Source organism: Pseudonocardia sp. Cha107L01, assembly GCF_052566575.1.
Map to the genome: position 1 here is coordinate 342,049 of NZ_CP199579.1, position 113,043 is coordinate 455,091.

General features: G+C 71.7%; 100 protein-coding genes and 1 pseudogene (2 of these 101 cut by a window edge). 40 read left to right on the forward strand and 61 right to left on the reverse strand.

The window, feature by feature from the left end:
* A protein-coding gene (locus ACTXG6_RS01660; protein ID WP_445185975.1) for an FAD-dependent oxidoreductase crosses the window boundary here: on the forward strand, nt 1-920 show its 3' portion. The gene continues 709 nt to the left of window position 1, outside the view; only the last 920 of its 1,629 coding nucleotides appear in the window; its start codon lies beyond the left edge, outside the window; the stop codon is at nt 918-920.
* Nucleotides 917-1,972 carry a carbon-nitrogen hydrolase family protein gene (locus ACTXG6_RS01665; protein WP_445185976.1) on the forward strand — a complete coding sequence of 352 codons (1,056 nt, stop codon included), beginning with the start codon at nt 917-919 and terminating at the stop codon, nt 1,970-1,972. The genes ACTXG6_RS01660 and ACTXG6_RS01665 overlap by 4 nt, the downstream gene beginning before the upstream one ends.
* 90 nt (nt 1,973-2,062) lie before the next feature.
* On the opposite strand, the gene ACTXG6_RS01670 is transcribed toward ACTXG6_RS01665, so the two are convergent.
* A complete protein-coding gene (locus ACTXG6_RS01670) occupies nt 2,063-3,241 on the reverse strand; it encodes a 4-hydroxybenzoate 3-monooxygenase (RefSeq protein WP_445185977.1) in 1,179 nt (392 codons plus the stop codon).
* A gap of 78 nt (nt 3,242-3,319) precedes the next feature.
* Nucleotides 3,320-4,078, reverse strand: coding sequence for a MerR family transcriptional regulator (locus ACTXG6_RS01675; protein WP_445185978.1), 759 nt, complete (start codon nt 4,076-4,078; stop codon nt 3,320-3,322).
* Nucleotides 4,079-4,261: 183 nt separating this feature from the next.
* On the opposite strand from ACTXG6_RS01675, the gene ACTXG6_RS01680 reads away from it, so the two are divergent.
* The 4 genes from ACTXG6_RS01680 to ACTXG6_RS01695 are packed head-to-tail and all read left to right on the forward strand — an operon-like array spanning nt 4,262 to nt 8,674.
* Complete coding sequence (locus ACTXG6_RS01680; RefSeq protein ID WP_445185979.1) at nt 4,262-5,323, forward strand: SDR family NAD(P)-dependent oxidoreductase; 1,062 nt, start codon at nt 4,262-4,264, stop codon at nt 5,321-5,323.
* On the forward strand, nt 5,320-6,294 hold the full coding sequence (locus ACTXG6_RS01685) for an AurF N-oxygenase family protein (protein ID WP_445185980.1): 975 nt from the start codon (nt 5,320-5,322) through the stop codon (nt 6,292-6,294). The genes ACTXG6_RS01680 and ACTXG6_RS01685 overlap by 4 nt, the downstream gene beginning before the upstream one ends.
* The gene (locus ACTXG6_RS01690) at nt 6,294-7,811 is read left to right on the forward strand and encodes a flavin-containing monooxygenase (RefSeq protein WP_445185981.1); all 1,518 of its coding nucleotides are present in this window, start codon (nt 6,294-6,296) and stop codon (nt 7,809-7,811) included. The genes ACTXG6_RS01685 and ACTXG6_RS01690 overlap by 1 nt, the downstream gene beginning before the upstream one ends.
* Nucleotides 7,808-8,674: an alpha/beta fold hydrolase gene (locus ACTXG6_RS01695; protein WP_445185982.1), complete on the forward strand. Its 867-nt coding sequence runs from the start codon at nt 7,808-7,810 to the stop codon at nt 8,672-8,674. Before ACTXG6_RS01690 ends, ACTXG6_RS01695 begins: the two co-directional genes overlap by 4 nt.
* Before the next feature lie 5 nt (nt 8,675-8,679).
* Here ACTXG6_RS01695 and ACTXG6_RS01700 read toward each other — a convergent pair whose 3' ends face one another.
* Nucleotides 8,680-9,018: a GNAT family N-acetyltransferase gene (locus ACTXG6_RS01700; protein ID WP_445185983.1), complete on the reverse strand. Its 339-nt coding sequence runs from the start codon at nt 9,016-9,018 to the stop codon at nt 8,680-8,682.
* Between the two features lie 135 nt (nt 9,019-9,153).
* Nucleotides 9,154-10,188: a pirin family protein gene (locus ACTXG6_RS01705; protein ID WP_445185984.1), complete on the reverse strand. Its 1,035-nt coding sequence runs from the start codon at nt 10,186-10,188 to the stop codon at nt 9,154-9,156.
* Between the two features lie 216 nt (nt 10,189-10,404).
* Here ACTXG6_RS01705 and ACTXG6_RS01710 point away from each other — a divergent pair, with 216 nt between their 5' ends.
* The 3 genes from ACTXG6_RS01710 to ACTXG6_RS01720 all read left to right on the forward strand — a co-directional run bounded on the left by ACTXG6_RS01710 (nt 10,405) and on the right by ACTXG6_RS01720 (nt 11,759).
* Nucleotides 10,405-10,731, forward strand: coding sequence for a DMT family transporter (locus tag ACTXG6_RS01710; RefSeq protein ID WP_445185985.1), 327 nt, complete (start codon nt 10,405-10,407; stop codon nt 10,729-10,731).
* A 27-nt stretch (nt 10,732-10,758) separates the two neighbouring features.
* On the forward strand, nt 10,759-11,358 hold the full coding sequence (locus ACTXG6_RS01715; protein WP_445185986.1) for a TetR/AcrR family transcriptional regulator: 600 nt from the start codon (nt 10,759-10,761) through the stop codon (nt 11,356-11,358).
* Between the two features lie 152 nt (nt 11,359-11,510).
* Nucleotides 11,511-11,759 (forward strand): hypothetical protein, encoded by a 249-nt coding sequence (locus tag ACTXG6_RS01720; RefSeq protein WP_445185987.1) that lies wholly within the window; start codon nt 11,511-11,513, stop codon nt 11,757-11,759.
* Nucleotides 11,760-11,789: 30 nt separating this feature from the next.
* On the opposite strand, the gene ACTXG6_RS01725 is transcribed toward ACTXG6_RS01720, so the two are convergent.
* Complete coding sequence (locus tag ACTXG6_RS01725; RefSeq protein ID WP_445185988.1) at nt 11,790-13,025, reverse strand: DUF222 domain-containing protein; 1,236 nt, start codon at nt 13,023-13,025, stop codon at nt 11,790-11,792.
* A gap of 426 nt (nt 13,026-13,451) precedes the next feature.
* On the opposite strand from ACTXG6_RS01725, the gene ACTXG6_RS01730 reads away from it, so the two are divergent.
* Entirely contained in the window at nt 13,452-14,078 is a 627-nt protein-coding gene (locus tag ACTXG6_RS01730) for a hypothetical protein (protein WP_445185989.1), read from the forward strand.
* 83 nt (nt 14,079-14,161) lie between these two features.
* Here the strand turns inward: ACTXG6_RS01730 and ACTXG6_RS01735 are convergent, their stop codons facing one another.
* Nucleotides 14,162-14,929, reverse strand: a complete 768-nt coding sequence (locus ACTXG6_RS01735; RefSeq protein ID WP_445185990.1) for an IclR family transcriptional regulator — start codon at nt 14,927-14,929, stop codon at nt 14,162-14,164.
* Nucleotides 14,930-15,100: 171 nt separating this feature from the next.
* Here ACTXG6_RS01735 and dhaK point away from each other — a divergent pair, with 171 nt between their 5' ends.
* Genes dhaK through ptsP form a run of 3 tightly spaced genes read left to right on the forward strand, consistent with a single transcriptional unit; the run spans nt 15,101 to nt 19,430 of the window.
* Nucleotides 15,101-16,102 carry a dihydroxyacetone kinase subunit DhaK gene (gene dhaK, locus ACTXG6_RS01740; RefSeq protein ID WP_445185991.1) on the forward strand — a complete coding sequence of 334 codons (1,002 nt, stop codon included), beginning with the start codon at nt 15,101-15,103 and terminating at the stop codon, nt 16,100-16,102.
* A gap of 5 nt (nt 16,103-16,107) precedes the next feature.
* Complete coding sequence (gene dhaL, locus ACTXG6_RS01745) at nt 16,108-16,770, forward strand: dihydroxyacetone kinase subunit DhaL (protein WP_445185992.1); 663 nt, start codon at nt 16,108-16,110, stop codon at nt 16,768-16,770.
* A gap of 8 nt (nt 16,771-16,778) precedes the next feature.
* Nucleotides 16,779-19,430, forward strand: coding sequence for a phosphoenolpyruvate--protein phosphotransferase (gene ptsP / locus ACTXG6_RS01750; protein ID WP_445185993.1), 2,652 nt, complete (start codon nt 16,779-16,781; stop codon nt 19,428-19,430).
* Nucleotides 19,431-19,541: 111 nt separating this feature from the next.
* Here the strand turns inward: ptsP and ACTXG6_RS01755 are convergent, their stop codons facing one another.
* The 3 genes from ACTXG6_RS01755 to ACTXG6_RS01765 all read right to left on the reverse strand — a co-directional run bounded on the left by ACTXG6_RS01755 (nt 19,542) and on the right by ACTXG6_RS01765 (nt 23,965).
* Nucleotides 19,542-21,290: a (2,3-dihydroxybenzoyl)adenylate synthase gene (locus ACTXG6_RS01755; RefSeq protein ID WP_445185994.1), complete on the reverse strand. Its 1,749-nt coding sequence runs from the start codon at nt 21,288-21,290 to the stop codon at nt 19,542-19,544.
* Nucleotides 21,271-22,908, reverse strand: a complete 1,638-nt coding sequence (locus tag ACTXG6_RS01760; RefSeq protein WP_445185995.1) for an FAD-dependent monooxygenase — start codon at nt 22,906-22,908, stop codon at nt 21,271-21,273. Before ACTXG6_RS01760 ends, ACTXG6_RS01755 begins: the two co-directional genes overlap by 20 nt.
* A 223-nt stretch (nt 22,909-23,131) precedes the next feature.
* Nucleotides 23,132-23,965 carry a PaaX family transcriptional regulator gene (locus ACTXG6_RS01765; RefSeq protein WP_445185996.1) on the reverse strand — a complete coding sequence of 278 codons (834 nt, stop codon included), beginning with the start codon at nt 23,963-23,965 and terminating at the stop codon, nt 23,132-23,134.
* 152 nt (nt 23,966-24,117) lie between these two features.
* Here ACTXG6_RS01765 and ACTXG6_RS01770 point away from each other — a divergent pair, with 152 nt between their 5' ends.
* Nucleotides 24,118-24,720: a TetR/AcrR family transcriptional regulator gene (locus ACTXG6_RS01770; protein WP_445185997.1), complete on the forward strand. Its 603-nt coding sequence runs from the start codon at nt 24,118-24,120 to the stop codon at nt 24,718-24,720.
* Nucleotides 24,721-24,799: 79 nt separating this feature from the next.
* Nucleotides 24,800-27,172 (forward strand): acetyl-CoA acetyltransferase, encoded by a 2,373-nt coding sequence (locus tag ACTXG6_RS01775; RefSeq protein WP_445185998.1) that lies wholly within the window; start codon nt 24,800-24,802, stop codon nt 27,170-27,172.
* 95 nt (nt 27,173-27,267) lie between these two features.
* On the opposite strand, the gene ACTXG6_RS01780 is transcribed toward ACTXG6_RS01775, so the two are convergent.
* From ACTXG6_RS01780 to ACTXG6_RS01800, 5 genes are all read right to left on the reverse strand, one after another.
* Entirely contained in the window at nt 27,268-28,014 is a 747-nt protein-coding gene (locus ACTXG6_RS01780; protein WP_445185999.1) for an HNH endonuclease family protein, read from the reverse strand.
* A 254-nt stretch (nt 28,015-28,268) separates the two neighbouring features.
* Nucleotides 28,269-29,189 carry an ABC transporter permease gene (locus ACTXG6_RS01785; protein WP_445186000.1) on the reverse strand — a complete coding sequence of 307 codons (921 nt, stop codon included), beginning with the start codon at nt 29,187-29,189 and terminating at the stop codon, nt 28,269-28,271.
* Nucleotides 29,186-29,968, reverse strand: coding sequence for an ABC transporter ATP-binding protein (locus ACTXG6_RS01790; protein WP_445186001.1), 783 nt, complete (start codon nt 29,966-29,968; stop codon nt 29,186-29,188). The genes ACTXG6_RS01785 and ACTXG6_RS01790 overlap by 4 nt, the downstream gene beginning before the upstream one ends.
* 13 nt (nt 29,969-29,981) lie before the next feature.
* Nucleotides 29,982-30,992, reverse strand: a complete 1,011-nt coding sequence (locus ACTXG6_RS01795; protein ID WP_445186002.1) for an ABC transporter substrate-binding protein — start codon at nt 30,990-30,992, stop codon at nt 29,982-29,984.
* Between the two features lie 106 nt (nt 30,993-31,098).
* On the reverse strand, nt 31,099-31,800 hold the full coding sequence (locus tag ACTXG6_RS01800; protein ID WP_445186003.1) for a FadR/GntR family transcriptional regulator: 702 nt from the start codon (nt 31,798-31,800) through the stop codon (nt 31,099-31,101).
* 344 nt (nt 31,801-32,144) lie between these two features.
* Here ACTXG6_RS01800 and ACTXG6_RS01805 point away from each other — a divergent pair, with 344 nt between their 5' ends.
* Complete coding sequence (locus tag ACTXG6_RS01805; RefSeq protein ID WP_445190321.1) at nt 32,145-33,317, forward strand: cytochrome P450; 1,173 nt, start codon at nt 32,145-32,147, stop codon at nt 33,315-33,317.
* A gap of 10 nt (nt 33,318-33,327) precedes the next feature.
* Nucleotides 33,328-33,516, forward strand: coding sequence for a ferredoxin (locus ACTXG6_RS01810; RefSeq protein WP_445186004.1), 189 nt, complete (start codon nt 33,328-33,330; stop codon nt 33,514-33,516).
* A 21-nt stretch (nt 33,517-33,537) separates the two neighbouring features.
* Here ACTXG6_RS01810 and ACTXG6_RS01815 read toward each other — a convergent pair whose 3' ends face one another.
* Nucleotides 33,538-34,149, reverse strand: a complete 612-nt coding sequence (locus ACTXG6_RS01815; protein WP_445186005.1) for a TetR/AcrR family transcriptional regulator — start codon at nt 34,147-34,149, stop codon at nt 33,538-33,540.
* A 126-nt stretch (nt 34,150-34,275) separates the two neighbouring features.
* Between ACTXG6_RS01815 and ACTXG6_RS01820 the strand changes: the two are divergent.
* Nucleotides 34,276-35,417: pseudogene (locus ACTXG6_RS01820) on the forward strand (acyl-CoA dehydrogenase family protein).
* A gap of 25 nt (nt 35,418-35,442) precedes the next feature.
* Here ACTXG6_RS01820 and ACTXG6_RS01825 read toward each other — a convergent pair.
* A complete protein-coding gene (locus ACTXG6_RS01825; protein WP_445186006.1) occupies nt 35,443-35,922 on the reverse strand; it encodes a MarR family winged helix-turn-helix transcriptional regulator in 480 nt (159 codons plus the stop codon).
* A 121-nt stretch (nt 35,923-36,043) separates the two neighbouring features.
* Between ACTXG6_RS01825 and ACTXG6_RS01830 the strand changes: the two genes are divergently transcribed.
* Both ACTXG6_RS01830 and ACTXG6_RS01835 read left to right on the forward strand, forming a co-directional pair.
* Nucleotides 36,044-36,541 (forward strand): nuclear transport factor 2 family protein, encoded by a 498-nt coding sequence (locus ACTXG6_RS01830; RefSeq protein ID WP_445186007.1) that lies wholly within the window; start codon nt 36,044-36,046, stop codon nt 36,539-36,541.
* A gap of 228 nt (nt 36,542-36,769) precedes the next feature.
* Complete coding sequence (locus ACTXG6_RS01835) at nt 36,770-37,276, forward strand: hypothetical protein (RefSeq protein ID WP_445186008.1); 507 nt, start codon at nt 36,770-36,772, stop codon at nt 37,274-37,276.
* A 5-nt stretch (nt 37,277-37,281) separates the two neighbouring features.
* Here the strand turns inward: ACTXG6_RS01835 and ACTXG6_RS01840 are convergent, their stop codons facing one another.
* From ACTXG6_RS01840 to ACTXG6_RS01850, 3 genes are all read right to left on the reverse strand, one after another.
* On the reverse strand, nt 37,282-38,427 hold the full coding sequence (locus ACTXG6_RS01840; RefSeq protein ID WP_445186009.1) for a hypothetical protein: 1,146 nt from the start codon (nt 38,425-38,427) through the stop codon (nt 37,282-37,284).
* 45 nt (nt 38,428-38,472) lie between these two features.
* Nucleotides 38,473-39,258 (reverse strand): enoyl-CoA hydratase/isomerase family protein, encoded by a 786-nt coding sequence (locus ACTXG6_RS01845; protein ID WP_445186010.1) that lies wholly within the window; start codon nt 39,256-39,258, stop codon nt 38,473-38,475.
* 64 nt (nt 39,259-39,322) lie between these two features.
* Nucleotides 39,323-45,034 carry an ATP-binding protein gene (locus ACTXG6_RS01850; RefSeq protein WP_445186011.1) on the reverse strand — a complete coding sequence of 1,904 codons (5,712 nt, stop codon included), beginning with the start codon at nt 45,032-45,034 and terminating at the stop codon, nt 39,323-39,325.
* 312 nt (nt 45,035-45,346) lie between these two features.
* Here ACTXG6_RS01850 and ACTXG6_RS01855 point away from each other — a divergent pair, with 312 nt between their 5' ends.
* Both ACTXG6_RS01855 and ACTXG6_RS01860 read left to right on the forward strand, forming a co-directional pair.
* Nucleotides 45,347-46,411 (forward strand): cation diffusion facilitator family transporter, encoded by a 1,065-nt coding sequence (locus tag ACTXG6_RS01855; protein WP_445186012.1) that lies wholly within the window; start codon nt 45,347-45,349, stop codon nt 46,409-46,411.
* Nucleotides 46,412-46,562: 151 nt separating this feature from the next.
* On the forward strand, nt 46,563-48,326 hold the full coding sequence (locus ACTXG6_RS01860; protein ID WP_445190322.1) for an ABC transporter ATP-binding protein/permease: 1,764 nt from the start codon (nt 46,563-46,565) through the stop codon (nt 48,324-48,326).
* Nucleotides 48,327-48,334: 8 nt separating this feature from the next.
* On the opposite strand, the gene ACTXG6_RS01865 is transcribed toward ACTXG6_RS01860, so the two are convergent.
* Nucleotides 48,335-48,958: a cupin domain-containing protein gene (locus ACTXG6_RS01865; RefSeq protein WP_445186013.1), complete on the reverse strand. Its 624-nt coding sequence runs from the start codon at nt 48,956-48,958 to the stop codon at nt 48,335-48,337.
* A gap of 104 nt (nt 48,959-49,062) precedes the next feature.
* On the opposite strand from ACTXG6_RS01865, the gene ACTXG6_RS01870 reads away from it, so the two are divergent.
* The gene (locus ACTXG6_RS01870) at nt 49,063-50,367 is read left to right on the forward strand and encodes an aspartate aminotransferase family protein (RefSeq protein ID WP_445186014.1); all 1,305 of its coding nucleotides are present in this window, start codon (nt 49,063-49,065) and stop codon (nt 50,365-50,367) included.
* Between the two features lie 40 nt (nt 50,368-50,407).
* Here the strand turns inward: ACTXG6_RS01870 and catC are convergent, their stop codons facing one another.
* From catC to ACTXG6_RS01895, 5 genes are all read right to left on the reverse strand, one after another.
* Nucleotides 50,408-50,695 (reverse strand): muconolactone Delta-isomerase, encoded by a 288-nt coding sequence (gene catC / locus ACTXG6_RS01875; protein ID WP_445186015.1) that lies wholly within the window; start codon nt 50,693-50,695, stop codon nt 50,408-50,410.
* An 18-nt stretch (nt 50,696-50,713) separates the two neighbouring features.
* Nucleotides 50,714-51,835 (reverse strand): muconate/chloromuconate family cycloisomerase, encoded by a 1,122-nt coding sequence (locus ACTXG6_RS01880; RefSeq protein WP_445186016.1) that lies wholly within the window; start codon nt 51,833-51,835, stop codon nt 50,714-50,716.
* Nucleotides 51,836-51,900: 65 nt separating this feature from the next.
* On the reverse strand, nt 51,901-52,758 hold the full coding sequence (gene catA, locus ACTXG6_RS01885) for a catechol 1,2-dioxygenase (protein WP_445186017.1): 858 nt from the start codon (nt 52,756-52,758) through the stop codon (nt 51,901-51,903).
* Between the two features lie 35 nt (nt 52,759-52,793).
* The gene (locus ACTXG6_RS01890) at nt 52,794-54,356 is read right to left on the reverse strand and encodes a 4-hydroxyphenylacetate 3-hydroxylase family protein (RefSeq protein ID WP_445186018.1); all 1,563 of its coding nucleotides are present in this window, start codon (nt 54,354-54,356) and stop codon (nt 52,794-52,796) included.
* Between the two features lie 28 nt (nt 54,357-54,384).
* A complete protein-coding gene (locus ACTXG6_RS01895; protein ID WP_445186019.1) occupies nt 54,385-54,924 on the reverse strand; it encodes a flavin reductase family protein in 540 nt (179 codons plus the stop codon).
* A gap of 222 nt (nt 54,925-55,146) precedes the next feature.
* Between ACTXG6_RS01895 and ACTXG6_RS01900 the strand changes: the two genes are divergently transcribed.
* Nucleotides 55,147-55,932, forward strand: coding sequence for an IclR family transcriptional regulator domain-containing protein (locus ACTXG6_RS01900; protein WP_445186020.1), 786 nt, complete (start codon nt 55,147-55,149; stop codon nt 55,930-55,932).
* A 21-nt stretch (nt 55,933-55,953) separates the two neighbouring features.
* On the opposite strand, the gene ACTXG6_RS01905 is transcribed toward ACTXG6_RS01900, so the two are convergent.
* Nucleotides 55,954-56,871: an LLM class flavin-dependent oxidoreductase gene (locus ACTXG6_RS01905; RefSeq protein ID WP_445186021.1), complete on the reverse strand. Its 918-nt coding sequence runs from the start codon at nt 56,869-56,871 to the stop codon at nt 55,954-55,956.
* A gap of 2 nt (nt 56,872-56,873) precedes the next feature.
* Nucleotides 56,874-58,241 (reverse strand): aldehyde dehydrogenase family protein, encoded by a 1,368-nt coding sequence (locus ACTXG6_RS01910; RefSeq protein WP_445186022.1) that lies wholly within the window; start codon nt 58,239-58,241, stop codon nt 56,874-56,876.
* A 188-nt stretch (nt 58,242-58,429) separates the two neighbouring features.
* Between ACTXG6_RS01910 and ACTXG6_RS01915 the strand changes: the two genes are divergently transcribed.
* Nucleotides 58,430-58,867 (forward strand): DoxX family protein, encoded by a 438-nt coding sequence (locus ACTXG6_RS01915; RefSeq protein WP_445186023.1) that lies wholly within the window; start codon nt 58,430-58,432, stop codon nt 58,865-58,867.
* A gap of 189 nt (nt 58,868-59,056) precedes the next feature.
* Here the strand turns inward: ACTXG6_RS01915 and ACTXG6_RS01920 are convergent, their stop codons facing one another.
* Nucleotides 59,057-60,868 (reverse strand): hypothetical protein, encoded by a 1,812-nt coding sequence (locus tag ACTXG6_RS01920; RefSeq protein WP_445186024.1) that lies wholly within the window; start codon nt 60,866-60,868, stop codon nt 59,057-59,059.
* 495 nt (nt 60,869-61,363) lie between these two features.
* Here ACTXG6_RS01920 and ACTXG6_RS01925 point away from each other — a divergent pair, with 495 nt between their 5' ends.
* A complete protein-coding gene (locus ACTXG6_RS01925) occupies nt 61,364-62,038 on the forward strand; it encodes an HAD family hydrolase (protein ID WP_445186025.1) in 675 nt (224 codons plus the stop codon).
* A 47-nt stretch (nt 62,039-62,085) separates the two neighbouring features.
* A complete protein-coding gene (locus tag ACTXG6_RS01930; RefSeq protein WP_445186026.1) occupies nt 62,086-62,721 on the forward strand; it encodes a GntR family transcriptional regulator in 636 nt (211 codons plus the stop codon).
* A 19-nt stretch (nt 62,722-62,740) separates the two neighbouring features.
* On the opposite strand, the gene ACTXG6_RS01935 is transcribed toward ACTXG6_RS01930, so the two are convergent.
* Together ACTXG6_RS01935 and ACTXG6_RS01940 are read right to left on the reverse strand one after the other, a co-directional pair.
* A complete protein-coding gene (locus ACTXG6_RS01935; protein WP_445186027.1) occupies nt 62,741-63,655 on the reverse strand; it encodes a cation diffusion facilitator family transporter in 915 nt (304 codons plus the stop codon).
* Nucleotides 63,656-63,736: 81 nt separating this feature from the next.
* A complete protein-coding gene (locus tag ACTXG6_RS01940; RefSeq protein ID WP_445186028.1) occupies nt 63,737-64,930 on the reverse strand; it encodes a MalY/PatB family protein in 1,194 nt (397 codons plus the stop codon).
* A 156-nt stretch (nt 64,931-65,086) separates the two neighbouring features.
* Between ACTXG6_RS01940 and ACTXG6_RS01945 the strand changes: the two genes are divergently transcribed.
* Nucleotides 65,087-66,031: a Dyp-type peroxidase gene (locus tag ACTXG6_RS01945; RefSeq protein WP_445186029.1), complete on the forward strand. Its 945-nt coding sequence runs from the start codon at nt 65,087-65,089 to the stop codon at nt 66,029-66,031.
* Here ACTXG6_RS01945 and ACTXG6_RS01950 read toward each other — a convergent pair.
* From ACTXG6_RS01950 to ACTXG6_RS02005, 12 genes are all read right to left on the reverse strand, one after another.
* Nucleotides 66,028-66,858: a GNAT family N-acetyltransferase gene (locus ACTXG6_RS01950; protein ID WP_445186030.1), complete on the reverse strand. Its 831-nt coding sequence runs from the start codon at nt 66,856-66,858 to the stop codon at nt 66,028-66,030. The two genes, ACTXG6_RS01945 and ACTXG6_RS01950, sit on opposite strands and share 4 nt — an antisense overlap.
* 59 nt (nt 66,859-66,917) lie before the next feature.
* The gene (locus tag ACTXG6_RS01955; protein ID WP_445186031.1) at nt 66,918-68,132 is read right to left on the reverse strand and encodes a permease; all 1,215 of its coding nucleotides are present in this window, start codon (nt 68,130-68,132) and stop codon (nt 66,918-66,920) included.
* 165 nt (nt 68,133-68,297) lie between these two features.
* Nucleotides 68,298-70,085, reverse strand: a complete 1,788-nt coding sequence (gene gcl / locus ACTXG6_RS01960) for a glyoxylate carboligase (protein WP_445186032.1) — start codon at nt 70,083-70,085, stop codon at nt 68,298-68,300.
* Between the two features lie 3 nt (nt 70,086-70,088).
* A complete protein-coding gene (locus ACTXG6_RS01965; RefSeq protein WP_445186033.1) occupies nt 70,089-71,111 on the reverse strand; it encodes a 2-hydroxy-3-oxopropionate reductase in 1,023 nt (340 codons plus the stop codon).
* Entirely contained in the window at nt 71,108-71,920 is an 813-nt protein-coding gene (locus tag ACTXG6_RS01970) for a hydroxypyruvate isomerase family protein (protein ID WP_445186034.1), read from the reverse strand. The genes ACTXG6_RS01965 and ACTXG6_RS01970 overlap by 4 nt, the downstream gene beginning before the upstream one ends.
* Nucleotides 71,921-72,030: 110 nt before the next feature.
* Nucleotides 72,031-73,044, reverse strand: a complete 1,014-nt coding sequence (gene alc, locus ACTXG6_RS01975) for an allantoicase (RefSeq protein WP_445186035.1) — start codon at nt 73,042-73,044, stop codon at nt 72,031-72,033.
* Nucleotides 73,044-74,378, reverse strand: a complete 1,335-nt coding sequence (gene allB / locus ACTXG6_RS01980; protein WP_445186036.1) for an allantoinase AllB — start codon at nt 74,376-74,378, stop codon at nt 73,044-73,046. Before allB ends, alc begins: the two co-directional genes overlap by 1 nt.
* A 97-nt stretch (nt 74,379-74,475) precedes the next feature.
* A complete protein-coding gene (locus ACTXG6_RS01985) occupies nt 74,476-74,844 on the reverse strand; it encodes an allophanate hydrolase-related protein (RefSeq protein ID WP_445186037.1) in 369 nt (122 codons plus the stop codon).
* Nucleotides 74,845-74,854: 10 nt separating this feature from the next.
* A complete protein-coding gene (pucD, locus tag ACTXG6_RS01990; protein ID WP_445186038.1) occupies nt 74,855-77,194 on the reverse strand; it encodes a xanthine dehydrogenase subunit D in 2,340 nt (779 codons plus the stop codon).
* Nucleotides 77,191-78,549, reverse strand: a complete 1,359-nt coding sequence (locus ACTXG6_RS01995) for an 8-oxoguanine deaminase (protein ID WP_445186039.1) — start codon at nt 78,547-78,549, stop codon at nt 77,191-77,193. The genes pucD and ACTXG6_RS01995 overlap by 4 nt, the downstream gene beginning before the upstream one ends.
* Nucleotides 78,546-79,082: a (2Fe-2S)-binding protein gene (locus tag ACTXG6_RS02000; protein WP_445186040.1), complete on the reverse strand. Its 537-nt coding sequence runs from the start codon at nt 79,080-79,082 to the stop codon at nt 78,546-78,548. The genes ACTXG6_RS01995 and ACTXG6_RS02000 overlap by 4 nt, the downstream gene beginning before the upstream one ends.
* 3 nt (nt 79,083-79,085) lie before the next feature.
* On the reverse strand, nt 79,086-79,958 hold the full coding sequence (locus ACTXG6_RS02005; protein ID WP_445190323.1) for an FAD binding domain-containing protein: 873 nt from the start codon (nt 79,956-79,958) through the stop codon (nt 79,086-79,088).
* Between the two features lie 175 nt (nt 79,959-80,133).
* Between ACTXG6_RS02005 and ACTXG6_RS02010 the strand changes: the two genes are divergently transcribed.
* Both ACTXG6_RS02010 and ACTXG6_RS02015 read left to right on the forward strand, forming a co-directional pair.
* On the forward strand, nt 80,134-81,723 hold the full coding sequence (locus ACTXG6_RS02010) for a PucR family transcriptional regulator (protein ID WP_445186041.1): 1,590 nt from the start codon (nt 80,134-80,136) through the stop codon (nt 81,721-81,723).
* Nucleotides 81,724-82,131: 408 nt separating this feature from the next.
* Nucleotides 82,132-83,373 (forward strand): DUF222 domain-containing protein, encoded by a 1,242-nt coding sequence (locus ACTXG6_RS02015; RefSeq protein ID WP_445186042.1) that lies wholly within the window; start codon nt 82,132-82,134, stop codon nt 83,371-83,373.
* Here ACTXG6_RS02015 and ACTXG6_RS02020 read toward each other — a convergent pair.
* The 6 genes from ACTXG6_RS02020 to ACTXG6_RS02045 all read right to left on the reverse strand — a co-directional run bounded on the left by ACTXG6_RS02020 (nt 83,370) and on the right by ACTXG6_RS02045 (nt 90,620).
* Nucleotides 83,370-84,098, reverse strand: coding sequence for a FadR/GntR family transcriptional regulator (locus ACTXG6_RS02020; RefSeq protein ID WP_445186043.1), 729 nt, complete (start codon nt 84,096-84,098; stop codon nt 83,370-83,372). The two genes, ACTXG6_RS02015 and ACTXG6_RS02020, sit on opposite strands and share 4 nt — an antisense overlap.
* Before the next feature lie 117 nt (nt 84,099-84,215).
* Nucleotides 84,216-86,018: an L-lactate permease gene (locus ACTXG6_RS02025; RefSeq protein WP_445186044.1), complete on the reverse strand. Its 1,803-nt coding sequence runs from the start codon at nt 86,016-86,018 to the stop codon at nt 84,216-84,218.
* A gap of 54 nt (nt 86,019-86,072) precedes the next feature.
* Nucleotides 86,073-87,770: a methylmalonyl-CoA mutase family protein gene (locus ACTXG6_RS02030; RefSeq protein ID WP_445186045.1), complete on the reverse strand. Its 1,698-nt coding sequence runs from the start codon at nt 87,768-87,770 to the stop codon at nt 86,073-86,075.
* On the reverse strand, nt 87,767-88,738 hold the full coding sequence (gene meaB, locus ACTXG6_RS02035) for a methylmalonyl Co-A mutase-associated GTPase MeaB (RefSeq protein ID WP_445186046.1): 972 nt from the start codon (nt 88,736-88,738) through the stop codon (nt 87,767-87,769). Before meaB ends, ACTXG6_RS02030 begins: the two co-directional genes overlap by 4 nt.
* The gene (locus tag ACTXG6_RS02040) at nt 88,735-90,198 is read right to left on the reverse strand and encodes a phenylacetate--CoA ligase family protein (protein ID WP_445186047.1); all 1,464 of its coding nucleotides are present in this window, start codon (nt 90,196-90,198) and stop codon (nt 88,735-88,737) included. Before ACTXG6_RS02040 ends, meaB begins: the two co-directional genes overlap by 4 nt.
* Nucleotides 90,198-90,620, reverse strand: a complete 423-nt coding sequence (locus ACTXG6_RS02045; RefSeq protein ID WP_445186048.1) for a cobalamin B12-binding domain-containing protein — start codon at nt 90,618-90,620, stop codon at nt 90,198-90,200. The genes ACTXG6_RS02040 and ACTXG6_RS02045 overlap by 1 nt, the downstream gene beginning before the upstream one ends.
* Nucleotides 90,621-90,747: 127 nt before the next feature.
* Between ACTXG6_RS02045 and ACTXG6_RS02050 the strand changes: the two genes are divergently transcribed.
* On the forward strand, nt 90,748-91,794 hold the full coding sequence (locus ACTXG6_RS02050; protein ID WP_445186049.1) for a 3-hydroxyisobutyryl-CoA hydrolase: 1,047 nt from the start codon (nt 90,748-90,750) through the stop codon (nt 91,792-91,794).
* 47 nt (nt 91,795-91,841) lie between these two features.
* Here the strand turns inward: ACTXG6_RS02050 and ACTXG6_RS02055 are convergent, their stop codons facing one another.
* From ACTXG6_RS02055 to ACTXG6_RS02080, 6 genes are all read right to left on the reverse strand, one after another.
* Nucleotides 91,842-92,291 (reverse strand): nucleoside deaminase, encoded by a 450-nt coding sequence (locus ACTXG6_RS02055; RefSeq protein ID WP_445190324.1) that lies wholly within the window; start codon nt 92,289-92,291, stop codon nt 91,842-91,844.
* Between the two features lie 74 nt (nt 92,292-92,365).
* Complete coding sequence (gene pucL, locus ACTXG6_RS02060; RefSeq protein WP_445186050.1) at nt 92,366-93,283, reverse strand: factor-independent urate hydroxylase; 918 nt, start codon at nt 93,281-93,283, stop codon at nt 92,366-92,368.
* Between the two features lies 1 nt (nt 93,284).
* Nucleotides 93,285-93,602, reverse strand: coding sequence for a hydroxyisourate hydrolase (uraH, locus tag ACTXG6_RS02065; protein WP_445186051.1), 318 nt, complete (start codon nt 93,600-93,602; stop codon nt 93,285-93,287).
* A complete protein-coding gene (gene uraD, locus ACTXG6_RS02070) occupies nt 93,599-94,096 on the reverse strand; it encodes a 2-oxo-4-hydroxy-4-carboxy-5-ureidoimidazoline decarboxylase (RefSeq protein WP_445186052.1) in 498 nt (165 codons plus the stop codon). The genes uraH and uraD (ACTXG6_RS02070) overlap by 4 nt, the downstream gene beginning before the upstream one ends.
* The gene (uraD, locus tag ACTXG6_RS02075) at nt 94,093-96,030 is read right to left on the reverse strand and encodes a 2-oxo-4-hydroxy-4-carboxy-5-ureidoimidazoline decarboxylase (RefSeq protein ID WP_445186053.1); all 1,938 of its coding nucleotides are present in this window, start codon (nt 96,028-96,030) and stop codon (nt 94,093-94,095) included. Before uraD (ACTXG6_RS02075) ends, uraD (ACTXG6_RS02070) begins: the two co-directional genes overlap by 4 nt.
* A 215-nt stretch (nt 96,031-96,245) precedes the next feature.
* On the reverse strand, nt 96,246-97,013 hold the full coding sequence (locus ACTXG6_RS02080; RefSeq protein WP_445186054.1) for an IclR family transcriptional regulator: 768 nt from the start codon (nt 97,011-97,013) through the stop codon (nt 96,246-96,248).
* Between the two features lie 82 nt (nt 97,014-97,095).
* On the opposite strand from ACTXG6_RS02080, the gene ACTXG6_RS02085 reads away from it, so the two are divergent.
* Nucleotides 97,096-98,001: an acetaldehyde dehydrogenase (acetylating) gene (locus ACTXG6_RS02085; RefSeq protein ID WP_445186055.1), complete on the forward strand. Its 906-nt coding sequence runs from the start codon at nt 97,096-97,098 to the stop codon at nt 97,999-98,001.
* Nucleotides 97,998-99,107 carry a 4-hydroxy-2-oxovalerate aldolase gene (gene dmpG / locus ACTXG6_RS02090; protein WP_445186056.1) on the forward strand — a complete coding sequence of 370 codons (1,110 nt, stop codon included), beginning with the start codon at nt 97,998-98,000 and terminating at the stop codon, nt 99,105-99,107. Before ACTXG6_RS02085 ends, dmpG begins: the two co-directional genes overlap by 4 nt.
* Nucleotides 99,108-99,214: 107 nt before the next feature.
* Here dmpG and ACTXG6_RS02095 read toward each other — a convergent pair whose 3' ends face one another.
* A complete protein-coding gene (locus ACTXG6_RS02095) occupies nt 99,215-99,454 on the reverse strand; it encodes a hypothetical protein (RefSeq protein ID WP_445186057.1) in 240 nt (79 codons plus the stop codon).
* Between the two features lie 534 nt (nt 99,455-99,988).
* Between ACTXG6_RS02095 and ACTXG6_RS02100 the strand changes: the two genes are divergently transcribed.
* From ACTXG6_RS02100 to ACTXG6_RS02115, 4 genes are all read left to right on the forward strand, one after another.
* Nucleotides 99,989-100,174 (forward strand): hypothetical protein, encoded by a 186-nt coding sequence (locus tag ACTXG6_RS02100; protein WP_445186058.1) that lies wholly within the window; start codon nt 99,989-99,991, stop codon nt 100,172-100,174.
* Nucleotides 100,167-101,126, forward strand: a complete 960-nt coding sequence (locus ACTXG6_RS02105; protein WP_445186059.1) for a ribokinase — start codon at nt 100,167-100,169, stop codon at nt 101,124-101,126. The genes ACTXG6_RS02100 and ACTXG6_RS02105 overlap by 8 nt, the downstream gene beginning before the upstream one ends.
* Before the next feature lie 18 nt (nt 101,127-101,144).
* Nucleotides 101,145-101,540 (forward strand): D-ribose pyranase, encoded by a 396-nt coding sequence (gene rbsD, locus ACTXG6_RS02110; protein WP_445186060.1) that lies wholly within the window; start codon nt 101,145-101,147, stop codon nt 101,538-101,540.
* 334 nt (nt 101,541-101,874) lie between these two features.
* Nucleotides 101,875-102,387: a hypothetical protein gene (locus ACTXG6_RS02115; RefSeq protein WP_445186061.1), complete on the forward strand. Its 513-nt coding sequence runs from the start codon at nt 101,875-101,877 to the stop codon at nt 102,385-102,387.
* Between the two features lie 58 nt (nt 102,388-102,445).
* On the opposite strand, the gene ACTXG6_RS02120 is transcribed toward ACTXG6_RS02115, so the two are convergent.
* Nucleotides 102,446-103,213, reverse strand: coding sequence for a GntR family transcriptional regulator (locus ACTXG6_RS02120; RefSeq protein ID WP_445186062.1), 768 nt, complete (start codon nt 103,211-103,213; stop codon nt 102,446-102,448).
* A 224-nt stretch (nt 103,214-103,437) separates the two neighbouring features.
* On the opposite strand from ACTXG6_RS02120, the gene ACTXG6_RS02125 reads away from it, so the two are divergent.
* The 3 genes from ACTXG6_RS02125 to ACTXG6_RS02135 all read left to right on the forward strand — a co-directional run bounded on the left by ACTXG6_RS02125 (nt 103,438) and on the right by ACTXG6_RS02135 (nt 107,414).
* Nucleotides 103,438-104,661 carry an aminotransferase family protein gene (locus ACTXG6_RS02125; RefSeq protein WP_445190325.1) on the forward strand — a complete coding sequence of 408 codons (1,224 nt, stop codon included), beginning with the start codon at nt 103,438-103,440 and terminating at the stop codon, nt 104,659-104,661.
* 128 nt (nt 104,662-104,789) lie between these two features.
* The gene (locus ACTXG6_RS02130) at nt 104,790-105,956 is read left to right on the forward strand and encodes an acyl-CoA dehydrogenase family protein (protein WP_445186063.1); all 1,167 of its coding nucleotides are present in this window, start codon (nt 104,790-104,792) and stop codon (nt 105,954-105,956) included.
* A gap of 213 nt (nt 105,957-106,169) precedes the next feature.
* Nucleotides 106,170-107,414 carry an Ig-like domain-containing protein gene (locus ACTXG6_RS02135; RefSeq protein WP_445186064.1) on the forward strand — a complete coding sequence of 415 codons (1,245 nt, stop codon included), beginning with the start codon at nt 106,170-106,172 and terminating at the stop codon, nt 107,412-107,414.
* Between the two features lie 225 nt (nt 107,415-107,639).
* Here the strand turns inward: ACTXG6_RS02135 and ACTXG6_RS02140 are convergent, their stop codons facing one another.
* The 5 genes from ACTXG6_RS02140 to ACTXG6_RS02160 form a co-directional block, all read right to left on the reverse strand.
* Nucleotides 107,640-108,383 carry an alpha/beta hydrolase gene (locus tag ACTXG6_RS02140; protein WP_445186065.1) on the reverse strand — a complete coding sequence of 248 codons (744 nt, stop codon included), beginning with the start codon at nt 108,381-108,383 and terminating at the stop codon, nt 107,640-107,642.
* Nucleotides 108,384-108,551: 168 nt separating this feature from the next.
* On the reverse strand, nt 108,552-109,526 hold the full coding sequence (locus tag ACTXG6_RS02145; RefSeq protein ID WP_445186066.1) for a sugar kinase: 975 nt from the start codon (nt 109,524-109,526) through the stop codon (nt 108,552-108,554).
* The gene (locus ACTXG6_RS02150) at nt 109,523-110,188 is read right to left on the reverse strand and encodes a bifunctional 4-hydroxy-2-oxoglutarate aldolase/2-dehydro-3-deoxy-phosphogluconate aldolase (RefSeq protein ID WP_445186067.1); all 666 of its coding nucleotides are present in this window, start codon (nt 110,186-110,188) and stop codon (nt 109,523-109,525) included. Before ACTXG6_RS02150 ends, ACTXG6_RS02145 begins: the two co-directional genes overlap by 4 nt.
* A gap of 219 nt (nt 110,189-110,407) precedes the next feature.
* Nucleotides 110,408-112,231: an AMP-binding protein gene (locus ACTXG6_RS02155; protein ID WP_445186068.1), complete on the reverse strand. Its 1,824-nt coding sequence runs from the start codon at nt 112,229-112,231 to the stop codon at nt 110,408-110,410.
* Nucleotides 112,228-113,043: the 3' portion of an NAD(P)H-dependent flavin oxidoreductase gene (locus ACTXG6_RS02160; protein WP_445186069.1), read on the reverse strand. Its footprint extends 162 nt past the window's final position; 816 of the gene's 978 nt are visible here — the last part of the coding sequence; its start codon lies off the right edge, out of view — the gene reads right to left on this strand; its stop codon occupies nt 112,228-112,230. Before ACTXG6_RS02160 ends, ACTXG6_RS02155 begins: the two co-directional genes overlap by 4 nt.

Below are 113,043 nucleotides of genomic sequence, written 5' to 3' on the forward strand. Positions count from 1 at the left end.
CGTCCGAGGCGATGGACGACCAGGAGGCGTACTGGCAGCGCAAGCTCGTCCAGCACCCCGGCATGGCGGAGCGGATCGCCGGCTGTACCGATCTCACCAAGCTGCGCGCCACCGGCGACACGTCGGCCTACTTCCGCGCCTCCAGCGGGCCCGGTTGGGCGCTGGCCGGGGACGCCGGCCACTTCAAGGACCCGGTGATCGGCCAGGGGCAGCGGGACGCCCTGTGGTCCGGCCGCCGCCTCGCCGAGATGGCCACCCCGGTGCTGGACGACCCCGCCGAGCTGGACATGGCGCTGCGCCGCTGGGAACGCGAGCGCGACCAGGAGTGCGTGCACGCGTACCACTTCGGCAACATCGAGACCGAGGTCAAGCCGGTCTCCCCGATTCTCACCGAGATCGTCCGCCGGTCCGGCCGTTCCCGGGGGCAGGGACCGGACATCGGCGACGTCTTCGGCCGCGGCCGCACCCTGCCCCAGGTGTTGACGCTGGCCCGGTTGGGCACCGGCCTGGTCGATGCACTGCGCGGCGGCACCAGCGGCAAGCCGGCGGCGGCGACGGTGCGGGAGGCGGTCGCCGACCTGAAGGTGCACGTCGGCGTTCGCCAGGAGCTGCTCGGCCGGCGGTTCCGCTCCAGTCGGGTGGTACCCGGCTCGGAGCACCCCGACCCGAAGCCGCCGGCGCCCACCCGCCCGGTCGCCAGGACCGCGGCGGTCACAACCGAGACCCCAGTTGCCGAGGCCCCAGTTCCCGAGGCCCCAGTTCCCGAGGCCCCAGTTCCCGAGGCCCCAGTTCCCGAGGACAACGGCCATGCCGCGACGACCGGCACGAACAAGAGCAGTAACACCCCGATCAGTAACACCCCGACCAATACACCTCCGCTCGCCGCGGAGCCGACGGACACGGTGGTAGCAACCCTATGAGCGACTCAACGCAGACGCAGACGGTGAAGATCGCGGCGATCCAGCCGGCGCTGCGCCTCGGCGCGGTCGAGGAGAACCTGATCCGGCTCGAGGGCCTGATCAGGGACGCGGTGCGGGAGCACTCGCCGGCGATCGTCACGGTGCCCGAGGCGGGCTCGTCGCCGAACGTCTACGCCAAGGCGCTGCACGGCGTGGCCCGGCCGATCGACGGGGCCCCGATGCAGCTCTACCGGCGGCTGGCCCGCGAGCTGGGTGTGGTGGTCGGCGGCGGCTTCCTGGCCCGACGCGGCTCGGACGTCTACGGCACCTACGTGCTGGCCGAGCCGGACGGGCGGACACACCTGCACGACAAGGACATCCCCACCATGTGGGAGCAGAACTACTACACCGGCGGCGACGACCCGGGGCGCACCACGCTGGCCGCGCTGGACGGCGCGCCGGTCGGCATCGCGAACGGCTGGGAGTGGGCCAGGATGGGCACCGCCGCCCGGCTGCGCGGCCAGGTCCGGCTGCTGCTCGGCGGAATGTGCTGGCCGTCGTACCCGACCAACTGGCGGGGCCCCTTCGGGTTGTGGGCGGCGCGCGAGCACGCACTGCAGCGCCAGCACGCCCGCGAGCTGCCCCGGCAGATGGCCCGGCTGATCGGCGCGCCGGTGGTGATGCCGTCGCACGTCGGCCCGATCGACTTCGACACCCCACTGGCGCCCGGGGTGCCGTGGCGCACCGTGATGGTCGGCGAGACGCAGATCGTGGAGCGCGACGGCACCGTGCTGGCCAGGCTGACCGCCGAGGACGGCGAGGCACACGTGGCCGCGACGGTGACGTTGGCCGCGCCGGAGCCGGTCGACCCGCTCGGCCCGATGTACTGGATCCCGCCGCTGAGCGTGTCCACCCGGGCGGCGTGGACCGCGATGAACACCCACGGGTCGGTCAAGTACAGGGCCATGCGCGCGCTGCGCAAGCACTCCTGGCAGACCTGGCCCGGCGGCGACCTGCCGGACGAGGTAGGCCCCACCGACAAGGCGGAGGAACCCCAGGCCACGACGGCGTAGTGGTTCGCGCCGCACAGACCGGCTGTGGCTCGCACAGACCTTGCACGGTCTGTGCGGCCCGCAGCCGGTCTGTGCGAGCCGGACGGACGGTCAGTCGAAGGGGAGACCGGCGTAGTTCTCGGCGAGGCTGGTTGCGGCGGCGGTCGAGCTCGCCAGGTAGCGCAGCTGGGAGAGTTGCAACCGGTCGGTGAACGGGTCCGCGTCGGCGGCGCGGTGCAGCATCGTGGTCATGAAGTAGGAGAAGTGCTCGGCCCGCCAGACCCGCCGCAGGCACTGCTCGGAGTACCCGTCGGCCAGCGTCGAGTCGTTCTTGCGCAGCAGCGCGACCACCGCCGGGGCGAGGCGGCGCACGTCGGCCACCGCCAGGTTCATGCCCTTCGCACCGGTCGGCGGCACGATGTGCGCGGCGTCCCCGGCCAGGAACAGCCGGCCGTAGCGCATCGGCTCGGTGACGAAGCTGCGCATCGGGGTGATGCCCTTCTCCAGCAGCGGTCCCTGCCGCAGGGTGAACTCCCCGTCCACCTCCAGCCGGGTGGCCAGCTCGTCCCAGATCCGCGCGTCCGACCAGTCCGCCAGCCGCTCCGCCGGGTCCACCTGCAGGTACAGCCGGGTCACCCCGGGCGACCGCATGCTGTGCAGGGCGAACCCGCGCTCGTGCCGGGCGTAGATCAGCTCCTCCGACGAGGGCGCCGTCTCGGCCAGCACCCCCAGCCAGGCGAACGGGTAGGTGTGGTCGTAGGTGGTCAGCGCGGCGGCCGGGATGGCCGGGCGGCTGACCCCGTGGAACCCGTCGCAGCCCGCGACCACGTCGCAGCGCAGCTCACGGGCGGCCCCGGCGGCGTCGGTCCAGGTGACCCGGGGCGCCTCGGTGTCCAGCTCGTGGAGCGCGACGTCGGCCGCCTCGAACTCGATGTGCTGCCCGCTGGCCAGGCGCGCCGCGATGAGGTCCTTGATGATCTCCTGCTGGCCGTAGACGGTGATCGTCCGGCCGGTCAGCGCGGCCAGGTCGATGCGGTGGTCGGCACGGTCGAAGCGCAGCGAGAAACCCTCGTGCGGCAGCCCCTCCCGGTCCAGTCGGTCGGCGAGCCCGAGGTCGCGCAGCAACGCCACGGTGGTGTGCTCGCAGACGCCGGCGCGCACCCGGTTCTCCACGTACTCCCTGGACCGGGCCTCCAGCAGAACCGCGTCGATACCCTCCGCGTGCAGCAGGTGAGCGAGCAGCAGGCCGGCCGGCCCGGCGCCCACAATGGCGACCTGAGTGCGTTCCATGCCTGTCATCCTGGCCGCCGCCTCAACGCCCGGACCAGCCACTATTCCGCCTACCGGAAGAGAGAAGGGCTCGCACGCTCACACACCTGTCTCCGGCGCCTGCTGCTTGATCACCCGCACCAGGTGCTCGCCCATCACGTCCGCCACGTGCCGCTCCATGGCGTGCGCGAGCAGGCCCTGCACCGAGGACATGGCCAACTGGCGCAGCCGCTGCAGCAGCTCGGTGATCTCGCCTACCTCGCCGTCCACCGGCAGCCAGGCCTCGCCGTGCTCCTCGATCAGGTGCGCCGAGCCGGCCTCGACCATCCGCCGCGCGACGTCATCGATGGCCGGCGAGATGGCCTCGTGCAGCGTCAGTAGGTCGGCCAGCGGAAAACCCCGGCTGACCAGCTCTGCGACCGTGGAGATCAGCTGCGGGCTGGGCACCAGGCACTGGTCTCCCTCCGGCTTGAGCAGGCCGAGCCGCACGATCCGGTCGAACAGGCCCGGCTCGGCGGTCAGGTCGGCCGCCAGGAACGCCCGGATCTGCTCGGTGGGCAGGTAGGTCGGGATCTCGTCGGTCCACGGGCTGTTCAGGGCTTCCTCGAGGCCGAGCACCTCACCGAGGTTGCGGCCCTGTTCCCAGCCGGCGATCAGCTCGGCGATCTGCGCGGAGGTGTACCCGCGGTCGTGCAGTGAGGTGATCAGTCGCAGCCGGGCCAGGTGGGTCTCGGTGTAGATGCCGACCCGGCCCTCCTTGCGCGGCGGCGGCAGCAGTCCGCGCTCCTGGTAGGCGCGCACGTTCCGGCTGGTCGTCCCCGCGAACCGGGCCAGCTCGTCGATCCGGTACTCGGCCATCGACTCCCTCGCGCTCGGCCCGTCACCGTGCTCCCGGCAGGGAAGACCCTAATGCTTCCACTGCGCCATTGACCAATGGTACATTCTGTTTGGCACGACTCGGCCGACATGTCTACTCACTTGTCTGCTCAGGTGCCTGCTCACATTTCTGCTCGCGGTTCTGCTCACAGTGAGGTGATCAGTGTGGCGGTAGGTCGGACGTACCCGGAGCTGGTTGTGGTGACCGGTGCGGGGTCAGGGATCGGGCGGGCCACCGCCGAGGCGTTCGGCGCTCCCCCGGGCGGCGGTGGCGCCATGGTGATCTGTGCGGACCTCGATCCGGCGTCGGCCAGCGAGACCGCCCTGCGGATCACCCAGCGCGGCGGCCGGGCCGATGCGCACACCATGGACGTGGCCGACCCGGACGCCTGGGAGCAGTTCGGCGCCTCGGTCCGGGACAGCCACGGGGTGCCGGATGTGGTCGTGAACAACGCCGGCATCGGCATGGGCGGGAGCTTCCTGGACCACACCGCCGAGGACTGGCGGCGACTGGTCGACGTCAACCTGCTCGGTGTGGTGCACGGTTGCCGGGTGTTCGGCCGCCAGCTCGCCGAGCGACATCGGCTGGCCCCGGATCGGCGCGGCCACCTGGTGAACATCGCCAGCGCGGCGGCGTTCACCCCGAGCCCGCTGCTGCCGGCCTACGTCGCCACGAAGGCCGCCGTGCTGATGCTGTCGGAGGCGCTGCGCCCCGAGATGGCCGCGCACAACGTCGGGGTGAGTGCGATCTGCCCCGGTTTCATCGCCACCAACATCTACGCCGCCACCAGGTTCGTCGGGCTGAACCCGGCGGAACGCTCGCGGCGCGGCGGCCTCGCGCAGGACGTGTTCGGCCGGTTCGCGCCGGGCCCGGAGCTGGTCGCGCGGCGGATCCAGTTCGCGGTGCGCCACGACGTACCGGTGCTGCCGGTGACCGCGGGGGCCTGGGCGGCCTACGGCACGTACCACTTCGCCACCCCGCTACTGCGGCTCGCGGTGAAGCTGGCCAACGAGCCCGCGCTGGCCGGCCTGGAGAAGCTCGGCCGCCGGCTGCTCGGCGACGGTGGCGGTGGCGGCGACGTTGGCGGTGGCGGTGGCGGTCCCAGCGACAACGCTGATAACGGCGCTGACAACGGCGCTGACAACGGCGCTGACAACGGTGACAGCGCCGCGCCCGGGACACCCGCCGCCCGCCGCGCCGGCACCAGGGAATCGAGGACCCGATGACCAGCGCCGCGAGCGGCATCGGCCCCGGCGGCAGGACCGGCGGCAGGTCTGGTGCCGGTGCTGGGAAGACCCGCACCCGGACCCGCCAGGTGCCGGACCGGGAGGCCACCGCGATCAAGCTGCTGGACGCCTCGGTCAAGCACAGCTTCGACCCCCGGGTGGACGTGGCCTGGGACGAGCCGTGGCTGCCGGACACCTTCTTCCTGCCGGAACGGCTGTCCACGCTGTACGGCACCGACCTGTGGGAGCGGCTGAGCCGGTCGCACCGGATCGAGCTGACCCGTTGCGAGCTGGCGAACAACCTGGCATTCGGCATCTGGGTGGAGACCCTGTTCATGCAGATGCTGGCCCGGCACTCGCTGGGCTACCACCCGAGGTCCAACCACCTGCGCTACGCGCTCACCGAGCTCGGCGACGAGACCCGGCACTCCACGATGTTCTCGCTGATGCTGGACAAGCTGGACCGGGGGCCGTACCCGTTCAACCCGCTGGACCGCTTCGCCACCGACCTGCTGCGCGCGTTCTCCACCGAGCCGCTGGCCTACGTGGCGGTGCTGTTCGTGGAGGAGATGTTCGACGCGCTGCAGCGCTACGGGCTCAAGGACGACACCGTCCAGCCGCTGTGCCGGCAGACCTTCCGGATCCACGTGGTCGAGGAGGCGCGGCACATGCGGTTCGCAAGGGACGAGCTGTTCCGGCTGATCCCGCGGCTGCCCCGGGTGCGCCGGGAGGGGTTGGCCGCGGCGGTGGCGGTCGGCGTCGGGCTGGTCTCCCGGTCCATGCGCACGCCACAGATGTACGCCGACGCCGGGCTGGACGTGCGGGAGGCGATGCGGGCGGCGCGGTCCAACCGAGAAGGCCGCGCGGTGCTGCAGGAGTGCATCGACCGGTTCACCCCGGTGTACGACGAGCTCGGGCTGATCACGCCGGCGTCCAGGGCGCTGTGGCGGGCCCAGGGGTGGCGGGTCTGATGGCGGGTCCGACGAGCCGGCAGGTGCGTGTGCTGGTGATCGGCGCTGGGCCGTCCGGGGTGGCCACCGCGATCGCCCTGCGCGCGGCGGGTATCACCGACTTCACGGTGCTGGAGCGGGGCGACGACGTCGGCGGTACCTGGCGGGAGAACACCTACCCCGGTTGCGGCTGCGACGTGCCGTCGGCGTGGTACTCGTACTCGTTCGACCCGAACCCGTTCTGGAGCCGGTTCTACGGCCGCCAGCCGGAGATCCAGCGTTACTTCCGGGCCAGCGCTCGCCGCCACGGCGTGTATGACGACATCCGCTTCGGTGTGCGGGTGACCGGGGCACGCTGGGACGCGCCCGCGCAACTGTGGCGGGTATCGACGTCCGACGGCGAGTACACCGCGAACGTGCTGGCCGCCGCACCCGGACCGCTGCACCAACCGGCGCTGCCGGCACTGCCCGGGCTGGACACGTTCACCGGGACGGCGTTCCACTCCGCGCGGTGGGACCACGGGCACGACCTGACCGGCCGCCGGGTCGCGGTGATCGGCACCGGGGCGTCCGCCATCCAGTTCGTCCCGGAGATCGCCGGGCGGGTCGCCGAGTTGCACGTGTTCCAGCGGACCCCGTCGTGGGTACTGCCCAAGGTCGACTTCCCGATCCCACGCCCGGTGCAGTTCGCGTTCCGCGCCGCACCGATCACCGAGCGCGCCGTCCGGTTCGGGATCTACGCGGCACACGAGGCGATCGGGGTGGCGTTCCGGCACGAGGCACTGATGCGCCGGGTCCAGAAGGCCGCCCGGCTGCACCTGATCGCCCAGGTACGCGACACCGAGCTGCGCGCCGCGCTCACCCCGAACTTCACCCTCGGCTGCAAGCGCATCATGGTCTCCAACACCTACTACCCGACCCTGACCGGGCCGAACGTGCACCTGCACCCGGCCGCCGCGGCGGTCACCTCCGGCGCGGTGATCGGCACCGACGGGGCGGCCGCCGAGGTGGACACGGTCATCTTCGGCACCGGGTTCGAGATCACCCACCCACCCGTCGCGCAGTACGTCTTCGACGGCGACGGCCGCAGCCTGGCCGAGCACTGGGCCGGCGGCGCGCCGGAGGCCTACCTCGGCACCACGATCGCCGGGTTCCCGAACCTGTTCGTGTTCCTCGGGCCGAACATCGCCCCGGGGCACGCGTCGGTCCTGGGCACCATCGAGGCGCAGGCGCGCTACGTCGCCGACGCGGTGGGCGCCATGGCCCGCGCCGGCTGGAGCTCGCTGCAGGTACGCCCGGACGTGCACCGGCGGTTCAACGACAGCCTGCAACGCGCGCTCGGGCCGACGGTGTACAACTCCGGCGGGTGCGCCAGCTACTACCTGGATGGCGCCGGACACAACGTGGCCAACTGGCCGTGGTCGGTGGCCAGACTGGCGGCGAACCTACGCTTCCGGGCGGACGACTACGTACCCGTGAGTGGCGAGTGGTCCTCTGGCGCCGCTCACCCCTCACGACCTGAGGAGGTCAACGCGTGATCAAGGTCAACTTCGAGCGGCGCGGCTCGGGTACGCCGCTGGTGCTGATCCACGGGATCGGGCACCGCTGGCAGGCCTGGCGCCCGGTGCTGGACCAGCTCGCCGAGCGGCATGACGTGATCGCCATCGACCTACCCGGGTTCGGGCTGTCCCCGGCGCTGCCGGCCGGCCGCAAGTACGACCTGCCGTCCAGCATGGAGATGCTCGCCGAGGTGTTCGAGACCCTCGGTGTGGTCCGCCCGCACGTGGCCGGCAACTCGCTCGGCGGGCTGGTCTCGGTCGAGGCGGCGTCCCGGGGGCTGGTGTCCTCGGCGACCCTGCTCTCGCCGGCCGGCTTCTGGAACAACTCGGACCGGGCCCGCGCGCTGAGCATCCTGCGGATGATGCGGATCGGCGCCCGGAGCCCCCGGTTCGCCACCGATGTGATCGCCAACAACGCACGACTTCGCGCCAGCACCATGGCGCTGCTGTTCGCCCACCCCGGCCGGATCGACCGGATCACCGCGATGGGCGACACGGCGGCGATGCGCAACGCCCCCGGCTTCATCCCGACGATCCGGGGCGGGCGCGGGGTCAGCTGGCACGGCATGCCGCCCGCCGTCCCGGTCACCGTCGCCTGGGGCGAGAAGGACCGCATCCTGCCCCCGCGCCAGGCGCTGCGCGCGGCCATGTTGCTGCCCGGCGCGAACCACGTGACGCTGCCCGACTGCGGGCATGTGCCGATGGTCGACAACCCAGAGCTGGTGGCCCGCACCATTCTGGACACCTGCGCCAGAGCTGAGGCCGCGCGGCCCATCGCCGACGCCGCACAGGCGAAGGCTGAGTCGGCGGCCACCGACGCCAACCCGGCTGCCGCCAGCTGAGACCCTCAGGTACCGCCGAGCTGGACCCGATGCGCCTCGTCAACCAGCTTGAGGTAGTCCGGGTGCCGGCGGATGAAGTTCGCCACGTAGGGGCAGAGCGGGGTCACCTCGAGGCCCTTACGGCGGGATCCGTCCAACGCGGCGCGGATCAGCCGGCCGGCCAGACCTTGCCCCTGATAGGCCTCGTCGACCTCGGTGTGGGTGAACACGATGCGGCCCGGCGGGGCGTGGTACTCGGTGAAGCCGGCCAGCTTGCCGTCCACGGTGATCTCGAAACGGGAGAGATCTGGGGCATCCCTGACCAGGATCTCCCCGGGTGAGTCGGGGCCCTGTGGCTCGTCCATGCCGAATCTTCTCTCGCGGTGCCGGATTCCGCCGAGGCGGACACCCACACGCTCGCCCAGCGGTATCGCCGGACGGCTCAGCGGTGTGTCGGGTGGGGCCGCCGGGTCGCTTGGGCAACGGCCACCGGTGCGGGATCAGCGGGCCCGACCCCTCGGGATCAGCGGTGTGGCGGGCATTGCCGGCGCCGGTTGCGGGTCCCCGCCGGCGACGGCACCGAAGCGCCGGCCCGCCATCCAGTCCGCCCTGGCATCGGTGATCTCCGCACCGTCGCGCGCCACGAAGTTCCACCACATGACCAGCTTCTCGTCGAAGGGCTCGCCGCCGAGCAACAGCAACCGACTGGCCTGTTCGGTACGTATCCGCAGCTCGGACCGTCCGGTGCCGAGGTACAGCAGGTCACCGAGGCCCACCGACACGTCGGCCACCTCCGCGCCGGCCACCTCGATCCCGGGCCGGCCGCCGCGGGAGTCGCCGCCGACCGCGGCACCGCTGCCGATCACCGTGCCGGCCCCGGACGGCGCGAGCACCGCATACTCGAAATCCGGCTCCAGCGGCAGCCGGACGTCCGCGCCGGCGGCCAAGGTCAGGTCCACACCGATCAACGGGGTGTGCACGGTGCCCGGCGAGGCCGCCCCGGTCAACTCGCCGAGCAGCACCGTGGCGCGCAGGCCCCGGTCGGTGAGCGTCGGCAGCTCGGTGTGCAGCTCGAAGGCCGGCGCCATGTCCCGGGCAGCACCGGGCAGCGCCACCCAGAGCTGGGCGCCGTGCAACTGGGCCGGGTGCACCGGCGGCGACTGCTCGGAGTGCGCGATCGCCCGCCCGGCCGTCATCAGGCCGAGCTGCCCGGGGTGGATGGTGACGTCACTGCCCAGGCTGTCCCGGTGGTGCACCGCGCCGTCGAGGAGCCAGCTCACCGTCTGCAGCCCGATGTGCGGGTGCGGCGGTACCTGCATGCCCGCCTGCTCGGCGATGTCGTCCGGGCCGTAGTGGTCGATGAAGCACCAGGCCCCGACGAGTCGGCGACCGAGGCTGGGCAGCAGCCGCCGCACCTTGGTGCGCTCGCCCAGTGTCACCTCGCGAGCGCGGTGCAGCTCGAGCACCGGTTCGCCGGGAGTGTCGGCCCGGCCGCCGCAGGTCACTACGCCGGGGCTGCGGTCCAGATTGCTCACGACCGCATTCTGCTCCCGGGTCCGCCCAGCCGCACGCAACTCTGGTGCACTCCTTCGGAATAAGAGGACACGGTGTCCGGTTGTGCGTATCGTGAACCTATTCGGACACCGTGTCCAGTTATGTTCCGCGAAGGAGTCCGCCATGCCCAATCTGTTGCAGCTGGACGCGTGCGCCCGCTCCCGGTCGTTCTCCCGCTCTCTCGGCCCGGCGGCGTCATGAGCACCGGCTGGGCGTTGCTACTGGCCGCCGGCGTGGTCGAGATCGCCTGGGCGCAGAGCATCCCGCCGACCGAGGGCTTCACCCGCTTGTGGCCGAGCCTGCTGTGCCTGGCGCTCTGCCTGGGAGTGATCTATCTGCTCGCGCTCGCGGTCGAGACCGTGCCGGTGAGCACCGCGTACGTCGTGTTCACCGGGATCGGCGCGGCCGGCGCGGTGCTGCTCGGGCTGGCCGTGCACCACGACCGGGTGTCCCCGGCGAAGCTGGCCGCCATGCTGCTCATCATCGGCGGAGTGCTGCTGGCACACACCGCCGCCGAGTCGTGAGCCCGTCGGCCGCCTACCATCACGCCGATGACTGTGCCGATCGAGCCGCCGCGCGCGGAGCGGGCGGATGCGGCACGCAACCGGGCGCGGGTGCTGGCGGCGGCGGCGGAGCTGTTCCGCGGCCGCGACCCGCGCACGGTGACCATGGAGGACGTGGCCAAGGCGGCCGGCGTCGGCAGGGCCACCCTGTACCGGCGCTATCCCGACGTCGGATCGATCGCCGAGGCCCTACTCGGCGAGTACGAGACCCAACTGCAGGAGCAGCTGCTCCGGGGTGACCCGCCGCTCGGGCCCGGCCCGGCGCGCGGGCCGGCGCCGCTGCCCGCCGAGCGGCTCGCCGCCTTCTACGCCGCGATGGTCGCACTGCTCGAGGCGCACCTCCCACTGGTGCTCGGCGCGGATGCCGGCGCCGCTCGACTGACGGTCGGGTCGTACCAGTTCTGGCGGGCCCATGTGCGGACCCTGGTGCTGGCCGCCGGCGCCACCGACGACCCGGATGCACTGGTGGACCTACTGCTCGCCCCCTTGGCGGCCGAGGTGTACCAGCACCAGCGCGAGCGAATGGAGCTCAGCCCGGCGCGGATCACCGCCGGCCTCACCCTGCTGGCCAACCGCACACTCGGCTGATCGCCCGGGGTCGGGTCAGCACCCCCGCACAATGGGGGGTGCGCGCCCGCTCAAGTGGGGTCTGCTCTCTCGTCGCGTGCCCCCGCCGCGGCGCATGCTGCTTCGACCGGAACCGGCCGCCCAAGGGCCTCCGGACGAGGGAGGAGCTAGCGATGGGACGACAGGACGTACCGGACGGCGACCCGTTCACCACCGTCATCGGTCAGTACGACAACTGGTACCCGTGCCCGGATACCGCAACGGTCGATCATCATCTCGTCGAGCTTGCGCGCCGCATCGGACAGGCGGGTAGGCGGTTCCCCAAGCTTGCCGAGGCATACCGGGCGGACATGGACCTGCTGCTGGACCGCCGCAGCTGGCTCAGCATGCTCGAGGAGGAATCGGCCAGCGAGGCCGCCTGAATACCGTCGTCGATCCACAGCCTTTAATACTCAACCCCGAATGTGCACGAGCGCGCGCGGTTTGCGGCGGGGTGTTTGTGAGTAGTCAATCCATTTCGGTGGGATGAATTCGGGGAGCCCGTCGTGCATGCGGACTTCCCAGTCGGACTGGTGCACCATCCGATGATGCGTCCAACACAACATCACCAAATTGTCGAGTTTTGTTTCACCGTGATGGACCCAGTGCACAATATGGTGCACCTCGCAGGAACTCGGTGGCCGGTCACACCCCGGATGGGCACATCCACCGTCCCGGACCGCGACCGCCCGCCGCTGCGCCAACGTGGCGCACCGTTTCTCCCGCCCCACATCCAGCGGCTCACTGTTCGCCCCGAGCACGATCGGGGTGATCTGGGCGTCGCAGCTGAGCCGGCGTACCTCACCCGGCCCGATGTGCCCGCCGAGCTCGAGGTTCGCCCCGCGCAACCCGGCCTTCAGCGCTTCCAAGCCCATCGTGATCGCGACATGCGGACGCTCGCCGCCCTGTGCGGGTAGCCGGCCTTCGTCGAGGGTGTGCGCGCAGATCTCCCCGAGCGCATCGGCCTGACGCTGGCCGAGGGACTTGTTCTCGTCGGCGGCCGGTTTGAGGATCGCCCCGATCGCCCGGGCCACCGTCTCATACGTCGCCGAGTCCAACTGGCCCTTGATCTTCCCGCCGACACCGTGGCGGGACTTGGCCAGGTGCAGCTCGTTGACCTGCGGATCGTCCTCACCGGGCGGCGCACCATCCTGATCGAGCAGGTCCAGTTCCTCGCGGGCCTTGCGAGCCAACAACTCCGGGCTGTACTGCCGCGCCCAGTCGGCGAACAACACCTCCGCTGCCACCCACTGCTCCACCGTGATCCGCCGCGCGGCATCCGTAGCCAGCACCGACTCGATCACCTCAGCATGCGCCAGATCAATCTCCAGCGCACCCAACGCCATCGCCGTCGCCGGCAACCGAGGCTCCAACACCTCACCCACCAACGACCGCGTCGGAAACACACTGGACGCGACCGCGACCATCCGCCGCCCGTCCCGCGAACTCACCCCGAGCAGATCGCTGACCGCATTCCTCGAGCACGTCCCCCGCTCGAGAAACTCCCCATCCCGATCCAACCCGGCAACCAACATCAACGAGTCGTACTCACATTGGCGCCGCAAAACCTGGTAACTCTTCAACCCATCAATCCGACACTCCGCATCACCGGTGCGTTCGAGTGCGCGCAGCGCGGCCATGGAGTCCATGACCACCCGCCGCGCCGTAACAACCGAACTCTCCGACATACAGCAATTATGTCGAAGGGGTCCGACATTCTTGGGTCGATACCGCCGGCCCCCGAAAAAGATTTCATGATTTTTCGCGAACCCCGCCGGACGTCCCCGACAAGCGTCCCCGACCCAGACCCAAAGCGAGATTCCCGACGACCTAACCGACAACTGTCCCGTCCAAAGCTTCGGTAAAACGCGCCCAGCCCCCAAAGCGACGAAAGTCAATCGAGCCCGAAAGGCTCCCAACGGAGCACGCACGACAGCCACCCCACACCACGGCTGGTGCCACCGAACATCGCCGTCGGCGAGCACCGCCGTGCAACGCCAAGCACACGTGCACAGGCACCGTTCCCTGCGGTGGACACAAATCACGCTATAGCTCAACGGAAGGTCCAGGAACGCATGGGCCCGGTCGCCGCGAGCCAGCCCGGCTTCCAGGCGGTGATCGGCGGCCCGATCGCCAACTCGTCCTGGATGTACTTCTGCGGCAAGTTCGCCACGCCCGAGGACATGGACGAGTGGTACCGCAGCCGGCGGCACCAGCCGGTCATGCGGAAGGCACACACGACCTGGTTCGACGCCTTCTACATCCGCAAGTGGCGACTGCCCGCCGACGGTGAGGAACTGGCCGGTCCGCTGTTCTGCGAGATCGCGATCGTGCCGCCGGCCGCCCTGGACAGCTCAGCAGTTGACGCGGTCGTCGCCTCGCTGACCGAGGCGCTGCCCCAGCACAACGCACTGCCGTTCGAGACGCTGCCCGGGCAGTTCGAGCCACAGCCGTTCCAGTTCGTCGGCCCGCTCGAGGAGTTCCCTCGGCTCGCCCCGGTCCGCTACCTGCTGCTCACGCACTGGGGCAGCGCCGACGAGCTCAACGCCTGGCTGGACTCCGCCGAATGCAAGGCCCTCGGTGCTCTCGGCGAGGTGACCAGTCAGGTCAGCGTGCTCATCCGACACCGGGCCGGCGAGCGCGACGGGCTGAACGCCGATGGCTCGCTGCGCGGCTGGTCCCGGCACGCCGCACCGGTCTGAGCACCTCGTCGTACGGCGCGGAAAGCCGGGCGGCGACGGTATCGGCGTGAGCCCAGGTACCGGCGCGGCACCCGTTCGCCGGGTCAGGCGGAAGCCGCCGGCCACTCCCGCACCGCCGGCGGCCAACTCGGCGCCCCCAACTCCTGGGAGATGGACCGGGCAGCCGTGCGCACGGCCTCGGTCGCGGCGGCATCGAGGGGCCAGCGGCTGGCCGGCACCACCAGACCCAGCGCGCCGGGCACCTCACCCGAGGCGTCTACCAGCGGCGCCGCGATACCGCACTCGCCGATCACCGCCTCCTCCACCTCGGTGGCGATCCCGGTACGGCGGATCACCTCCAGCTCGGCGCGCAGCTTCGCGGGGTCGGTGACCGTGTCGCCGGTCATGCTGCGCAGCGGCCGCGAACCCAGCTCGTCCGACCCGCCGGCCAACAGCACCTTGCCCAGCGCGCAGGCGTGCGCCGGGATGACTATGCCGACCTCGGGCATCTGCCGGCCGCCGTCGGGGCGGGGTTCGTGGTGCACCACCACCACGTCACCCTGCAGCAATACCCCGGCGCGCACCGCGCACCCGGTGCGCTTCGCCAGGTCCTCGGCCCAGCCGACCACCCGCGAGCGCAGCTCCAGGGTGTGCAGGTAGACGTTGCCGAGGCGCAGCGTGGCCGGCCCCAGCCGGTAGCGGCCGGAGTCACGCTCCTGTGCCACCATGCCGTGCCCGAGCAGGGTGCGGATGATGCCGTGCACCGTGGACGGGGCCAGCTCCAACTCGGCGGCGACCTCCCCGAGGCTCATCCGCCGCGCGCCCTGCAGCACCATCAGGATGCGCACCGCACGGTCCACCGCCTGGATCACGACTCGTCGCCTCCTTCACCCAGCACCTGTATCACCCGGTTACCCGCACCACCCGGCCACTTGCGCAGCCAAGTCTCTTGTGTGCGCCGCCACAGCAGCGTACCGTCCGAGTGTCATTCGACATCATCGAATGCTCTTCGAGAATACAGCGATGTTTGACCGGAGACCAGTATGAAGAAGCTCATCAATGACCCGGCCGATTTGGTCACCGACGCGCTGCGTGGAATGGCCGCGGCGCACAGCGAGCTGCGCGTGGACCTGGACAACAAGATTGTCTACCGGGCGGACGCCCCGGTACAGGGCAAAGTAGGGCTGGTGTCCGGCGGCGGCTCCGGCCACGAACCGCTGCACGGTGGCTTCGTCGGGCTCGGCATGCTGGACGCCGCCTGCGCCGGCGAGGTGTTCACCTCCCCCGTGCCCGACCAGGTGGTGGCCGCGACCCAGGGCGTCAACGGTGGCGCCGGCGTACTGCACATCGTGAAGAACTACACCGGCGACGTGATGAACTTCGAGATGGCCGCCGAGCTGGCCGCCGCCGAGAACGACGTCGAGGTGGCCGTCGTGGTCACCAACGACGACGTGGCCGTGCAGGACAGCACCTACACCGCCGGCCGGCGCGGCGTCGGCGGCACCGTGCTGGTGGAGAAGATCGCCGGCGCCGCGGCCGAGGAGGGCCGCAAGCTCTCCGAGGTCGCCGAGCTGGCCGGCCGGGTCAACGCGAACGCCCGGAGCATGGGCATGGCACTGACCTCGTGCACGGTGCCGGCGGCGGGCAAGCCGACGTTCGACCTGCCGGACAACGAGATGGAGATCGGCATCGGGATCCACGGCGAGCCGGGCCGGCGGCGGGTACCGATGGCCCCGGCGCGCGAGGTCGCCGAGCAGCTGATCGAGCCGATCCTGGCCGACCTGGACTTCACCGGCGGCGACGGCGTGCTCGCGTTCGTCAACGGCATGGGCGGCACCCCGCTGCTGGAGCTGTACCTGATGTACCAGGAAGTGGCGACCATCCTGGACCGGGCAGGCGTCCGGGTGGTCCGCTCGCTGGTCGGCCCGTACATCACCAGCCTGGAGATGGCCGGCTGCTCGGTGACGCTGCTGAAGTTGGACGACGAGATGTTGCGGCTGTGGGACGCGCCGGTGCGCACCCCGGGGCTGCGCTGGGGGGTCTGAGGCCGATGAGTGACATCGACACCACGGTGGTCGACAGCGCCGCGCTGACCCGGTGGGTCACCGAGTTCGCGCGGCTGATCGGTGAGCAGCACAACCAGCTCACCGATCTGGACGCGGCCATCGGCGACGCCGACCACGGCACCAACATGAGCCGAGGTATGTCCGCCGTGCTCGCCGCGCTGCCCGATCCCGCGCAGACCCAGCCGGCCGCGCTGCTCAAGAAGGTGGCCAGCACGCTCATCAGCTCGGTCGGCGGCGCGAGCGGTCCGCTGTACGGGACGTTCTTCCTGCGGATGGCCACCGCGACCGGGTTGGTCGACGGGTTGGACGGGCCGGGGTTCGCGAAGGCGCTGCGGGCCGGCGTGGACGGCGTGGTGGCCCGGGGCAAGGCCGAGCTCGGTGACAAGACGATGTTCGACGCGCTGTCCCCGGCGGTGGCCGCGCTGGACGACGCACTCGCCGCCGGCAGCCCGCTGGCGGACGCGCTGCGGGCGGCAGCGGCGGCGGCGGCCGACGGGCGGGACGCCACCACGCCGCTGGTCGCACGCAAGGGGCGGGCCAGCTACCTGGGCGAACGCAGCGCCGGGCACCAGGACCCCGGCGCCACCTCGGCCGCGCTGCTGGTCGCCGCGACGTCGGCCCTGACTGCCCCCGGCGCGGGAGGCTGAGCGGCGCGGTGGTCGGGATCGTCGTCGTTTCACACAGCCGGCCGCTGGCCGACGCCGCCGTGGCGCTGGCCACCGAGATGCTGACCGGTCAGCCGGTACCCATCGAGGTGGCCGCCGGGTTGGACGAGCACACCTTCGGCACCGACGCGGCCCAGATCGTCACCGCGATCACCGATGCCGACGCCGGTGGCGGTGCCGGTTCCGGTTCCGGTGGCGGTGCCGGTTCCGGTGGCGGTGCCGGTTGCGGTGGTGTGGTGGTGCTGATGGACCTGGGCAGCGCCGTGCTGTCCGCCGAGCTCGCGCTGGAGCTGCTGGACGACGAGCTGCGCGAACGGGTGCTGCTCTGCCCGGCGCCGCTGGTGGAAGGGCTCGTGGTTGCCGCGGTCAGTGCCGCCGGCGGGGCCAGCCGGGCCGAGGTCGCCGCCGAGGCGTCCGCCGCGCTGGCCGGCAAGCTCGCCCAGCTCGGTGAGCCCGCCGGCGGTGGGCCCGCCGACACGGGAGCGGTCGACGCGGGAGCGGCGGACGTGGGGACCGGCACGGCAGCGGCGCACGTGGGCGCGCCGGCGGACTCGGGGACCGGCACGGGCGGCCCGCGCACCGGGTTGACCGGCTCGTTCACCGTGGTCAACCCGCACGGCCTGCACGCCCGACCGGCCGCCACGCTGGCCAGCCGGGCTCGGGGCCTCGACGCCCGCATCGAGCTGCGCAACCACACCACCGGCTCCGGCTGGGTACCGGCAACCAGCCTGTCCAAACTCGGCACCCTGGGCGCGCTGGCGGGCCACCAGCTGGACGTCCGCGCGGAGGGCAGCCAGGCCAGGGAGGCCCTCGACCAGCTGCTCGAGCTCGCCGCCAGGGCGTTCGACGAGCAGCCCGCCGGGACGGCCGCCCCGCGCTCGCCCTCCCGTGAGACCGGGGCGGCCGCGGCCCGGTCGGCTCCGGGCGGCGGTCCCCGGGCACCGATCGGCGCCTCCCCGGGACTGGGCATCGGCCTCGCGTTTCCGTTCGGTGACGCCCGGAAGGCCATCACCGATGCGGTACCCGAGACCGGCGCGGGCACCCTCGGCGCGGACACCCCCGCCGAGGACCCGGCAACCGAGTGGCGGCGCCTCGAAGCGGCGATGGACACCGCCCGCCAGGGCATCGAACGGGTGCGGGCGCGCGCGGCCGACCAGGTCGGCGACCACGAGGCCGGCATCTTCGACGCGCACCTCGCGCTGCTCGACGACCCCGAGCTGCGGGACGGCACCCGCGCCAGGATCGACGCGGGACAGGCGGCCGGACCGGCGTGGGCGGCCACGGTCACCGAGGCGCACGACGTGATCGCCGCACTGCCGGACCCGTACCTGAGCGCCCGGGCCGCCGACGTCCGCTCGGTCGGCGACCAGGTGCTGCTCGCGCTGGCCGGCGAGGTGGCCGAGGCAGTCAGCCCGGAGGGCGTGCTGGTGGCCTCGGATCTCACCCCGGCCGAGGCAGCCGGGCTGGACCGCGACCGGGTCGACGCGGTGCTGCTCGCCTACGGCAGCCCGACCGCGCACAGCGTCATCCTGCTCCGCGCGCTCGGCATCCCGGCGGTCGTCGGGGCCGGGCCGACGGTGCTCGACATCGCCGCCGGCACCCCGCTCGCGGTGGACGGCACCCGGGGTGAGCTGGTCATCGACCCCACCGCCGAGGTCCAGCGCGGCTTCCGGGACCGGGCGCGGACGCTCGCCGAGGGCCAACGGCAGGCGCAGGACAGGGCAGCCGAGCCGGCGAGCACCCGGGACGGCACCCCGATCCCGGTCGCGGCCAACCTCGGCTCGGTGGCCGACGCGGTGACCGCCGCCGCCGCCGGGGCCGACCTGGCCGGGCTGGTCCGCACCGAGTTCCTGTTCCTGGACCGGGACCACGCCCCGGACGCCGACGAGCAGGAGACCACCTACCGGGAGATCGCGGCCGCGATGGGCGGGCGCCGGATCACCCTGCGCACCCTGGACGTGGGCGGCGACAAGCCGCTGAGCTACCTGCCCACCCCGGTCGAGGCCAACCCGTTCCTCGGACTACGTGGGATCCGGCTCGCACTGGCGCGCCCCGAGTTGTTGGCCGAGCAGCTGCTGGCCGTCGCGCGGGTCGCGCACGACATCCCGGTCGACCTGATGTTCCCGATGATCAGCACGCTCGACGAGCTGTTCGCCGCCCGCCGTGCCCTCGACGACGCGATCAAGCGGGTCGGCCGGGGCGAACCACCGGAGCTGCGGGTAGGCATCATGGTCGAGGTCCCGGCCGCCGCGCTCAAGGCCGCCGTCTTCGCCCCGCACGTGGACTTCTTCAGCATCGGCACCAACGACCTGACCCAGTACGCGCTGGCCGCCGAACGCGGCAACGACGCCGTCGCCGAGCTCGGTGACCCGCTCGACCCGGGTGTGCTGCGGCTGATCGACGCGGTCTGCGTGGCCGCCGGGGACCACACGCTGGTGGCCGTCTGCGGCGAGTTGGCCGCCGACGAACAGGCCGCCGCCCTGCTACTGGGCCTCGGCGTCCGCGAGCTCAGTGTCACCCCGCGCGCCATCCCCCGGGTCAAACAGGCGATCCGCGCGGTGACCCTGACCGAGGCGCGCCACCTGGCCGCCGCCGCCCTGACCGCGGAAAGCGCCACCGCCGTCCGCGCCCTCCTCAGCTAGGCGCTCACACAGCCCGCGCCACGCTCACACAGCCGCCCAGGCCGCTGTGTCGAGCCACGCGGGCTGTGTGAGCGGAGGATCGGCGGAGCGGCGGGTCGGCGGAGCGGCGGGTCAGCGGGCTGCTCGGCGGGCGGTTATGTCGGCGCGCAGGGCGTTCTTGTCGATCTTGCCTACCTTGGTGACCGGGAGCTCGGGCACGGTGACCAGCTCCTCCGGCAGCTTGAACCGGGCCACCTCGGCGGCCTCCATGGACGACCTGATCTCGGCCAGGGTGATCGTTGCGCCGGCGCGCGGCACCACGTACACGCAGATCCGCTCGCCCAGCTCGCGGTCGGGCATGGCGACCGCGGCGACCTGGCTGACCGCCGGCAGCTGGTAGACCAGGTTCTCCACCTCTTCGGCGGACACGTTCTCGCCGGCACGGTTGATCATGTCTTTGTCCCGGCCCTCGACGATCAGGTTGCCCGCCGGGGTGCGCCGGCAGATGTCTCCGCTGCGGTACCAGCCGTCCTCGGTGAACGCACGGGCGTTCTGCTCGGCGGCCCGGTAGTAGCCGCGCGGGGTGTACGGACCGCGGGTGAGCAGCGAGCCCGGTGCGCCGTCCGGCACGTCCCGGTCGTGCTCGTCGACCAGCCGGATCTCGTCGTCCGGGCACAGCGGCCGGCCCTGGGTGCCCAGGATGACCGCCTCCGGGTCGTCCAGGCGGGTGTAGTTGAGCAGCCCCTCCGCCATCCCGAACACCTGTTGCAGGGTGGCCCCGAGCACCGGGCGCACCCGTTTGGCCAGCTCGTCGGCGATCCGCGCGCCACCCACCTGCAACACCCGCAGCGTGCGCAGCTGCTCCGCGCCGTGCTCGGTGGCGTGCTCCAGCCAGCGGCTGGCCACCGCCGGCACCACCGCGGTGTGGGTGACCCGCTCGGCGGCGATGGCGGCGAACGCGCGGGCCGGCTCGGGCGTGGGCAGCAGCACCACCCGGCCGCCGAGGAGCAGGGTGCCCAGGATGCCCGGGCAGGCCAGCGGGAAGTTGTGCCCGGCCGGCAGGCTGACCAGGTAGACCGTGTCCGCGTCGACACCGCAGACCGGCGCGCTGGCCAGTGCGTTGTAGGCGTAGTCGTCGTGCGTCCTGACGATCAGCTTGGGCAGGCCGGTGGTGCCGCCGGAGAGCAGGAGCACCGCCACGTCCCGACTGCTCGGCGCTCCCCCGTCAGGGCCGGCGACATCGGCATCGAAATCGGGGGGGTCGGCATCGAGGTCGGCTGGGGTCGCCGGACCGCAGAGCGCGCGCAGGTCGGTGCTGCCGGCGACCAGGTCGTCGCCCGCCACCAGCACCAGCCGAGGGCCGGTCAGGCCGGTGGCCAACTCGTGCGCCAGCTTCTGGTGGTCGAAGTCGCGGATCCGGTCCGGCACCGCGATCGCGGCCGCCTCGGTGTGCGCCACCAGGTGGCCCAGCTCGGTCCGCCGGTGCGCCGGCAGCGCCATCACCGGCACGATCCCGGCGTGCAGGCAGGCCAGCGTGAGCACCACGAACTCCCAGCCGTTCGGCAGCTGCAGCACGATCCGGTCACCCGCGCACAGGCCCAGTGCCCGCAGCCGCCCGGCCGCCGCCCTCGACCGGTCCAGCAGCTCGCGGTGGCTCAGCCGCACCTCGGCCTCGATCAGCGCGGTGTCGATCGGCGCGGGCACGTTCCGCGCGGGCACGTTCGGCGCGGGCACGATGAGCGCGGGGGCGTCCGGGGTCCGCTCGGCCGCCTCCGCCAGCAGCGAGCCGAACGTCCGCCCGGCCCAGTAGCCGGCGCGGACGTAGCGCTCGGCGTACTCCGCCGGCCACGGCACCACCCCGTCACCGATCGCGCTGGCCATCGGGCTCCTCCCAACGGCGGCGCGCCTCGGCGGACAGCCCGACCAGATCGGCCCGGCCGGCCAGCACGGTGGTCACCGCCCGGTCGCGGTCCAGCTCGTCGTCCAGCAACAACACGGGCACCCGGTGCCCGAGCCGGGCCTGCTCACAGAGCAGCGTTCGGGTCAACGCGGTACCGCCGTACACCGCGACCAGTACCGGTTCGGCGGCCACCAGGCTGGCGAGCAGCTCGAGCGCGGCCGGCAGCCCGCCCTCGTCGTCCGGCGCGCACAGCCGGGCACCCCAATGCCGCCCGGGTGGCCCTGTCCCGGATCGCAGCGCCAGCTCGAAGCCGCTGCCCGGCTCGAGCGCGAGGTCGCCGGCGACGGTCAGCACCCGCCCCTTCAGCGTCACCCCGGCCAGCGTCAGCTCACTGTCCAGCGGCTCCGCGCCGTGCCCGCTGGACCAGGCCCGGTGGCTGTCGGCAACGAAGTCGGGGGCGCGGCGGGCCAGCCGCTGATCGGTGATGCTGCGGGACAGGAAGTGGTAGCCGAACTGCCATGGCTCGAAGTTGTCGTGGTAGCGACCGAAGTGCTCCCACCAGCTCAGCGACGGCCGCGCGGAGTCCTGGATGGCGCGCACCGAGGGCTGTGCGGCGGCCTCGTACGCGGCCAGCGCGGCACCGAGGTCGGCCCGGTGCTCGACGATCGCGGCGCTCAGCGCCACCGCGTCCTCCATGGCCATCTTGGTGCCGGAGCCGACCGAGAAGTGCGCCGTGTGCACCGCGTCGCCGAGCAGTGCCACCGGCCTCGGCGCGAGCGTGCTCCAGCGCTCGGTGCGCCGGGTGCGGAAGTTGCCCCAGCGGGAGTTGTTCACCAGCATCCGGCGGCCGCCGAGCTGCTCGGCGAACAGCTCCTCCAGGTACGCCTTGGACGCGAGGTCGCTGGGCCCGGGCGGTTGGCCGACGTCGAAACCGTCCAGCCCGGCCGCCCGCCATGACTCCTCATCGGTCTCCACGATGAACGTGCTGACCTCGGTACTGATCGGGTAGCCGTGCACCGCGAACACGCCGTGCGGCCCGCGCTCGTGCACGAAGGTCAGCCCGTCGAACAGGTAGTCGGTGCCGAACCAGATGAACTTCGCGGCGGCCGTCCGCACCGACTCGCCCAGGTCGACGCCGAACTCCTCGGCCAGCTCGCGGCGGATCGCCGAGCCGGTGCCGTCGGCGGCCACCACCAGGTCGTGGTCGCCGAGCTCCGCCAGCCGCGCCTCGTGGTCGAAGCGCAGCTCGGCGCCGGAGTGCGCGGCCCGGTCCTGCATGAGCCGCAGCAGGGTGTGCCGGGAGACCGCGGCCATCCCGTTCCCGCCGCAGCGGATCCGCTCGCCCTTCAGCCGCACCTCGATCTGGTCCCAGTGCCGGCCGTGCCGCGCCAGCGCTTCGCGCAGTACCGGGTCGGCGGCGTGGATGCCGGCCAGCGTGCGGTCGGAGAACACCACGCCGAAGCCGAACGTGTCGCCCGCCCGGTTCCGCTCGAAGACGGTGACCTCGATGTCCGGTGCGGCCCGGCGCAGCAACGTGGCCAGGAACAGACCGCCGGGGCCGCCGCCGACCACGGCCACCCGCATCGTCGCGTGTCCCACCGTGTCGCCTCCCGTGCCGCCGGATCCTGACCGGGCCGTCGAGCCCCACCAACATACAACGACTCAGATACGAGTGACTGATATTCAAAACTATTGGAGCACCGCCAGGCGGTTCCTCCGGAGGCAGGTCCGGGCCCCGGCTCGACCCCCCGGCCGGCCCGCCCGGCACCCCCGACCGGCCCGCCCGGCACCCCCGGCCGGCCCGCCCGTCACCCCCGGCCGGTCACCCGACGACGGCCGCCCCGGCGGTGCCGATCAGCTCGTCGACCCGGGCCTCGGCGGCGGCCCGCAACTCACCGTGCGCCCGCAGGAACACCTCGTGCGCCTCGCGGCCGAGCCAGCCCTCGGGCAGCAGCTCCGGCGGCAGGTCCGGGTCGCGGAACGGGAAGAGGCGGTAGTCGTGGATCAACCGCATGCGCTCCACCAGGGCGTCCGCGCCGCAGAGTGCACCTGCCCGGTAGTCGTCCAGCCTCGGGCGGTAGCGGTCCAGCAGCTCGGCGTAGCTCCGGTTCAGCGCGTCCAGGTCCCATGCCCTGGCGGCCAGCTCGCGGTCCGCCTCGACGCCGGTGGACCGGGAGTGGAACGTGTCCAGCCGCACCACCCGCCCCTCGGCCGGATCCCGCTCGGCGAGCTCCTGTTCGACCTGGGCGAGCCGGTCGTGCGGACTGACCCAGACCGCCGGAGCGAGCTGACCGAAGCCGAGCCACGCGAGCTTCTTGCGCAGCTGGTCGCGCAGCGCCCGGTCCGCCTCCGGCACCGAGTAGATGACCATGCGCCACTGTCCGTCCCACGGCCCGGCGGCCCGGTCGAAGATGCGTGACCGGCCCTCGTCGAGCAGCCGCCAGGCCTCGTCGGTGAGCAGGTAGGTGGTCTCCCGGCCGTCCCGCCTGCTGTGCAGCCACCCCTCCGCGCGCAGCCGGGTGGCCACCACCCGCACCGTCGTCTCGGCCACCCCGAAGCAGCCCATCAGGGCAATCAGGCCGCGCAGCCGGACCGCGCCGCCCGAGTACCTGAGGTAGTCGCCGAACAGGTCGAACACGAGCGACCGAGCCTTCACCGCACCCCCGACTCCACAACAAGTTGCGAATCGCACACCGTGCACCCAAAGATACAACTCGTCGACACCGGAGAGAATGCGCGACCGCTATAGTGACGCCAACCGTCTAGTAAGCCGCCGCGCACGCCACCAGCTGGATCCGGAGACCGCCGATGACGATCGCCAGCACGCCCACCGGGCGGCCGCGCGACCCCGGCGTCGACCGGCGGATCACCCAGGCCGCCGTCGAGGTGTTCGGCGAGGCCGGGTGGGCCGGGTTCAGCCTGGAGGCGGTAGCGCGGCGCGCTGGCGTCGGCAAGGCGTCGATCTACCTGCGCTGGCCGACCAAGGAGCGGCTGCTGGGCGACGCGTTGGCCGCCCGGGTCGCGAACGTGGCGGACGCCGACACCGGCACGCTGCGCGGCGACCTGGTCCACCTGGCCCGCCAGCTGCTCGAGCTGCACGTGGGCGACACCCACCCGGCGGTGCTGCGGCTGGGGGTGGAGGCGGCCAGCATCCCCGAGGTGGCGCGGCGCTGGGCAGACCTGCAGGAGTCGCAGGTCCTGGCCGCCCGCGCGATGGTGCGCCGGGGCATCCGGCGGGGCGACGTGCCGGCCGACACCTCGGTGACCCTGCTGCTGGACACCCTGTGCGGCGGCGTCCTGATGCACGTCATCACCACGCCGACCCAGCTGCGCGAACAGCTCGCCGCCGACGTCGACGGTTACGCCAACCGGCTCGTCGACTTCCTGCTCCGCTCGGTCCTCAGTGCCTAGGAGCGCCCTGTTGCGGACGGTTGCCGTACCGGATAGTTTCCGATTTCAGACGACTGTCGTCTAGTAAAGCGAGGCCCGCATGGCGAGCAGTTCCGACCTCGATCCCCGGACCCCGGTTCTGGTCGGCGTGGGACAGGCCTCGGAGCGCCTCGACGACCCCGGCTACCGGCGCCTGTCCGCCGTCGAGCTGGCCGCGGCGGCCGCCCGTGCGGCGCTCGAGGACACCGGCGCCGAGCCGGCCGCGCTCGCCGCCGCCATCGACACGGTCGCCGGTATCCGCCAGTTCGAGATCTCCACCCCGGTGGCGACGGCGCCGCTCGGCCGCTCCGACAACTACCCGAGGTCGGTCGCCCGGCGCCTCGGCGCCGACCCGGCCCGCGCCATCCTGGAGGTCGCCGGCGGCCAGGGTCCCCAGCACCTCGTCAACGAGCTGGGCGCGGGGATCGCGGCCGGTACCGCCGAGGTCGTGCTGATCTTCGGCTCCGAGGCGATCTCCACCGTCCGGCACCTGGCCGGCGCACCGGACAGGCCCGACTTCACCGAGCACGTGGACGGTGACCTGGAGGACCGCGGCTTCGGCATCGCCGGCCTGGTGACCCGCCAGCAGGTGGCGCACGGGCTGGTCGACGCGCCGTCGCAGTACGCGCTGTGCGAGAACGCCCGCCGGGGCCGGCTCAAGCAGTCCCGCGAGGAGTACGCGGCGGGCATGGGCGAGCTGTTCGCGCCGTTCACCACGGTCGCGGCGGCCAACCCGCACGCGGCGGCGCCCACCGAGCGCGACGCCGCCGAGCTGAGCACCCCGAGCGAGGCGAACCGCCCGATCGCCGACCCGTACACCCGCTACCTGGTGGCCCGGGACCAGGTCAACCAGGGCGCCGCGGCGGTGCTCATGTCGGTGGCCGCCGCCCGCCGCCTGGGCGTGCCGGAGAACCGCTGGGTGTTCCTGCACGGGTTCGCCGACCTGCGCGAGCAGTCCCTGCTGGAGCGGATCGACCTGGGGGCCGGCCCAGCCTCGGTGCTCGCCGCCCAGCACGCGCTGGAGCTGGCCGGGATCGGCGTCGAGGCCCTGGCCACGGTCGATCTGTACAGCTGCTTCCCGATCGCCGTGTCCAACGTCAGCGAGGGCGTCGGCCTGACCGCCACCGACTCGCGCCCGCTGACCCTCACCGGCGGGCTGCCGTTCTTCGGCGGCGCGGGCAACAACTACTCGATGCACGCGATCGCGGAGACCGTGCACCGGCTGCGCGCGGCACCGGGCAGCTTCGGGCTGGTCGGCGCCAACGGCGGCATCCTGAGCAAGTACTCCGCCGGCGTCTACTCCACGACGCCGACCCCGTGGCCGGTCAGCCGGGCCGCCGCGCTGCAGGCCGAGATCGACAGCTGGCCGACGGTCGAGCTCGCTCAGCACGCCGATGGCTGGGGCACCGTGGAGACCTACACCGTGACGCACCACGGCGGCTCGCGCCACGGCATCGTGATCGGCCGCCTCGAGCGCGACGGCCGCCGCTTCATCGCCAGCACCGCGCCCGGCGACGAGGACATGCTCGCGCTCCTCGGCGACAGCGACCCGCTCGGCGCCCGGGTGTACGTCCGCTCGTTCGGCCGGGGCAACCGGGTCAGCACGTCCGAGGAGCGGATGGACCAGCTCTTCCCGCCGCGCGCGCCGGTGCCGCGGGAGGCCTACGAGCACGTGCTGGTCCGCCGGGACGGCCACCTGCTGGAGGTCACGATCAACCGGCCGGACGCGCGCAACGCACTGCACCCGCCGGCCAACGACGAGCTGGACGAGGTGTTCGACGCCTTCTTCGCCGACCCCGAGCTCTGGGTGGCCATCCTCACCGGCGCCGGCGACAAGGCCTTCTCGGCCGGCAACGACCTGGGCTACACCGCCGCCGGGAAGCCGATGTGGGTGCCCAAGAACGGGTTCGCCGGACTGACCGCGCGGCGTGGGATGACCAAGCCGGTGATCGCCGCCGTCAACGGCTACGCGATGGGCGGCGGCTGCGAGATCGCGCTGGCGTGTCACCTCGTGGTCGCCGACTCGACCGCCCAGTTCGCGCTCAGCGAGGTGAAGGTCGGCCTGGTCGCCGGCGCCGGCGGCCTGGTCCGGCTACCCAGGGCGATCCCGCCGAAGCTGGCCACCGAGCTGATCCTCACCGGTCGCCGGATCAGCGCCGAGCAGGCCCTGGACTACGGGCTGGTCAACCGGGTCACCGAGGCCGGCGGGGCACTGCCGGCCGCCCGCGCGCTGGCCGGGGAGATCCTGGCCGGCTCGCCGACCTCGGTGCGCGCGTCCCTGCAGATCATGGCCGAGACCGACGGCATCACCGACACCGTGGACGCGGTCAACCACCCGTCCACCGCGCTGGACGACATCATGGTCAGCGAGGACCTGATCGAGGGCCTCACCGCCTTCGCCCAGAAACGCACCCCCCGCTGGCGCAACCGCTGACCCCGCGAGTCGGGGCTCTCCGCACATCGAGTCGGGACTCCCATCACACCGAGTCGGGACTCCCATCACACCAGGCCGGCCCAGACCGCCTCCGGTCAGGCGGACGGCAGCGGCATCGACGGGCAGGTCGCCAGGATCCGGTCCATCGCGTCGCGCTCGGCCGGGATCACCCAGAGCCGGTACTTGGCCTTCACCGCGACCTGGCGGGCAACGTAGCGGCAGCGGTACGACTTGTTGGCCGGCAGCCAGGCGGCGGCATCGCGGTCCCGCTTGGCCTCGTTCGCCGGTCCGTCCACCGCCAATAGCTCCAGCAGGTCGCCGGCCAGCTGCGCGCGGGTCTGTTGGTCGAGCTGCTGGGCACCGGTGCGCCAGGCGTCGGCCAGCGCCACCACGTGGTCGATCTGCACCGCGGTACTGGTGTCCTGGCCGCGCACGAAGTTGATCTGCTTGCCGGTGTACGGGTCCATCAGCCGCCCGCTGGCAACCACGCAGCGCGAGCCGGGCCGCAGCCTGACCTCGGTCATGTCGCGGGCCAGCACCTGATTGCGCTGGTCGCAGCCGCTGCGGTCGACGTCCGCCCAGGCCGGTCCGAACTGGGTCCTGGCGTACCCGGTCAGTGGTGCCGGGCCCTTCACCGGCAGTTTCGCCAGCGCGGAGCGGGCGTCACCGGCTCTCGGCAGGGCCAGCGTGGCGGTGCCCGAGCTCGCCGGCGCGTTGATCGCCACCGCCGGCGTGATCACCACGTGGCCAGGAGCCGGCGACACCACCCAGCTCGCCGCGAACCCGCACCCGGTGGCCAGCGCGACGGCCAGCAAACCGGCGGCGCACCTCGACCACACCACCGAGCCACGGCCGCGACACCCACCGCTACCCCGAGAACCGCGCACCGTGTCAGACATGATCATCGACTCCAACAAGCATCGGTGCGGCCCGCAAACCGGCACAGACACCGCCGACCCAGCAGGCCGCGCAGTACGGCCCGCCACAAGCGCACCGATACTGCCCGAGGTTCGGCTCACCACCCGGCCAACACGCCGAGCGACGGAGTGATCACTTCTGGTGAGTGGTCAGGAACGCGGAGTCAGGCGCCCCCGGCTCACTCCTCGGCCGGCAGCGCCGACTCGTGCCAGCGCCCGAGCAGCCGGCGCTCCACCAGTACCACCGCGCCGAACAGCAGCAGTGACACCAGGCAGGCGCCGAGCACGGCGAGGAACAGCTCCGGGGTCCGCAGCTGCACCGCGCTCTCGGTGATCACATAGCCGAGGCCGCCCTGGCCGCCACCCACGCCCGCGACGAACTCGCCGACGATCGCACCGATTACCGCGGCACCGGCCGCCACCCGCAGACCGGTCAGGATGGCCGGCAGCGCGCCGGGCAGCCGCAGTGACAGCAGCCGGACCAGCGGCGAGGCACCGGCCATGGTGTAGAGCTGGACCAGGTTGCGATCGGTGGACTTGAGGCCGGCCAGCGTGTTCGCCGCCACCGGGAACAGTGCGATCATGGCCGCCACCACGGTGTTCGTCACCGCGCCAGGGCCCAGCCAGACCACGAACAGCGGCGCGATGGCCACGATCGGGACGGTCTGCAGGATGATCAGGTACGGGTAGAGGCCGCGCTCCAGCAACCGCCAGCGCGACATCACCAGGCCGGCCAGGACACCGCCGACGCCGGCCAACAGGAACCCGACGTAGGCCTCCCGCATGGTCACCCAGGTCGGCGTGCCGATCGTGGTCAGCTCGGCGGCGACGGTCCGCAGCATGGTGGCCGGCGAGGGCAGCAGGTAACCGGGGATGCCGAACAGCGTGATGACCAGCTGCCATCCCGCGAGCCCGAGCAGCAGCGCACCGACCGGCGGCAGCACCGCCCAGCGCAGCCTGGCCCGGCGCTGCGCCCGCGTCCCGGCAACCCCCGGCAGCGGCGCAACCCCCGGCAGCGGCGCCCCGCCGGCCGACCCGCCGGCCGAGGTCCGCACGGCCGGCGGGTCGGTCCCCGGCCCGGGCGCGGTGGACCGGGTCATATCCGGGCACCGCCCAACATCTCGGAGATCTGGATGCGCAGTGCGCGCAGGGCGGCGTCGTCGCGCGGCGCGGTCGCCTCGGCCGGCGGTGGGCTGGGCGAGCGGAACACCCGGACCAGGTGCCCCGGGTGGCTGCCCAGCACGGCTATCTGGTGACCGAGCCGGACCGCCTCGGAGATGGAGTGCGTGATGAACAGGACGGTGAGGCCCCGCAGCCGCCACAGGTGCAGCAGCTCGGCGCCCATCTTCTCCCGGTTGAACTCGTCCAGCGCGGCGAACGGCTCGTCCATCAGCAGCAGCTCCGGCTCGCTGGTCACCGAGCGGGCCAGCGAGACCCGCATCCGCATACCGCCGGACAGCTCCCTCGGATACGCCTTCTCGAACCCGGTCAGCCCGACCATCTCGATGGCCGCCCTGGCCCGCTCCCGCCGCACGGCGCGGGGCACCCCCTGCAGCCGGGCCACCAGCTCGACGTTGGCCTGCACCGAGCGCCAGGCCAGCAGGGTCGGGTCCTGGAACACGTAGGACATCCGGTCGGTGCGCCGGACGAGCCGCCCGCTGCTCGGCGCGGTCAACCCGGCCGCCATCCGCAGCAGGGTGGTCTTGCCGCACCCGGAGGGCCCCACCAGCACAGTGATCTCGGATCTCGCCAGGGCGAGATCAACCGGGTCCAGCGCGCGGAACCCGTTGCCGAAGACCTTGTCCGCCCCGATGAACTCGACCAGCTCGGAACCGTCGGCCCCGGGCCCGGCCCCGACCGCGGCCGGGCCGGCGCTCACCTGCCCGCCCACCTCAGTAGGACCCCGTCGGCGGCGCCGGGAGCTCGCTCGGCGCACCGATCGGGGGCAGCAGCGAGTCGTCGAACACCTCGGTCAGCGCCGGTCGTTTGGGAAGCTGGCCGAGCTGCTGCATCTGGTCGAGGAAGGTGCTCCAGCGCTGCGCCGTCATCGCGCCGAGCTTGGTGGCGCCGTCACCCGCGACGACGTACGGGCGCTGCTTGTCCCAGGCGTACCAGACACTCTGCGCGGTCTGCTGGTTGTTCGCCGCGAGCAGCGCCTGGTTCGCCGCCTGCGCCACCGGCAGTTTGCCCAGGTAGTCCTGCCAGCCCTGCATGCTCGCGGCAAGGAACCGCTTCAGCTGGTCGCGGTGCGAGGCGAGGTAGGACTCGGAGGTGAAGAAGACGTCGTTGTACGGGTTGAACCCGGAGCTGGAGAACGGGATGAAGGTGACCCCGACGCCGGCTTGTTTCGCCTGGAAGGCCTCGTTGGTCGGCCACCCCTGCTGGACCAGCCGGTCGTCGTTGAGGAAGTTGGCGATCGATCCCTGGTACTGCTGGGTCTGGAACGCCACCCCGGTGGTCTTCCGGATCCACTCCGGCCCGAGCTGCCCCGCCTGCACCACCCAGGTCAGGCCGGCCATCTGGGCGAAGGACTTGATGCCGGAATCCGCGTGCACCATCACGCCGACCGGGTTGTCCTGGTAGAGCGCGCCGATGGCCACCACCGGGATGCCCTGCGCCCGCGCCTGCACGATCCCGGCCGCGTCGGTGAACCCGACCTGGGCCCGACCGGTGGCCACCAACTGGGTGGCGGAGACCTGCGGGCCCCCGGGCTGCAGCGTCACGTCCAGCTTGTTGTTCCGGTACAGCCCCTCGGTCTGCGCGGCGAAGAACCCGCCGCCTTCCGGGTCGGCGTACCAGGGCAGCACGAGGGTGAACGTGTCGTTGCCGTCGGCGGACACGCCGGTGCTGGGCGCTCCGCAGCCGGTCGCCACGATCGTGAGCGCCGCCAGGACGGCGATCATCGCCTGTGCCCTGCGGCCGACACGTGCACGACATAGCCGGCGATAGGGCAAACGACATAGCCAGTGCTTCAACGCTCTTCCCGCTTCCCGGGTCGTAGGACAGCCGTCAGAACGACGGACAGGCGCCTCGGGTGAGGTCGGCGACGTCGGCCAGGTGAGCCAGCATCGCGTCACGCGCGGCGGCGCCGTTGCCGCTGCGCACTGCTTCGAGGATCAGCTGGTGGCCGTCGTGCGACCGCCGCCGGCCGGTCGCCGTCTGGTGCGAGTAGGCGCGGACCGACCCGGTCCACTCGTTGGCGAGAGAGATCAACGCGACCATCAGCGGGTTCTGCGAGGCCTGCGCCAGCAACATGTGGAAGCTGATGTCGGCCTCCACCGAGTCGGCCACCGGCAGCTCACCGGCACTGCGGTCCAGCACGCGATCCAGCGCGAAGATTGTTCCCGGAGTGGCCCTGACCGCCGCGAGCTCGGCAAACCTCGGCTCGATGGTCTCCCGGAGCTCGGCGACATCGCGCAGCGTCCGCTCGGACTCGGAGAGCTCGTCGTACAAGGTCTGGACGTGCGCGGACCGCTGCAGCACCGTGGTTCCCCGGCCGGGGCGCCGCTCGACCACCCGCTTCGCCTCGAGCTCGTGCATCGCCTCGCGCAGCGAGACCCGGGACACGTTCAGCGCCCTGGCCAGCTCCCGCTCGGCGGGCAGCTTCGCGCCGGGGACCAGCGAGCCATTGCTGATCAGCGTCTCGATGTGCGCGACGATCTCGCCGCTCACACTCATCGACCGCCGCACGAAGGCGTCGAGACGTGTCATGCCTACTCCCGAACCTGGTCCGACCAACGGTCCAACTGACCGTAAGAGCCGCCGCGCCGATCAGCGGCGTCGCGGGAGACGTTGTAAAGCGATGTTTACGGTCGACCCGCATTCGCAACACGCCCGAGATCGGCGGTAACCACCTGATCGGGCGACACCGCCGTGCCTCCCCACGACCGCGCAAGTTATATAGTTTGCATATACAACTAATGAGGGATTCACACCGGGGGGTGCTGATGACCACCACAGATCCGATCGTCACCGAGCAGAGCCAGCTGACCGAACGACAGCGGTCCACGCCGAGCCAGCGGAGCCGGCGCGGTCCACGCCCGCCCGCCTTCCCGATGGCGCGCGGCTGCCCGTTCGACCCGCCCACCGACCTCACCCGGCTGCGGGACACCGATCCGATCACCAGGGTGAGCCTGTGGGACGGCAGTACGCCGTGGCTCATCACCCGCCACGCCGACGTCCGCGCGGTACTCGCGGACCGCCGGTTCAGTGCCGACACCGGCCGGCCCGGCTACCCCGCCGTCTCGGCATCCACGCTGGCCCGCCGCAGGACCGCGCCGAGCTTCATCGGGATGGACGACCCGGACCACGCCCGCCTGCGCCGGATGCTGATCGGCGAGTTCACCGTCCGCCGCATCGGCACACTGCGCCCGAGGGTGGAGCGGGTGGTGACCGACCTGCTGGACACCATGGCCGCCGGACCCAACCCGACCGACCTGGTCGAGGCCTTCGCACTGCCGGTGCCCTCCATGGTCATCTGCGAGATGCTCGGCGTGCCGTACGCCGATCACGACTACTTCCAGGAGCACTCCAGGGCGTTGCTGGACACCCGCACCGATCCGGCGGAGGCGGTGCGGCGCACCGAGGAGCTGCGCGACTACCTCGCCGCACTGGTGGCCGCCCGCGAGTCCGAACCGGCCGACGACCTGCTCGGCCACCTCACCGAGCGCTACGTCCTGACCGGCGCGCTGAGCAGGACCGAGGCCGCGTCGATGGCCCTGCTGCTGCTGGTCGCCGGGCACGAGACGACCGCGAACATGATCGGTCTCGGCACCCTCACGCTGTTGCGCCACCCCGCGGCGGCCGCCCAGGTCCGCGACGGCGAGCCGGCGCTGGTCAACGCGGCGGTCGAGGAGCTGCTGCGGCTGCTCACCGTCACCCACACCGGGCGCCGGCGGGTGGCGACCGAGGATGTCGAGATCGACGGCGTGACCATCCGGGCCGGCGAGGGCGTCATCGCGGCCGGCGACACGGCCAACCGGGATCCCGCCGAGTTCGCCCACCCGGACGAGCTGGACCTGCACCGGGAGAGCAACCACCACGTGGCGTTCGGCTTCGGCATCCACCAGTGCCTCGGGCAGCCGCTGGCCCGGCTCGAGCTGCAGGTGGCCTACCCCGCCCTGCTGCGCCGCCTGCCCACACTGCGGGTGGCCGCCCCACTGGAGGAGATCGCGTTCCGCGACGAGATGGCCGTCTACGGCGTGCATGCGCTGCCGGTGGCCTGGTGAGGTGATCGACATGGAGATCTCGGTGAACCGGGACCACTGCGTCGGGGCCGGGCAGTGCGTGCTGTCCGCGCCGGCGGTGTTCGACCAGGACGAGGACGGGCTGGTCGAGCTGACCGACCCGCACCCGCCGGTCGAGCTGGACAGGGCGGTGCACAACGCCGCCCGGCTCTGCCCGGCCCGGGTGATCACCGTCGACTGACCCGGGAGGCAGCGCCCCAGCTCAGCGGGCCAGACCGTGCAGCAACAACTCGGTGAGGTGACCGTAGGCCGCCGCGTCGGCCAGCCCGGTCGAGGCGGCGACCTGCCGGCGCTGGATGCGGACCATCACGGAGCTGATCACGTCGGCGGCGAAGGCGGCGTGCACCTCGCGGAATGCGCCGGCGGCCACTCCCTCGTCGATCAGCTGGCGCACCCGCAGCGCGGCCGCCCTGGTGTTGCGCTCGTAGACCTCGGCGGCCGGCCCGAACGCGGCGACGTCGTCGAAGAACTGGGGCGAGGCCGGGGCCAGCTCGGCGGCCACCGCCCGCAGGTAGCCGGACAGCCGCGCGACCGGCGCCGACTCGGCGGCCAGCGCGGCCTCGACCCGCGCGGTGGCGTTGCGGAAGAAGTGCACCACGACCGCCCGGACCAGCTGCTCCTTGCTGCTGGCGATCCCGTACAGCGTCCGCTTGGAACAGCGCAGCCGAGCCGCCAGGTCGTCCAGGGTGAGCTGGGCGAAGCCCTCGCGCAGCAACAGCGCCACCAGGTCGTCGAACAGCTCGGACCGGCGCGCCGCGCCACGCCCGGACAGCTTCGGGCCACCAGTGAGGGCTCCAGCCACGGCTTCGGTCACATCCCCTACTCTTCCAAACTCCCAACCGCTACTGTAACCGGTACTCTAGTACGACTTGAAGTACCGGTAATAGTGCCGACAGTAGTACCGACAGGCGCACGCGCGCCCGGCCCCGAGGGAGTCACCGTGACCGTCGACCGCCTGCTGCCGACGACGGAGGCAGCCGACCTTCTCGAGCTGACCCGCGACATCGCCGACAAGGAGCTCGGCACCAGGGTCGAGGAGTGCGAACGCGCCGAGTCCTACCCGGACGGCCTGTTCGCCACCCTCGGCGCGGCGGGGCTGCTCGGGCTGCCCTACCCGGAGGAGTTCGGCGGCGGCGACCAGCCCTACGAGGTGTACCTGCAGGTACTCGAGGAGCTCGGGGCCCGCTGGGCGGCGGTCGCGGTGGCCACCAGCGTGCACGGCCTGTCCTGCTTCCCGCTGGCCACCTACGGCACCGACGAGCAGAAGCAGCGCTGGCTGCCCGACATGCTGGCCGGCAGGCAGGTCGGCGGCTACAGCCTGTCCGAGCCGCAGGCCGGTTCCGACGCGGCCGCGCTGACCTGCAGGGCCGAGCGCACCGACGCCGGCTACCGGGTCACCGGCACCAAGGCGTGGATCACCCACGGCGGCAGGGCCGACTACTACGCCCTGTTCGCCCGGACCGCGCCGGGCGGCCGGGGCATCTCCTGCTTCCTGGCACCGGGCGCGGCCGACGGACTCTCCTTCGGCAAGCCCGAGGAGAAGATGGGTCTGCACGCCATCCCGACCACCACGGCGAACTGGGACGGCGCGGTACTCGACGCCGACCGGCTGACGGGAACGAGGGGCAGGGGTTGCCGATCGCGTTCAGTGCGCTGGACTCCGGCCGCCTCGGCATCGCCGCCTGCGCCACCGGGCTGGCCCAGGCCGCGCTGGACACCGCCGTCGACTACGCCAACGAGCGCACCACGTTCGGCAAGAAGATCCTGGACCACCAGGGGCTGGGATTCCTACTCGCCGACATGGCCGCCGCCGTGGTGTCCGCCCGGGCCACCTACCTGGACGCGGCCCGCCGCCGGGATGCCGGCCGGCCCTACAGCCAGCAGGCCAGCGTGGCCAAGCTGATCGCCACCGACGCCGCCATGCGGGTGACCACCGACGCGGTGCAGGTGCTCGGCGGCAACGGCTACACCCGCGACTTCCCGGCCGAGCGGTACATGCGCGAGGCCAAGATCATGCAGATCTTCGAGGGCACCAACCAGATTCAGCGCCTGGTCATCAGCCGGGGCCTGGCCAGGGGCTAGACCGGGCGCACGCTCTCGACCGGGCTCACGCCTGGGCGGAGTCGGCCTCGACGATGCTCCACAGCACCGAGTGGAAGATCGCCCGGTCGGCCGGCGGAATGGCGGCGAGGCGTTCGTTGATGGCCGCGTCGCGGGCGATGGCGACCTTGCCGACCACCTCGATACCGGCCGGTGTCGCCGCCGGGATGCGCACCCTGCGGTCCTTCTCGGAGAAGGTGCGGACGACCAGGCCGTTCCGCACCAGCCGGTCGAGCAGCGACACCAACGTCGTCTTGTCGATGCCGAGCTGATTCGCGATCTCCAGCTGGGTCCGCTGGGTGCCGTCGCTGACCAGCGCAAGAACCAGCCAGTCGCGCAGGTCGGCCAGCCCGGCCTCCCGGGAGACCCGGTTGAAGGCCGCCCCCAGCGCCTCGGCCGCCCGGTGCGCCAGCCAGGTCAGGTCGGCGGTCTCCGGGCTCCCGGCCACGCCGTCCGATGTCGCGCGGGGCTCGTTCTGCGAGGACATCCGGGCACTGTACTTCCCGGGCAACCTACCGTCCAAGACAGGATCGTCTTGCCTCGGATGATCTGACAATGTACGGTCCGATGACGGATAACATCGGCCCGCTCCAGGGGAAGGACCTTCCATGACCACCGATCTCGAGTCCCGGATCCGCCAGCTCGAGGACCGCGCCGAGATCGGCGAGCAGGTCATCAGGTACGCGATGGGCGTCGACCGCCGCGACTGGGAGATGTTCGCCGGCTGCTTCACCGACCCCGTGCGCGCCGACTTCTCCGCCAGCGGCAGGCCGGCGGCGGACTACGCCCGCGACGAGCTCGTCGACATGGTCCGCGGCGCGCTCAGCGGCTTCACCGCGACCCAGCACCTCAGCCCGAACCACGTCATCGAGTTCGACGGGCACGATCCGGACCGGGCGGTCTGCCACTCGTACATGTACGCGCAACACCTGCTCGAGGGCGCGCCGGGCGGTGACTTCTTCCTGCTCCGCGGCTCGTACACGAATCGGCTGCTGCGCACCCCGGACGGCTGGCGCATCGAGAGCCTCACCCAGCACGTCGCCTGGCCGGAGGGCAACACGAACGCCGTAGCGGAGGCCACGGCCCGGTTGAGTTCGAGCCGGTAGCGAGAGCCACCAACGCGTTGCGTCGCCAGCCCCACCTGATCCAGGAGGCTGGACTACCGGACCGGGGAAGGGCTGGCGACGCCGCCCGAACGTAACACCCGTAGGTCACAGTGTTACATCGAATCGGCAAACGACCGGCGCTCGGTTCCAGAGCCACTCGAGAGCCACCCGAGGCGGCCGCATCGAAACGGATCGAGCGGAGCCGTCGCCGTCGGTACTGTTCGCGCAATGCCCGACCCCGCAATGCCCGACCCCGCAATGCCCGACCCCGCAATGCCCGACCCACTGACCGCGACCGACCTCGACCAGGTCCTCCGACAGGCGGTCGCCACCCTGCGCGAGGCAACCGAGGCAACCGAGGCGGACCGGGACGACTGGGACGCCAGAGCCGGCTCGCTGGAGTGGACCTGCTGGGAAACCGTGGAGCACCTCGCCGACGACCTGTTCTCCTACGCGGCGCAGCTCGGTCCGCCACCGGACCGCGAGGTGCCGTTCGTCTGGGCCGCACGGCGGTCGGGTGGCCCGGCCAATGTCGTGTTCGCCGACCGCGCCGCCGGGCCGGCCGGGTTGCTGCAGGTACTCGAGGCGAGCGGCGCACTCCTGGTGGCCAAGCTGTGCGACCGGGTGCTGGCGCGGCTGTTCCCCGGTGCGCCCACCGACCCCGACCGGTGGCGGACCCTGCTCTGGGCAACCGGTCGCGCCGAGCTGCCCGAGCACCCACGCTCACCGGGCTGAGACGCTCACCCGGCCGAGGTGCTCGCCGAGGCCCCGAAGCCGTCGACCAGCCCGGTGAACCCGTACGGCGTGTAGCGGCCGAACACCAGCGACTCGAAGATGCCAAGGCCGTCCTCGTCCGGCCGGCCGTCCTGCTCGGCGCGCACCCGGCACAGCGTCTGCAGGTGCATCTGCGTCGGGTCGGCGGGGTCGGCCTCGGACACCGTGATGTCCTCCCGCTGCACGGCCAGCGGCGCCACGTACTTGCCGTGACCCCAGCTCGGGTGGTGGTAACCGAGCCCGCGCATCTGGAACCGCAGTGCCGGCTCGTAGGTCAGCCGCAGCGTCGGCTCACCGGGCGGGTCGATCTCGACGGTCCCGGCGCGCGGGTACCGGGTGCCGGGCTCGAAGTCGACGCCGGCCCGCGCGCGGTCGGTCTCCAGCACCTCGCCCGCCGCCGCGCCGTCCGCGCACAGTGCCGCCCGCAGGTTCCACGGCACGCCGTCGGCATCGTTGTTGACGTGGAAGAACACGCTGCGCTCGGCCAGGTTCGTCGGCGTCCACAGCCAGTAGAACTGCGCCCCGAGACCCGGCGCGGACGGCTGCGCGTCGGAGCTGCCGACCGGCCGGATGCCCCAGGAGCGGTCCCGGGTGCCCACCGCGCCCGGCTCCAGCTGCTCGCGCGCGCCGTCGACGTCGATCCACCCGGTCCAGCGCACGTTCTGGGTGAGCCGGGTGTAGTCGAACAGCAGCCGGGGCCCGTAGCGGCGGGTGAACCGGGGTTCCTCGATCGGGAAGGACCGCCCGGTCAGCTCCAGCTCGGCGGCGATGCCCTCGGCGGGCGTGCCGTGCTCGCCGGCCACCGTGACCCGGATCCTGCGCAGCGGTTCGAGCACCTCGATGGAGATCGGCCCGACGTCGAGGCGCATCCGGTCGTAGTCCAGCAGCCGGGAGGCGTGCAGGTTGTACTGCCGGTCCCCGCGCAGCACGCTGAAGTGCGCATCGACGACGTTCAGCGCCGGGTAGGTCCCGAATGCGACCGCGAAGTAGCTGGACAGGTCCGGCTGGTAACCGCTGAAGAAGTAGCGGTCGTAGAAGTTGCGGTCGCTGCCGGCGTAGGCGATGGGCTCCGGCGTCTGGTGGATCGGGAACTCGTCGGCGGGGGTGAGCATGCCGCGGACCCTAGCGCCCTGATGGAGTAACCGATCGCGGCCCGGTCAGCGGCCCTTGAACTCCGCCTTGCCGAGGAACTTCCGCCCGCCCAGGGTGAGCATGGTGTGCACCCCGTGGCGCATGTCCTCGGTGTCGAACAGCGGCGCGGCGCTCTCCAGGACCGCGCGGTCGGCGGCGCGCATGTCGCCGTCGAGGTAGGCCCGGATCAGGGTCTTGCCGGCCGCCAGCGCGCGGGTCGGGCCGGCGGCGTAGCGCCGCGCCAGCCGCTCGGCGAACTCGCGCACCTCGGCGTCCGGCACCACGTGGTTGATGATGTTCCAGTCGGCGAACTGCCTCGCGCTGTACTGGTCACCGTCGAACACGATCTGCCGGGCCCGCGCGGAACCGGCCCGCTCCGCGAGGCGTTGCGCCCCGCCGAGCAGCGTGGTGGTGCCGATGTGCCGCTCCACCTGGGCGAACCGGGCGGACTCGGCGGCCACCACGATGTCGGCGGACAGCGCGACCTCCAGACCGGCGGCCAGGCACAGCCCCTGCACCGCGACCACGGTCGGGAACGGCAGCTCCTCCAGCCGGGCGAACACCGGCAGCGCCCTGGCGAACATCGCGCGGCCCTGCGCCGCCGACCTACCTTCGAAGATGTGCACGTCCGCGCCGCCCATGAAATGCGGACCCTCGGCCTGAATCAGCAGGGCGCGGATGTCGGCCACGCTGGCCTGGTTCACCGCCTCCTCGAACCCATCGATCACACCCTGGGACATCAGGTTCAGCGGCGGGTTGTCCACCGTCAGCAACCCGAGGTCTCCGTCGACGTCGAACTTCACCAAGGACATGGCACGCACATTACCGTCTGAGTCTCTAAAAGCAACTCATGCGTACGGGTGAGGAGCGCTCCGCTCAGCTGGCCGGTCCGCTACCCCCTGAACGCTCGGTCCCGCCGGAACGCCCGGTCCCGCCGTCGAGCGCGCGGGCCATGCCGCGGCGCACCGCGTCGACCAGGTACGGCCGCAGCTGAGGTGCCGGCACGATGGTGTCCACCGAGCCGACCCGCTGCGCGCGTTCGATGCTGTGCTTGGTGTCGAACTCGTCGGCCACCTCGCCGAGCTTCTCCGAGCGGACCGCCGCGCGGACGCCGACCAGCTCGGTCCGCAGCCGCGCGGCGTCGGCTTCGGCGTGCGACTCCACCGCCTTGGCCAGCCGGGCCTCCACGTCGGCCACCCGGGGGTCGGCGGCGGTGCGCTTGTTCACCTCGCCGGCGAACACCACCGCGGCGGCCGGCGCGCCGCCGAGCACCGAGGCGTACGAGCCCTCCAGCGCGGCGATCTCCATGTTGTCGTTCAGCGTCCCGGAGAACACCACGAACGCACCGCCGTGGTACCGCGAGACCACGCAGAACACGATCGGTCCTTCGAAGTTCACCACGGCCCGGCCGATCTCCGCGCCGTACTCCAGCTGCAGCCCGCGCAGCGACTCCGGCGACCCGTCGAACCCCGACAGGTTGGCCAGCACCACCAGCGGCCGGTTCCCGCTCGCGGCGTTGATCGCCCGCGCCATCTTCTTGGACGAACGCGGGAACAGCGTGCCTGCGGTCCATTGGGACGGGCCGTCCACCGGCGGCCGGCCGTGCCGGGGCAGCGGCCGGGACTCGATCCCGATCAGCGAGATCGGCTGTCCGCCCAGGTGCGCGTCGAACACCACCACCGAGTCGGCGTCGTGCATGTCCACCCAGCGTTCCAGCGGCGCATGGTCCGCGTCGGCGACGCCGCGCAGCAGCGAGCGGATGTCGAACGGCTTCTTGCGCTCCCGGTTGGTGTCGGCCGCGAAGATCTGGCCGAGCTCGGTGAAATCGGTGCCGGGGCCGGCGTGCGGCGAATCGCCGACGTTCCGGCCGATCGGGTCGGTGGTCGGCGCCGGGCGGGGGAACCGCTCCCCCGGGGCGAGATAGGTGTGCTCGTAGTGCGCCAGCAGCACGTCGACCGCGCCGGACAGGTCAGGCGCCCAGTACTGGGCCTGCCCGTTCGGGCCCATGATCCGGTCGTAGCCGCCGATGCCGAAGTTGTCCTCGGCCGACACCCCACCGGAGTAGTCCAGCGACTGCTTTCCGGTGAGCACCATGGCGCTGTCCGGGGTCATCACCAGGATGCCCTTGGTGTGCATCAGCATGGTGGCCTCGGCGTTCCAGTACGGCTGGGCGCCCACGTTGATGCCGGTGACCACGACGTTGATCTCGCCGCCGTCCTGGGTGAACTCGATGATCCCGCGCAGTACCCGGGAGATCCAGTCCATGTTCTCGGTGCCGGACTCCATCGAGATCTTCGCCCCGGCGGACACCGCGAACCACTCGATGGGCGCCTCCAGCTGACGGGCCAGCTCGATCGCCGCCAGCACCCTGGCGCACTCCGCCTCGGCCAGCGCGCCCAGTGCCCTCGTCGGGTCGCCCAGCAGCACAACCCGGGTCATCCCCTCCGGGTAGCGCTCGGTGGCCGTGCGGACCACACCGAGCACCAGGTTGGCGGTGTTGCCACCCGGCGCGCGGTCCACCACCACCGGCTTGCCCGAGTCGTCGAGGTCGTACTCGGTGAACCGCCCCGGCGCGCCGTCGACGTCCGGCGAGCGGGTCAACAGCGGCAGCAGCTCGTACGGGTACACCGCACCCCGCTGCCGCGCCTTGATCACCTTCTGCGCGTAGGCGTCCAGCTCGCGCAGCGGGGAGAACGGCGGGTCGGTGATCCGGATGGTCAGCCCGGCACCCGGTGGGCGGGACATCCGCAGCATCAGCTCGCGCGGCTCGGCGCCGGCCCCGTCGATCCCGGCGGCCCGGAACTGCACCATCACCTGCTCGAGGCCCAGTCCCTCCGAGCGCGGCGCCAGCGACCGGACCACCTCGTCCAGCTCGGTCAGCGGGATGTCCACCACCGGCCACACGTAGAGCAGCACCCGGTTCCAGGCCAGCTTGGCCAGCGCCGGATCCGCCGAGCGGGCCGCCCGGAGGCTGTTGAGGCAGGCGTCCAGCATGTGCTCGAACTGCGGCACGCCCCGGACCCGGCCGGCTTCGTCGCGCACCGTGGTCAGGTCGCGGACGTCGGCCATCGCGATCAGCCGCTGGTCCTGCGCCACCTCGCGGCCCTGCGCCCGGAACAGGTGCACGTCCGGCGTGGAGGGCAGCTTGCTCAGCCGGAACCCGGTCAGCCGCCACAGCCCGAGGCGCTCGGCCACCATCGGGTGCAGCCCGCGCAGCGTGGTGTCCTCGACCGGCTCGCCGTCCGGACCGCGCAGGAAGGTGAACCAGGTCGGGCCGCTGTACTCGCCGTCCGGTCGGCGGACCGCGACGGCGACCCTGCCGACCGCCTCCGGGATCAGGCCGAGCCGAGCCCGGATCCGCCCGGCCCTGGCATCCGGCTCGACGCCGGACGAGTCGTCGGAGGTGACGTAGAGGTCGATCAGCGCGGTGCGCCCAGAGGGCAGCGCGGCCACCATCTGGTTCAGGTCGGTAGACACCGTGACCGGCGCCGTGGGGTCCTCCGTGCCGGCCGTGCTGTCGACCACGGTGGCCAGCACGGCGCACGGCTGGCCGTCCTGCTCGTACTCGGCGGTCAGCAGCGGGCGGCCGCCGTGCTCGACGATGGCGAACTGTTCGAGCGGCCGGATCCGGTAGTAGCGCCGGGTCATCACCTCGAGCATCGCCGCGTGGTGCCGGTCGCCGAAGGCGCTCAGGATCGGCTCGCCGGAGCCCACCAGTGCGTCGATCTGGGCGGCCCTGGCGATCGGCTCGGCGTCCAGGTGGTCCAGCTCGTCGCGCACCTCGCGCTGCACCTGGGCCCTGGCGGCGGCGATCAGCGGGGCGTCGAAGAGCCGGTAGCGGACCTGGCGGGCGAGGTCACCGACGATCGGGTGGCGCAGCTGGGTGGCCGTGACCAGGTGGTCCAGCACCTGCCGGTAGCCCTCGCGCGCATCCTCGGGCAGCGAGTCCGGGTGCCGCAGCCGCCACTGCAGCAGCTCGGCGACGACCGGGGCGTGCGCGACAGCCCTGCGGTGCGCCAGGAACATCCGGTACAGCGCCGGGCCGAGCTCGACGTTCGCCTCGGTCGGCTCCGGGTCGGTGATGCCGTAGTGCACCAGCGCCCGGCGCAGTCGGATCCGGAACGACTCGGGCAGCCCCTCCGCCTCGGCGTCGCGGGTGCGCAGGTAGGCGTAGAGATACTCCTGCGGGTTGCGGGCCGCCTCGGCGTCCACCGCGGAGGCGTCGGCCTCCAGCGCACCGGCACCGTCGGACACCCTGCGGTTGCGGGACAGCGCGGAGAGGTCGGCGAAGATGCGCAGCACCGCGGTCTCGCCGGCCAGCACCCTCGGATCGCTGGGCTCCAGCTGCCCCCGGGCGGTGTCCAGCCCGGCCAGCAGCGGCCGCGCCTCACCCTCGTCGATGTCGAAGCCGAGCACCAGCGCGCGCAGCGCGGCCAGCGCGTCGGCGGCGGCCCCGGCCGGTTCGAGCTCGGCCGCGGACCCGGCCCGCAGCGCCTCCAGGTCCACGCGGTCGGAGCTCTCCGCGGCATCCGCCGCGCCGGCCTCGGGGTCGGGTTCCAGCCGGACGAGCTTGGTACCGGCCTCCACCTGGGTGTTCGCCGGCACCAACACCTCGGCGACCCGCCCGGACACCGGAGCGCGCAGCGCGGTCTCCAGCTTCATCGACTCGACCACCGCGAGCACGTCGCCCTCGGCGACGTGGTCACCGGCCGACACCGGCACCGCGACCACCATCGCCGGCGCCGGCGCGCGCAGCAGCCCGACCTCGCCGCCGGAGATCCGGTGCACCGCGCCGTCCACCTCGACCAGGTAGTCCGGGCCCTGCGTCACCGAGAGCACGGAGTAGCTCCGCCCACCCACCGTGAGCCGCCGCTCGAAGCGGCCGGACCGCTCCACGTCCACGTCGACCGCCGTCGCGGCGGTGCTGTGCGGTGAGGCGTCCAGCACCACCCGGTAGCGGGCCGGGCGGGTCCGGGCCACCCGCAGCCGGTAGGCCTCGCCGCCGGCGCGCACGTCCACCTGGTGCCAGGTCTCGTGGCCGACCTCGGGGCGGCCGCGCTCGGCGGAGTTGAACAGCCGGTCCCGCTGGCGGTCCACGTGCGCGGCGTGCGCCTCGACCGCGGTGGCCAGCAGCGCGATGTCCAGGCGGCGCGGCGGCGTGTAGCCGTCGGCCATCATGGTGTCCAGCCAGGTGGTGTCGAACTCGCCCTTGCGCACCTGGGGACGGTCCAGCAGGTCGAGCAGGAACGCCTTGTTCGTGGTGCCGCCGTCGATCACCGCGGCGGTCTGGCGCAGTGCGCGGTGCAGCCGGGCCCGCGCCTCGTCCCGGTCGCGGCCCCAGGCGATCACCTTCGCGATCATGGAGTCGTACTGCGGCGGGATCACGTCGCCGGCCGCCACCCCGGTGTCGACCCGGATGCCCGGCCCGCTGGGCAGCACCAGGTGCTCGATCAGACCCGGCGCCGGGGCGAACCCGCGCTCCGGGTCCTCGGCGGTCAGCCGGGCCTCGATGGCGTGGCCGGACGAGGGCGGCGTCTCGGCGGCGATCTCGTCCAGCCGGCCACCGCCGGCCACATGCAGCTGCAGCTTGACGATGTCCACGCCGGTGGTGGCCTCGGTGACCGGGTGCTCCACCTGCAGCCGGGTGTTCACCTCGAGGAACGACAGCAGCCGCTCCTTCGGCTCGTACAGGAACTCCACGGTGCCCGCGTTGACGTAGCCGGCCGCCCGCACCAGCTCGGCGGCACTGCGCCGCAACAGCTGCTCCTGCTCGGCGTCCAGCGCGGTGGACGCCGACTCCTCGAGCACCTTCTGGTTGCGCCGCTGCACACTGCAGTCCCGGATACCCAGCGTCCAGACGCCGCCGGCGCCGTCCGCGACCACCTGCACCTCGACATGCCGGCCGCCCCGGATGGCCTTCTCCAGGAACACCGTGGCGTCACCGGCCGTCTTCGCCGCCTCCGAGCTGGCCCGCTCGAACAACTCGGCCAGCTCCTCCGGCGCGTTCACCAGCCGGATGCCCCGGCCGCCGCCGCCCGCGGTGGCCTTGACCATCAGCGGGTAACCGATCCGCTCCGCGTGCTCGCGGGCCTCGGCCAGATCGGCCACCGGCCCCCCGCTCCAAGGCGCCAAGGGCACCCCGACCCGCTCCGCCAGCCGCTTCGACTCGATCTTGTCGCCGAGCATCCGCATCACCTCGGCGGACGGCCCGACGAACACGATGCCCAGCCGGTCACACAGCTCGACGAACTCGGCCTTCTCCGAGACGAAACCCCAGCCCGGCCACACCGCGTCGGCCCGGCAGGCACGCAGTGCGCGCTCCAGCTCCGCGTAGTCCAGGTACGGGTTCGCGCCGAACGACTCGGCGGCGTCCTCCCCGGGACCGATCAACACCGCCTCGTCGGCCTCCCGCACGAACATCGCCCGCCGGTCGACGGAGGTGTACACCGCGATCGTGCGCAGCGGCTCCGGGCCGCCGGGCACCCAGTTCTCGGCGTTCCACTCGCGCACCGCGTTGATCAGTCGCATGGCCGGCTCGCCCCGGTTGACAATGGCGAGACGCTGGAAAGCAGCAGGTCGGGTCGGCACCCCGTGCACGCTACCCGGACTGCTCCGCGACGGCACTCCTATCGGAGCCTCGTGCGCCAACGGCCCAACAGCAGCGCCGGGCCGGCGGGACCCGCCAGGCCACCGTGCCGTAACCGGCCGCGCCGAGCAGGGCGCCGACGGCAGTCAGCGAGCACGCCGACGTCCACCACCACGCCCGCCCGCCTCCGTCGCACGTCCCGACGACCGGCAACACGGGATGGGTGATAGCGCTTGCCGAGCTGCCAGCAACTGGCGGTAAGCTGGTTCCAAATACATGCAGAGATACGCATCTATTGTTGGCGGGGAGCTGGCGTGACGACGAACGCGAGTCAGACCCATGACCACGAAAGTGGCCACGGGAAAGACCACGGCCACGACCACGGCTCGAGCGACAGCTCCGGCACAGGCCACGGCCACGGCCACGGCGTCGCCGCGGACGCGGACCGCCGCTGGCTGAGCATCGCTCTGGCACTGATTTCGACGTTCCTGGTCGGCGAGGTTGTCGTCGGGATCGTGGCGCACTCGCTGGCGCTGCTGTCCGACGCCGCCCACATGCTCACCGACGCCGCCTCGATCGTGCTCGCCCTGATCGCGATGCGGCTGTCCGCGCGGCCGGCCCGGGGGATCTTCACCTACGGCCTGCGGCGCACCGAGATCCTGTCCGCGCAAGCCAACGGGCTGACGCTGCTGCTGCTCTCGGTCTGGCTGACCTACGAGGCGATCCGGCGGTTGATCGACCCGGGCCCGGTCGCCGGCGGGTTGGTCCTGATCACCGCCGGGGTGGGCATCGTGGTCAACGTGGCGGCGGCCTGGGCGATCAGCAAGGCCAACCGCTCCAGCCTCAACATCGAGGGCGCGTTCCAGCACATCCTGACCGATCTGTACGGATTCATCGCCACCGCCGTGGCCGGCCTGGTCGTGCTGCTCACCGGCTTCGCCCGGGCGGACGCCATCGCCTCGCTGGTCGTCGTCGTGCTGATGCTGCGGGCCGGTACCGGGCTGGTCCGCGACGCCGGCCGGATCTTCCTCGAAGCGGCGCCCAGCGGGGTCGACCCCGACTCGCTCGGCGACCGACTGGTGGCACTACCGAACGTCAACGAGGTACACGACCTGCACGTCTGGCAGATCACGTCGGGGCAGACCGCACTCTCCGCGCACGTCCTGGTCGAGGTGGGCACCGACTGTCACGGACTGCGCCGCGATCTCGAACAGCTCCTGGCCGACGACTACTCGATCACCCACACGACGCTGCAGGTCGACCACGCCGGCCCGTCGGCCGACCCGACACCGGCCGACGCGCAGCTATTGCCACTGGCCGAACGGCACTGCGCCGACACCCACGGCCCGGTCCACCGAGAGGGCCCGCACGCGCACTGACGTGCCTGGGTATCCGCCCACTGTCAAGGCCTGAGAATCGGCTATCCGACCTGCCGGTATGCTCCGAAGCATTCCCAGAGTTGAACCTTAGGAGTGCCCGGTGCCTGATTCGTTCGACTGGAATAACCAGGTGCTGAACAGCATCTGGTGGGTGCTGTGGGTATTCGCGGTCACAGCTGCCGGGTTCGCCCTGGTCGCCTGGCTATTGATGCGCTTCACCCGCTGGGGACGGCAGTTCGCCCGACTGGCCTGGCCCTACTTCCGCCCCGGCCGGACCTGGCTGAGCTGCCGACCCATTGCCACGTTTGCGTTCATGCTGCTCATGGCCATATTCTCGGTACGAATTTCTGTGCTGGTCACCTACGCCTCGAACGGGATCTACACCGCGCTTCAGGAGCTCAACAGCAGCGCATTCCTCCGCTACATGGGCATCTTCGCGATCATTGCGATCATCAACATTTTTGAAGTCATGCTCTCGTACTTTGTGACCAGCGTATTTGTTCTGCATTGGCGCACGGCAATGACCGATTCCCTCATCGGTGACTGGATCAAGGGGGATGCCTACTACCGGGGAGAGTTCACCTCGGAACCGGTCGATAACCCCGACCAGCGCATCCAGGAGGACATCACCACGTTTGCCAACAGTTCTCAGGACCTGGCGGTCGGCGCGGTCAACTCCATAGTCTCCCTGGTGTCGTTCACCGTCATCCTGTGGGAACTGTCCGGGCCGCTCACGGTCCTCGGCGTCGAGATTCCGCGCGCGATGACCCTCATCACCTACCTCTACGTCATCATCGCCACGGTCGTAGCGTTCAAGATCGGCCATCCGCTGGTGCGACTGAACTTCCTCAACGAGAGGTTCACCGCTTCGTTCCGGTACGCCCTGGTACGGATGCGGGACAACGCGGAGAACATCGCCCTCTACGGCGGCGAACAGGTCGAGAGAAGAACGCTGCTCAGCCGGTTCGGCGCGATCATGCAGAACTACTGGGCGCTCATCTTCCGAGGCGTCAAGTTCCAGGGATTCAACTTCGCGATAACCCAGACCGCCAACATCTTCCCGTTTCTCGTCCTCGCCCCCCGGTTCTTCAGCGGCGCCATCAAGCTGGGCGACCTGACCCAGGCCACCAGTGCCTTCAGCAATGTGCACGACTCGCTGTCGTTCTTCCGTAACTCGTACGACACATTCGCCGCCTACCGCGCCACATTGGACCGCCTCACCGGCCTGCTCGACGTGAACGCCGAAGCACAGGCACTCCCCGTCGTCCCCACGGAGGACCGCACCGACGGGGTCGCGATCCGTGACCTGACGGTGCGCCGCCCGGACGGCCGCACGCTCGTGGAGAACCTGTCTCTCGACCTCGAGTCCGGCGATGCGTTGGTCGTGCACGGAGGATCCGGCACCGGGAAGACCAGCCTGCTCCGCAGCCTCGCGGGGTTCTGGCCGCACGCCACGGGTTCGGTGAGCCGGCCCACCGACGCGAGGTCGCTCTTCCTCTCCCAGCAGCCCTACCTGCCTTTCGGCAGCCTGCGCACCGCGATGGCCTATCCCGAACCGCCCGAGTTCGTCACCACGGAGCGGGCTCGCGAGGTCCTCGGACAGGTGTTCCTCGGCCACCTGACGGACTCGGTCGACGAGGAGAACCAGTGGTGGCGCATCTTGTCCCCGGGCGAGCAGCAGCGCATCGGGTTCGCCCGCATCCTGGTCAACCGGCCCCAGGTGGCGTTCCTGGATGAGTCGACCTCGTCCCTCGACGAGGGCCTCGAATTCACCCTGTACACCCTCATCCGCGAACAGCTTCCCGACTGCACGCTGTTCAGCATCGGGCACCGCAGCACGCTGAACGCCTTGCATACCCACCACCTGGAACTGCTCCCCGAGGGCCGCTGGAACCTCGAGGCGCCGGTCCACTAGGGCGAGCGTTAGAAGCTGGGCGGGGTCAGGGCCCAGACGCTGACGGCGGTCTCGTCGCCGGGGTTCTCGTAGCGGTGCGGGCGGGACGACTCGTAGTTGATCGAGTCGCCGGCGGACAGCTCGTAGCTGATGCCGTCGACCCAGTACCGGAGCCGGCCGCTGACCATGAAGCCGACCTCCTCGCCGACGTGGGTGTGCGGCAGCAGGCCGGACGATGCGCCGGGGGCGACCTTCATGATCAGCATTTCCAGCCGGCCGGTGGGGTTGGGGTTGAGCAGCTCGTAGCGGACCTGGTCGTTGCCGGTCCGGGCGATCTCCACCCGTTCCGCCGGGCGGACGACGAGGGTCCGCTCCCCCTCGACGGTGCGGAACATCTGCGCCAGCGACACCCCGAGGGCGTCCAGAATCGTGCGCAGGGTGCTGATCGTCGGGCTGTTGACGTTGCGCTCGACGTTGCTGAGATAGCTGCGGGACAGGCCGGTGCGCTCCGCCAACTGCTCCAGCGTGAGGTTGTGCGCGGTCCGCGCGGTGCGGATGTGCCGGCCGAGCGCCTCGTCCGGCCGAGACGTCACCTCGGGCGGCACCTCGGCCGTGAGCGCCCGGGCCGGCTGTCCTTCGGTGGAAGTGCCCATAGGGTCCCCTCCTGGGCTCGGCAACGTCCAGCTTAGTGGTCGCGTGATCCTACAAAGGCCACACTATGTACGGTTTACTCGCTCCTTCGTCTAGTATCCTCGCCATGACTGACGATCGTATGCGGTTCCTGATCCGCTACGCCGGCGATTTCGCACCGTTTGTGGTCGAGAGCGCCCAGGGCGCCTGGGTGATCACGAAGGACGGCCAGCGGATCCTGGACTTCACCTCCGGCCAGATCAGCTCCACGCTCGGGCACAACCACCCGAGGATCGTCGCGGCGATCGAGCGGTCGCTGCGCGAGGTCATCCACCTGAACTCGTGGATGGTCAACGAGGACGTACTGGAGCTGGCCAGGCGCCTCGCCGAGCTGCTGCCCGAGCCGCTGGAACGCTCGATACTGCTGAACACGGGCTCCGAGACCAACGAGGTCGCGTTCCGGCTCGCCAAGGCCGCCACCGGCAAGTTCGAGATGGTCGGTCTGACCCGCAGCTTCCACGGGCTGCTCGCCGGCACCAACTCGATCACCTTCTCGATGGGGCACAAGGGCAACGGGCCGCTGATGCCCGGCAGCTTCGCGGTGCCGGCGCCGTACGAGTACCGCTGCCCGATCCGGCACTGCGCGCTGTCCTGCGACATGACCTGTCTGGACGTCGGGTTCGAGCTGGTCGACCAGACTTCGGTCGGCTCGCTGGCCGCGATGGTCGTCGAGCCGGTGCTGTCCACCGGCGGCATCATCCCGCTGCCGGACGGTTACCTGCGCGCCGCCAAGACCAAGTGCGAGGAGCGCGACATGCTGCTCATCGTCGACGAGGCGCAGACCGGGTTCGGCCGGGTCGGCTCGATGTTCGCCTTCGAGCAGGACGGCGTGGTGCCGGACATCCTCACCGTGTCCAAGACCCTCGGCGGCGGCGTGCCGCTGGGCGCGACGGTCACCAGCGCGGCGATCGAGCAGCGCGCGATCGACAACGGCTTCCTGCACATCACCACCCACGTGTCCGACCCGATGCCGGCCGCCGCCGGGCTCGCCGTGTTGGACGTGCTCGCCGAGGAGAACCTGGTCGACCGGGCAGCGAAGCTCGGCGGCTACCTCACCGACCGGCTGCGCGAGCTGCAGGAGCGCCACGAGCAGATCGGTGACGTGCGCGGGCGTGGTCTGCTGGTCGGCCTCGAGCTGGTCGAGGACCGGGGCACCAAGGAGCCGGCCAACGAGCTAGGCGCGGCCGTCACCGCGGAGTGCCTGCGGCTGGGCCTTTCGATGAACATCGTCAAGGGCGACGGCTCGCAGCGCAACTGCCTGCGGCTGGCCCCGCCGCTGACCATCACCACCGAGGAGATCGACCTCGCCATCTCCATCCTGGACACCGCCCTGACCAACTGCCTGAATGCCCGCACGCACCGGGAGTCGTGAGTGGCGAGCGGTCCGATAGGGCCACTCGCCACTCACGGCGTCAGCCCTGGGCGGCCAGGGACGACGGGTGCCGGGCCAGCGGGGTGACCTGGACGGTCATGAACGGGAACAGCGGCAGCGACCAGAGGAGCTCGTGCAGCTCGTCGGTGGACCCGACGTCGAACACGCTGAAGTTGCTGTAGTGCCCGACGATCCGCCACAGGTGTACCCAGGTGCCCTCGCGCTGCAGCTCCAGCGCGCGGGCCTTCTCGGTGGCGATCAGCTCGTCCCGCACGGCGGGGTCCAGGTCGCGCGGGATGGCGACGTCCATCCGGACGTGGAACAGCATGTCAGCTCCGGGGTCGGCTCAGGATCGGGTGAAGGCGCGGACGGCGGCCGGGTCGAGCTCGATGCCGAGCCCGGGGCCGGTCGGCAGGTGCAGCGAACCGTCGGCGTAGCGCAGCGGCGTGGTCAACAGCTCCTCGCGCATCAGCAGCGGCCCGAACAGCTCGCTGCCCCAGGTCACCGCCGGGGCGGCGCAGGCCAGGTGCAGTGTCGCGGCGGTGCCGACCGGGCCTTCGATCGCGGTGCCGCCGTGGCACGGGATGCCGGCCGCCGCCGCGATCTCGGCGATCGCCCTGGTGGCCCGCAGGCCGCCGGACTTCGTCGTCTTGAGCGAGAAGATGTCGGCCGCGCGCAACGACGCCAGCCGCAGCGCGTCGGTCGGCGTGCGCAGGCTCTCATCGGCCATCACCGGGATCGGCAGCGCGCGGTTGATCTCCGCCAGCGCCTCGAACTCCGCGCCGGGCACCGGCTGCTCGACCATCTCCACCCCCGCCTCGGCCAGCCGGGGCAGGTAGGTCAGCGCGGTCAGCCGGTCCCACCGGGCGTTGATGTCCACCCGCACGCCGGCCGCCCCGCGCAGCTTCTCCGTGACCGTGCACACCCTGGCCACGTCTTCCGCCGGCTCGACAGCGCCCATCTTGAGCTTGAAGCTGTGGTGCAGCCCGGCGTCCAGCTTGCTCAGCGCCTCCTCCACCACGACCGCGGCGGGCTCGGTGCCCAGTGCCCAGGTGACCGGGACAGATGTGCGGGCCAGGCCGCCGAGCAGCGTGTGCACCGGCACGCCGAGGCAACGTGCCCAGGCGTCGTGCAGCGCGACCTCGACGGCGGCCTTGGCGTAGAGGTTGGCCGCCACCACGTCGTTGATGTCGCGGCTGATCGCGGCGATGTCGTCGACGTGCCGGCCCAGCAGCAGCGGCGCGACGTACCGCTCGATGATCACCTGCATGGTCTCGACCGACTCGCCGCCCCACCACGGCCCGCCCGGCACGGTGCCCTCCCCCACCCCGGTGACCCCGCCGGCGGTGCGCAGGAACACCAGCAGCACCGGCTGGGCGCGCATGCCTACCCGGGCGAACCGGTGCGGGCGGCGCAGCGGGATGTCCAGGATGACCGTCTCGACGGCGTCGATCCGAAGCTCACTCATCAGTTCTCTCCGTTCCGGGGCCGACCCGGCCCTCGGCACGCGAAGGCCGGGTCGGGCAGGGTCACTCAGGCGGGCTCGAGCACGAAGTCGTACTCGGAGTGCAGCCGGCCGTCGTCGCCCCGTTGCGGATCGAGCACCAGCTCGGGCTTGGTGGCCTCGGCGACGTCGTCGTCGAGCCAGTCGCCGCCCTGGAAGTACAGCTGCGTGGTGATCCTGCGGTAGCCCGGGGCCTGCACGAACAGGTGCAGGTGCGCCGGGCGCCACGGGTGCCAGCCGGCGGCGGCGATCAGCTTGCCGGTCGGCCCCTCGGTCGGGATCTGGTACGGCGCCGGCGCCACGGTGGTGATCTCGAACCGGCCCGCGTCGTCGGCCACCACCACGGCGCGCAGGTTGCCGGCCGGGATGCCCGGCGCGAACCCGGAGTAGTAGCCCTGCCCGTCGGCGTGCCAGATGTCCAGCTCGGCGCCGGCGACCGGGTTCCCGTCCAGGTCCACGACCCGGCCGGAGAACACCAGCGTGTCGCCCTTCTCGTCCGGGCGGGTCGGCAGCGCGGCGGGCGAGGGCAGCCGCTGCTGGTCGGGCACGTAGTACGGCCCCTGGATGGTGCCCACGGTGCCCTGCTGGGTGCGCGCGGCGACCTCCTCGACGACGTGCTCGACGAACACGTCCAGGAACAGCGGCCACTCGCCGCCCTCGCCGACGTCCATCAGCCACTGCTTCACGGCCTGGAACTCCGGGTAGCTGACGTCCTTCTCGCGGATCACGTCGTGCACGGCCGTCAGCACCGCGCGGGCCACCTCGTCGACCCGTTCGGCGGCAACAGCGCCCTCGGCATCGGTCGACGCGCGGCTGGCCCGGAACACCTCGGTCGCGGACGCGCCGGAGCCCGCCGCGCTCGGTGACTTCTGTTCGGTGGAGGTCATGGCTTCTCCCTGTGGTGGTGGTTCGCTCGGGAAGATCAGCTCGGGAAGATCGAGGCGTAGTCGTTGTTGCGCAGGTCGGGCGTGGTCCAGCCGTCCAGGTCGTACTCCGCCATGCACTGCTCGGCGAAGCCCTTCATGGCGGCGGCGGCGCCGGACTGCTCGGCGGCGAACAGCAGCTCGGCGCGCACACCCTCGTGGTTGCCCGAGTAGTTGCGCTCGTAGAGCTCGTGCCGGCCGCCGAACTCGGAACCCACCGAGTCCCAGATCAGCTTCATCAGCTTGACCCGTTCCACCGAGTCGTAGCCGTTCGAGCCGCGCACGTACTTGTCCAGGTAGGGCCGCAGCTCCGGCGAGGAGAAGTCCTTCGCGTGCGACGGCAGGTAGATCAGCCCGCTGCCCAGGTCCTGCAGGATGATCTCCCGCACCCTCGGGTAGCCGATGGTCATGAACCAGCGGTAGGCCAGCCCGTAGTCCAGGTGCGGCAGCACCGCACCGTCGATCCACTGGTCCGGGTTCGCGGCCATCGCGTCGGACAGCGCCCAGAACATGTTGCGCCAGCCGATGACCTCGCCGACCCGGGTCTGGATGCCTCGGAAGTCCTTGGTGCCGGTGACCTCGACGCCCTTCATCAGCAGGCCCGCGATGAAGTCCAGCTTGACCGCCAGCCGGGTCACCCCGTGGAAGGTGAAGCGGTGCAGGAACCCGGAGCCGGGGAAGAATGTGCTGGCCTTTTCGGCGTCGCCGTAGATGAAGACGTTCTCCCAGGGGATCTTGACCTTGTCCAGGATGAAGATCGTGTCGTTCTCGTCGAACCGGGAGGAGAGCGGGTAGTCGAACGGCGTGGAGGTCGAGTTGGCCACCGCGGCGTAGGAGTTGCGGCAGATCAGCTTCATGCCCGGGGCGCCCATCGGCACCGTGCAGACCAGCGCGAACTCCCGCTTCTTGATCGGCAGTCCGTAGTGCGCGATGAAGTTGTAGTGGGTGATCGCCGAGCCGGTGGCCACCACCTTCGCGCCGGAGACGATCAGGCCGTCGTCCCGTTCCTCCTCGACGTGCATGAAGATGTCGCGCACCTCGTCGGGGTTGCGGTCCCGGTCCACCGGCGGGTTGATGATCGCGTGGTTCCAGTAGAGGACCTTCTCCTGCGACTCGGTGTACCAGCGGCGAGCGTTGGCCGCGAACGGCTCGTAGAACTCCGAGTTCGCGCCGAGGGTGCCCAGGAACGCGGCCTTGTAGTCCGGGCTGCGGCCCATCCAGCCGTAGGTCATCCGGGCCCACGCCGCGATCGCGTCGCGGTCGGCGACCAGGTCCTCCCGGCTGCGCGGGGTACGGAAGAACGGGTGGGTGAACCCGTCACTGCCGGTGTCGGTGGGGGCGGTGAGCACGCCCTGCTGGGCCGGGTCGTGCAGCGCGTCGTAGAGCCGCGCGGTGGTGCGCACGGAGTTGCGGAACGCGGGGTGCTCGGTTACGTCCTTGACCTTCTCCCCGTAGATGAACACCTCACGGCCGTCGCGGATGCTCTCGATGTACTCCGCGCCGGTGAACGGACGGGTGGTCCGGGTCTCCGGCTTCTCCTGCTGTTCGGGCTGGGCAGTCACTCCGTGCTCCTTTGCATCGGGATCTGACTCAGGTGGTGGCGGGCGCGAACCAGGAGATGCCGGGGCAGTCGCCGGATTCCAGCCAGGGAACGGTCTCGAAGGCCCGGCCGAGATGGCGGAACGAGCCGAGGTAGAACACCAGCGGGTCCTCGGTGCGGTACTCGAACTCCCGCACCTGGCCGAGGTAGAGCACGTGGTCGCCGCCGTCGTAGCTGCGCCACGGGTCGCACGAGATCCACGCCAGCGACCCACGCAGCCGGGGCGCCCGGCCGGCCTCGGTCGGCGCCCACTCCGGCCCGCTGCTCATCGGCCGGCCGGCGAAGTGCAGGGCAACGTCGTCCTGCGGTTCGGTCAGCACGTTCACCGTGAACGGCTTGCCGTCCAGGTACTTGCAGGCCCTGGACTTGCGGTCCAGCGAGACGAGCACCAGCGGCGGATCCAGGGAGATGGCGCTGAACGCGTTCACGGTCGCCCCGTGCGGGCTGCCGTCCCCGTCGCAGGTGATCACCGTGACGCCGGTGGCGAAGTGCCCGAGGCAGCTGCGCAGCTCTCGTGGATCGACGGCCATTGTCGTCCCCTTGTGCTTCGTTCCCGACCGGTGCTTGATAGTCGATGTACGCTGTGCGTACACTCTGTTCGCTCTGCGTTCAGAAGTCAGAGTGCGGTAGGTCACGTGTGCTGTCAAGAGGGGTCGACAACAATGCCGTCGATGACTACGGCTGGAACGGACGGCCCAGCCGCGGGCCCAGCCAATACGGGCCCAGCCAATACGAGCGGCGACCGCGACTTCGTGCAGAGCCTGGAACGGGGCTTCGCGGTGTTGCTCGCTTTCGACGAGGAGCTGGCCAACCCGACGCTCGCCGAGCTGGCCGCCGCGACGAACCTGTCCCGCCCGGCGGTGCGGCGGCTGCTGCTCACCCTGCAGCGGCTGGGGTACGTGACCGGCGCCGACGGCCGGTGGCGGCTGACCCCGAGAGTGCTCAGCATCGGGCAGCACTACTCGGCGTCCAACGCGATGATCGAGCTCGCTCAGCCGCACCTGCTCGCGCTCGCCGAGCTGACCCACGAGTCCGCCTCGCTGGCCGCGCTGGACGGGGCGCACGTGGTCTACGTCGCCCGCGTCCCGGTGCGCCGGATCATGAGCATCAACGTGTCCATCGGCACCCGGGTGCCGGCACACGCCACCTCGATGGGCCGTGCACTACTGGCCTGGGCGCCGGCGCCGGTGATCGAGCGGGTGATCGCCGAGTCCGGCCTGCGCCGGCTGACCGAGCGGACCATCACCGATCCGGTGGCGTTCCAGGCCGCGCTGCGCGAGGTCCGCGAGCTGGGCTACGCGCTGGTGGCCGGTGAGCTGGAGGACGGGTTGATCTCGGTGTCCGCCCCGGTCCGGGACCAGACCGGCAGCGTGGTGGCCGCGCTCGCCTCCTCGACGTCCAGCGGACGGACCGACCTGGACCGGCTGCGGACCGAGGTGGTGCCGCTGCTGCTGAGCACCGCCGGGGACATCAGCGCCGACCTGGGCCATCGCGCCACGCGCCCGCCCTCGGTGAATGGGCGCGACGGCTTCTTCTGAGCCCGCCTCTTCAGAAGGCGCCTACCCGTCGGCCAGTTGCGGGACCACCTCGGTGGCGAGGCGGTGCATCTGCTCGGCCTCGTCGAACACCGGGTTGAGCAGGATCAGCTCGGCGCCGGCGGCGGCCACCGCGCGCAGCTCCTCGGCGCACTCGTCCGGCGGGCCGGCCACCGCCACCGCCCCGATCTCCGGCCCGGCGTGCGGGTAGATCCGGCGCAGGGTGTCGGTGACCCGCTGCCGCACGCCCTCCTCGCCCACGCCGATGTAGACGCGCTTCGCGATCCGGAACGTGGCCGGGTCCTTACCCTGCTCGGCCAGCGCCTCCCGCACCGCCAGCACCTGCCCGGCGAACTGCTCGGTGGTCTGCGAACCGGCACCGAAGAACCCGTCGCCGTGCCGGACCGCGCGGCGCAGCGCGGCCGGGGCACTGCCACCGAACCAGATCGGCGGATACGGCTTCTGGAACGGCTTCGGCTCCATCGACACGCCGTCGAGCTGCCAGAACCGCCCTTCGAAGGTCAGCCGCGGCTCGGTCCAGAGCTTCTTCATCAGCTCCAACCCCTCGTTGAACCGGGCCACCAGCCCGTCCGGGGTGCTCCCGAAGGCACTGAACATCCGGCCCCGGCCGCCGGTGCCGACGCCGATCTCGAGGCGGCCGCGGCTGAGCTGGTCCAGGCTGGCCAGGCTCTTGGCCAGGTGCACCGGGGTGTGCAGTGGCAGTACGAACACCACGCAGCCCAGCCGCAACCGCTCGGTGCAGGCGGCCGCGTACGCCATCGTCTCCAGTGGGCTCAGACTGGGCATCGAACCGAGTACCTGCTCCTGGGTCCAGCCGCTCTCGAAGCCGAACTCCTCGGCGGCACGCAGGAACTCGCGCAGCGCGGCCGGGTCGAAGCTGCCGTCCTCGACGAACTGCGGGATGGCGATTGCGAACTTCACTGCTACTCCCCCGTGGAGATGAAGACGTTCTTGGTCTCGGTGAAGCTGTCGACGGCGTCCGGCCCCAGCTCGCGGCCCAGCCCGGACTGTTTGAACCCACCGAACGGCGTCGAGTAGCGCACCGAGGAGTGCGAGTTGACCGACAGGTTGCCGGCCTGCACGGCCCGACTCACCCGCAGCGCCCGGCCGACGTTCTCCGTCCAGATGCTGCCGGACAGGCCGTACTCGGTGTCGTTGGCCAGCGCGACCGCCTCGGCCTCGTCCTCGAACGGCACCACCCCGACCACCGGCCCGAAGATCTCCTCCCGCCAGGCCGGCGAGTCCAGCTGACCCGGCGCCAGCACCGTCGGGGCCACCCAGTAGCCGGGACCGTCCGGCACGCTGCCTCGGAACGCTACCGCGCCGTTGCCGGACAGGTACGAGTTCACCTTGTCCCGGTGCGCGGCCGAGATCAGCGGGCCCATGTCGGTGCTCGGGTCGCTCGGGTCGCCGACCCGGACGGCGGCCACCGCCGGTTCGAGCAGCGCCATGAACCGGTCGTAGACGCTGCGCTGGACCAGGATGCGGGACCGCGCGCAGCAGTCCTGCCCGGAGTTGTCGAAGACCGCGCCGGGCGCCGAGGCCGCGGCACGTTCCAGGTCGGCGTCGGCGAAGACGATGTTCGCGTTCTTGCCGCCGAGTTCGAGGGTGACCCGCTTGATCTGCTCGGCGCAGCCTCGCAGGATCTCCTTGCCGACCCTGGTCGAACCGGTGAAGACGACCTTGCGGACCTGGGGATGGCTGACGAACCGGGTACCGACGACCGGGCCGGCGCCGGGCAGCACCTGGAACACGTACTCGGGCAGCCCGGCCTCCAGTGCCAGTTCGGCCAGTCGCAGCGCGGTCAGCGGGGTGAGCTCGGCCGGCTTGAGCAGCACGGCGTTGCCGGCGGCGAGCGCGGGCGCGAAACCCCAGCCGGCGATCGGCATCGGGAAGTTCCACGGCACGATGACGCCGACGACGCCGATCGGCTCCTTGAAGGTGAGGTCCACACCGCCGGCCACCGGGATCTGTCGACCGGAGAGCCGCTCCGGCGCCGCCGAGAAGTAGTTGAGCACGTCGCGGACGTTGCCGGCCTCCCAGCGCGCGTTGCCGATGGTGTGCCCCGCGTTGCGCACCTCGAGGCGCGCCAGGTTCTCCAGGTCGCCGTCCACGGCGGCGGCGAACCGGCGCAGCAGCCTGGCCCGGTCCGCCGGGGCGAGCTCGGCCCAGTCCCGCTGCGCGGACACCGCCCGGTTCACGGCGGCGTCGGTCTCCTCGACCGAGATCAGCGGTACCGTCTCGATCACGACCTCGGTCGACGGGTCGAGCAGGTCGATACTCCGCGTCATCTAGGTCTCTCTCAGCTGGGACCGGAACCTGGGCCGCCGCCGAGCGTAGCCACGACTGATCAGCGCGGCTACCGACCTGGTCGGGGCCGGTCCGGACTGCGAATCATCAGCAAGTTGTTCAAATTCGAACGAGCGAGTATCCTCAGTAAAAATAGTTTAACTCTCACCTACCTCGGAGGTTCGTCTTCATGCTGCGCCCACTGTCCGGCCCCGTCAGGGATGTCGCCCTGCTCGTCGCCCGCGTCCTGCTCGGCGTGGTTCTGGTCGCGCACGGCGCCCAGAAACTGTTCGGCTACGGCTTCGACAGCACCTCCGGTGCGTTCGCCAAGATGGGCGTGCCCCTGCCGCAGGTATCCGCCGCGTACGCCTCGGTCGTCGAGCTGGTCGGCGGCGGGCTGCTGATCCTGGGCGCCGCAACCACCATCGTCTCCGCGCTCGTGGTGCTCGACATGCTCGGCGCGTCCCTGACCACCGGGTCCTTCACCTCCATCTTCGTGGCCAGCCACGGCTTCGAGCTGGAGGGCATGATCCTCGTGGGCGCCCTGCTGCTGCTTGTCATCGGAGCCGGCCGGTTCAGCATCGACCACCTGCTGCTGTCCAGGCGCGGCGTCGCCGTCACGACCTGATCAGCACGGTCTGCAACAGCGCGGTCTGCAATAGCGCGGTCTGCAACAGCACGGCCTCATCGTCGCGGCCCGCTCATCGGGGTCTGACTACTCGGTACCGCGCGTGGCGAGTGGCCCCGACGCCACCCGCCACGCGGGCACCGCGGCCGAACGGGACGTTCCAGCCCCCGTCACGGCCGCCGCCATTCCTCAGCCGCCGATACCGCCGCCGCGGCCGCCTCCGCCACCACCGCCACGGCCGCCCCCGGGAGCGGGAGCGGGGGCGGGGCCGACCCGGCCCTCCGGCATCAGGATCGGCTGCCCCTCGTTCAGCCCGGTCAGCACCTGGGTGTTGTCGTCGCCCACCGCGCCGGCCTGGAACGGGACCCGCACCGGTGTGCCATCCGGTCCGGGCGTGTTCACGAACGTCTGGGCACCCTGGCGCAGCACCGCCGAGTTCGGCACCACCAGCACGTTGTTCAGCGCGTTGACCAGCACGGCCGCCTCGGCGGTGAGCCCGTCCTTCAGCCGGGGATCGGTCTCGGTGAGCAGGATCGTGGCGTAGTAGTTCGTCACCCCGGAGATGTCGGTGCCGGACGGGGCGACGGACAGCACCGTGCCCTGCCTGGTCAGGTCGGGCACCGCGTCGAAGGTCACCTCCACCTGTTCGTTGGCCGCCACCTTGACCGCGTCCGACTCCTCGAACGGCACCACGATCTGGAACGTGTCGATGTTGTTCAGGATCAGGAACGTGCTGCCGCCGGGCCGGGTGGCGGACGGCCCGTTGCTGCCGGCCTGGTCACTGGTCGCGGCGGCGCCGACACCGGGGATCGAGGCGTTGGTGCCGGGTGCCAACGCGGTGGTGCCTGAGGTCGCCGACCCGACGAACTCGCCCACCGCGCCGTTGATCGCCGACACGGTGCCGCCGACCGGTGCGTAGAGCACGGCATTGGCCACATCCCGCTGGGCCAGCGCCACCGCCGCCCGCGCACTGGCCACCAGCGCGGCCTGGCCGTCGATGTCGGAGGGTCGGTCGCCGGACGCGGAGTCGAGGGAGTTCTGCGCCGACACCACGCTCTGCTTGGCGTTCTCGACCGACAGCTTCCCGGTCGCCTTGTCGACCTCACGGGTGCGTTTGGCCGCGTCCACGGCGGTCTGCGAGGCGATCACCTGACGCTGCGCGGCGGTCACGTTCTGGTTGTCCGTGGCGCAGCTCGTGCTCGTGCTCGCGCCGGTACCGGTTGACGGAGTCGGGGCAGCGGTCGTCGCCGGCGTGGGCCAGGTCGGCGCCGGTGTGGGCGAGGTCGAGTCACTCGGCGACGTCGACGAGTCGTCCTCGGAGCTCCGCCTCCCCCGCACCGCGAACCGGGAGCGCGTCGGGGCCTGCGCGGCCTCCGTCGGTTCCACCTCGGTCGAGGTTGACGTGGAGCCGGTACTGGACACCCGGTCGGTGCTGAACGAGCCGGGCTCGCAGCCGTCCCGGGATGCCTGCTGCCGGACCTGGTTCAGCTGCGCCTGATCGAAGTTGAGCTGGGTGCGCGCCCGGTGGATGGCGGAGGAGTCGGCGTGGTCCTGGGCGTCGACGTTGTCCTCGGTCGCGGACTGGATCCGCTTGGCCTGTGCCAGCGTGGTCCGCGCGGCGTGCACCGAGTTGCCGTTGACAATTTTATTCAGCCCGGCCTGCTGTTGGGCCAATTGCGCCTGCTGCTGTGCCAGCGCCTGCTGGAATGCGAAATCGTCCACCCGTGCCAGCACCTGGCCGGGCTTTACCTGGTCGCCGACTTTGACGTCGACCTCTTTGAGCTGGGCTCCTTTGGGAAATCCCAGATTTTGCGAGGTCACTGCCGCCAGGGCACCCGATGCCTGCACCTTGTTGGCGACCGTGCCCCGCTCGACCCGGGTCACCGGGGACGGCTTCGGCGCCTCCGAGCAACCCACCGCCATCGCCGAGACCATCACCAACGACACCGCGACCGCGATGCGCGCCCCCGTGCCGTTGCGGATCGTCGTCCGACCTATCAAGGCTGCCGTCCTCCCGCTCACCTGCGCCGACTCGGCTGGGTTCGGCTAACTCACACCGAGCGTTACCGGTTCGGGCAGACTTCGGCCCGGGGGCCTAGCGACCGCGGCCAGTTGGCGGCGGGGCCCCGCGGCCAGATCGCTGAACCTCCGAGGGCGGTGGCCGCGACCGCCGCCGGCGCGACGCGCCGGACGACTCGCCGACCGGGGTAGTTCGAGTGGCTAACTGTCCGCCGGCGCGGTTGCCCACCCATTCCGGAAACCAACTCGCCCCGTCCGACGGACCCGGTCGAATGGGTTCGCGCTGGCCACGCCCCGCTCGGCGGAAATGGCGGCGCTGCTGCCGATTATCGTCGGAAAGGTCGCGGATAGTTGGAAATGACGACGATCGGCGGCTGGCGAGCGCCCGCCTGGACCCCAACTGGGGGTTGCGCGGTCGCCGTAAATGTATAACAGTATGACCGTCATACACTTGGATACTCTCGGAGGGAGCTGGGCATGGGACCGGTTCGGTGGGCGACGTTCGACTGTTTCGGCACGTTGGTCGACTGGCGGCACGGCATCGCCACCGGGGCCGAGCTGCTGTTCCCGGGCCAGGGCGGCCGGCTGCTGGAGATCTACAACCGGCACGAGCCCCAGGTGCAGCGGGAGAGTCCGGCGATGCGCTACCGGCACGTGCTCGCCGAGTCGCTGCGCCGGGCCACGACCGAGGCCGGTCTGCCGCTCAACGAGGACGACGCCTCGGTGCTGGCCGCCGGTATCCCGTACTGGCCGGTCTTCGCCGAGACCCGCGACGCGCTGACCGAGCTGCGCGACTCGGGCTGGCGGCTGGCCCTGCTGACCAACTGCGACCGCGACTTCATCGCCGAGACGCAGCGCCGGCTCGGGGTGCCGATCGACGCGGTCGTCACCGCCGAGGACGTCGGCAGCTACAAGCCGGCGCACCGGCACTTCACCCGGTTCGAGGAGTCGTTCGGGGCCACCCGGGACCGCTGGGTGCACGTGGCACAGAGCTACTTCCACGACATGGTGGCGGCCAGCGAGCTGGGCATCCCCCGGGTCTGGATCAACCGGCAGGCCGAGACCGACGACGCCTCGATCGTCGACGCGGTGCTGCCGGACCTGACCGGCCTCGCCGAGACGGTCGAGGCGGTGCACGCGGCGACCCGCTGACGGGTGCCGACGATACGCTGAGCGCCCGCCCAGGAGGTCGCCCGAGCATGCCGCTGCAGACGATGAGCACCCGGGATGCGCTGGTCGCCGAGGTGCGCCGGCAGATCCTCAGCGGTGAGCTGCGCCCCGGCGAGGCCCTGACCGAGACGTCACTGGCCGCGCGGTTCGGGGTTGCCCGGCCGACCGTCCGCTCGGCGCTGCAGGTGCTGGAGAGCCTGCACCTGGCGCAACCCTCACCGGGCCGCTCGCTGGTGGTGCCGGTGCTGACCGAGGCGGACGTGCGCGACCTGTTCTTCGTGCGCGTCCCGCTGGAGCTCGAGGCGGTGCGGGTGATCGTCGAGCAGAACCGCGACCTGCGCGAGGCCCGGCGGCGGCTGGGTGTGATGACCGCTCTGTCGGCCGGGGCCAGCTGGGCGGAGCGGGTCGAGGCGCACACCGCGTTCCACGTCGCCCTGATCGAGGCGGCCGGCAGCTCGCGGCTGAACCGGATCTACCCCGCGATGCAGGAGGAGATGCAGCTCTGCCTCGCCCAGCTGCACGCCTCCTACCCCGGCCCGGAGGACCTGGCCAGGGAGCACCAGACGCTGCTGGACGAGATCAGCTCAGGCGACCTCGGCCGCGCACAGCGGGAGATGCGCGAACACCTCGACCGCGCGGTGCGCAACCTGATCCCGCGACTCTAGGTCCCTAGAGCGCCGGCGCCTAGAGCGCCCACTTGCGGTCGGCGGTGAACCCCACGCTCATCGACGTCGCGTACCCCAGCGGCTTCAGTCGTTCGCTGAGGTCCTCGCGCACCTCGTCGAACTGCCGCACGGTCTGCGCCCGGGACGCGTCGTCGACCACGAAGTCGACCTCCACGTCCAGCCGGCCGCCGACCTTCGAACAGCGCACGAAGGACTCGGCGAACCCGTAGCCCAGCCGCACCTCGTCCACCCGGGAGCCGACCTCGCGCCGCAGCTCGGCCGAGGGTGACATGGTCAGTACCTCCCGCGCTGCCTCGCCGAGCAGCCGGAACGGCACCCGCAGGAAGGCCAGCGAGATCAGCGCGACCATCGCCGGGTCGACGTACCGGGCCAGGTCGGCCTGCCCGGTGTGCGACAGCACCAGTGACAGGAGGAACCCGCCGAGCACGCCGAGGCTGAGCAGGGTGTCGCCGGTCCACTCGGCCGCCTCGGCCCGCAGCAGGTCCGAACCGTGGCGGGCGCGGCGGCGCAGGTAGAGCGACACCGCGAGGGCGGCGACCGTGGCCAGTACCGCGTACAGCACCGCCCAGCCGGCCGCGACCTCCCGACCGCCGCGCAGCAGCTCACCGATCCCGCCGACCACCGCGTACACACACAGTCCGCCCAGCGCGGCGGCCTTGATCACGATCGCGAGTGGCTCCCACACCTCCCGGCCCCACGGGTAACGCTCGTCCGCGCCGCGCCCCGCCGTCCGCAGCGCCAGCACCGCGAGCAGCGACAGCGCCACACTGGCGAACGAGTACAGCCCGTCGAACACGATCAGCTGGGAGCCGAGCGCCAGGCCCCAGGCCAGCGACACCACGGCGAACGCGACCGACGCCCACATCGATACCAGCAACGCCCGGGTGTCGGTCGAACGATCCGGCTTCGCCATGGCCTCATCGTCGCGGTGCGAGGACCGGCCCGTCGACCTCCCCCGCCGGTGATCCCGGCGCGGCGACCGGGCCCGGTGGGCTCAGCGGCCCCGCACGGCCCGCGACATCCGGTCGACGATCTCGGTGAGGATGCCCGCGCTGGTGGCGAAGTTGAGCCGGGCGTACCCAGCGCCGCCGGGGCCGAAGTCGGGGCCGGGGCTCAGCTCCACGCCGGCGCGGGTGCGGAAGAACTCGACCGGCTCCGCGGCCAGCCCGAGCTCCCGGCAGTCCAGCCAGGCCAGGTAGGTCGCCTCCGGGGAGCGGAAGCGGACCCCGGGCAGCTGGTCGGCGAGCAACTCGGCGAGCAGGTCGCGGTTGGCCCGCAGGTGCGCCCGGACGCCGGCGAGCCAGTCGTCGCTGTCGGTCCAGGCCGCGACGGTGGCCGCCATCCCGAGCACACCGACCACGCCGAACAGGTCCTTCGGCTGGGCCGCCAGGGTTGCCCGCAGCGTCGGTGGCCCGAAGTGGCCGATGGCGCACCGCACCCCGGCCATGTTGAACGCCTTGGTGGCGGAGCTGATCGTGACCGTACGCTCGGCGACCTCGGGACCGAGTGAGGCGAACGGGATGTGCTGGTTCGGCGGATAGGCCAGGTCGGCGTGCACCTCGTCGACGACCACCAGCAGGTCGTGCTCGACGACGACCTCGGCGATCCCGGCCAGCTCGCTCCTGGTGAACACCCGCCCGGTCGGGTTCTGTGGGTTGACCAGCAGCAACGTGCGGCAACGGCCCTCCGTCGCCGCGTCCGCCAGCCGGCCGGGGTCGAAGGTCCAGCCGCCCGCCGCCGGCTCCATCGGGATCGGCACCGGCGGCCGGTTCATCTCGTCGAGGGTCTGCAGGAACGGCGGGTAGTTCGGCACGTGCAGCGCGACGCCGTCGCCGGGAGCGGTGGTCAGGTGCAGTACCAGCTGCACGATCTGGATCAGGTCGTCGAAGGTCCGTGCGTGCGCCGGGTCGGGCGCCCAGTCGTAACGCTCGGCCATGCGGCGGGCGAACACCTCGGCCAGCGGGGGCGTGCCGTCGAACCACTCCGGGTAGCCGAGGTCGCCGCGGTCGAGCACCGCGTCCAGCGCGGCCCGCACCGGCGGGGCCAGTGGGAAGTCCATGTCGGCGATCCAGGCCGGCAGCACGTCGGCGCCGGGGCGATGCCACTTCACCGACGCCTTGCTCCGCAGCCAGTCCATCCTCAGGCTGTTGAACCCGTACGGATCGCCGCCCGACTCCTGGTGCCGCACGCCGCCTCCCCGTGGATCCGCCGGTGCCTCGGCCCGGCGCAGGCCCACCCCTACCTCACCACAGGTCGGCCCCGGGCACAGCCGGGATAGCTCGAGCGCGCCGAGCCCGCCGGTGCGGCACAATCCGGCGGTGACCCCGAGCGCCCACCACGCGTCATGACCCACCCCACCTACACGCCGCAGGCCGTCCTCGGCCCACTGACCCGGTCCGCCGTCTTCCTGGTCGTCACGCTCGCCGACGGCGCCGAGGACGTGGCCCGCGACCTGCTCGCCGACCTGCCCGGGCTGACCCGCTCGGTCGGCTTCCGCGCCCAGGACGGCGCACTGGCCTGCGTCGCCGGCGTCGGTTCGGCCGTCTGGGACCGGTTGTTCGGCGGACCCCGCCCGGCCGGGCTGCACCCGCTGCCGGTCTTCGCCGGTGACCGGCACCGGTCGGTCACCACCGACGGTGACCTGCTGTTCCACATCCGGGCCGAGCGGATGGACCTGTGCTTCGAGCTGGAGACCCAGATCATGCTCCGGCTGGACGGCGCGGTCAGCGCGACCGACGAGGTGCAGGCCTTCCGGTACTTCGACGCGCGGGACGTGCTCGGCTTCGTCGACGGCACCGAGAACCCCACCGGCCGCGAGGCCAGCGACGCGGTGCTGGTCGAGGCCGAGGACGAGCCGGAGTTCGCCGGCGGCAGCTACGTGGTCGTACAGAAGTACCTGCACAACATGTCGGCGTGGAACGAGCTGCCGGTCGAGGAGCAGGAGCGGGTGATCGGCCGGCGCAAGCTGTCCGACATCGAGCTTGCCGACGACGTCAAGCCGGCCAACTCGCACGTCGCGCTCAACACGATCACCGACCCGGACGGCACCGAGCAGGCCATCCTGCGCGACAACATGCCCTTCGGCAGCCCCGCGCACGGCGAGTTCGGCACCTACTTCATCGGCTACGCAAAGACGCCGTCCATCGTCGAGCGGATGCTGCGCAACATGTTCGTCGGCGACCCGCCGGGCAGCTACGACCGCATCCTGGACTACTCGACGCCGGTGACCGGCACGCTGTTCTTCGTGCCGACCGGCGAGTTCTTGGACGACCCGCCGGCCCCGGCCTAGGGCACCACCGCGTACTCGGTGAACCGGCCGCAGGTGGCGAAGCCGAGCCGGCGGTAGACGGCTTGGCCCTCCGGCGACGCCTGCAGTACGGCGACCTCGGCGCCGGCGGCCCTGGCAGCGTGCAGCGCGGCCAGCGTGATCGCCCCGCCGAAGCCCTGCCGGCGGTGCGCGGCGAGGGTGGACACGTTGTAGAGCCCGGCGACGCCGGCGTGCCAGACCACCTCGGCGGCGCACACCGGTTCGCGCCGGTGGTAGCCGACCAGGTAGTGGCCGGGCGACTCGGGTCTCAGCGCGACGGGGGCGGCGAGCTCGAAGTACCGATGCACACCGGGGGCCGGCGGGGACCAGTTCGCGGCCTGGATCGCGGCGAACTCGGCGAGCTGTGCGGGGGTGCGGACGGACTGGATGCTCAGCCCGTACAGCGGCGTGACGTCCGGGATGCCGGCCAGTGGGGCCCACATCGCGGTCTCGTACTCCGCGGCGGGCAGCCCCGCCGCGGCCAGCCTGGCGCCCAGGTTGCTGGGTGTCGAGGCCGGCCCCACCCACCAGGAGAACCGGCGACGGGTGGCGCGCAGCGCCCGGACCGTCTCGGCGATCCGGGCGTTGGCCGTGTCGGGGGTGAACCGCGCGGCGGTCACGATGTTGAAGGTGTCGTCGTTGATGCCGCTGTCGGCCACCAGCAGGTCGCCGGTTGTGGTGACAGTGGCGCCGGGCAGCGCCGAGTGCAGGTAGCTGACGTGCTGGGCCAGGTTTCGTTCCATCCGGTCGAGCAGGTCGGCCGGAGCTACGCCGGGCGGGGTGGCCGCCGTGACGGTGCTGGTTTCCATGCCGTCCAGCTGACCACGAATGACTGTGGCGGACTGTTAAATTTTGCCAACCGGATCGACTAGGCGCCGTCCTCGTGCGCCACGTGGCGCGGGTCACGTGCCGCGCCGGGGCCGTGGTGGTGTGCGTGCCCGTCACCGTCGGTGGGCGGCGCCCCGCCCATCATCCGCAGCATCGAGATGCCGCCGCTACGCACGAACCGGATCACCAGCGCGGCCGCCAGCACCAGGAACACGATGTTGAGCCAGGTCGTGTAGTTCCAGCTGATGCCGTCGTCCATCAGGTGCGCGCGGGACCGGTCCGGGATCCAGCCCAGTGCGCCGAAGACGATCTCGACGACGTAGCCGGCGATCGCCGCGGTCAGGTAGAACGTGCCGCCGAGCAGCAGCGCCATCCTGGTGCCGTAGTAGCGCCGGTAGATGTTCAGGATCGGCAGGATGATCAGGTCGGCGAAGATGAACGCGATCGCCCCGCCGAAGCTGATCCCGCCGGTCCAGAGCACCACGGCCAGCGGCACGTTGCCGATCGAGCAGACGAAGCTGAGCACCGCGACCAGCGGCCCGATCAGCGGTCCCCAGATGGCCGCGGCGGTCGGGTGGTCGCTGAGGAACACCTGCTGCCAGAAGCTGTCCGGCACCCAGGCCCCGATCGCCCCTGCGACCAGCAGCCCGATCACCAGGTCACGCCAGATCGCGGCCCACTCCATGACGAACACGTGCGACACCGAGGTGAATCCCTCGCCGGAGAGCAGCCGCCGCCAGAACGAGCCGGAGCCCTGCACCGACATGTCCATCGCCGCGTGGCCCTCCATCGAGCCGGCGATGCCCCGGTCCGCCTGCTCACGGGCGGCGTCGAGCACCTTGCGGCGCAGCACGAAGCGGAACAGCACCGCCAGCGCCACGATCATCACCGGGCCGCCGACGAACTCCGCGACGGTGAACTGCCAGCCCATCAGCAGCGCCAGGATCACCCCGAGCTCGATCACCAGGTTCGTCGAGGCGATCTCGAACGCCATCGCGGCGGTGAAGTTGGCCCCCTTGCGGAACAGCGAACGGGCCAGCGCCACCGCCGCGTAGGAGCAGGACGACGAGGCCGCGCCCAACCCGGCGGCCAGCGCCAGCGTGCGCGGGCGGTCGTCGCCGAGCAGCCGCACGATGGTCGAGCGGCGCACCACAGCCTGGATCACCGCCGACAGCGCGAACCCCAGGATCAGCGCCCAGAGAATCTCCCAGGTCATCGACCCGGCCAGGCCCAGCGCGTGCCCGATCGCTGCCATCACACGCCATCTCCTCATACGACCTAGGGGTATCTATCACCACTGATACCCCTAGGTGGTATTGATGTCAACGCGATCTCGCCGACGCGCCCCGGTCCAGCGTCGTCCAGGAGTTCGTCGACAGCATGGTCACGGCCCTGGAGGCCGCCGAGATCTAGTGCCGGGTCAGTCGAGCAGGGTGATCGCGGTGGGGGCGTGTTCGGCGAGCGTGGCCAGCTCCTCGAACTCGTTGACCGCGTCCAGCTCGGTGCCCATCGAGATGTTGGTGACCTGTTCCAGCACCACCTCGACCACCACCGGCACCTTGAACTCCTCGGCCAGCGCGCGGGCGGTGCGGAACGCCTCGGCAAGGTCGCGGGGGTCGCGCACCCGCAGCGCCTTGCAGCCCAGCCCCTCGGCCACCTTGACGTGGTCCACCCCGTACTTGCCGAGCTCCGGGGAGTTGACGTTGTCGAAGCCGAGCTGCACGCAGAAGTCCATGTCGAAGGCGCGCTGTGCCTGCCGGATCAACCCCAGGTAGGAGTTGTTCACCACCACGTGCACGTAGGGGATGTTGAACTGCGCGCCGACCGCAAGCTCCTCGATCATGAACTGGAAGTCGTAGTCGCCGGACAGCGCGACCACCGGGGTGTCCGGCTCGGCGACGCAGGCACCGAGCGCGGCCGGGATGGTCCAGCCCAGCGGTCCGGCCTGCCCGCAGTTCACCCAGTTCCTCGGCCGGTAGACGTGCAGGAACTGCGCGCCGGCGATCTGGGACAGCCCGATCGTGGACACGTACCGGGTCTCCGGGCCGAACGCGCGGTTCATCTCCTCGTACACCCGCTGCGGCTTGACCGGGATCTCGTCGAAGTGGGTGCGCCGCTGCAGGCTGCCCTTGCGCGCGGCGCACTCCCGCACCCAGTCGGCGCGGGCCGGCAGGCTCCGGGTGCGGGCACGTGCTGAGGCGAGCAGTTCGCGCAGGAACGCGCCGGCGTCGGAGATCACGCCGTAGTCCGGTGCGAACACCCGGCCGATCTGGGTGGGCTCGATGTCCACGTGCACGAAGCGGCGGCCGGCCCGGTAGACGTCCAGCCCGCCGGTGTGCCGGTTCGCCCACCGGTTGCCGATGCCGAGCACCAGGTCGGAGGCCAGCAGGGTGGCGTTGCCGTAGCGGTGCGCGGTCTGCAGCCCGGCCATCCCGGCCATCAGCGGGTGGTCGTCCGGGATGGCGCCCCAGCCCATCAGGGTCGGGATGACCGGGATGTCCAGCAGCTCGGCCAGCTCCACCAGCTCGGTGCAGGCGTCCGCGTTGATGATCCCGCCGCCGGCCACGATCACAGGCCGCTCGGCGCTCTCCAGCAGGTCGAGCACCTTCTCCGTCTGGGCCCGGGTCGCCGCCGGGCGGTACACCGGCAGCGGCTCGTAGGTGTCGATGTCGAACTCGATCTCGGCGAGCTGCACGTCGATCGGCAGGTCCAGCAGCACCGGACCCGGCCGCCCAGAGCGCATCAGGTGGAACGCCTGCGCGAACGCCCCGGGCACCTGGCCGGGCTCGAGGACGGTCACCGCCCACTTGGTCACCGGCGCCGCGATGGCCGCGATGTCGACAGCCTGGAAGTCCTCCTTGTGCAGCCGGGCCACCGGGGCCTGGCCGGTGATCGCCAGGATCGGGATCGAGTCGGCCCACGCCGAGTACAGCCCGGTGATCATGTCGGTCCCGGCCGGGCCGGAGGTTCCGACGCAGACGCCGATGTTGCCGGCGGCCGCGCGGGTGTAGCCCTCGGCCATGTGCGAGGCGCCCTCGACGTGGCGGGCCAGCACGTGGCGCAGCGCCTGTGCCGGGTCGTGCGCGGCGGCCGCGCGCATCGCGGCGTAGAACGGGTTGATCGCGGCGCCGGGCAGCCCGAAGACGTGGCTGACGCCCTCGCGGCGCAGGATGGCGATGGCGGCTTCGATGGCGCGCATCCGAGCCATGGGTCAGCCCTCCTCGGTCGTAGTGTCGGTGGGGCCGTTGCGGCCGGAGAGCTGCTCGACGAGCAGCAGCAGGGCGCTGTGGTCCAGCCCGCCGTGGCCCTGCGCGCGCAGCGCCCCGACCAGCTGCGCGACCAGTGCGCCCATCGGGATGGCCACCCCGGCCTCACGGGCGGCGGCGGTGACGATGCCCAGGTCCTTGTGGTGCAGGTCGATCCGGAAACCGGGCTCGAAACTGCGCGCCCGCATGCCGGCGGCCTTGCGGTTGAGCACGGTGCTGCCGGCCAGTCCGCCGCCGAGCACCTCGGTCGCCGCCTCGGTGTCCACCCCGTGCGCCTCGAGGAACACCAGCGCCTCGGCGAGCAGTGCGATGTTGCCGGCGACGATGAGCTGGTTGGCAGCCTTGACGGTCTGCCCGGAGCCGGCCGGCCCGACGTGCACGATGGTCTTGCCCATCTCGTTCAGGAACGGCAGCGCGGCGGACACGTCGGCCTCCTCGCCGCCGACCATGATCGACAGCACTCCCTCGACGGCGCCCGCCTCGCCACCGCTGACCGGCGCGTCCACCACCCGGATACCCCGCTGCGCGCCGGCCTCGGCGACCTGGCGGGCCACGTCGGGACGGATCGTGGAGCAGTCGATGTGCAGCAGTCCGGGCTTGGCGGCGGCGTAGAACCCGTCCTCGCCGACGGTGATCGCCTCGACGTCCGGGCTGTCCGGCACCATCGTGATCACCACGTCGGCGTCGGCGACCGCCTCGGCCGCGCTGCCCGCCGCCCGCGCGCCCTTTGCCACCAGCCGCTCCACCGCGGGGCGGGACCGGTTGTAGCCGATGACCCGGTAGCCGGCGTCGATCAGGTGCCCGGCCATCGGGGCGCCCATGATGCCGAGGCCGATGAACGCGACTGTCGTGGTGCTGTTGTCCGTGCTGTTGTCCGTGCTGTTGTCCGTGCTGTTGTCGGTGCTGTTGTCCGTGCTGTTGTCTGTGCTGCTGTTGGTGCTGTTGTCTGTGCTGTTGTTGGTGCTCACTTGACGTTCTCCTTCCGGGTGCCCCGCTGCGCCGGCGGCAGCCAGTCGAAGGCGGTTGCGGCGGCAGTGGGCGCGTACTCCAGCCCGACCCAGCCGGCGTACCCGACGGCGTCGAGCGCGGCGAGGTGCTCCGCGAACTTGATGTCGCCGGTGCCGGGCTCGTGGCGGCCGGGCGCGTCGGCGATCTGTACGTGGCCGATGCGGCCGGCGTAGTTGTCGATCACGGCGGAGAGGTCCTCACCGTTCACCGCCAGGTGATACAGGTCGGCGAGCAGCGCGATGTTCGGCTCACCCACCCGGTCCGCGACGGCGATGGCGTCGGCGGCGGTCAGCAACGGGTAGCGGCTCGCGCCGGAGAGCGGCTCGAGGACCACGGTGGCCCCGATCCCGGCGGCGGCCGCCGCGGCGAAGGACAGGTTCTGGGTCGCCAGCTCGTCCTGCTCCTCGGGGTTGGCGCCGTCGACCCGGTTGCCGTAGAGCCCGTTGAACACTCTCGTACCGAGTTGGCCGGCCAGGCCGACGGCGACCCCCACCGAGTCCCGGAACTCCACCCCGCGCCCCGGCCAGGACGCCAGACCGCGGTCACCGGCCGCCATGTCACCGGCGGCGAAGTTCAGCCCGGTGAGCTGGACGCCGGCATTGCGGATGGCCGCGACGAACGCGTCGACCTCGGCGTCGCCGGGCACCGACTCCGGGAACGGCCACCAGAACTCCACCGCGTCGAAGCCGGCGGCGGCCGCGGCGGCCGGCCGGTCCAGGAGCGGCACGTCGGGGAACAGGATCGAGCAGTTGGCGGTGTAGCGGGTCATCACGGTCCCTCTGGTCTCAGGTCGTTCATGTCCTCGGCCGGCTGGGTGTGCCGGCCGGCTGGGTGTCAGCGGCCAGCTGGCTGGTCGTCGCCGGCTACCGGGCCGGTTGGCTACCGGTCCGGCTGGGCCTCGGACCAGCGCCGGCCGAGCTCGGCCCGACCGGCCGGCGTCAGCGCGCCGAGCAGCCGCAGCCGGGCCATCCCGCCGTCCGGATAGATGTCCAGCCGGACCTCGTCGGCCGGCGCGGCGTCCGCGATCAGGAACCGGTGGCGGGTGTCCGGGCGCAGCGGGGTGCGACCGAGCAGCTCGAACCAGTCCCCGCCGCCGGTGCGCCCGCGCAGCGACGCCCACCCCGGCGCGTTGTGCAGGAAGTACGAGGTGTCCAGCTCGGCGACCCGCACCTGGGCCTCGCCGGTCAGCCCGACCTGCGCCCAGTCGTTGCCGTCGTCGCGGCGCCGGGCGGTCTCCCAGCCCTCCCCCATCGACCGGATCGGCCCGGGCAGCAGCAGGTTGTTCGGCGAGCTGTAGAAGCGGTTCGAGCAGTCCAGCGCCACGCCGCCGTGCTCCAGCGCGGCCAGGTCGAACACCCCCACGGCGTCCAACTGGCGCGGGTCGGGCAGCGCGCGGCCGTGCACCCGCAACCGGGCGACCCCGCCGTCCGGGTAGATCCGCAGCCGGACATGTGTGCAGCGTTGCCCCGAGTCGACCGGGAACTCGTTCGCCGCGTCACCCTTCAGCGGGCTGCGCGCCAGCAGCGGTACCCAGTTGTCGGTGGCCAGCAGCTCGTCGACCGCCGGGTGGCCATCCACGCAGAGCCCCTCCACGGACGCCTCCGGCGGGTAGTTGCCGGTGAACCAGGCCGTGTCGACCACTACGCCGCGCACGATGCCGGGCGCGCCGAGCCGCACGATCACCTCGTCGTGCCCCGCCTCGCGGCGCCGCCGGGTCTCCCAGCCGTCGTAGACCTTGCCCTTCGGCCCGAACAGCGACCGGTCGAACTGGGCCGGCCCGGGCGTGATCAGGTTCTCCCGCTGGGCGAAGGCCTCGTCGTTGGCGTACAGCACGCTGCCACCGAGGGAGCGCAGGGCAAGGTCGGGCAGCTCATGAAAGTCGCCGTATTCCATCAACGCTCTCCTCTGGTCAGTAGCCGCCCGCGCGGGTCGGCAGCCATGTCGATCAACTCACCGCGCAGCCAGGTAGAGCGGACCACCCCGGTCAGGGTGCGCCCGGCGTACGGGGTGATCGGGTTGCGGTGGTGCAGCCGGTCGACGTCGACGGTGAACGACTCGTCCGGAGCGAACACCACCAGGTCGGCATCCGCGCCGGCGGCGATCCCGCCCTTGCCGCGCAGCCCGGCCAGTGCGGCGGTCCTGGCGGACATCCAGGTGAGCACGTCGGTCAGTTCGTGCCCGCGCCGGCGCGCCTCGGTCCACACCACCGGCAACCCCAGCTGCAGCGACGCGATACCGCCCCACGCCTCGCCGAAGTCGCCGCTGTCCAGGCGCTTCAGGTCGGCGGTCGACGGCGAGTGGTCGCTGACCACGGCGTCGATGGTGCCGTCGGCCAGCCCCTGCCAGAGCGCGTCCCGGTTGCCCTCCTCGCGCACCGGCGGGCAGCACTTGAACCGGGTGTCCCCGTCCGGCACCTCCTCGGCGGTCAGGGCCAGGTAGTGCGGGCAGGTCTCGGCGGTGATCGGTAGGCCGGCCGCCTTGGCGCGCGCGATCATCGGCAGCGCATCGGCGGAGGACAGGTGCAGCACGTGCACCCTGGCCCCGGTCTGCTCCGCCAGCTCGAGCAGCCCGGCGATGGCCGTGTCCTCGGCGGCACGCGGGCGGGACGCCAGGAAGTCGGCGTAGCGGCGGCCGTGCGCGTCGGTGACCAGCCCCGGGTCCTCGGCGTGAACGATCATCAGCGCGCCCATCGCCGCCACCTCGGCCAGCGCGGCGGCCAGCCCGGCCCGGTCCAGCGGCGGGAACTCGTCGACGCCGCTGGGCAGCAGGAAGCACTTGAACCCGAACACGCCCGCCTCGTGCAGCGGCGCCAGGTCGGCCAGGTTGCCCGGCACCGCGCCGCCCCAGAAACCGACGTCGACGCTGCACTGCCCGTCGGCGGCCTTGCGCTTGACGGCCAGCGCGGCGGCATCCACGGTCGGCGGCAGCGAGTTCAGCGGCATGTCGATCAGCGTGGTGACCCCGCCGGCGGCGGCCGCCCGCGTCGCCGAGGCGAACCCCTCCCACTCGGTGCGCCCCGGCTCGTTCACGTGCACGTGGGTGTCCACCAGGCCGGGCAGCAACACCTCGCCGGCCCCCAGCACGATCTCCCGGTCGGCGACCACGGGCGCGTCCCGGTCCAGCACCGCCTCGATCCGCCCGCCGTCCAGCAGCACCGCGACCGGCCGCTCGGTGAGCCCGTCCGCTGTGCTCAGCACCGCACGGTCGGCCCGCAGGACCGTTCTCACCGCGCACCTCCGGCTTGTTCGGCGCCCGGCGGCTGACGGAATCCGCGACTCACCCTGAGGAAATCCCCGACTCGCGGGGGGTTGTTCATCGGTGTCCTCATCGGCCGGCCAGGTAGGTGCGCCAGCTGGCCAGCTCGGAGATGTCCTCGGTCGGCGGCAGCTTCGGGTACTCCCGGCGCAGCACCATCGCCAACGAACCGGAGCCGTCGGCCAGCTCGATCACCCCGAGCTCCAGGCCGGCCGGCTCACCGGGCAGCAGTACCTCACGCAGCTGCTCGTAGCTCAGCTCGTAGACCTCGCCCTCGATCGCCGCGCCCCCCGACCCGACGTCCTCCAGCCCCGGGTAGCTGCCGTCCACCGCGTGGAACCGGTAGCGCTTCGCGGTGGTGGTGCGGGCCACCAGTTCGGCGCCGCCGACCAGGTGGTGGTCGGCGCCGCCGGACATGGCGGTCCCGTTGAGGAACATTTGTGGCATCTCACGCTCCAGTGATGTGCTCGGGACGAACTGGGACGCGGCGCAGCGCCCTGCCGGTAGCCTGCCGGATCGCGGCCGCGACGGCGGGCCCCGATGAGATCGTGGGTGGCTCGCCGACACCGCGCAGCCCGTACGGGGCGTGCGGATCGGCGTACTCCAGCACCTCGATCTTCATCGGCGGCATGTCCAGGATGGTCGGGATCAGGTAATCGGTGAAGGACGGGTTCCTCACACGGCCGTCGGTCACCACGATCTCCTCCATCAGCGCCAGCCCCATACCCTGCGCGCTACCGCCCTGGATCTGGCCGATCACCGCGTCCGGGTTGATCGCCTTGCCCACGTCCTGCGCGGTGTCCAGCGCGACGACCTTGACCAGGCCCAGCTCGACGTCCACGTCGACAACCGCGCGGTGCGCGGAGAACGCGAACTGCACGTGCGCGTCGCCCTGGCCGGTCTCCGGGTCGATCGGGCGGGTCGGCCGGTGCCGCCACTGCACGGTCTCCTCGACCGCGTCCTCGCCGAGCACCTCGGCGAGGCCGGCGAGCACCTCGCCGCCGGCCGTGCCGCCCGCCGCGCCGCCGAGAGAGACGATCTTCTCGCCGTCCAGCCGCAGCTCGGTGGCCGGCCGGTGCACCAGCCGCGCCGCCCTGGCCAGCACCTCACGCCGCACCGCCGCGCAGGCCGCCTGTACCGCGCCACCGGTGACGTAGGTCTGCCGGGACGCGGAGGTGGAGCCGCCGGAGCCGACGGTCGTGTCCTTGGGGTGCACCACCACCCGCTCGACGCCCAGCTCGGTGCGGCAGATCTGCTGCTCGACGGTGATCAGCCCCTGGCCGACCTCGGCGGCCGCGGTGTGCACCGTCGCCACCGGCTCGCCGCCGACCAGCTCGAGGCGCACCCGGGCGGTGGAGTAGTCGTCGAAGCCCTCGGAGAAGCCCACGTTCTTGTAGGTGACCGCGTACCCGATGCCCCGGCGCACGCCTTCGCCGTGGGTGGTGTTGGAGACGCCGCCCGGCAGGTCGCGCAGGTCGGGCTCGTCCGCGCGGGCGGGTGGCAGCGGCATGTCTCGCACGATGTCCAGCAGCTCGGCGACCGGCGCGGCGGAGTCGATGAGCTGGCCGGTGATGTTCCGGTCGCCCTCCCGCATGCCGTTGAGCTGGCGGATCGCGACCCGGTCCACGCCGACAGTGTCCGCCAGCTCGTCCATCAGCGCCTCGTGCGCGAACGCGGTCTGCACGCAGCCGAAACCGCGCATCGCGCCGCACGGCGGGTTGTTCGTGTAGACGCCGTAGCAGTCCACCGCCACGCTCGGGATGCGGTACGGGCCCAGACCCATGGTGCCGCCGTTGCCGACCACCGCGCCGGTCGACGAGGCGTACGCGCCGCCGTCGAAGAGGATGTTCGCCGTGGCGTAGAGCAGGGTGCCGTCCGGTTCGGCGCCGAACTCGTACCGCATCCAGGCCGGGTGCCGGTGCACGTGGCCGAAGAACGACTCCTCGCGGTTGTACGACATCTTCACCGGTTTGCCGGTGTGCAGCGCGAGCAGGCAGGCGTGCACGTGCATGGACAGGTCCTCGCGGCCGCCGAACGCGCCGCCCACCCCGGCCAGCGTCAGCCGCACCTTCTCCTTGGGCAGGCCGAGCGCGCGGCACACCTGCTGCTGGTCCACGTGCAGCCACTGGGTGGCCACGTACAGGTCGATGCCGCCGTCCTCGGCGGGCACCGCGAGCCCGGACTCCGGCCCGAGGAAGGCCTGGTCCTGCATGCCCACCTCGAAGTCGAGCGCCACCACGACCGGTGCTTCCTTGCTCTGCGCACCTCTACGCAACACCAGGTGCCGGACCAGGTTGCCGCCGTCGTGCACCTTCGGCGCGTCCTCGTCCAGCGCGCGCCTCGGGTCGGTCACGGCGGGCAGCACCTCGTAGTCCACCTTGATCCGCTTGGCGGCCCGTTGCGCGGTCTCCGGGTGGTCGGCGGCCACCAGCGCGACCGGTTCGCCCTGGTAGCGGACCACGCCGTCGGCCAGCACCGGGGTGTCCAGGTGCTCGAGGCCGACCGAGTTCTCGCCCGGCACGTCGTCGGCCGTGAGCACCGCGTAGACGCCGGGCACCTTGAGCGCCTCGGTGAGGTCGATGCCGGCGATGCGGGCGTGCGGGTGCGGGCTGCGCAGCGTCACCCCCCAGACCATGTCGTCGTGCCACAGGTCGCTGGCGTAGGCGAACTCGCCGGTGACCTTCAGGGTGCCGTCCGGGCGCAGCGGGCTGTCCCCGACCCGGCCGGCGGTGTGCTGAGAGTCCCGACTCAGTGTGCTGGGAGGCCCGACTCGCGTGGGGGTGGTCATCGGCCGGCCTTTCGGAGTAGGGCTTTGTGTACGGCGGTGGCCTCGCGGGCCAGGGCGTCTTCGTCCACGCCCAGGACGTGGTCGCGCTCGACCACCGGGCGGCCGCCGACCAGCAGCAGGTCCAGCGGCGGCGGCGAGCCGAGGACCAGGGCGGCCACCGGGTCGGCGATGTCGGCGTGCGGCAGGCCGTCGATGCGCCACAGCGCGAGGTCGGCCAGTTTGCCGGGCTCCAGCGAGCCGATGTCCCCGGAGCGGCCCAGTACGGCGGCGCCGCCCAGGGTGGCCATCTCCAGCGCGTCGCGCACGGTCAGCGCCTGGGGGCCGCCTTTCGCGCGGGCGAACAGCAGCGCGTGCCGGACCTCCTCCAGCAGGCTGCCGGCCTCGTTGCTGGCCGCGCCGTCCACGCCCAGCCCGACAGCCACGCCGGCACCCCGCAGGTCGGCCGAGCGGGCGATGCCGGCACCGAGCCGGGCGTTGGACGACGGGCAGTGCGCCACGCCCGTCCCGGTCTCGCCGATCCGTTTCACGCCCGCGTCGTCCAGGTGGACCGCGTGCGCGAACCACACGTCCGGGCCGGTCCAGCCCAGGCTGTCCACGTACTCCAGCGGCGAGCAGCCGAACCGCTCCCGGCAGAAGTCCTCCTCGTCGAGCGTCTCGGCGAGGTGGGTGTGCAGCCGCAGGCCGCGGTCCCGGGCCAGCTCGGCGGCCTCGCGCATCAGCTCGCCGGTCACCGAGAACGGCGAGCAGGGCGCGAGCGCGATCCGGAGCATCGAGCCCGGCGACGGGTCGTGCCAGCGGTCCACCGCGTCGGCGGAGGCGGCCAGCACCGCGTCCCGGTCCTCGACAACCTCGTCCGGTGGCAGCCCGCCGGCGCTGCGCCCCAGGTCCATCGAGCCCCGGCACGGGTGGAACCGCAGGCCCACCGCGCGGGCCGCCTCGATCTCGGCGGCCAACAGGTCGCCGCCGCCCGTCGGGAACACGTAGTGGTGGTCGGTGCTTGTGGTGCAGCCGGTGCGGGCCAGCCAGGACAGAGCGCCGCTGGCCGCGGTGTGCACCGCGTGCTCGTCGATGCCGGCCCACACCGGGTACAGCTCGGTGAGCCAGCCGAACAGGGTCGCGTCGACGGCCAGGCCCCGGGTCACCCACTGGTAGAGGTGCTGGTGGGTGTTCACAAAACCGGGGGTGAGCAGGCAGCCGCGGCCGTCGACCACCCGGGCGCCCTCGGGCCGCGGTGCCGGTCCGGGGCCGACGGCGGTGATCCGGTCGTTCTCGAGGACAAGGTGGCCGCCGGCGTACTCGGCCCGGCCGCCGTCCATCGTGACGACGTGCGCGTCCTCGATGACGGTCGTACTCACTGCTGCTCCTCCGCTCCGCTGGCGCTGCGCACGGTGTCGATGCGTGCTCCGCTGGCGCTGCGCACGGTGTCGATGCGTGCTCCGCTGGCGCTGCGCACGGCGTCCAGGATCTTCTCGTAGCCGGTGCAGCGGCACAGGTTTCCGGCCAGTGCCTCGCGGATCTCCGGGTCGGACGGCTTCGGGTTGCGGCTCAGCAGGTCGTGCGTGCTGACCAGCAGGCCCGGGGTGCAGAAGCCGCACTGCACCGCGCCGCACTCGACGAACGCCCGCTGCACCGGATGCAGCTGCTCGCCGTCGGCCAGTCCCTCGACGGTGCGCACCTGGCGGCCGTTCGCCTGGCCAGCGGCGACCAGGCAGGCACACACCGGCAACCCGTCCAGGTAGACCGTGCAGGAACCGCACTCGCCCTGCTCGCAGGCGTTCTTCGAGCCGGGCAGCCCGCACCGCTCGCGCAGCACGTAGAGCAGGCTCTCGCCCTCCCACACGTCGTCGACGACCTGCTCGGTGTCGTTCACCACGATGTTCACGCGCATGGCTCAGGCAGCCTTCCGGTAGTCGTTCCAGGCCCAGGTCGCCGCGCGGCGGGCCAGCACGCCGAGGGAGTGGCGGCGGTAGGCCGCGCTCCCTCGCACGTCGTCGATCGGGGCGGTCGCGGCGCTCACCCGGTCACCGAATGCCCTGGCCAGCGTGTCCGGCAACGCCGCCCGGGACTCCCACAGCCCGGCCGCGTCCAGTTCGCCGGCCAGGAACCGCTCGGCGTCCAGGGCCCGCCGCGGCGTCGGTGCGGCAGAGCCGATCCCGGTACCCACGACGCGCCGGTCCGGGTGCAGCGCCAGCCCGAAGGCGGCCACCGCGATCACCATGGCGTTGCGGGTACCGATCTTGCAGAACTGCTGCGGCCCGGTCGGTGGCGTGATCAGCACGGCGGCGATCAGCTCGTCGCCGGCGAGGACGTTGCGCTTCACCCCGGTGTAGAACTCGGTGATCGGCACCTGTCGGACACCCCTCGCCGCCGACTCCAGCTCGACCACCGCGTCGGCGGCCAGCAGCGGCGGGTGCGAGTCGCCGGCCGGGGACGCCGCGCCCAGGTTGCCGCCGACGGTGCCCCGGTTGCGGATCTGCGGCGAGCCGACGGTGCGGGCGGCCATCGCAAGGCCGGGCAGCAGCGCGCCGAGTTCGCCGATGACCCGTGCGTAGGTGACCCCGGCACCCAGCCGGACCCTGCCCTCGTCGAGTCCCCAGTCCCGCAGCTCGGCCACCCGGGTCAGGTCGAGCAGCGCGGCCGGCCGGCGGTGGTCGAAGTTCAGCTCCACCATCAGGTCGGTACCGCCGCAGATCGGCGCCGCGTCGGGATGCTCGGCGCGGGCCGCCAGTGCCTCGGCCCAGCTGCTCGGTTGCAGGAAGTCCATCTCGCGCTCCTCGGTGCGGTCCAGGTCGCGGCGTGAGCCCAGGTCCCGGTGCGGGTCCCAGCACAGGTCAGAGCCCTGGTGGGGCTCTGAGTACACCGCCGTTGGCGCTCCGGCAGAAGCCGCTGGCCACACGAAAGCCGGGTCCGATCGGCAGCGGAGGTTGTAGGTTCCTCCAATGCTGGTCCGGGAGCTGCTCGCGGTGCCCGAGCTGCGGTTGCGGCTGCTCGCCGGTCAGGGCGCCGCGCTGGAGCGGCCGGTGCGCTGGGTCTACAGCACCGACCTCGGCAACCCCGGTCGCTACCTGTCCGGCGGCGAGCTGGTCATCAGCGGCCTGGTGTGGCGGCGCGAGCCGGCGGACACCGAGCGGTTCGTGGCCGAGGTCGCCGCGTCGGGGGTCGCCGCGCTGGCCGCCGGTGAGGCGTTCTTCCACGGGATCCCCGACGACGTGGTGGACGCCTGCCGCCGGCATCGGGTGGTGCTCATCGCGGTACCCGAGGACGTGTCGTTCTCCGCCGTCACCGAGCACGTGATCCGATCGGTGACGGCCGCGCGGGGCGACCGACTGGCCGCTCGGTTGGGCCGCCAGCGCCAGCTTCTCACCGCCGTGGCCGGCGGCATGGGGCTCGACGAGCTCAGTGCCCAGGTGTCCGCCGCGACCGGGCTGGTGTGCCGCGTTCTGACCCCGACCGGCCGGGCCATCGTCACCGGTCCGGCTCCCCTCGCGGACGCGGACGTGGACCGGATCGTGCGCACGTTCCTGACCGCCGACCGGCTGCCGGCGGTGGTCGCCGGTCGGCCCGCCTACTCGGTGTTCCCGGTCGGCCCCGCCCTCGAACAGCGGCTGACCTACTGGTTCGCGGTGGTCGAGGGCTCCTGGCCGGCCTGGGAACCGGATGTCACCGACGCGGTCGGCGAGCTGGTCGCGATCGCCGCACTGGACCGGGCCCGGCGGACCGAGGGCTGGCGGGTGGCCAGGGACATCGCCGACGATGCGGTGAGCCTGGTCGCCGCCGGTGCCGGCGGTCAGCCGGAGACCCTGCAGCGGTTGCGCCAGGCGGGGCTGGACCCGGACCGGCCGGTCGCGGTGGCGGTGGCCGGCTTCGTGGATCGGACCGATCTCACCGAGGTGGCCCGTTCCGTGCTCGACGACGCGGCCGCGCACCTCGGCGCACCGGTGGTCGGCACGACGCCCGACGGGCTCGCGGTGGCACTGCTGCCCTGCGGGGACCAGGGTGGCGGCAGGTCGCCGGACCCACTCGACGACCCGGGTGGCGGGTTGCCGGACCCGCTCGACAGGCTGCGCGCCGCGCTGGCCAGGCTGGAGCCCGGACTCGGGCCGGCCCGGCTGACCATCGGGTTGAGCCGCCCGTCCGGCGCCGAGGCCCTCTCCGGCGCCCTGCGCGAAGCCCGGCACGCACGCGAGCTCGCCCGGTTGCGTGCCGGCACGCTGACCGTGGTGGCGGACGCCGAGGTCACCTCGCACGTCGCACTGCTGGCGGTGGTACCCGACGACGTCCGCCACGCGTTCGCCGCCCGCGTGCTGGACCCGGTGCTGGAGTACGACGCGCGCAACGACGCCGGGCTCTACCAGACGCTGGAGGCGTTTCTGGACTGCTCCGGGTCGTGGAGCCGAGCCGCGGCGCGGTTGCACCTGCACATCAACACGGTGCGCTACCGGATCAGCCGGGTCGAGGAGCTCACCGGCCGCGATTTGAGCCGTTTCGAGGACCGGGTGGACGTGTTCCTGGCACTGCGTTCGCGGTAGGAGCGTGGTGTTCCGGCCGTCCTTTGCTCTGCGTAGGTATACGCAACAGGCGTGGTCGGGGGTGGGTTGTTGCGTATAGGTGCGCAGAGCAAAGCGTTGTGGGGGGTACGTGGTGTGGGGTGGCTGCCGTACGTGCTTCGTCGGGAGCCTTCGGCGTCCTGACGGCTCGAATGACTTGGTCGCCTTGGGGTGGCAGGGCGCGTTTTACCGAAGCTTTGGACGGGACAGCAGTCAGTTAGGTCGTCGGGAATCTCACCTTTGGGTCTGGGTCGGGGACGTCCGGTGGGGTTCGCGAAAAATCATGAAATCTTTTTCGGGGGCCGGCGGTATCGACCCAAGAATGTCGGACCCCTTCGACATAATTGCTGTATGTCGGAGAGTTCGGTTGTTGCGGCGCGGCGGGTGGTCATGGATTCCATGGCCGCGTTGCGCGCACTCGAACGCGCCGGTGATGCGGAGTGTCGGATTGACGGGTTGAAGAGTTACCAGGTTTTACAGCGCCAATGTGAGTACGACTCGTTGATGCTGGTCGCGGGGTTGGATCGGGACGGGGAGTTCGTCGAGCGTGGGATGCATTCGGCGAATGCGGTCAGCGATCTGCTCGGCCTGAGCCAGCGGGACGGGCGGCGGATGGTCGCGGTAGCGACCAGTGTGTTCCCCACCCGGTCGTTGGTGGGTGAGGTGTTGGAGCCGAAACTGCCGGCGACGGCGATGGCGTTGGGTGCGCTGGAGATTGATCTGGCGCATGCTGAGGTGATCGAGTCGGTGTTGGCCACGGATGCCGCCCGGCGGATCACGGTGGAGCAGTGGGTGGCGGCGGAGGTGTTGTTCGCCGACTGGGCGCGGCAGTACAGCCCGGAGTTGTTGGCCCGCAAGGCCCGCGAAGAGATCGACCTCTTGGACCAGGACGGTGCGCCGCCGGGTGAGGACGATCCGCAGGTCAACGAGCTACATCTGGCCAAGTCCCGCCACGGTGTCGGCGGGAAGATCAAGGGCCAGTTGGACTCGGCGACATTCGAGACGGTGGCCCGGGCGATCGGGGCGATCCTCAAACCGGCCGCCGACGAGGGTAAGTCGTTGGGCCAACGCCAGGCGGATGCGCTCGGGGAGATCTGCGCGCACGCCCTGGACGAGGGCCGGCTCCCCGCACAAGGTGGTGAGCGTCCGCACGTGGCGATCACCATGGGTTTGGAGGCGCTGAAGGCCGGGTTGCGTGGGGCGAACCTCGAGCTCGGCGGCCACATCGGGCCCGGTGAGGTACGCCGGCTGAGCTGCGACGCCCAGATCACCCCGATCGTGCTCGGCGCGAACAGTGAGCCGTTGGATGTGGGGCGGGAGAAACGGTGCGCCACGTTGGCGCAGCGGCGGGCGGTCGCGGTTCGGGATGGTGGGTGTGCCCATCCGGGGTGTGACCGGCCTCCGAGTTCCTGCGAGGTGCACCATATTGTGCACTGGGTCCATCACGGTGAGACAAAGCTCGACAATTTGGTGATGTTGTGCTGGACGCATCATCGGATGGTGCACCAATCCGATTGGGAAGTCCGAATGCGCGACGGGCTCCCCGAATTCATCCCACCGAAATGGATTGACTACTCACAGACACCCCGCCGCAAACCGGCGCAACACCTCGCCCAGCTACTCCTGAGCTAATTTTCTCTGTTGGCGTAGAAGGTGGCAATGTGTCGTTCCACCAGTGCGGTCGCACCGGCGGAATCGCGCGCCTCGATCGCGTCCACGATGGCGTGGTGCTGATCGGCGAGTGCGTCGGCGGTGACCCGCCAGTCCGACAGCGACTCGAACACGGCCAGCATCTCCCGGCGTACCGCATCCCGGAGCGCCCGCATCAGGGTCCCCAGCAACGCATTGCCGCTCATCTCGGCGACCGAGACGTGGAAGCCGGTGTCCAACTCGTTGAACTGCTCGTACCCGATCTCGCGCTGCCGCATCGCCAGCACCACCGCGCGCAACCGGGCGATGTCCTCCGCGCCGGCGTGGACCGCGGCCTCGGCCACCGCCCACCGCTCCAGCTGGACCCGGACCTCCATGACCTCGCGCTGGGTGAACCGGGACAGCGCCAGGTGCAGCCGCAGCAGGTTCGCCAGCGCCTCGGTGCCCTCGCCGCGCACCACCGACCCGGAGGCCGGCCCGGATCCGACGCCGGCGCTGACCACACCCAGCGCCTCCAGCACCCGCAGCGCCTCCCGGACCCCGGCCCGACTCACCCCCAGGTATTCGGCCAGCTCGCGTTCCCCGGGCAGCCGGTCACCGGGCGACAACCGCCCGTCCAGGATCTGCTGCTCGATCTGCGCCAGGACGTGCTCATGGGTACGCAACCGACGGACGGGCTGCCACCCGTTGTCGGCGGTCTCGGACATCGTGGGGCTCCCTGCGACCGGTAGTGCGACCTGTGGTCTGACCATAATCAACGCTACCGGCGCCGAGTTGCGACGAGGTCACCCGCCCGGGGGCGATCCCTGTGAGCCTCGACGCGGTCACGGGACCATCCAGCCCAGCACGGGCGTCGACTGCAGGTAGACCAGCAGACACATCAGCGGCAGGAAGATCAGCGTTGCCACCAGTACCCGCCGCAGCAGGTCGCCCTCCTTGCCGGCCAGGCCCACCGCGCTCGCCCCGATCGCCAGGTTCTGCGGGCTCAGCATCTTGCCCAGCACGCCACCGGTGGTGTTGCCGGCCGCGGCGAGCAGCGGCGACATCCCAGTATTCTGCGCCGCGCTCACCTGCAGCAGTCCGAACAGCGAGTTCGATGACGTGTCCGACCCGGTGACCGCGGTACCGAACCAGCCCAGTACCGGCGACAGCAGCGCGAACGCCGCCCCGGCGCCAGCCAGGAACTGCCCGAGCGTGGCGGTCTGCCCGGACAGGTTCAGCACGTAGGCCAGCCCGAGGACCGAGACCACGGTGACGATCGCGCTGGCCAACTGACGCAACGTCCGACCATACGTGCGCACCGCCTCGGCCCACTCGAGACCGAGGATGAGCACCGACAGCAGACCCGCGACGAACAGCACCGTGCCGCTGTTGGCCAGCCAGTCGAACTTGAAGGTCGCCAGGCTCAGCGGTTTGCCCGCCGCGGTCAGAACATGCACGCCCGGCCAGGCGAACGACCTGGTCACCGCGCCCAGGACCGCCGCGACCGGAGGTAGCGCCACCAGCGCGAACAGCACGATGATCACGCCGTACGGCCCGAACGCCCGCAGCACCTCAACACGCCGATCCACCACCTGCCCGCCGCCGGCCGAGCCCGAACCACCGGCCGAGCCCGAACCACCGGCCGAGCCCGAGCCACCACCCGCGCCCGAACCACCGCTCGCGCCAGAACCACCGGACGAGCCGGCGCGCGCCGCACCCGGACCACCACCCGGAGCGACCGCGAGCCCGGGCCCACCCGCCCCCGCGCCCTTGACGCCCTCAGCGCCGACGCCGGCCCCCGTCGCCGCGGCTTCGACCGACCGCGAGCCACCGACGGGCTGCCAGCGGCGCACCAGTAGCAGCACGCACCCGGCGGACACCAGCGAGGCGACGATGTCGGCCAGCTGCACGGGGCCGAAGTTCGCCATCAGGTACTGCGTGACGCCGAAACCGACACCGCTGACCAGCGCCGCCGGCCAGGCCTCCCGCAGCCCCCGCCGGCCGTCGACCAGGCCGAGCAGCACGAACGGCACGATCACCGCGAGCAGCGGCACCTGCCGGCCGGTCATCGCGGCCAGGTCGTTCAGGGGCAACCCGGTGATCCGGGCCAACGTGATCACCGGCAGGGCGACCGCACCGTAGGCGACCGGCGCGGTGTTCGCGACCAGTGCGACGACGGCCGCCTTCAACGGCGGCAACCCGAGCGCCACCAGCATCACCGCGCAGATCGCCACCGGCGCACCGAACCCGGCCAGCGCCTCCAGCAGCGCACCGAAGGCGAACGCGATGATGATCGCCTGGACCCGGAAGTCGTCGCTGACCGAGGCGAAACTGCGCCGCAGCACGTCGAAGTGCCCCGACGCCACCGTCATCCGGTAGATCCAGATCGCATTGACCACGATCCACATCGCCGGGAACAGACCGAAGGCGATGCCCTCGGCCGCCGAGGAGAACGCCTGCCCGGTCGGCATCCGGTACACCAGGATGCCCACCACCAGCGACGCCGCGAGACCGATCAGCGACGCGCGCCAGGCACGGACCCGGAACACACCGAGCAGGACGAACAACAACAACAGCGGTAGCGCCGCCACCAGCGCGGACCAGCCGAGGCTGCCGCCGACCGGGGCGACGGGCTGTTGGAACACAGAAGCCTGCTGAAACATGCGGAACCTCGCCGTTGAGGGTTGGAGTCGTGAGCTTCAGAAGACGGGGGTCTCGGTGTAGGTGCCGAAGACGTCACGGAGCGCGCCGGTGATCTCCCCCATGGACAGGTGCGCCTTGACCGCCTCGATGGTGGCGGCCATCAGGTTCGCCGAGTCGTCCCGGGCGACCTCGACCAGCGCGGTCAGCGCGGCCTCGGCGCGGCGCGGGTCGCGGTCGGAGCGAACCTGCTTGAGCCGGCGGATCTGTCGGTCCTCCGACTCCGGGTCCAGCTGATGCGTCTCGATCTTGGCGTCCGGTTCGGTGTCCACGTTCTTGTTGACACCGATCACCGGCCGGTCCCCGCTCGCCTTGCGCCGCGCGAAGTCGTAGGCGGTGTCCGAGATCTCCCGCTGGAAGAAGCCCTGCTCGATGGCCGCGACCACGCCGCCGAGCTCGTCGATCTTCTCGAAGTACCGCTCGATGCCGTGTTCCAGCTCGCTGGTCAGCTTCTCCACGTAGTACGAGCCGCCGAGCGGGTCGATCACGTTGGGCACGTTCGTCTCGTCGGCGATGATCTGCTGGGTGCGCAGCGCGACCTTCATCGCCTGCTCGCTCGGGATCGTGTATGCCTCGTCCAGCCCGTTGGTGTGCAGCGACTGGGCTCCGCCGAGCACCGCGGACAGTGCCTGCAGCGCGGTGCGCACGATGTTGTTCAGCGGCTGCGGCTTGGTCAGCGTGGCGGCCGCGGTCTGGGCGTGGAAGCGCAGCCGCATCGACTGCGGGTTCTTCGCCCCGTACCGCTGCTTCATCATCTTCGCGTAGTAGCGGCGCACCGCGCGGAACTTGGCGACCTCTTCGAACAGGTCGGCCTGGCTGACGAAGAAGAACGAGAGCCGGGGCGCGAACGCGTCCACATCCACCCCGGTGGCCACCACGTCGTCCACGTACGCCCGGGTGATCGCCATCGTGAACGCGATCTCCTGCAGGGCGTTCGCCCCGGCCTCGCTGATGTGGTAGCCGGAGATGTTCACCGGGTTGTACCGGGCCATCCGGCCGGCGCAGTAGGTGACCGTGTCCCGCACGATGCGCATGCTCGGGCGGATCGGGAAGATCCACTCCTTCTGCGCCACGTACTCCTTGAGAATGTCGTTCTGGATCGTCCCGGACAGCTTGTCCAGGTCCAGACCGCGCTCCTCGGCGACCGCGACGTACATCGCGAGCAGGATCCAGGCCGATGGGTTGATCGTCATGGACACACTGATCTGCTCCAGGTCGATGCCGTCGAACAGCGCGTCCATGTCCGGCAGCGTGTCGATCGCGACGCCCTCCCGGCCGACCTCGCCGAGGCTCATCTCGTCGTCGCTGTCCAGCCCCATCAGGGTGGGCATGTCGAAGTCCACCGACAGCCCGGTCTGGCCCTGCGCGATCAGGTAGCGGAACCGGCCGTTGGTCTCCTCGGCCTGCCCGAAGCCGGCGATCTGGCGCATCGTCCAGGTCCGGCCGCGGTACATCGTCGGGTACGGCCCCCGGGTGTACGGGTAGCGCCCGGGCAGCCCGATCTCGTCCCAGTCCGCCGGCAGGTCGGCCGGGGTGTACACCCGCTGGACCGGGGCGCCACTGCCGGTGCGGTAGTCGTCGCGGGACTCCGGCGCGCGGCGGGTGAACGCGGCCAGCTCGTCGGACTCCCAGTCGGCCAGCTCCTCGGTCACCGCCTTGACCAGCGCCTCCGAGGCCAGCTCACGGTTGGTGGTCATGTCGCTCCCATCACGTCCAGTGGTTCGCCCAGCAGGCGGCGGGCGGCATGCAGTGGGTCGGTGGACAGCTCGGCGACCCGGTCGACCTCCCGGTCGAAGTCGGGGTCGCCGGCCCGCAGCCGGTCCAGCACGATCTCCTCGGCCATCCAGCGGATCCGGGTGGCGGCGGTGCGCCGGGCGCGGCGGTCCAGCTCACCGGACCGGGCCATCCACGCGTGGTGGTCGTCGAACCGTTCGGCGAGGTCGGCCACCCCCTCGCCGGTCGCCGCCACGGTGCGCTGGATCGGCACCTCCCAGTCGCCGTCGGTGCGGCGCGCGAACCTGAGCATGTCGCGCAGCTCGGCGTAGGCCTTCTGCGCGCCGTCGCGGTCGGCCTTGTTGAGCACGTGCACGTCGGCGATCTCCAGCAGGCCGGCCTTGATCGCCTGCACGCCGTCGCCCATCCCCGGCACGCTGACCACCGCGACGGTCTGCGCCGCGCTGATCACGTCGACCTCGGCCTGCCCGACGCCGACGGTCTCGAGCACGATCACATCCTTGCCGGCGGCGTCCAGCACGGTGATCGCGTCCAGCGCGGCCCGGGACAACCCGCCGAGCGCGCCGCGGGTGGCGATGGAGCGGATGAACACGCCCTCGTCGCCGGCCAGCGCGGACATCCGGATCCGGTCGCCCAGGATGGCGCCGCCGGAGAAGACGCTGGACGGGTCGACCGCGAGCACGCCGACGGTGCGCCCGGCGCGGCGGTAGTGCGCCGTCAGCTCGGCGACCAGGGTGCTCTTGCCGCTGCCGGCGGCACCCGTGACACCGATGATGTGCGCGTGGCCGCCGGCCCGGTGCAGCTGCGCGAGCTCGTCGGCCACGCCGGCCGAGTCAGCTGAGCCGCGCCGCTCGACCCGGCTGATCATGCGGGCGATCGCGGCCGGCTCACCTGCCCGCACCCGGTCGACCCGGGTCGGAGCCGCCGTCACGGGGCACTCTCCGAGCTCAGCGACCGCAGCAGGTCACGGTCGTCCAGCACCCGGCGCGCCTTGAACTCGGTGCGCTCGAAGGTGCCCCGGCCGACCGGGACGACCGTCGCGCCGACCCCGAGCACCCGGCGCAGCCGCTCGGACAGCCCGTCCGCCCAGCCGTCCAACCGCTGGCCCGGCTGGTGCTCGACCTGCACCACCAGCGAGTCCATCGTGTCCGTCCGGCTGATCACGATGCGGTGCTCGCCGCCGTAACCGGGGTCGGACATCACCACCTCGTCGATGGCGGCCGGGTAGATGTTCTCGCCGCGCACGATGAACATGTCGTCGATGCGGCCGTAGATCCCGCGCGGCAGGAACGGGTAGGTGCGACCCCGCTCGATGGACGGCGCCTCCCACCTGGTCAGGTCGTTGGACAGCAGCCGGATCATCGGCTGGCTGGTGCGCTCCAGGGTGGTGTAGACCGGGGTGCCCTCGCTGCCGTACGGCACCCGGCGCAGCGTGGCGGGGTCGCAGACCTCGGTGTAGACCAGGTCCTGCCAGCACAGCACACCCGGCTCGTCGGCGCCGGCGCCCAGGTGCATCCACGGGCTGACCTCGGCCATCGAGCCGGAGTCGTAGACCTGCGCGCCGAACGCGGACTCGATGCGGCCCCGGATGGACGGGATGCTGGCGCCCGGCTCACCGGAGAAGAACAGCTTGCGCAGCCCCAGGTCCGCCGGGTCCACACCCTGCTCGGTAGCCACCTCGGCGAGGCGCAGCGCGTAGGACGGCGTGCCGTAGAAGACCGTGACACCCATCTGGCGCATCCACAGCACCGTGCGCGCGGTCTGCCCGGCGACGCCGGCGCCGAACGGGAACACCCGCGCGCCCAGGCGCTCCGCGCCGAGGTAGGCACCCCAGGAACCCCAGTACAGGCTCAGCGGCGAGCCGACCAGCACCGTGTCGTGCGGCCGGATGCCCATCGCCCACATCACCCGGGCATGCGCGTTGGCCACGCTGCGCCAGTCCCGCTCGCTGATCCCGAACGCGGTCGGCCGCCCGGTGGTACCCGAGGTGCCGTTGACGTGCTTGACCTCGTCGGGCGGCACACACAGGTAGCTGCCGAACGGCTCGTGGGCGGCCTGGTCGGCACGCAGCTCGTCCTTGCGCACCACCGGGACAGCCTCGAAGTCGGCCAGCGAGCGGATGTCGCGCGGGTGCAGCCCGGCGTCGGACCACTTGCGCCGGTAGAACGGCGAGTTGTCCCAGGCGTAGTCCATGAGCCGGCGGATCCGGCCCAGGATCGCCTCGTCGCGCCGCTCGGCGGGCATCGTCTCGCGGTGCGGGAACCAGTGCCGCTGGTGTTCCGGCGGCCGGTAGCTCTCGTCGTAGCGCGGCGGCCAGCTCCACTGCTCCATGTCGGCGCCGGGCCCGGCGGCGGTATCCCGGGTGGCGGGCACGGTGACCGGGCGGGCCATCAGACGCCGACCGTCCGGTCGGCGGCGGCGGTGCGGACCGCCTCGACGATGGTGTCCGGGGTGGTGTCCTGCCCGAGCACGGCCGCGACGCCCATCTTCTTGAGCGTCTCCTCGTCCTCGTCCGGCATCACGCCGCCGGCCACCACGGCGAACCCGACCGGCTCGGCGAAGGCGTCCAGCACCTGGTAGAGCTTCCGGAAGATCGGCAGGTGCGCGCCGGACAGGATGCTCACGCCGAGTACGTCGACGTCCTCCTGCACGGCGGCCTCGATGACCTGCTCAGGCGTGCGGTGCAGCCCGGTGTAGATCACCTCCATGCCGGCGTCGCGCAGGGTCCGCGCCACGACTTTCACGCCGCGGTCATGTCCGTCCAGACCGAGCTTCGCCAGCATCACCCGGATCGGCTGCTGCCCGTCCGCCATAAGGTCACCTCGTTTTGTGGTTGATCCTCGATGTGGTCAGACCATAGGTTTTGTGTGATGGGGACAACAAGAGCTACCGACGGGTAACCGGGAACACTTCCGGCGAAGCCCCACGGATGGAGCAGCGATGCCGGATACCGACACCCACGAAGAGGTCAATGCGCGCCGCGAGGGTCAGCTCGGGCGGATCACCCTGAACCGGCCGAAGTCGATCAACGCGCTCACCCTGGACATGATCCGCGGCGCCACCGAAGCGCTGCGGGCCTGGTGGGACGACCCTTCGGTGCAGGTCGTGGTGCTGGACGGCGCCGGTGACCGCGGCCTGTGCGCCGGCGGCGACATCACCCTGGTGCGGGACTCCGCGCTGGGCGACCACGCGGTGGCCGCCGAGCTGTGGCGCGAGGAGTACGTGCTGGACCTGCTGATGGCCACCTTCCCCCGGCCGGTGGTGGCGCTGATGGACGGCGTGGTGATGGGCGGCGGGGTCGGCCTGGCCGGGCGGGCCGACGTCCGGGTGGTCACCGAGCGGTCCAGGGTGGCGATGCCGGAGGTGCTCATCGGGCTCGCGCCGGATTGCGGCTCCGCCGACCTACTCGCCAGGGCCCCCGGTGAGCTGGGCACCCACGTGGCGCTCACCTCGATGCACCTCGGGGCGGCGGACGCGCTGCTCTGCGGGTTGGCCGACGTGTACCTGACCCCGGACCAGGTCGCCGGGGTGCTCCAGACGCTGCAGCGCGGCGGCCTGGCGGAGCTGCGCTCGTCGGGTGAGCCGCCGCCCGGTGAGCTGGCGGCCGCCCGAGGCTGGATCGACGAGTGCTATGCCGGCGACGACCCCGCCGCGATCGTCGACCGGCTCGCCGCGCACCCGGAACCGGCGGCACAGGACGCGGCGCGGCGGCTGGGCAGCGTGTCCCCCACCGCCGTCGCGGTAACCCTGCGCGCGCTGCGGGCCGCCGCCGAGGAGCCCGGCCTGGCGCCGTGCCTGGTACGGGACTACCGGATGGTGCGCCGCTTCCTGGAGCACCCGGACCTGGTCGAGGGCATCACCGCCCGCGTCGTCGACCGCACGCACACCCCGCGCTGGTCACCGGCCCGGCTGGCGGACGTCCGGGCGGCCGACGTGGACGCCTTCTTCGCCCCGCTCGGCGCGGACGAGCTGCACCTGCCCGGTTAGCTGAGCCCGGTTAGCTGAGCCCGGCTAGCGCGGCCGCGACTGCCCGGCTAGTACTCGACCTTGGAGTCGGTGGCCAGCCAGGCCTCGAACGGCGCGGTCCGCCCCTGCAGCTCGAGCGCCTGCACCGGCGTCGACCAGTCCTCGCGGTCCCGCTCGAGCAGCTCGTAGAAGGCCCGGTCGTCGAACCCGCCCCGGGCCGCGTCGTGCCGATCGGCCGCGTACACCACCCGGTCCACCCGGGCCCACAGCGCCGCGAACAGGCACATCGGGCACGGCTCGCAGGAGCTGTAGAGGGTCGCCCCGGTCAGCTGGAAGTCGTTCAACTCCCGGCAGGCCGACCGGATCGCCACGACCTCGGCGTGCGCGGTGGGGTCCAGGTCACCGGTCACCCGGTTCACCCCCCGGCTGACCAGGCGGTCGTCGACCACCACCAGCGCACCGAACGGGCCGCCGCCCTTGGCCACGTTGCGCTCGGCCAGCTCGACCGCCTCGGCCAGCCAGAGCGCGTGGGTCCCTGTGTTGGGCTCGGTGTTGCTCCCTGTGTTGGGCTCGGTGCCAGTCACCCGGGTACTCACGCGAATCCGGGCACGGAGGCCCACGCCAGGCCGGGCTCAGGCGCGTCCTCCCTGGTCAACGCGCACTCGATCAGCCCGTACGGCCGGTCCGCCGCGTAGAACACCTCGTTGTTGTTCTCCAGCCCGAACGGCTCGAGGTCGACCACGAAGTGGTGCCGGTTCGGCGCCGACAGCTTGATCTCGGCGATCTCCGGGTGCGCCTCGAGCACCGCGCTGCCCATCTCCCACAGCGTCTGCTGCAGGGCGAGCGAGTGCACGGTGGCGAACTTCTCCAGCAGGATGCGACGCACGTCGGCCCAGGTCTTGTCCCAGTCCGTGCCGGCAAGACCGCTGGTGCCCGCGTAGCGCCACCTGGCCACCAGCGAGGTGGACATGATCCGGTCGTGCGTCTCGGCGAGCGTGGTGTAGCCGTCGGTCAGGAAGCCGGCGAACTCCGAGCCGGTGGACTTGAGCAGCACGAGGTCACGCAGCCCGGACACCACCCAGGCCTGCTCGCCCTCCACGGTCACCACCGTGGTGCGCACCTCCGAGCCGTTGCGCACCCAGGTGTGGTCGTGGTCCTGCCCGGCCACCTGGACGCGCTGCCAGCTGTACTCCTGCACCTCGATCCGGGCACCGCGCACCGGCGCCACGTCGTCGACGAAGTGCCGGCCCAGGGTCAGCGCGTACTCCTCGATCTCACGCAGCCCCTTCTCCTTGGCGAAGGCGTAGCAGGTGTTCTTCTGGGTGTCGGTGGGCAGCACCTTCGACTGGTCACCGTGGAGGTGGGCGTCGGCGAAGTCACCGCGCAGTGCGGTGGACACCGTGACGTCGCGGATCTCGTGGCGGTCGGTGTCGCGGTAGATCCGCACGACGCGGTTCTCCGCCTTGCCGTACTGGTTGTCGGTCAGCACGATGCGGGGGTTCGAGCTCATCTCAGCTCCCGAGATACGTCGAGTAGGCGAACGGGGACAGCAGCAGCGGCACGTGGTGGTGCCGTGCCGGGTCGGTGACGGTGAAGCTCACGACCACCTCCGGGTAGAACCCCCGCTGGTCGGTGGCGGCGAAGTAGCCGCCGGTACCGAAGGTGATCCGGTAGTCGCCGGCCGGCAGCTCGGCGGCGAGCTCCTTGACGCGGCCGTCGGCGTCGGTGCTGCCCTCCGCGAGACAGTCGCCGCCGCGCTCCAGGCGGACCGCGACGCCCTCGGCCGGGCGGCCCAGCGCCGCGTCCAGCACGTGGGTGGACAGACTCATCGCGGGCTCCCGCTCAGGTGTGGCTCGCCGAGCAGCTGGTCCAGCCGGAGCCGGTTGATCGCGGCCAGCTCGGCGCGCACCACCGCCCGCTCGGTGACCGGGTCGTTGTCCAGCCGCCCGCGCAGCACCGCGAGCAGCTCCTCGGCGCTGCGCCCGCTCGCGCACACCAGGTAGACGTGCCCGAAGCGCTGCTCGTAGACCCGGTTGCCCTCGGCCAGCCCGGCCAGCACGTCGGCGTCCGCACCGGCCACCCCGCGCTGCTCGCGCCGGGAGCGCTCGTCGCCGCTCCGGTCACCGATCCGGGGGTGCCCGGCCAGCCCGGCGGTGACGTCGGCATCGGTCAGCGCGTCCCGGGCCGCCGCGTGCAGCGCCTCGACCGAGCGGTACGGCCGGCCGGCCGCCACCTCGCCGGCCCACCGGGGCGCCGCACAGCAGTCCAGTAACCGCTGGTGCGCGGCCGCCTCGGGCAGCGCGTTGAAGGAATCCAGACTCACGAACTCTCCTGGCCGAAGGCCCGCGTGCGGGCACTGTGGATGGGGTTGGCCTCCACCACCTGGTCGTGGAACCGGCGGTTGGCGATCTTGGCGATCTCGATCAGGGCCGCGGCGTGCTCCTGCGCCGGGGAGTTGGTCAGCCGCTGCCAGCCGTCGCGCAGGATCGCCTCGCGCTTCTCCGCGTCCCGCACACAGACGATGAGCGGGATGCCGAACCGGTCCCGGTAGGCGGCGGTGAGGTTGCCGAACTCGGCGCCCTCGTCCTCGGTCAGCCGGGTCAGGCCGGCGCTGGACTGGTCCCTTGTGGAGTCCTCGCCCGCCTCGCCGTCGGCCACCCGGTCGGCGCCGAGGTCGGGGTAGAACGCCATCAGGTCGAGCTGCTCGTCGCGCGTACCGGAGAACAGCGCCTCCTGGAACGCCGCGCGCAGCTCGGCGGTGTCGGCGAACGGGCGGCGGTCGTAGGCCCGCTCGACCACCCACGTCGGGCCCTGGAACAGCCGGCCGAAGGTGTCCACGAACTCCTCGCGGCTCATCCGGTCGACCTGGTCGAGGCGCACCGAGCCGGCCCCGGGCGTGCCGGCGACGGCAGGACCGTAGTCCTTGCCGATGTGGTGGAACACGACGTTGAGCAGGATCGCGGTCAAGCTTCCGAGAGTAATACCCGAACCGAAGATGACCTCGGCCCAGCCGGGTACCGCTTTGGCCAGCTCGGGCTGCGCGGTGACCAGCAGCGCGAGGCCCACGCTGGACGCGACGATCACCACGTTGCGGTGGTCGTGGAAGTCCACCCGGGACAGCGTCTGCACGCCGACCACCGCGACGGTGGCGAACATGGCCAGCGCGGCACCACCCAGCACCGGCGACGGGATGCCGGCCACGATCGCGCCCGCCTTGGGCACCATGCCGATCAAGATCATGAAAACCCCGGCGGCGGCGACCACGTACCGGCTGGTCACCCTGGTCAGCCGGACCAGGCCGACGTTCTCCGCGAAGCAGGTGTACGGGAACGAGTTGAGCACCCCGCCGATCACGGTGGCCAGCCCGTCCGCGCGCAGTGCCCTGGCGATGTCCGTACGGGTGATCCGCCGGTCGACGATCTCACCGGTGGCGAACACGTCCCCGGTCGTCTCCACCGCGGTGATCAGCATGACCACGACCATCGAGATGATGGCCGCGACGGTGAACTTCGGCATCCCGAAGAAGAACGGCGTGGTCACCCCGAACCACGGCGACGAGCCGACCGAGCCGAAGCTCACATCACCCAGCGCCCAGGCCACCAGGGTGCCCACGACCAGCCCGACCAGCACGGCGACGGTGGCCATGAAGCCCTTGAAGACCCGCTGGATGAGCACGATCAGGGCCAGCGTGCCGAGCGCGTAGGCCAGGTTGCGGCCGTTCGTCGGGTCGGCGTGCGCGGCACCGCCCACCACATCGGCCGCCGCGGCCGGCACCAGCGCCAGCCCGATGATCAGGATCACCGAGCCGGTCACCACCGGCGGGAAGAACCGGATCAGCCGACTGAAGAACGGTGCCGCCAGCAGCGTGACCAGCCCGGCCACGATCACCGAGCCGTAGATCACCAGCAGCCCCTGGGTGCCGCCGCCGGCCGCGAGCCCGATGGCGATCATCGGCGACACCGCGGTGAACGTGACACCCTGCAGCAGCGGCAGCCGCACGCCGACCTTCCAGAACCCGACGGACTGGATGATCGAGGCGATGCCGCAGGTGAACAGGTCGGCGTTGATCAGGTGGATGAGCTCACGCTCGTTCAGCCCGATGGCGCCGGCGAGCAGGATCGGCACCACCACGGCGCCGGCGTAGAACGCCAGCACGTGCTGGAAGCCGTAGACGGCGAGCTTGCCGACAGGGAGTAGTTCGTCGACCGGGTGGACCCGCTTCGTCGCGGGTTTCGGCGTGGGTCTGCCGATGATCATGGGACACCTCAGGGACGGGGACGGCGCCGACTGCGCCGCCCTGCCCACTCCGGTGCGCTGGTGCGACCGCGACTGACGATGCCGCACGACCAGGAAATTCCGGAGTGACCTGGGCCATACCATGCAGTCCACGTGCGCCGCGGCGGAACTGACCGGACCCACGAACCGGACCCGCTGCCCGGGCGGGATGTTTGTGCGATCCGACAGGAGGGTGATCAGCGGCTGGCGCGCAGCGTGCGGGACAGCCCCAGTGCGGCGGTGCGCACCGCCGAGGCGAACCGCCGGGTGTCCAGCCGGTTCGCCCAGCCGGTGATGGAGATCGCGGCGAGTGCCCGGCCGTCGGCGTCCAGGACCGGGGCGGCCACGCAGGCGATGCCCACGGTGGACTCCTCGTGCTCCTCGGCGACCCCGTGCTCGCGGATGGCCGCCAGCTCGCGGTCCAGCAGCCCGGGCGCGATCACCGTCCTCGGGGTGCGCCGGGTCAGTCCGGCCGCGAGCACCTGGTCGAGCACCGACCTCGGGGAGAACGCCAGCATCGCCTTGCCCACGCCGGTGCAGTGCGCCGGCATCCGGCCGCCGATCCGGGACTGCACCTTCGGCCCCGACGTCGCGTCGAGTTTGTGCAGGTAGACGACCTCTGGTGGGTTACCGCCGTCCAGGACGGCCAGGTGCACGGTCTCGTGGGTGGCCTCGAACAGGTCGGCGAGGAACGGTGCGGCGGCCTCCCGCAGGCCGCGCTGGTGCGGCGCCAGCTGGCCGAGCTCGAACAGCCGCATGCCCAGCCGCAACCCGGTGGGGGTCCGCTCGACGACGTCCCAGTCGGCCAGCTCGGCGAGCAGCCGGTGCGCGGTGGCCTTGGGCAGTCCGGTGCGCCGGCACAGTTCGGCCAGGGTCAGCTCGGCGTCCCCCACCCGGAACGCGGTGAGCAGTGTGAATGCCCGGCCCAGCACCGAGTTGGGCGGCGGGCCCGACGTGTCGACCACCCGGTCATCATTGCGCACGGCGTTCCGTTCACCGGAACGCAGGTCTGGCCCGGCCGGGGCGCGCGGTGTGACCCTGGTGCACATGGCACCGAAGAGGGTGACGGCCGCGATTGTCGGGCCGGGCAACATTGGCACTGATCTGCTGGCCAAGCTGCGGGGCAGCACGACGATCGAGGTCGGGTACATGGTCGGGGTGGTGGAGTCCGAGGGGTTGGCCCGGGCGCGCAAGCAGGGTGTGGCCGCCTCGGCGGAGGGGGTCGACTGGCTGCTGCGCCAGGACCCGCTCCCCCAGATCGTGTTCGAGGCGACCTCGGCGGCCGCGCACATCGCCAACGCGCCGCGCTACGCCGAGGCCGGTATCCAGGCCGTCGACCTCACCCCGGCGCACCTGGGGCCGATGGTGTGCCCCGCGGTCAACCTGCGTGAGCACCTGGATGCACCGAACGTCTCGATGATCACCTGCGGCGGGCAGGCGACCATCCCGATCGTGGCCGCGGTGTCGCGGGTGACTCCGGTGCCCTACGCGGAGATCGTGGCGTCGATCGCGTCGCGCAGCGCCGGGCCGGGGACTAGGGCGAACATCGACGAGTTCACCCACACCACCGGTGGCGCGGTCGCCGAGGTGGGCGGCGCCGAGCGGGGCAAGGCGATCATCGTCCTGAACCCGGTGGAGCCGCCGATGATCATGCGCGACACGGTGTTCTGCATGATTGCGGCCGACGCGGACCGGGCCGCGATCATCCGGTCCATCCACGACATGGTCGCCGACGTGCGGGAGTACGTGCCGGGCTACACGCTGCGCGCCGAGCCGCAGTTCGACGAGCCCCGGCAGGCCTGGCGGGGCAACGGCCGCGTCGCGGTGTTCCTCGAGGTCAAGGGCAACGGCGACTACCTGCCCGAGTACGCGGGCAACCTCGACATCATGACCGCCGCCGCCGCCCGGGTGGGCGAGCTGATGGCCGAGACCAAGCTGGGAGCGTTGGCATGAGCGAGCGGGCGAGCGAATCATCGACACCGAGCGAGCGGGCGAGCGAATCATCGACACCGGGCAGCGGCACGGGAAGGCCGGAGCTGGCGCACGACGTCCGGATCACCGACACCACGTTGCGCGACGGCAGCCACGCGATGGCGCACCAGTTCACCGAGACGCAGGTGCGCGACACAGTGCGCGCGCTGGACGCCGCCGGTGTCGAGGTGATCGAGGTGACGCACGGCGACGGGCTGGGCGGCAGCTCGTTCAACTACGGCTTCTCGCACACCGACGAGATGACGCTGATCGCCGCCGCCCGGCAGGAGGCGCGGCAGGCCAAGATCGCAGTGCTGCTGGTGCCCGGGATCGGTACCGTCGAGGACCTGAAGCGGGCCCACGACGCGGGCGCCGACATGGTCCGGGTGGCCACCCACTGCACCGAGGCCGACGTCTCGCCGCAGCACTTCGCCGCCGCCCGTGAGCTGGGCATGGAGACCGTCGGCTTCCTGATGATGGCGCACCGCACGCCGCCGGAGAACCTGGCCAAGCAGGCCCGGATCATGGTCGACGCCGGCTGTCAGGCGCCGTATGTGACCGACTCCGCCGGCGCGCTGCTGATGCACGAGGCGAAGGCCCGGTTCGAGGCGTTGGTTGCCGAGGTCGGCGACCAGGCCTGGGTCGGCTACCACGGCCACCAGAACCTGAGCCTCGGCGTGGCCAACTCGGTGCTCGCCCACGAGGCGGGGGTTCGCTACATCGACGGCTCGCTGTGCGCGCTCGGCGCCGGCGCCGGCAACTCGCCCACCGAGGTGCTGGCGGCCGTGTTCGACCGGCTCGGCGTCGATACCGGGCTGAACGTGCTGGGGTTGCTGGAGGCGGCCGAGGACGTGGTGCGCCCGTACCTGCAGCGCTGGCCGAAGATGGACCGCAACGCGATCGTGCAGGGCTGGGCCGGGGTGTACTCGTCGTTCCTGCTGCACGCCGAGCGGGCCGGGGAACGGTACGAGGTGCCGACGCACGAGATCCTGCGCCGCTGCGGCGAGCTGGGCTACGTCGGCGGCCAGGAGGACATGATCATCGACGTGGCGATCCAACTCGCGAATGCGCGCGGCGAAGGAAAGTAGCATTCGGGGCAATTTTGCACGCCCGAAGGAATAGTTTCGGAATTCAAGGGAGCGGCCCCGGCCGAGTTCACCGGCCGGGGCCCTTTCACATTTGATTCAGGGAATACTCAGAAACGGGTGTCGCGACCGTTCCAGCGGCCACCCACGCAAATCCAGCGATGGCGGTCCCTGCGGTCCTGGACCAGGTGGCCACCGGAGTGGCGGCAGTCGGCCGCGCGCACCCATGGCGGCGGCGCCGTCGGGCTGATCGGCGTGCTGGCCCAGGCGGGTGCACTCAGTAGTCCGACCGCGAAGGTGGCCGCCACCAGCGGCAGCGCGGCGCGGCCCGCGGTGTGAATTAGACGCATCGTCAACAAAATCCTTTCGGGGAGGACAAGTCGAACCAGCCGACACCCGTCGGGGTGAACGTCGATGCCGGCGGCGCCCTTTTTAACACTGCGCAACACCCTATGCAAAGACTGTGGGAGCGCTATGCGGAAATCCTCTCAGCATCGACTCAGAAAGGAGGAACAGTGAGCGCCGTGCAATTCAAAGGAATCGAACAGGCCGCACACAGGAAAGAGCACCGGCGCGGGCGCCCGCCCGATCCGCCGACGCCGGCCGCGTCCGCTCGGCAGTGATCGGCCCGGCGGAGCCCGCCACGACTGTCGGTGCCACCCCGACTGCCACCCCGACTGCCACCCCGACCGCCACCCCGACTGCCAGCCGCTCATAGCCACGATCGAGTCGGCTTACCCCGAACGGCCGTGGACACCTAGGGTCACCGGCGGCGGTATCGGGTGAAGTGGTACACCCGAATGGACGCTTTTCACTCCAATGGGTGACGTGCGACCGTTCAACTAGAGGTTTGAGCGCTGTCGATCATCGGCTGGGGGTGACGGGTGGCGGTCCCGTTCTTGCCCGACCCGCGGTACGGCTCGCGGGTGCCGCCCGACGTGTCGGTGATCGCCTTCGACGACGCCCCCTGGTTCGATCGCCCGTGCGCGCCCGCCGGCATCTCCACCCAGATACCCGCCGGCGACCGCCACCCGGTCACCAGTGCCATCGAAGGGGACGTCCATGTTTGAATCCGGTCCGCCCGAGGTCGTCGTGATCGGTTCGGTGAACATCGACCACGTGGTCGTCGCGGACGCGTTCCCCGCACCGGGTGAGACGATCATGGGCAACACCGCGCACGTCACGCTGGGCGGCAAGGGGTCGAACCAGGCGGTCGCGGCGGCGATGGGCGGCGCGCGCACAGCGATGATCGCCCGGGTCGGCGCCGACGCCGAGGGCGCCCGGGCCCGTGACGGACTGGCCGAGCGCGGCGTTGACGTCGGCGCGGTGGCCCCGGTCGACGGCAGCGAGACGGGCACCGCCTGGATCACCGTGGCGGCCGGCGACAACACGATCATCGTGATCTCCGGCGCGAACCACGTGTGGGCGGCCGACGGCGACCCGCTGGATGGCGCCGGGGCCACGGCCGCCGTGGTGCTGACCCAGCTCGAGATCCCGCTGGACGTGGTGCAGCGGGCGGCGGCGAACTGCGAGGGTCAGTTCGTGCTCAACGCCGCGCCGGCCGCCGAACTGCCCGACGAGCTGATCGAACTGTGCGACGTGCTCATCGTGAACGAGCACGAGCAGGCCGTGGTGGCCCGCCAGACCGCCCACGGTGGGTTCGGCGGCAACTCCAACGGCAGCGCGGCCAGCGCCGACCCGGCGGCGGTGCGGCGGGCGCACCTGGCGCTGCGCGAGCGGGGCGCCGGCGCGGTGGTCACCACACTGGGCGACGCCGGCGCGATCGTCACCGACACCGACGGCATCACCACGGCGATCCCGTCACCGCCGGCCACCGTGGTGGACACCACCGGGGCCGGCGACGCGTTCGCCGGCGTGCTCGCCGCCCGGTTGGCCGCCGGTGACTCGCTGCTGGACGCCGCCCGGTGGGGTGCCGCCGCCGGCTCGCTGGCGGTTCGCGCGGCCGGTGCCCAGGAGTCCTACGCCGACCTCGACACCCTCCGCGAAGTCCTGGTCTCCTGATACGAGAGCGAGTCGATCATGAAGCGCACCGGCATCATCCACAGCGAGCTGGCCGGACTGATCGCCGGGCTCCGGCACACCGACACCTTCGTGATCGGCGACGCCGGGCTGCCGCTCGCACCCGGGACGCCCTGCATCGACCTCGGCTACCGGTACGGCCAACCCTCGTTCATCGACGTGGCCCGGACCGTGCTGGCCGAGGTCGTGGTCGAGCAGAGCTGGGTCTCCACGCCGGTGCTGGAGCTCAACGCCGAGGTGCACGCCGTGCTGCTCGAGCTGGGACTGCGGCCGATGCCGATCGACCACGGCGCATTCAAGGCGCTGGCCCGCGACGCCAAGTTCGCGGTCCGCACCGGCGAGGACACCGTCTACGCCAACGTCATCTGCCAGGCCGGCGTGGCCTTCAACCCTTAGTAAGCCGAAGTAAGAGAGCGCGCCCCGGAGTCAGCTCTGGGCGGGCGAGGCCTCGGCGACCGCCTTGATCCGCTCCAGGGTGGTGCGCAGCATGGGCGGAGCCTACCGACGGGTAACTTCAGGCCGCCCGACATCACTCGATCGGGCGGGAGGCCACCTCTGGGCGACCGCCGACAACCGTTGGTCGCCGACGTGTTTAACTCCGTGCCGGGCTGGGCAGCTGTTGTTCGGCTTGAATGAGGTTTGGCGCGCGGCCGCCGGGGTCGTGACCTCGTCGGGTTCACGCTCCCCCAGAGAAGGTCGACATGCTCCCACTCCCCCGCCACGGTGCGCGATGACGCGTATCGGCATCGTCGGCCACCGTGACATCAGCCCGTTGAGCTTGCCCATCGTCGAGGCCGCCGTCCGCCGGTTGCTGATCGCCAAGGGCGGCTCCCGGCTGGTCGGCGTGTGCGGGCTCGCGCCCGGCGCGGACCAGCTGTTCGCCCAGCTCGTACTCGATCTCTCCGGCCGTCTCGAGGTGATCCTGCCGTCGGCCGACTACCGCGCCCGCGAGGTCCCGCTGGACAACAGCGAGGAGTTCGACCGCCTGCTGGGCTCCGCCGCGACGGTCCGGGTGATGACCTTCGAGCAGTCCTGCCGGCAGGCCTACATGGCCGCCGGCACCGCGATGCTCAGCACCGTGGAGACGCTGATCGCGATCTGGGACGGCCGGCCGGCCAAGCGCCTCGGCGGCGCCAGCGAGGTGGTCGGCGCCGCCGCGAGGCTCGGCGTGCCCACCTCTGTGGTGTGGCCGCCGGGAGCCACCAGGGAGCGGCCGCCCACCGCGTGCCCGGTGCCGGGCTAGCACTTCCGACCCGTGAGTGGCGAGCTGGGCTCCGACCTTATTCGGCCCAACTCGCCGCTCACGGGGTCTGACCTGGCAGTACGCCGGTGTGCTCCAGGTGCGCGGTGAGCAGCTGGCCGATGTGTCGGATGTGCTCGGCCATCGACTCCCTGGCCAGCCCCGGATCGGCGGCGGCCAGCGCGTCCAGGATGGGGCCGTGCTCGTGCGTGGTGGCGTCGGTCCAGCCGGCCACCTGCCCGTAGTAGGTGCGCGGCACGTAGTGCACGAACAGGTTCAGCATGGCGGCCAGCCGGGGTGAGTCGGCGGCGCGGTTGATGGTGCGGTGCACCTCGTGGTTGAGCTCGCCGACCCGCTCCAGCTCGCCGCGTTCGGCCGCCGCCACCAGCTCGCGCTGCACCGCGCGCAACCGGGCCACCTGCGCGGCTGTCAGCGCGGCGGCCGCGCGCGCCGCGAGCTCACCGGCCACGTGCGCCTGCACGGCGAACAGGTCGTCCACATCACGCCGGCTCAGCGGCACCACCCGGAACCCCCGCCGGGGCTCCCAGCGCACCGCGCCCTCGCCCTGCAGGATCATCAACGCCTCGCGCACCGGGGTCGCGCTGACCCCGAGCCGGGCCGCGACGTGCTCCATCCGGACGAACTCGGACGCGGGCAGCTCGCCGACCATGATCGCCTCACGGAGATAGGCCGCGACCCGCTCGCTGAGCTGCCGGGCACTGCCCAACCGTGGCCCGCCCAACCGTGGCCCGCCACCCGGTTGCGCCCCACCCGACCGAGCCCCGTCCACCGGTGCCCCGTCCAGCCGCGCCGCCGGTTCCTCGGTCATCGCGCGCTCCCCTCTGCCGCCCCGGCGCTGAGCCGGTCCGCACGGATCCGCTGGCAACTCCGGCCGCTGGCGGCTACGTTCGATATTTGGCCTGGTAGTCGGGTATGAGGAGGATGGCGTTGAGCACCGCCCTGGGATCGTCCGGAACCACTCCGTCGGAAGGCAGCGAGCCAGCGCGCGGCCGGCCCGCCGGCGCCGACACGCTGTGGCACCCGTTCGCGGCAATGCACGACGTCCGCCAGAAGCGCTTCACCGTGACCAGGGCGAAGGACGTCTGGGTCTGGGACGACGCCGGCCGGAAGTACCTGGACGGCACCGCCGCGCTCTGGTACTGCAACGCCGGGCACGGCCGACCGGAGATCATCGAGGCGATCACCCGGCAGCTGGAGCGGCTGGACGCCTACCAGATCTTCGGCGACCTCGCGAACGAGCCGGCCCTGCAACTGGCCGACGAGCTGGCCCGGCGCGCCCCGATGGACGGCGCGAAGGTCTTCTTCACCAGCGGCGGCGGCGACTCCATCGACACCGCCGGCAAGCTGGCCAGGGCCTACTTCCAGGGCAGCGGTGAGCCGGAACGCACCGTGCTGATCTCCCGGGAGCACGGCTACCACGGCACCCACGGGATTGGCACCGCGCTGGCCGGGATCCCGGCGAACCGGATTGCCGGGCCGTTCGTGCCGGACGTCGTCCAGGTCGCCTACGACGACCCGAGCGCGCTGGAGAAGACGATCGTGGACTACGGCCCGGAGCGGGTCGCGGCGTTCTTCGCGGAGCCGGTGATGGGCGCCGGCGGGGTGCTGCCCCCGCCGCCCGGCTACCTGGAGTCGGTCGCCGAGATCTGTCAGCGGCACGGCGTGCTGTTCATCGCCGACGCGGTGATCTGCGGGTTCGGCCGGCTCGGCAACTGGTTCGCGATCGAGCGGTTCGGGGTCCAGCCGGACATGGTGGTCTTCGCCAAGGCTGTGACCAGCGGTTACCAGCCGCTCGGCGGAGTGGTGGTGTCCGGCAGGGTGGCCGCGCCGTTCTGGGACGAGCCCGGGCTGGCGCTGCGGCACGGGCCGACCTACGCCGGTCACCCGGCCGCGTGTGCCGCCGGGCTGGCCACCATCGCGCTGATGGAGCGCGACGGCCTGCTGGAGCGTTCGGTGGCACTGGAGGCCGGGCTGCTGAGCCGGCTGCGGACGCTGGAAGGGCACCCGCTGGTCCACGAGGTGCGCGGCGGCGTCGGCCTGCTCGGCGGTGTCGAGCTCGACCCGGAGCGGCTGGCCAGGACGCCAGGCCTGCCCGGCCGGGTGGGCGCGGCGGTCCGCGAGCGTGGCGTACTGCTGCGCCCGATGGTGTCCTCGATCGGCGTCTCGCCGCCGCTGACCGTCACCGAGGAGCACCTGGACCAGCTGCTCGACGCCTTCGCCGCCGGCCTCGATTCGGTACACCGGGACGCCGCCTAGCAGCCCCGGCCGCACAGGGCGGGCGCACCCCGCACAGACCCCGCACGGTTTGTGTGAGGTTCGCCCGCCCTGTGCGGCTGCGCTTCGCATTTCATATATTCTATGGGAGATCCGGGAGGAAATGCGCCGTGGCCACCTTGAGCAAGGACGAGCTCGCCATCGTCGAGACCGTGCGGGAGTTCGTCGACCGCGAGGTCCGCCCGGTGGTCCGCGAGCTGGAGCACAACAACACCTACCCCGAGAAGCTCATCGAACAGATGAAGGAGATGGGCATCTTCGGGCTGGCCATCCCGGAGCCGTGGGGCGAGGCGCCGGTGTCGATGCCCTGCTACGCGCTGGTCACCACCGAGCTGGCGCGGGGCTGGATGAGCCTGGCCGGCGCGATGGGTGGGCACACCGTCGTCTCGAAGCTGCTGCTCAACTTCGGCACCCAGGAACAGAAGGACCACTACCTGCCGAAGATGGCCACCGGGGAGATCCGGGCGACCATGGCGCTCACCGAGCCCGGCGGCGGCTCCGACCTGCAGGCGATGACCACGCACGCGCGGCGGGTCAGCTCCAGTGAGGGCGACGAGTACGTGGTCAACGGCGCCAAGACCTGGATCACCAACTCGCGCCGCTCCCAGCTCATCGCGCTGATGTGCAAGACCGATCCGGCCGCGGAGCCCAAGCACAAGGGCGTCTCCATCCTGCTGGTCGAGCACGGTCCGGGCCTCACCGTGTCCCGCGACCTGCCCAAACTCGGTTACAAGGGCGTCGAGAGCTGCGAGCTGGCCTTCGACGACTACCGCACCCCGGCCTCCAGCGTGCTCGGCGGCGTCGAGGGTCGCGGCTTCGCGCACATGATGAAGGGGCTGGAGACCGGCCGGATCCAGGTGGCCTCCCGTGCGCTCGGGGTCGGCCGGGCCGCCTTCGACGACGCGCTGCGCTACGCCCAGGAACGGGAGTCGTTCGGCAAGCCGATCTGGCAGCACCAGTCGATCGGCAACTACCTCGCCGACATGGCCACCAAGTGGACCGCCGCGCGTGAGCTGATCCTGCTCGCGGCCGAGAAGTTCGACGCCGGCGAGCGGGTGGACATGGAGGCCGGCATGGCCAAGCTGTTCGCCAGCGAGGTGGCCATGGAGATCGCGCTGAACGCGGTGCGGATCCACGGCGGCTACGGCTACTCCACCGAGTTCGACGTGGAGCGCTACTTCCGGGACGCCCCGCTGATGATCGTCGGCGAGGGCACCAACGAGATCCAGCGCAACGTCATCGCCGCGCAGCTGGTCAAACGCGGTGGTCTCGACTAGCGGGGAAATCGGCCCAGAGGGCTGCTCTGATCGGGTGATTCCGGCGAGCGATCGGGCAACGGCGCCGGGCCTGTTCAGCCATCCCCCGATGCGGTATCAGCCATATGAGACCGCCCACCCCGTCTCGCATGTCTCAGCAGTCGCGGGGGATGATGGGGGACCTCGGCCGTGACCCGGTCGGGTAGGTCGAGGTGAGTGGAGATTACGGACCGTATGAACGGCGGTAACCCAGCCCTGCAGCTGTCCGGCGACTCACGACGGCGGGCCTCGATCGCGCTCGGCGTTATGACGGCGCTCGTCGCCGTCCTCGCGTTGATCACCGCCACCCGGGGACCGGCCGCGATCAACGCCGCGCTGCCCCTCGGCGGCCCGTCCGCCCCGGCCACCCCGCCGAAGCCGGTGGCCAACATCGCCATCACCGCGGCCGGCGCCGTGCCGGTCAACCCGGCGGTACCGGTCAGCATCGAGGTGTCGCACGGCACTCTGCAGACGGTCCAGGTGCTCGACGCGAAGACCGGCAAGAAGGTGACCGGCCAGATGGCCGGCGGCGCCGCCTCCTGGCACACCACGGCCGCGCTGACCTACGGCAACACCTACCAGGTCACCGCCACCGCGGTCGGTGTCGACGGCAAGATCGTCACCCAGACCGGCACGGTGAGCACGCTCAAGCCGGCGGTGCAGGCCTACCCGTCGTTCATTCCGGCGCCCGGCCAGTCCAACGTGGGCGTCGGCCAGCCGCTGGTGGTCAAGTTCGACCACCCGATCACGGACAAGGCCGCCGCCGAGCGCGCGCTGCAGGTGACCACCAGCCCGGAGCAGGCCGGCAGCTGGTACTGGATCTCGCCGAGCGAGGCGCACTACCGGGCGCAGACCTACTGGCACTCCGGCACCACGATCCAGCTCAACGCCAACATGTTCGGGGTCGACCTCGGCAAGGGCACGTTCGGCCAGACCAACCGCTCGGAGACCATCCACGTGCACGACTCGTGGGTGGCCAAGGCCGACGGCCGGACCGAGACGATGCAGATCTTCCACAACGGCAGCCTCGCCAACACCATGCCGATCAGCCTCGGCTCGCCAGGGCACCCGTCGCACACCGGCCCGCACGTGATCTCCGACAAGCAGCCCAGCATCATCATGGACTCCTGCACGTACGGCGTCTGCCAAGGTCAGCCGGGGTACTACAAGGAGAAGGTCGACCTCGACGAGCGGATCTCCAACGACGGTGAGTTCGTGCACGCGGCGCCGTGGTCGGTGGGTCAGCAGGGCGACTCCAACGTCTCGCACGGCTGCGTGAACCTCAGCCCGGCGAACGCGCAGTGGTTCTTCGACCACTTCGGCGTCGGCGACGTCGTGGAGATCACCAACTCGGGCGGCCCGCCGCTGCCGGTGTACGACACCTACGGCGACTGGGAGCTCGACTGGAGTAAGTGGCAGGCCGGCAGCGCCCTCCAGTAACGGGCGTCGGCGCTAACCTGACACGGTGAAGGGGTGGCCGCCCGGCTGGCCCGCGTCGAGCAGGCGGTGGGCTGGCGGCTGGACACCCCCGGCGACCGGTTCCGCGCCCGGCTCGCCGACGTAGCCCGCCTGCTGGCCGGATCAGCCTGAGCCACCGCCGGCCTGAACCAACAAGCACCGACCCGAAGCAACAGCAACCCGCCTGAACCAACAGCCCGCCTGAGATCAGACCCGCAGTGCCCGGCGCAGCACGACGATCTCCTCGGCCTTCTCCCGCTGGGTCACCGCCGCGTGCTCCACCATCGCCGAGCCGTGGAACGTGCCAGGGAACATGTGCAGTTCCACCTGCACTCCGGCCGCCTGCAGGGCCAGCGCGTAGGCGAGCCCCTCGTCGCGCAGCGGGTCGAACTCCATCGTCGACACGTACGCCGGCGGCAGGCCCGCCAGATCGGTGGCCCGCGCCGGAGCGGCGTAGATCGGGACCGACTCGGTGCCCGGCACCCCGGCGCCGAGGTAGGAGTCCCAGCTGATCACCGCGCGGGGCCGGCTCCACATCGGCGTGTCGATGAACGCGGTCATGCTCGCGGTGACCAGCCGGTCGTCGATCTCGGGCACACCCAGGTACTGGAACGCGATCGCCGGGCCGCCCCGGTCCCTGGCGAGCAGTGCCAGCCCGGCGCACAGCCCGCCACCGGCGCTGATCCCGTGGATCGCGATCCGGTCCGGGTCCACCCCGAACGCGTCGGCGTGCTCGGCGAACCAGGCCAGCCCGGTGTAGCAGTCCTCCAGCCCGGCCGGGTAGGGGTGCTCCGGGGCGAGCCGGTAGTCGACCGAGACCACGACCGCGCCGGTCTCCCGGGCGATCCGGGCGTTCCCGGCGTGCACGATCTCCAGGTCGCCCAGGATGAAACCGCCGCCGTGCACGTCGTAGACGCCGGCGGCGAGTTCTGGGTCGAATGCATAGGTCACGGGTTCCTCCGCGGCTGGTCGGCGAGTCAGTCCGCACCCATCCTGCCGACGCAAGATCCGGGCGTCATCCGCCGGGTGTCGGGCCGGGCGACCGCTCCGTCCGACAGACGCGCGCCTGGCTCGTGAGTGGCGAGTGGTCCGCTGGGACCACTCGCCAGTCACGACCTCTCAGCGCATCACCGTTCCGTCGCCCCGGTCCACCAGCCCGAGCTCCGCCGTACTCGGCAGCCCCTCCCAGTCCCCCTCCGCGCTGACGCAGATCGCCGCCGCGGCGGCCGCCTGGCGCATCCGGGCCGGCTCGTCGAAGCCGTCCAGGAGGCCGGCCAGATAGCCGGCGACGAACGCGTCACCGGCGCCGACCGGGTCCACCACGCGGACCGGGAAGGCCGGCTGCCGGACCACCTCGCCCTTGCCGACCGAGCAGGCGACGTTGGCGCCGTCGGTGACCACCACGGTGTGCGGTCCGCCGGCGAGGAGCTGCTCGGCGGCCCGAACCGGGTCCGCGTCGTGCGCCCCGAGCACCGGCAGCTCATCGACGCTGGCGAAGATCACGTCCACCCGAGGGACCAGCTCGCGCAGCCGCGCCTGAGCGGTCGACAGATCCCAGAGCCGGGACCGGTAGTTGACGTCCAGGCTGACCGGCACACCCGCCGCGCGGGCCACCGTGACCGCGTACCCGACCGCCTCGGCCGCCGACTGCGACAGCGCCGGGGTGATGCCGGTGACGTGCAGGATCCGGGCCCGTTCGATCAGCGCCGGGTCGATGTCCGCCGGGCTCAGCCGGGACGCCGCCGAGCCGGCCCGGTAGTACACCACCCTGCCGACGTCACCGGTCCGCCGCTCCTTGATCATCAGCCCGGTCGGCGCCGCCGGATCCGTCGCCGCGCACACCCGCACACCCTGGCCGCGCAGGGTCGTGCGGACCAGCTGCCCCAACTCGTCGTCGCCGAGCCGGCTCAGCCAGGTTGCGCGGTGTCCCAGCCGGACCACGCCGATCGCCACGTTGGCCTCGGAGCCGGCGGCGGACATGTCGAACTGGCGCGCGGTGTGCAACGGCCCGATCCGGGTCGCGGACATGCTCGCCATCACCTCGCCCAGCGTGACCAGGCCCGCCGCCCCAGCTGAACCCAACTGCTCGGTCACGCCGGCACCCGCCGGCAGATCCGGACGAACGCCGCCGCCTGCGCGCGCACCCGCTCGAGCGCGTCGGCCCTGGCCAGCTCGGGGCTGTCCGGTCGGCCGCGCAGCGCGTCGCCGAGCAGCGGCCCGCCCACCCCGACGGCTGCCGCACCGCTGGCCAGGTAGTCGGCGGCGTCGTCGAGCCCGATGCCGCCGGTGGCCACCAGCGGGATGTCCGGCAGCGGCGCCCGTACCGCGGCGAAGAACTCCGGCCCGACCACCGAACCGGGGAACACCTTGACCGCGGTGGGCCGCCCGCGCCAGGCGGCCACGATCTCGGTGGGGGTGAACGCGCCGGGCAGTGCGCCGAGGCCCAGCCCGGTGGCCGCCGCGACGACCTCCGGGTTGTGGTCCGGGCTGACCACGAACGTCGCACCGGCGTCGGCCGCCCGGCGGACCTCCGTCGCGTCCAGCACGGTGCCCATGCCGACGGACACCTCGTCGCCGAGCTTGCCGGTCAACTCACGCACCGCGTCCAGCGAGCCGGGGCTGGGCAGCGTGATCTCCAGGCAGCGCACCCCGCCGTCGACCAGCGCGAGCGCGACCTCGACGAGTGGGCTCGGCGCGGCGGCCCGCAGGATGGCGACCAGCCGCTGTTCGAACAGGGCCTCGGTGAACGACGTCATGGCGCCAGTCTCCCCGGCCTCACCCGGCCCGCCCCGCCGGCCCGCCGGTTACGTCCCGCCGCCTCGCGCCGCCTCGCGGTGCGGACGCGCCCTGTTACCGAGCTGCACACCAGGCAGGTCCACCGCTCGAAAAACCTGCCGTGTGTGCAGCTCGGTAACAACAGGCAGGCCGGCCCCCGCCGGCCCGCCCCGCCGGCCCGCCTGCCCGCCCCGCCTGTCTCAGCCTTGCCGCTGGCGGAGTGCTTTCTTGTCGACCTTGCCGACTGCGGTCATCGGCAGCTCGGTCAGCACCTGAACGGACTTCGGCGCCTGCACCGAGCCCTTGAGCTCCTTGACGTGCGCGATCAGCTCGGCGGCGGTGACGTCAGCGCCGGCTCCAGCGCCGGCTCCAGCGCCGGCTCCAGCGCCGGCTCCAGCGCCGGCTCCAGCGCCGGCTCCAGCGCCGGCTCCAGCGCCGGCTCCAGCGTCGGCTCCAGCGTCGGCTCCAGCGTCGGCTCCAGCGTCGGCTCCAGCGTCGGCATTGACCCCGGCGCGCAGCACGACGGCGGCATTGACAGCCTCGCCCCACTTCTCGTCCGGGGTGCCGTACACGGCCGCGGCCAGGACGGCGGGGTGCGCGGTGAGCGCGTCCTCCACCTCACGCGGGTACACGTTGAACCCGCCAGTGATGATCATGTCCTTGGCCCGGTCCACGATGTAGAGGTAGCCGCGGTCGTCGGCCCGGGCGATGTCGCCGGTGTGCAGCCACCCGTGCGCGAACGTCTCGGCGGTCAGCTCGGGGCGCTGCCAGTACTCCTCCATCACCCCGCCGCCACGCACGCACAGCTCCCCCGCCTCGCCCGCCGGCACCGGGGCACCGTCGGCGTCCAGCAGGGCGACAGCCACGGTGCTCACCGGCGCGCCGCAGGACGCGATCAGCTCCGGGCGGCCGAGGGGGTCGTGCTCGGCGCGGCGCAGCACGCTGATCGGGTAGCACTCGGTCTGCCCGTAGAGCTGGGAGAACACCGGCCCGATCCGGTCCAACCCCTCCAGCAGCCGGGTGGCCGACATCGGCGACGCGCCGTAGAGCAGCAGCTCCAGCGAGGACAGGTCGGTGCGCTCGAGGTTCGGGCAGTCCAGCAGCGCGTAGATCATCGTCGGCACCAGCAGGGTGAAGGTGAGCCGCTCGCGGGCGATCGCGTCCAGAACCCGGTCCGGGGTGAACCCGTTCAGCAGGTGCACGGTGCCGCCCCTGACCAGGGTAGGGACGATCTTGGTGCCGGCGACGTGGCTGATCGGCGCCACCGCCAGGTAACGGGGGTCGGCGGGCAGCTCGAAGTCGCCGAGGATGGCGGTCAGGCTCTGCAGCACGACCGACGGGTGCCGGCGCAGCGCGCCCTTCGAGCGCCCGGTGGTGCCGCCGGTGTAGCTGATCGCCACCACGTCGCCGGGGTTGGCCACGTCCAGCGCGGCGCTCGCGCCGACCCGCTCGGCGGCCGCCACCAGGTCGGGTCCGAAGTCGGCCGGCCCGACCGCGAGCACCCGCGGGCCGTCGAGTGCCTCGGCCAGCTCGACACCGCGCGCGGTGTGCCGGTCGGCGTCCACCACGACGGCGGCGGCGTCCAGGTCGGCGAGCTGGAAGAGCTGGTCGGGCAGCGAGCCGAGCGGGTGCAGCCAGGACAGCACCAGCCCGCTGGCCTGCGCCGCGACCGCCGCGCACCACGACTCCGCCCGGTTCCCGGTGAGCACCGCGATGTGTTGGCCCGGCCGCAGTCCGAGCTCGGCGTACACCCGCTGGATGCGCCCGATCAGGTCCGCCGCACCGGCGTAACTCAGCGAACCACCGTCCCAGCTGAACGCGACGCGGTCCGGGAAACGCCGCAGCGCGCGCAGTGTCACCGCGCCGACCGTCAACCCGGCGTGCGGCCCGACCGGCCCGGCCGATCCGACGCTCGGCCCGGTCAGCCCGGCGTCCGGCCCGGTCAGCCCGGCGTCCGGCCCGGTCAGCCCGGCGCGCGGCCTCAGCCCGACCGGACCGGCGTTCGGCCCGGCCGGCCCGATCATCGGGCCTGCTCCCGGGCCGCCCGGTACTCCTTGTCCAGGCGGTCCACCAGCTCGGCGGCCGATGCCACGCCGTGCACCCCGGACACCGAGTGCCCGGCGCTCCACACGTCGGCCCAGCGCTTCGGGCCCAGCTCGGGACTCTTGCCGCCGTAGAGCTGGTCGGCCTCGGCGGGGGTGACGTTCTCGTCCAGGGTGCCCGGGTCCAGGCCGGCGGCCCGGATCGCCGGCGCCAGCATGCTGGTCCGCAGCCCGGTGAATGCCTTGGTCAGCACTACGTCGTCGATCGTGGCCTCGACCAGCATGTCCCGGTACCCCGGGGCGGCCAAACTCTCCCGGGTGGCGATGAACGAGGTGCCCAGGTAGGCCAGGTCGCAGCCCAGCACCCGCGCCGCCAGCAGCCCCTGGCCGTCGGAGATCCCGCCGGCCAGCACGATCGGGCCGTCGAAGAACTCCCGGACGGCCCTGACGAACGCGAACGGGTTGAGCCAGCCGGTCTGTCCGCCGGCGCCGGCGGACAGCAGCACCAGACCGTCCGCGCCCGCGACGACGGCCTTCCGAGCGTGTTCCAGGGTGGCCACGTCGGCCAGTACCATCGCGCCGACGTCGTGCAGCGGCCCCACCACGGCCGCCGGCGACCCGACGCTGGTGATCACCAGTTCCACCCGGTGCCGGAGCAGGCAGGCCAGGTCCTCGGGCAGCCGGGGCTGGCGGATGATCAGGTTCGCCGCGTAGGGCGCCGCCGGGCGGCCCGCCGCCGCCCCCTGGGTCGCCTCGGTGATCTCGGTCAGCCAGCTGTCCAGGTCCGCCACGGT

Excerpts from the sequence above, each read along its gene's own strand:
- ACTXG6_RS01710 (WP_445185985.1), top strand. The coding sequence starts at position 10,405 with ATGAGCACCGGCTGGGCGTTGCTACTGGCCGCCGGCGTGGTCGAGATC.
- ACTXG6_RS01730 (WP_445185989.1), top strand. The coding sequence starts at position 13,452 with ATGGGCCCGGTCGCCGCGAGCCAGCCCGGCTTCCAGGCGGTGATCGGC.
- ACTXG6_RS01935 (WP_445186027.1), bottom strand. The coding sequence starts at position 63,655 with ATGGCGAAGCCGGATCGTTCGACCGACACCCGGGCGTTGCTGGTATCG.
- ACTXG6_RS02030 (WP_445186045.1), bottom strand. The coding sequence starts at position 87,770 with ATGACCACCAACCGTGAGCTGGCCTCGGAGGCGCTGGTCAAGGCGGTG.
- ACTXG6_RS01665 (WP_445185976.1), top strand. The coding sequence starts at position 917 with ATGAGCGACTCAACGCAGACGCAGACGGTGAAGATCGCGGCGATCCAG.
- ACTXG6_RS01720 (WP_445185987.1), top strand. The coding sequence starts at position 11,511 with ATGGGACGACAGGACGTACCGGACGGCGACCCGTTCACCACCGTCATC.
- ACTXG6_RS01785 (WP_445186000.1), bottom strand. The coding sequence starts at position 29,189 with ATGACCCGGTCCACCGCGCCCGGGCCGGGGACCGACCCGCCGGCCGTG.
- ACTXG6_RS01970 (WP_445186034.1), bottom strand. The coding sequence starts at position 71,920 with ATGACCCGCTACACCGCCAACTGCTCGATCCTGTTCCCCGACGTGCCG.
- ACTXG6_RS01930 (WP_445186026.1), top strand. The coding sequence starts at position 62,086 with ATGCCGCTGCAGACGATGAGCACCCGGGATGCGCTGGTCGCCGAGGTG.
- ACTXG6_RS01725 (WP_445185988.1), bottom strand. The coding sequence starts at position 13,025 with ATGGACTCCATGGCCGCGCTGCGCGCACTCGAACGCACCGGTGATGCG.
- ACTXG6_RS02040 (WP_445186047.1), bottom strand. The coding sequence starts at position 90,198 with ATGGCCCGCCCGGTCACCGTGCCCGCCACCCGGGATACCGCCGCCGGG.
- ACTXG6_RS01915 (WP_445186023.1), top strand. The coding sequence starts at position 58,430 with ATGCTGCGCCCACTGTCCGGCCCCGTCAGGGATGTCGCCCTGCTCGTC.
- ACTXG6_RS01840 (WP_445186009.1), bottom strand. The coding sequence starts at position 38,427 with ATGCTCACCCCCGCCGACGAGTTCCCGATCCACCAGACGCCGGAGCCC.
- ACTXG6_RS01670 (WP_445185977.1), bottom strand. The coding sequence starts at position 3,241 with ATGGAACGCACTCAGGTCGCCATTGTGGGCGCCGGGCCGGCCGGCCTG.
- ACTXG6_RS01830 (WP_445186007.1), top strand. The coding sequence starts at position 36,044 with ATGACCACCGATCTCGAGTCCCGGATCCGCCAGCTCGAGGACCGCGCC.
- ACTXG6_RS01700 (WP_445185983.1), bottom strand. The coding sequence starts at position 9,018 with ATGGACGAGCCACAGGGCCCCGACTCACCCGGGGAGATCCTGGTCAGG.
- ACTXG6_RS01675 (WP_445185978.1), bottom strand. The coding sequence starts at position 4,078 with ATGGCCGAGTACCGGATCGACGAGCTGGCCCGGTTCGCGGGGACGACC.
- ACTXG6_RS02020 (WP_445186043.1), bottom strand. The coding sequence starts at position 84,098 with ATGTCCGAGACCGCCGACAACGGGTGGCAGCCCGTCCGTCGGTTGCGT.
- alc (WP_445186035.1), bottom strand. The coding sequence starts at position 73,044 with ATGGAATACGGCGACTTTCATGAGCTGCCCGACCTTGCCCTGCGCTCC.
- uraD (WP_445186053.1), bottom strand. The coding sequence starts at position 96,030 with ATGATCATCGGCAGACCCACGCCGAAACCCGCGACGAAGCGGGTCCAC.
- ACTXG6_RS02015 (WP_445186042.1), top strand. The coding sequence starts at position 82,132 with ATGGATTCCATGGCCGCGTTGCGCGCACTCGAACGCGCCGGTGATGCG.
- ACTXG6_RS01715 (WP_445185986.1), top strand. The coding sequence starts at position 10,759 with ATGACTGTGCCGATCGAGCCGCCGCGCGCGGAGCGGGCGGATGCGGCA.
- pucL (WP_445186050.1), bottom strand. The coding sequence starts at position 93,283 with ATGAGCTCGAACCCCCGCATCGTGCTGACCGACAACCAGTACGGCAAG.
- ACTXG6_RS02085 (WP_445186055.1), top strand. The coding sequence starts at position 97,096 with ATGGCACCGAAGAGGGTGACGGCCGCGATTGTCGGGCCGGGCAACATT.
- dhaK (WP_445185991.1), top strand. The coding sequence starts at position 15,101 with ATGAAGAAGCTCATCAATGACCCGGCCGATTTGGTCACCGACGCGCTG.
- ACTXG6_RS01810 (WP_445186004.1), top strand. The coding sequence starts at position 33,328 with ATGGAGATCTCGGTGAACCGGGACCACTGCGTCGGGGCCGGGCAGTGC.
- ACTXG6_RS02150 (WP_445186067.1), bottom strand. The coding sequence starts at position 110,188 with ATGACGTCGTTCACCGAGGCCCTGTTCGAACAGCGGCTGGTCGCCATC.
- ACTXG6_RS01800 (WP_445186003.1), bottom strand. The coding sequence starts at position 31,800 with ATGACACGTCTCGACGCCTTCGTGCGGCGGTCGATGAGTGTGAGCGGC.
- ACTXG6_RS01945 (WP_445186029.1), top strand. The coding sequence starts at position 65,087 with ATGACCCACCCCACCTACACGCCGCAGGCCGTCCTCGGCCCACTGACC.
- ACTXG6_RS02135 (WP_445186064.1), top strand. The coding sequence starts at position 106,170 with ATGAACGGCGGTAACCCAGCCCTGCAGCTGTCCGGCGACTCACGACGG.
- ACTXG6_RS02095 (WP_445186057.1), bottom strand. The coding sequence starts at position 99,454 with ATGCGTCTAATTCACACCGCGGGCCGCGCCGCGCTGCCGCTGGTGGCG.
- ACTXG6_RS02125 (WP_445190325.1), top strand. The coding sequence starts at position 103,438 with ATGCACGACGTCCGCCAGAAGCGCTTCACCGTGACCAGGGCGAAGGAC.
- catC (WP_445186015.1), bottom strand. The coding sequence starts at position 50,695 with ATGCTGTTCCACGTCCGGATGGACGTCGCCATCCCGCGCGACCTGGAC.
- ACTXG6_RS01910 (WP_445186022.1), bottom strand. The coding sequence starts at position 58,241 with ATGACGCGGAGTATCGACCTGCTCGACCCGTCGACCGAGGTCGTGATC.
- ACTXG6_RS01690 (WP_445185981.1), top strand. The coding sequence starts at position 6,294 with ATGGCGGGTCCGACGAGCCGGCAGGTGCGTGTGCTGGTGATCGGCGCT.
- ACTXG6_RS01835 (WP_445186008.1), top strand. The coding sequence starts at position 36,770 with ATGCCCGACCCCGCAATGCCCGACCCCGCAATGCCCGACCCCGCAATG.
- ACTXG6_RS02045 (WP_445186048.1), bottom strand. The coding sequence starts at position 90,620 with ATGGCGGACGGGCAGCAGCCGATCCGGGTGATGCTGGCGAAGCTCGGT.
- ACTXG6_RS01825 (WP_445186006.1), bottom strand. The coding sequence starts at position 35,922 with ATGTCCTCGCAGAACGAGCCCCGCGCGACATCGGACGGCGTGGCCGGG.
- ACTXG6_RS01755 (WP_445185994.1), bottom strand. The coding sequence starts at position 21,290 with ATGGCCAGCGCGATCGGTGACGGGGTGGTGCCGTGGCCGGCGGAGTAC.
- ACTXG6_RS01845 (WP_445186010.1), bottom strand. The coding sequence starts at position 39,258 with ATGTCCTTGGTGAAGTTCGACGTCGACGGAGACCTCGGGTTGCTGACG.
- ACTXG6_RS01955 (WP_445186031.1), bottom strand. The coding sequence starts at position 68,132 with ATGGCAGCGATCGGGCACGCGCTGGGCCTGGCCGGGTCGATGACCTGG.
- ACTXG6_RS01775 (WP_445185998.1), top strand. The coding sequence starts at position 24,800 with ATGGCGAGCAGTTCCGACCTCGATCCCCGGACCCCGGTTCTGGTCGGC.
- ACTXG6_RS01865 (WP_445186013.1), bottom strand. The coding sequence starts at position 48,958 with ATGGGCACTTCCACCGAAGGACAGCCGGCCCGGGCGCTCACGGCCGAG.
- ACTXG6_RS01985 (WP_445186037.1), bottom strand. The coding sequence starts at position 74,844 with ATGTTCCTCAACGGGACCGCCATGTCCGGCGGCGCCGACCACCACCTG.
- ACTXG6_RS01805 (WP_445190321.1), top strand. The coding sequence starts at position 32,145 with ATGGCGCGCGGCTGCCCGTTCGACCCGCCCACCGACCTCACCCGGCTG.
- ACTXG6_RS01925 (WP_445186025.1), top strand. The coding sequence starts at position 61,364 with ATGGGACCGGTTCGGTGGGCGACGTTCGACTGTTTCGGCACGTTGGTC.
- dmpG (WP_445186056.1), top strand. The coding sequence starts at position 97,998 with ATGAGCGAGCGGGCGAGCGAATCATCGACACCGAGCGAGCGGGCGAGC.
- ACTXG6_RS02000 (WP_445186040.1), bottom strand. The coding sequence starts at position 79,082 with ATGCGCGTGAACATCGTGGTGAACGACACCGAGCAGGTCGTCGACGAC.
- ACTXG6_RS01770 (WP_445185997.1), top strand. The coding sequence starts at position 24,118 with ATGACGATCGCCAGCACGCCCACCGGGCGGCCGCGCGACCCCGGCGTC.
- ACTXG6_RS01880 (WP_445186016.1), bottom strand. The coding sequence starts at position 51,835 with ATGAGTGAGCTTCGGATCGACGCCGTCGAGACGGTCATCCTGGACATC.
- ACTXG6_RS01950 (WP_445186030.1), bottom strand. The coding sequence starts at position 66,858 with ATGGAAACCAGCACCGTCACGGCGGCCACCCCGCCCGGCGTAGCTCCG.
- ACTXG6_RS02115 (WP_445186061.1), top strand. The coding sequence starts at position 101,875 with ATGACGCGTATCGGCATCGTCGGCCACCGTGACATCAGCCCGTTGAGC.
- ACTXG6_RS02005 (WP_445190323.1), bottom strand. The coding sequence starts at position 79,958 with ATGGACTTCCTGCAACCGAGCAGCTGGGCCGAGGCACTGGCGGCCCGC.
- ACTXG6_RS01895 (WP_445186019.1), bottom strand. The coding sequence starts at position 54,924 with ATGGCCGTCGATCCACGAGAGCTGCGCAGCTGCCTCGGGCACTTCGCC.
- uraH (WP_445186051.1), bottom strand. The coding sequence starts at position 93,602 with ATGAGTCTGTCCACCCACGTGCTGGACGCGGCGCTGGGCCGCCCGGCC.
- ACTXG6_RS01685 (WP_445185980.1), top strand. The coding sequence starts at position 5,320 with ATGACCAGCGCCGCGAGCGGCATCGGCCCCGGCGGCAGGACCGGCGGC.
- ACTXG6_RS01870 (WP_445186014.1), top strand. The coding sequence starts at position 49,063 with ATGACTGACGATCGTATGCGGTTCCTGATCCGCTACGCCGGCGATTTC.
- ACTXG6_RS02010 (WP_445186041.1), top strand. The coding sequence starts at position 80,134 with ATGCTGGTCCGGGAGCTGCTCGCGGTGCCCGAGCTGCGGTTGCGGCTG.
- ACTXG6_RS02155 (WP_445186068.1), bottom strand. The coding sequence starts at position 112,231 with ATGATCGGGCCGGCCGGGCCGAACGCCGGTCCGGTCGGGCTGAGGCCG.
- ACTXG6_RS02120 (WP_445186062.1), bottom strand. The coding sequence starts at position 103,213 with ATGACCGAGGAACCGGCGGCGCGGCTGGACGGGGCACCGGTGGACGGG.
- gcl (WP_445186032.1), bottom strand. The coding sequence starts at position 70,085 with ATGGCTCGGATGCGCGCCATCGAAGCCGCCATCGCCATCCTGCGCCGC.
- catA (WP_445186017.1), bottom strand. The coding sequence starts at position 52,758 with ATGACCTCCACCGAACAGAAGTCACCGAGCGCGGCGGGCTCCGGCGCG.
- ACTXG6_RS02105 (WP_445186059.1), top strand. The coding sequence starts at position 100,167 with ATGTTTGAATCCGGTCCGCCCGAGGTCGTCGTGATCGGTTCGGTGAAC.
- pucD (WP_445186038.1), bottom strand. The coding sequence starts at position 77,194 with ATGACCACCCCCACGCGAGTCGGGCCTCCCAGCACACTGAGTCGGGAC.
- ACTXG6_RS01795 (WP_445186002.1), bottom strand. The coding sequence starts at position 30,992 with ATGATCGCCGTCCTGGCGGCGCTCACGATCGTGGCGACCGGCTGCGGA.
- rbsD (WP_445186060.1), top strand. The coding sequence starts at position 101,145 with ATGAAGCGCACCGGCATCATCCACAGCGAGCTGGCCGGACTGATCGCC.
- dhaL (WP_445185992.1), top strand. The coding sequence starts at position 16,108 with ATGAGTGACATCGACACCACGGTGGTCGACAGCGCCGCGCTGACCCGG.
- ACTXG6_RS02050 (WP_445186049.1), top strand. The coding sequence starts at position 90,748 with ATGCCGGATACCGACACCCACGAAGAGGTCAATGCGCGCCGCGAGGGT.